This is a genomic window from Streptomyces griseobrunneus (assembly GCF_046713465.1).
In the GTDB taxonomy this organism is placed as follows: Bacteria; Actinomycetota; Actinomycetes; order Streptomycetales; family Streptomycetaceae; genus Streptomyces; species Streptomyces microflavus.
Map to the genome: position 1 here is coordinate 789593 of NZ_CP177080.1, position 112758 is coordinate 902350.

91 protein-coding genes, 1 tRNA gene and 3 pseudogenes (2 of these 95 only partly in view) are annotated in these 112758 nt (G+C 71.7%); 48 read left to right on the forward strand and 47 right to left on the reverse strand.

Translation table 11 applies throughout. The features are described 5' to 3' along the window. The 3 genes in view from ACK8N7_RS03785 to ACK8N7_RS03795 are tightly spaced (at most 29 nt apart) and all read left to right on the forward strand, a layout consistent with a single transcriptional unit that may run on beyond the window. On the forward strand, positions 1–472 hold the 3' portion of the coding sequence (locus ACK8N7_RS03785) for a YndJ family protein (protein ID WP_500440929.1). Its footprint begins 392 nt before the window's first position; the window shows 472 of its 864 coding nt (coding positions 393–864); its start codon lies beyond the left edge, outside the window; its stop codon occupies positions 470–472. Then, the gene (locus ACK8N7_RS03790; RefSeq protein WP_500440931.1) at positions 469–981 is read left to right on the forward strand and encodes a DUF1990 domain-containing protein; all 513 of its coding nucleotides are present in this window, start codon (positions 469–471) and stop codon (positions 979–981) included. The genes ACK8N7_RS03785 and ACK8N7_RS03790 overlap by 4 nt, the downstream gene beginning before the upstream one ends. 29 nt (positions 982–1010) lie before the next feature. Next, the gene (locus tag ACK8N7_RS03795) at positions 1011–2456 is read left to right on the forward strand and encodes a lipase maturation factor family protein (RefSeq protein ID WP_500440933.1); all 1446 of its coding nucleotides are present in this window, start codon (positions 1011–1013) and stop codon (positions 2454–2456) included. A gap of 42 nt (positions 2457–2498) precedes the next feature. Here ACK8N7_RS03795 and ACK8N7_RS03800 read toward each other — a convergent pair whose 3' ends face one another. Together ACK8N7_RS03800 and ACK8N7_RS03805 are read right to left on the reverse strand one after the other, a co-directional pair. Then, positions 2499–2675 carry a hypothetical protein gene (locus ACK8N7_RS03800; RefSeq protein ID WP_015612873.1) on the reverse strand — a complete coding sequence of 59 codons (177 nt, stop codon included), beginning with the start codon at positions 2673–2675 and terminating at the stop codon, positions 2499–2501. 380 nt (positions 2676–3055) lie between these two features. Further along, entirely contained in the window at positions 3056–4540 is a 1485-nt protein-coding gene (locus ACK8N7_RS03805; protein WP_403210780.1) for an SDR family NAD(P)-dependent oxidoreductase, read from the reverse strand. 250 nt (positions 4541–4790) lie between these two features. On the opposite strand from ACK8N7_RS03805, the gene ACK8N7_RS03810 reads away from it, so the two are divergent. From ACK8N7_RS03810 to ACK8N7_RS03830, 5 genes are all read left to right on the forward strand, one after another. Continuing rightward, positions 4791–5687 carry an RNA polymerase sigma factor SigF gene (locus ACK8N7_RS03810; protein ID WP_403210778.1) on the forward strand — a complete coding sequence of 299 codons (897 nt, stop codon included), beginning with the start codon at positions 4791–4793 and terminating at the stop codon, positions 5685–5687. A gap of 235 nt (positions 5688–5922) precedes the next feature. Further along, positions 5923–7155: a PP2C family protein-serine/threonine phosphatase gene (locus ACK8N7_RS03815; RefSeq protein ID WP_500445678.1), complete on the forward strand. Its 1233-nt coding sequence runs from the start codon at positions 5923–5925 to the stop codon at positions 7153–7155. Beyond that, a complete protein-coding gene (locus tag ACK8N7_RS03820; RefSeq protein WP_403210776.1) occupies positions 7152–8783 on the forward strand; it encodes a sensor histidine kinase in 1632 nt (543 codons plus the stop codon). Before ACK8N7_RS03815 ends, ACK8N7_RS03820 begins: the two co-directional genes overlap by 4 nt. Beyond that, positions 8780–9223 carry a response regulator gene (locus tag ACK8N7_RS03825; protein ID WP_031124810.1) on the forward strand — a complete coding sequence of 148 codons (444 nt, stop codon included), beginning with the start codon at positions 8780–8782 and terminating at the stop codon, positions 9221–9223. Before ACK8N7_RS03820 ends, ACK8N7_RS03825 begins: the two co-directional genes overlap by 4 nt. A gap of 96 nt (positions 9224–9319) precedes the next feature. Further along, positions 9320–9775, forward strand: coding sequence for an ATP-binding protein (locus ACK8N7_RS03830; RefSeq protein ID WP_381984887.1), 456 nt, complete (start codon positions 9320–9322; stop codon positions 9773–9775). Positions 9776–9856: 81 nt separating this feature from the next. Here ACK8N7_RS03830 and ACK8N7_RS03835 read toward each other — a convergent pair whose 3' ends face one another. Then, entirely contained in the window at positions 9857–11035 is a 1179-nt protein-coding gene (locus ACK8N7_RS03835) for a PP2C family protein-serine/threonine phosphatase (protein WP_403210773.1), read from the reverse strand. A gap of 86 nt (positions 11036–11121) precedes the next feature. On the opposite strand from ACK8N7_RS03835, the gene ACK8N7_RS03840 reads away from it, so the two are divergent. Both ACK8N7_RS03840 and ACK8N7_RS03845 read left to right on the forward strand, forming a co-directional pair. Beyond that, positions 11122–11637 (forward strand): MarR family winged helix-turn-helix transcriptional regulator, encoded by a 516-nt coding sequence (locus ACK8N7_RS03840; protein ID WP_500440937.1) that lies wholly within the window; start codon positions 11122–11124, stop codon positions 11635–11637. A gap of 221 nt (positions 11638–11858) precedes the next feature. Beyond that, on the forward strand, positions 11859–12221 hold the full coding sequence (locus ACK8N7_RS03845; RefSeq protein WP_500440938.1) for an STAS domain-containing protein: 363 nt from the start codon (positions 11859–11861) through the stop codon (positions 12219–12221). A gap of 43 nt (positions 12222–12264) precedes the next feature. Here the strand turns inward: ACK8N7_RS03845 and ACK8N7_RS03850 are convergent, their stop codons facing one another. Continuing rightward, positions 12265–12963 carry a (2Fe-2S)-binding protein gene (locus ACK8N7_RS03850; RefSeq protein ID WP_403210767.1) on the reverse strand — a complete coding sequence of 233 codons (699 nt, stop codon included), beginning with the start codon at positions 12961–12963 and terminating at the stop codon, positions 12265–12267. A 243-nt stretch (positions 12964–13206) separates the two neighbouring features. On the opposite strand from ACK8N7_RS03850, the gene ACK8N7_RS03855 reads away from it, so the two are divergent. Further along, positions 13207–14418, forward strand: coding sequence for a DMT family transporter (locus ACK8N7_RS03855; RefSeq protein WP_500440939.1), 1212 nt, complete (start codon positions 13207–13209; stop codon positions 14416–14418). Here ACK8N7_RS03855 and ACK8N7_RS03860 read toward each other — a convergent pair. Next, positions 14388–15710: a transglycosylase family protein gene (locus ACK8N7_RS03860; RefSeq protein WP_403210763.1), complete on the reverse strand. Its 1323-nt coding sequence runs from the start codon at positions 15708–15710 to the stop codon at positions 14388–14390. The two genes, ACK8N7_RS03855 and ACK8N7_RS03860, sit on opposite strands and share 31 nt — an antisense overlap. Positions 15711–15940: 230 nt before the next feature. Here ACK8N7_RS03860 and ACK8N7_RS03865 point away from each other — a divergent pair, with 230 nt between their 5' ends. Next, positions 15941–17029, forward strand: coding sequence for a LacI family DNA-binding transcriptional regulator (locus ACK8N7_RS03865; RefSeq protein ID WP_403210761.1), 1089 nt, complete (start codon positions 15941–15943; stop codon positions 17027–17029). Between the two features lie 63 nt (positions 17030–17092). On the opposite strand, the gene ACK8N7_RS03870 is transcribed toward ACK8N7_RS03865, so the two are convergent. Continuing rightward, positions 17093–18439 (reverse strand): ROK family transcriptional regulator, encoded by a 1347-nt coding sequence (locus tag ACK8N7_RS03870; RefSeq protein ID WP_403210759.1) that lies wholly within the window; start codon positions 18437–18439, stop codon positions 17093–17095. Between the two features lie 141 nt (positions 18440–18580). Here ACK8N7_RS03870 and ACK8N7_RS03875 point away from each other — a divergent pair, with 141 nt between their 5' ends. Genes ACK8N7_RS03875 through ACK8N7_RS03890 form a run of 4 tightly spaced genes read left to right on the forward strand, consistent with a single transcriptional unit; the run spans position 18581 to position 23178 of the window. Next, positions 18581–19891, forward strand: coding sequence for an ABC transporter substrate-binding protein (locus ACK8N7_RS03875; protein ID WP_403210757.1), 1311 nt, complete (start codon positions 18581–18583; stop codon positions 19889–19891). Between the two features lie 11 nt (positions 19892–19902). Beyond that, entirely contained in the window at positions 19903–20913 is a 1011-nt protein-coding gene (locus ACK8N7_RS03880; protein ID WP_500440940.1) for a carbohydrate ABC transporter permease, read from the forward strand. Beyond that, positions 20906–21799, forward strand: a complete 894-nt coding sequence (locus ACK8N7_RS03885; protein WP_358369863.1) for a carbohydrate ABC transporter permease — start codon at positions 20906–20908, stop codon at positions 21797–21799. Before ACK8N7_RS03880 ends, ACK8N7_RS03885 begins: the two co-directional genes overlap by 8 nt. A gap of 20 nt (positions 21800–21819) precedes the next feature. Then, positions 21820–23178, forward strand: coding sequence for a GH1 family beta-glucosidase (locus tag ACK8N7_RS03890; protein WP_500440942.1), 1359 nt, complete (start codon positions 21820–21822; stop codon positions 23176–23178). Positions 23179–23427: 249 nt separating this feature from the next. On the opposite strand, the pseudogene ACK8N7_RS03895 reads toward ACK8N7_RS03890, so the two are convergent. The 3 genes and pseudogenes from ACK8N7_RS03895 to ACK8N7_RS03905 form a co-directional block, all read right to left on the reverse strand. After that, positions 23428–25196: pseudogene (locus ACK8N7_RS03895) on the reverse strand (galactose-binding domain-containing protein). Between the two features lie 143 nt (positions 25197–25339). Next, entirely contained in the window at positions 25340–26446 is a 1107-nt protein-coding gene (locus ACK8N7_RS03900; protein ID WP_403210751.1) for a DUF1996 domain-containing protein, read from the reverse strand. Between the two features lie 373 nt (positions 26447–26819). Beyond that, positions 26820–27968: a S1 family peptidase gene (locus ACK8N7_RS03905; protein ID WP_500440944.1), complete on the reverse strand. Its 1149-nt coding sequence runs from the start codon at positions 27966–27968 to the stop codon at positions 26820–26822. Positions 27969–28265: 297 nt separating this feature from the next. On the opposite strand from ACK8N7_RS03905, the gene ACK8N7_RS03910 reads away from it, so the two are divergent. After that, entirely contained in the window at positions 28266–29324 is a 1059-nt protein-coding gene (locus ACK8N7_RS03910) for an SCO7460 family lipoprotein (protein WP_500440946.1), read from the forward strand. A gap of 40 nt (positions 29325–29364) precedes the next feature. Here ACK8N7_RS03910 and ACK8N7_RS03915 read toward each other — a convergent pair whose 3' ends face one another. After that, positions 29365–29916, reverse strand: a complete 552-nt coding sequence (locus tag ACK8N7_RS03915) for a PNPOx family protein (protein ID WP_500445680.1) — start codon at positions 29914–29916, stop codon at positions 29365–29367. Positions 29917–30060: 144 nt separating this feature from the next. Here ACK8N7_RS03915 and ACK8N7_RS03920 point away from each other — a divergent pair, with 144 nt between their 5' ends. Continuing rightward, entirely contained in the window at positions 30061–31176 is a 1116-nt protein-coding gene (locus ACK8N7_RS03920) for a MerR family transcriptional regulator (protein WP_500440948.1), read from the forward strand. A gap of 31 nt (positions 31177–31207) precedes the next feature. Here the strand turns inward: ACK8N7_RS03920 and ACK8N7_RS03925 are convergent, their stop codons facing one another. The 3 genes from ACK8N7_RS03925 to ACK8N7_RS03935 all read right to left on the reverse strand — a co-directional run bounded on the left by ACK8N7_RS03925 (position 31208) and on the right by ACK8N7_RS03935 (position 34800). Further along, positions 31208–32722 (reverse strand): carboxylesterase/lipase family protein, encoded by a 1515-nt coding sequence (locus ACK8N7_RS03925; RefSeq protein ID WP_500445682.1) that lies wholly within the window; start codon positions 32720–32722, stop codon positions 31208–31210. Between the two features lie 129 nt (positions 32723–32851). Further along, positions 32852–34327, reverse strand: coding sequence for a UDP-N-acetylmuramoyl-L-alanyl-D-glutamate--2,6-diaminopimelate ligase (locus ACK8N7_RS03930; RefSeq protein WP_403210743.1), 1476 nt, complete (start codon positions 34325–34327; stop codon positions 32852–32854). Between the two features lie 332 nt (positions 34328–34659). After that, the gene (locus tag ACK8N7_RS03935; protein WP_403210741.1) at positions 34660–34800 is read right to left on the reverse strand and encodes a hypothetical protein; all 141 of its coding nucleotides are present in this window, start codon (positions 34798–34800) and stop codon (positions 34660–34662) included. Positions 34801–35218: 418 nt separating this feature from the next. Here ACK8N7_RS03935 and ACK8N7_RS03940 point away from each other — a divergent pair, with 418 nt between their 5' ends. From ACK8N7_RS03940 to ACK8N7_RS03965, 6 genes are all read left to right on the forward strand, one after another. Beyond that, entirely contained in the window at positions 35219–35794 is a 576-nt protein-coding gene (locus ACK8N7_RS03940; RefSeq protein WP_403210739.1) for a DUF5709 domain-containing protein, read from the forward strand. A 130-nt stretch (positions 35795–35924) separates the two neighbouring features. Continuing rightward, positions 35925–37367 carry an NADP-dependent phosphogluconate dehydrogenase gene (gene gnd, locus ACK8N7_RS03945; protein WP_403210737.1) on the forward strand — a complete coding sequence of 481 codons (1443 nt, stop codon included), beginning with the start codon at positions 35925–35927 and terminating at the stop codon, positions 37365–37367. Between the two features lie 119 nt (positions 37368–37486). Further along, a complete protein-coding gene (locus ACK8N7_RS03950; RefSeq protein WP_403210735.1) occupies positions 37487–38557 on the forward strand; it encodes a Dyp-type peroxidase in 1071 nt (356 codons plus the stop codon). Next, positions 38557–39354: a family 1 encapsulin nanocompartment shell protein gene (locus tag ACK8N7_RS03955; RefSeq protein WP_500440951.1), complete on the forward strand. Its 798-nt coding sequence runs from the start codon at positions 38557–38559 to the stop codon at positions 39352–39354. The genes ACK8N7_RS03950 and ACK8N7_RS03955 overlap by 1 nt, the downstream gene beginning before the upstream one ends. A gap of 35 nt (positions 39355–39389) precedes the next feature. Then, on the forward strand, positions 39390–40802 hold the full coding sequence (locus ACK8N7_RS03960; RefSeq protein ID WP_403210731.1) for a type III PLP-dependent enzyme domain-containing protein: 1413 nt from the start codon (positions 39390–39392) through the stop codon (positions 40800–40802). A 373-nt stretch (positions 40803–41175) separates the two neighbouring features. Beyond that, the gene (locus tag ACK8N7_RS03965) at positions 41176–42087 is read left to right on the forward strand and encodes an NUDIX hydrolase (protein ID WP_500440953.1); all 912 of its coding nucleotides are present in this window, start codon (positions 41176–41178) and stop codon (positions 42085–42087) included. A 123-nt stretch (positions 42088–42210) separates the two neighbouring features. Here the strand turns inward: ACK8N7_RS03965 and ACK8N7_RS03970 are convergent, their stop codons facing one another. The 5 genes from ACK8N7_RS03970 to efeO all read right to left on the reverse strand — a co-directional run bounded on the left by ACK8N7_RS03970 (position 42211) and on the right by efeO (position 46526). After that, entirely contained in the window at positions 42211–42564 is a 354-nt protein-coding gene (locus ACK8N7_RS03970; RefSeq protein WP_015612838.1) for a GNAT family N-acetyltransferase, read from the reverse strand. A gap of 71 nt (positions 42565–42635) precedes the next feature. After that, a complete protein-coding gene (gene panD / locus ACK8N7_RS03975; protein WP_500440955.1) occupies positions 42636–43061 on the reverse strand; it encodes an aspartate 1-decarboxylase in 426 nt (141 codons plus the stop codon). A gap of 152 nt (positions 43062–43213) precedes the next feature. Continuing rightward, positions 43214–44056, reverse strand: a complete 843-nt coding sequence (gene efeU / locus ACK8N7_RS03980; protein ID WP_403210709.1) for an iron uptake transporter permease EfeU — start codon at positions 44054–44056, stop codon at positions 43214–43216. 19 nt (positions 44057–44075) lie between these two features. Beyond that, positions 44076–45350, reverse strand: coding sequence for an iron uptake transporter deferrochelatase/peroxidase subunit (gene efeB, locus ACK8N7_RS03985; RefSeq protein ID WP_500440958.1), 1275 nt, complete (start codon positions 45348–45350; stop codon positions 44076–44078). Between the two features lie 27 nt (positions 45351–45377). Continuing rightward, positions 45378–46526: an iron uptake system protein EfeO gene (gene efeO, locus ACK8N7_RS03990; RefSeq protein WP_403210705.1), complete on the reverse strand. Its 1149-nt coding sequence runs from the start codon at positions 46524–46526 to the stop codon at positions 45378–45380. 540 nt (positions 46527–47066) lie between these two features. Between efeO and ACK8N7_RS03995 the strand changes: the two genes are divergently transcribed. Beyond that, positions 47067–47339 carry a DUF3253 domain-containing protein gene (locus ACK8N7_RS03995; protein ID WP_403210703.1) on the forward strand — a complete coding sequence of 91 codons (273 nt, stop codon included), beginning with the start codon at positions 47067–47069 and terminating at the stop codon, positions 47337–47339. 99 nt (positions 47340–47438) lie between these two features. Here the strand turns inward: ACK8N7_RS03995 and ACK8N7_RS04000 are convergent, their stop codons facing one another. From ACK8N7_RS04000 to ACK8N7_RS04030, 7 genes are all read right to left on the reverse strand, one after another. Next, positions 47439–48242 (reverse strand): phosphatase PAP2 family protein, encoded by an 804-nt coding sequence (locus ACK8N7_RS04000; protein WP_500440961.1) that lies wholly within the window; start codon positions 48240–48242, stop codon positions 47439–47441. Positions 48243–48485: 243 nt separating this feature from the next. Continuing rightward, positions 48486–49682, reverse strand: coding sequence for a cytochrome P450 (locus ACK8N7_RS04005; protein ID WP_500440963.1), 1197 nt, complete (start codon positions 49680–49682; stop codon positions 48486–48488). A gap of 55 nt (positions 49683–49737) precedes the next feature. Further along, complete coding sequence (locus ACK8N7_RS04010) at positions 49738–50793, reverse strand: MDR family NADP-dependent oxidoreductase (protein WP_403210697.1); 1056 nt, start codon at positions 50791–50793, stop codon at positions 49738–49740. Continuing rightward, the gene (locus ACK8N7_RS04015) at positions 50790–52514 is read right to left on the reverse strand and encodes a phytoene desaturase family protein (protein WP_403210695.1); all 1725 of its coding nucleotides are present in this window, start codon (positions 52512–52514) and stop codon (positions 50790–50792) included. The genes ACK8N7_RS04010 and ACK8N7_RS04015 overlap by 4 nt, the downstream gene beginning before the upstream one ends. Continuing rightward, on the reverse strand, positions 52511–54211 hold the full coding sequence (locus ACK8N7_RS04020) for a phytoene desaturase family protein (RefSeq protein ID WP_500440966.1): 1701 nt from the start codon (positions 54209–54211) through the stop codon (positions 52511–52513). Before ACK8N7_RS04020 ends, ACK8N7_RS04015 begins: the two co-directional genes overlap by 4 nt. Next, positions 54201–63587, reverse strand: coding sequence for a non-ribosomal peptide synthetase/type I polyketide synthase (locus ACK8N7_RS04025; RefSeq protein ID WP_500440968.1), 9387 nt, complete (start codon positions 63585–63587; stop codon positions 54201–54203). Before ACK8N7_RS04025 ends, ACK8N7_RS04020 begins: the two co-directional genes overlap by 11 nt. 60 nt (positions 63588–63647) lie before the next feature. After that, the gene (locus ACK8N7_RS04030; RefSeq protein WP_500440970.1) at positions 63648–64589 is read right to left on the reverse strand and encodes a sterol desaturase family protein; all 942 of its coding nucleotides are present in this window, start codon (positions 64587–64589) and stop codon (positions 63648–63650) included. A 608-nt stretch (positions 64590–65197) separates the two neighbouring features. Between ACK8N7_RS04030 and ACK8N7_RS04035 the strand changes: the two genes are divergently transcribed. Further along, on the forward strand, positions 65198–66403 hold the full coding sequence (locus tag ACK8N7_RS04035) for a cysteine desulfurase-like protein (RefSeq protein ID WP_403210687.1): 1206 nt from the start codon (positions 65198–65200) through the stop codon (positions 66401–66403). Positions 66404–66442: 39 nt separating this feature from the next. Here ACK8N7_RS04035 and ACK8N7_RS04040 read toward each other — a convergent pair whose 3' ends face one another. Next, on the reverse strand, positions 66443–67489 hold the full coding sequence (locus tag ACK8N7_RS04040) for a saccharopine dehydrogenase family protein (protein WP_403210685.1): 1047 nt from the start codon (positions 67487–67489) through the stop codon (positions 66443–66445). A gap of 128 nt (positions 67490–67617) precedes the next feature. Between ACK8N7_RS04040 and ACK8N7_RS04045 the strand changes: the two genes are divergently transcribed. After that, on the forward strand, positions 67618–68610 hold the full coding sequence (locus ACK8N7_RS04045) for a helix-turn-helix domain-containing protein (RefSeq protein ID WP_500440973.1): 993 nt from the start codon (positions 67618–67620) through the stop codon (positions 68608–68610). On the opposite strand, the gene ACK8N7_RS04050 is transcribed toward ACK8N7_RS04045, so the two are convergent. Next, positions 68597–69634, reverse strand: coding sequence for a MerR family transcriptional regulator (locus tag ACK8N7_RS04050; RefSeq protein ID WP_403210681.1), 1038 nt, complete (start codon positions 69632–69634; stop codon positions 68597–68599). The genes ACK8N7_RS04045 and ACK8N7_RS04050 overlap by 14 nt on opposite strands. Before the next feature lie 135 nt (positions 69635–69769). Here ACK8N7_RS04050 and ACK8N7_RS04055 point away from each other — a divergent pair, with 135 nt between their 5' ends. Together ACK8N7_RS04055 and ACK8N7_RS04060 are read left to right on the forward strand one after the other, a co-directional pair. After that, positions 69770–70384, forward strand: coding sequence for an RNA polymerase sigma factor (locus tag ACK8N7_RS04055; protein WP_500440975.1), 615 nt, complete (start codon positions 69770–69772; stop codon positions 70382–70384). Positions 70385–70496: 112 nt separating this feature from the next. After that, positions 70497–71078, forward strand: coding sequence for a DUF4383 domain-containing protein (locus tag ACK8N7_RS04060; protein WP_500440977.1), 582 nt, complete (start codon positions 70497–70499; stop codon positions 71076–71078). 9 nt (positions 71079–71087) lie between these two features. Here ACK8N7_RS04060 and ACK8N7_RS04065 read toward each other — a convergent pair whose 3' ends face one another. After that, the gene (locus tag ACK8N7_RS04065) at positions 71088–71927 is read right to left on the reverse strand and encodes a DUF1206 domain-containing protein (RefSeq protein ID WP_403210675.1); all 840 of its coding nucleotides are present in this window, start codon (positions 71925–71927) and stop codon (positions 71088–71090) included. A gap of 555 nt (positions 71928–72482) precedes the next feature. On the opposite strand from ACK8N7_RS04065, the gene ACK8N7_RS04070 reads away from it, so the two are divergent. The 3 genes from ACK8N7_RS04070 (at position 72483) to ACK8N7_RS04080 (ending at position 75974) form a co-directional block, all read left to right on the forward strand. Further along, entirely contained in the window at positions 72483–73061 is a 579-nt protein-coding gene (locus ACK8N7_RS04070; RefSeq protein WP_403210673.1) for a fasciclin domain-containing protein, read from the forward strand. 106 nt (positions 73062–73167) lie between these two features. Continuing rightward, complete coding sequence (locus tag ACK8N7_RS04075; RefSeq protein WP_500440979.1) at positions 73168–73683, forward strand: MarR family winged helix-turn-helix transcriptional regulator; 516 nt, start codon at positions 73168–73170, stop codon at positions 73681–73683. Between the two features lie 167 nt (positions 73684–73850). After that, positions 73851–75974 carry an MMPL family transporter gene (locus ACK8N7_RS04080; RefSeq protein WP_403210669.1) on the forward strand — a complete coding sequence of 708 codons (2124 nt, stop codon included), beginning with the start codon at positions 73851–73853 and terminating at the stop codon, positions 75972–75974. On the opposite strand, the gene ACK8N7_RS04085 is transcribed toward ACK8N7_RS04080, so the two are convergent. Further along, positions 75938–76390: a DUF7144 family membrane protein gene (locus ACK8N7_RS04085; protein WP_403210667.1), complete on the reverse strand. Its 453-nt coding sequence runs from the start codon at positions 76388–76390 to the stop codon at positions 75938–75940. The genes ACK8N7_RS04080 and ACK8N7_RS04085 overlap by 37 nt on opposite strands. Continuing rightward, a complete protein-coding gene (locus ACK8N7_RS04090; protein WP_403210665.1) occupies positions 76387–76932 on the reverse strand; it encodes a DoxX family protein in 546 nt (181 codons plus the stop codon). The genes ACK8N7_RS04085 and ACK8N7_RS04090 overlap by 4 nt, the downstream gene beginning before the upstream one ends. 203 nt (positions 76933–77135) lie before the next feature. On the opposite strand from ACK8N7_RS04090, the gene ACK8N7_RS04095 reads away from it, so the two are divergent. After that, positions 77136–79151, forward strand: coding sequence for an oxidoreductase (locus tag ACK8N7_RS04095; RefSeq protein WP_403210663.1), 2016 nt, complete (start codon positions 77136–77138; stop codon positions 79149–79151). Positions 79152–79175: 24 nt separating this feature from the next. Further along, a complete protein-coding gene (locus ACK8N7_RS04100; RefSeq protein WP_403210661.1) occupies positions 79176–79709 on the forward strand; it encodes a PadR family transcriptional regulator in 534 nt (177 codons plus the stop codon). Between the two features lie 63 nt (positions 79710–79772). On the opposite strand, the gene ACK8N7_RS04105 is transcribed toward ACK8N7_RS04100, so the two are convergent. Together ACK8N7_RS04105 and ACK8N7_RS04110 are read right to left on the reverse strand one after the other, a co-directional pair. Continuing rightward, positions 79773–80750 (reverse strand): DMT family transporter, encoded by a 978-nt coding sequence (locus tag ACK8N7_RS04105; RefSeq protein WP_500440983.1) that lies wholly within the window; start codon positions 80748–80750, stop codon positions 79773–79775. Then, on the reverse strand, positions 80747–81682 hold the full coding sequence (locus ACK8N7_RS04110; protein WP_403210657.1) for a phosphatase PAP2 family protein: 936 nt from the start codon (positions 81680–81682) through the stop codon (positions 80747–80749). Before ACK8N7_RS04110 ends, ACK8N7_RS04105 begins: the two co-directional genes overlap by 4 nt. Before the next feature lie 160 nt (positions 81683–81842). Between ACK8N7_RS04110 and ACK8N7_RS04115 the strand changes: the two genes are divergently transcribed. The 7 genes from ACK8N7_RS04115 (at position 81843) to ACK8N7_RS04145 (ending at position 87190) form a co-directional block, all read left to right on the forward strand. Then, positions 81843–82472, forward strand: coding sequence for a TetR/AcrR family transcriptional regulator (locus ACK8N7_RS04115; RefSeq protein WP_403210655.1), 630 nt, complete (start codon positions 81843–81845; stop codon positions 82470–82472). Between the two features lie 323 nt (positions 82473–82795). Beyond that, entirely contained in the window at positions 82796–83593 is a 798-nt protein-coding gene (locus ACK8N7_RS04120; protein WP_500440986.1) for an SDR family oxidoreductase, read from the forward strand. Positions 83594–83658: 65 nt separating this feature from the next. Further along, complete coding sequence (locus ACK8N7_RS04125) at positions 83659–84672, forward strand: SPFH domain-containing protein (protein ID WP_403210651.1); 1014 nt, start codon at positions 83659–83661, stop codon at positions 84670–84672. After that, positions 84669–85568 (forward strand): hypothetical protein, encoded by a 900-nt coding sequence (locus ACK8N7_RS04130; protein WP_403210649.1) that lies wholly within the window; start codon positions 84669–84671, stop codon positions 85566–85568. Before ACK8N7_RS04125 ends, ACK8N7_RS04130 begins: the two co-directional genes overlap by 4 nt. A 114-nt stretch (positions 85569–85682) precedes the next feature. Beyond that, positions 85683–86090 carry an NUDIX domain-containing protein gene (locus ACK8N7_RS04135; RefSeq protein WP_500440989.1) on the forward strand — a complete coding sequence of 136 codons (408 nt, stop codon included), beginning with the start codon at positions 85683–85685 and terminating at the stop codon, positions 86088–86090. An 85-nt stretch (positions 86091–86175) separates the two neighbouring features. After that, positions 86176–86580 carry an SHOCT domain-containing protein gene (locus ACK8N7_RS04140; protein WP_403210645.1) on the forward strand — a complete coding sequence of 135 codons (405 nt, stop codon included), beginning with the start codon at positions 86176–86178 and terminating at the stop codon, positions 86578–86580. A gap of 115 nt (positions 86581–86695) precedes the next feature. Further along, complete coding sequence (locus tag ACK8N7_RS04145; protein WP_403210643.1) at positions 86696–87190, forward strand: ATP-binding protein; 495 nt, start codon at positions 86696–86698, stop codon at positions 87188–87190. Positions 87191–87239: 49 nt separating this feature from the next. On the opposite strand, the gene ACK8N7_RS04150 is transcribed toward ACK8N7_RS04145, so the two are convergent. The 4 genes from ACK8N7_RS04150 to ACK8N7_RS04165 form a co-directional block, all read right to left on the reverse strand. After that, entirely contained in the window at positions 87240–88415 is a 1176-nt protein-coding gene (locus ACK8N7_RS04150) for a spore photoproduct lyase family protein (protein ID WP_403210641.1), read from the reverse strand. Between the two features lie 107 nt (positions 88416–88522). Then, entirely contained in the window at positions 88523–90034 is a 1512-nt protein-coding gene (locus ACK8N7_RS04155) for a cryptochrome/photolyase family protein (protein WP_500440992.1), read from the reverse strand. A gap of 182 nt (positions 90035–90216) precedes the next feature. Next, positions 90217–90290: transfer RNA gene (locus ACK8N7_RS04160), tRNA-Pro, on the reverse strand. 50 nt (positions 90291–90340) lie between these two features. After that, positions 90341–92995: an ATP-binding protein gene (locus ACK8N7_RS04165; protein ID WP_403210637.1), complete on the reverse strand. Its 2655-nt coding sequence runs from the start codon at positions 92993–92995 to the stop codon at positions 90341–90343. A 111-nt stretch (positions 92996–93106) separates the two neighbouring features. Between ACK8N7_RS04165 and ACK8N7_RS04170 the strand changes: the two genes are divergently transcribed. The 3 genes from ACK8N7_RS04170 to ACK8N7_RS04180 all read left to right on the forward strand — a co-directional run bounded on the left by ACK8N7_RS04170 (position 93107) and on the right by ACK8N7_RS04180 (position 96230). Beyond that, the gene (locus tag ACK8N7_RS04170) at positions 93107–93586 is read left to right on the forward strand and encodes a DUF309 domain-containing protein (RefSeq protein ID WP_500440994.1); all 480 of its coding nucleotides are present in this window, start codon (positions 93107–93109) and stop codon (positions 93584–93586) included. A gap of 88 nt (positions 93587–93674) precedes the next feature. After that, a complete protein-coding gene (locus ACK8N7_RS04175; RefSeq protein WP_500440996.1) occupies positions 93675–94172 on the forward strand; it encodes a hypothetical protein in 498 nt (165 codons plus the stop codon). Between the two features lie 141 nt (positions 94173–94313). Next, the gene (locus ACK8N7_RS04180) at positions 94314–96230 is read left to right on the forward strand and encodes a DUF2264 domain-containing protein (protein ID WP_500440998.1); all 1917 of its coding nucleotides are present in this window, start codon (positions 94314–94316) and stop codon (positions 96228–96230) included. Between the two features lie 49 nt (positions 96231–96279). Here ACK8N7_RS04180 and ACK8N7_RS04185 read toward each other — a convergent pair whose 3' ends face one another. The 5 genes from ACK8N7_RS04185 to ACK8N7_RS04205 form a co-directional block, all read right to left on the reverse strand. Continuing rightward, entirely contained in the window at positions 96280–96912 is a 633-nt protein-coding gene (locus ACK8N7_RS04185) for a LutC/YkgG family protein (RefSeq protein ID WP_403210629.1), read from the reverse strand. Further along, complete coding sequence (locus ACK8N7_RS04190) at positions 96909–98489, reverse strand: lactate utilization protein B (protein ID WP_500441000.1); 1581 nt, start codon at positions 98487–98489, stop codon at positions 96909–96911. Before ACK8N7_RS04190 ends, ACK8N7_RS04185 begins: the two co-directional genes overlap by 4 nt. Continuing rightward, positions 98486–99253, reverse strand: coding sequence for a (Fe-S)-binding protein (locus tag ACK8N7_RS04195; RefSeq protein ID WP_500441002.1), 768 nt, complete (start codon positions 99251–99253; stop codon positions 98486–98488). Before ACK8N7_RS04195 ends, ACK8N7_RS04190 begins: the two co-directional genes overlap by 4 nt. A gap of 95 nt (positions 99254–99348) precedes the next feature. After that, positions 99349–100080, reverse strand: a complete 732-nt coding sequence (locus ACK8N7_RS04200; protein WP_500441004.1) for a FadR/GntR family transcriptional regulator — start codon at positions 100078–100080, stop codon at positions 99349–99351. 154 nt (positions 100081–100234) lie between these two features. Continuing rightward, complete coding sequence (locus ACK8N7_RS04205; protein ID WP_500441005.1) at positions 100235–100606, reverse strand: DUF3040 domain-containing protein; 372 nt, start codon at positions 100604–100606, stop codon at positions 100235–100237. Between the two features lie 378 nt (positions 100607–100984). Here ACK8N7_RS04205 and ACK8N7_RS04210 point away from each other — a divergent pair. The 3 genes and pseudogenes from ACK8N7_RS04210 to ACK8N7_RS04220 all read left to right on the forward strand — a co-directional run bounded on the left by ACK8N7_RS04210 (position 100985) and on the right by ACK8N7_RS04220 (position 103667). Further along, a pseudogene (locus ACK8N7_RS04210) lies at positions 100985–101937 on the forward strand (HAMP domain-containing sensor histidine kinase). A gap of 2 nt (positions 101938–101939) precedes the next feature. Further along, positions 101940–102629: a response regulator gene (locus ACK8N7_RS04215; protein ID WP_500441006.1), complete on the forward strand. Its 690-nt coding sequence runs from the start codon at positions 101940–101942 to the stop codon at positions 102627–102629. A gap of 138 nt (positions 102630–102767) precedes the next feature. Further along, complete coding sequence (locus tag ACK8N7_RS04220) at positions 102768–103667, forward strand: DUF2510 domain-containing protein (RefSeq protein ID WP_500445683.1); 900 nt, start codon at positions 102768–102770, stop codon at positions 103665–103667. 81 nt (positions 103668–103748) lie between these two features. On the opposite strand, the gene ACK8N7_RS04225 is transcribed toward ACK8N7_RS04220, so the two are convergent. Both ACK8N7_RS04225 and ACK8N7_RS04230 read right to left on the reverse strand, forming a co-directional pair. Beyond that, positions 103749–105809: a phosphocholine-specific phospholipase C gene (locus tag ACK8N7_RS04225; protein ID WP_500441008.1), complete on the reverse strand. Its 2061-nt coding sequence runs from the start codon at positions 105807–105809 to the stop codon at positions 103749–103751. A 162-nt stretch (positions 105810–105971) separates the two neighbouring features. Then, a complete protein-coding gene (locus tag ACK8N7_RS04230) occupies positions 105972–107090 on the reverse strand; it encodes an NADH:flavin oxidoreductase (RefSeq protein WP_500441010.1) in 1119 nt (372 codons plus the stop codon). 379 nt (positions 107091–107469) lie between these two features. Between ACK8N7_RS04230 and ACK8N7_RS04235 the strand changes: the two are divergent. Then, positions 107470–108107: pseudogene (locus ACK8N7_RS04235) on the forward strand (serine/threonine-protein kinase); the annotation flags it as partial. A 125-nt stretch (positions 108108–108232) separates the two neighbouring features. Here the strand turns inward: ACK8N7_RS04235 and ACK8N7_RS04240 are convergent. The 4 genes in view from ACK8N7_RS04240 to ACK8N7_RS04255 are tightly spaced (at most 32 nt apart) and all read right to left on the reverse strand, a layout consistent with a single transcriptional unit that may run on beyond the window. Beyond that, the gene (locus ACK8N7_RS04240; RefSeq protein WP_403210590.1) at positions 108233–110707 is read right to left on the reverse strand and encodes a beta-xylosidase/alpha-l-arabinosidase; all 2475 of its coding nucleotides are present in this window, start codon (positions 110705–110707) and stop codon (positions 108233–108235) included. Further along, a complete protein-coding gene (locus ACK8N7_RS04245) occupies positions 110704–111525 on the reverse strand; it encodes a carbohydrate ABC transporter permease (RefSeq protein ID WP_500441012.1) in 822 nt (273 codons plus the stop codon). The genes ACK8N7_RS04240 and ACK8N7_RS04245 overlap by 4 nt, the downstream gene beginning before the upstream one ends. Continuing rightward, positions 111522–112457, reverse strand: coding sequence for a carbohydrate ABC transporter permease (locus ACK8N7_RS04250; RefSeq protein WP_500441014.1), 936 nt, complete (start codon positions 112455–112457; stop codon positions 111522–111524). The genes ACK8N7_RS04245 and ACK8N7_RS04250 overlap by 4 nt, the downstream gene beginning before the upstream one ends. 32 nt (positions 112458–112489) lie before the next feature. Then, positions 112490–112758: the 3' end of an ABC transporter substrate-binding protein gene (locus ACK8N7_RS04255; protein WP_500441016.1), read on the reverse strand. Its footprint extends 1033 nt past the window's final position; only the last 269 of its 1302 coding nucleotides appear in the window; its start codon lies beyond the right edge, outside the window; the stop codon is at positions 112490–112492.

Here is a 112758-nt window from a genome sequence, read left to right on the forward strand (position 1 = left end):
CGGTTTCGCCGCCGCCCTGGTCGCCGGTCTCGTCTGCCGGGTCTCCGACGGCCCCGCAGGCCGGTTCGCCGCGCTCAGCGTGCCGCTGGGCACGCTCCTCGTCCTCGTCGGCTACTTCATCGGCGACTGGGCCGAACTGGCCGGGGCCGTGGTCCTGACGGCGGGCATGTGGACCGTCGGCCTGCTCACCTGGCGCCTGGGGCGCGAGGAGGGGCGGGACAGGACGACCCGGCTGCTCCTCCTCACCTCCGCCGCCGTCCTGGTGGCGACCATGCTGCTCGCCCTGAGCTGGGCGGTCGGCGAGGCGACCGGACTGCCCCACCCCACCCTGGCCTGGATGGCCGCCACCCATGGCCTGGGCAACGCACTGGGCTTCGCCCTCTGCTCGCTCCTCGCCTGGCAGCGCATCCGCACCACCACCCGCCCGTCCCACCCGTCCCACCCGTCCCACCCGGAAAGCAGGACAGCATGAGCACGCTCACCTACCCCGAGGTAGGCGCCACCCGGCTCGGACCGCTCCCAAGGGGCTACAACCACCTGCACCACCGCACCCGGGTCGGCCGGGGCGCGGACGACTTCGCGGCGGCGGGAGCGGCGGTGACCGAGTGGCGGATGCACCGGGCCGCGGGCACCAGGGTCGACGCCTCGGCCGCCCGGGCGGAGCCCGGTGGCAGGGTCAGGATGGCGCTCGGCGTGGGGCCGGTACGCCTGGCCGCAACGTGCGAGGTGATCTGGACGGCGTACGGGGAGGAGGGCCGCACCGGGTTCGGCTACGGCACCCTGACCGGGCACCCGGAGATCGGTGAGGAGTGCTTCGTGGTGGACCTGGCGGAGGACGGCACGGTCTGGTTCACGGTCATGGCGTTCTCGCGCCCCGCCGCCTGGTACGCACGGCTCGCGGGGCCGCTCGTGCCCCAGGTGCAGCTCTGGTACGCGCGCCGGCTGGGCCGGACGCTGCGCCGGCTCGTCGCGGCGGGCTGAACGCCGCCGCCGGGCCGATACTGGCAGGGATGGAGTGGTTCTCCGCCGACGGCTACTGGCTGAGCAGGCTGATCTTCCAGCGGACGCTGGCCGTGATCTACCTGGTCGCCTTCCTCTCGGCCGCTCTCCAGTTCCGGGCGCTGATCGGTGAGCGCGGCATGCTGCCCGTACCGGAACTGCTCCGGCGCACCCCCTGGAGGGCGGCGCCGGGGCTGTTCCGGCTGCACTACTCCGACCGCTTCTTCGCCGCCGTCGCCTGGGGCGGCTGCGCGGTCTCGGTGGCCCTGGTCGCGGGGCTGGACGGCCGCCTTCCGCTCTGGGGCGGAATGCTGCTGTGGGCGCTGCCCTGGGTGCTCTACCTGTCGATCGTCCAGGTCGGGCAGGTCTGGTACGGGTTCGGCTGGGAGTCGCTCCTCCTGGAGACGGGGTTCCTCGCCGTCTTCCTCGGTACGGGGGACACCGCGCCGCCGGTGCTGGTGCTCTGGCTGCTGCGGTGGCTGCTCTTCCGGCTGGAGTTCGGCGCCGGGCTCATCAAGATGCGCGGGGACGAGTGCTGGCGGAAGCTGACCTGCCTCGACTTCCACCACGAGACCCAGCCGATGCCGGGGCCGCTCAGCTGGTTCTTCCACCACCTGCCACGCCCGGTCCACCGGGTCGAGGCGGCCGCCAACCATGTCACCCAGCTGCTGGTGCCCGTCCTGCTGTTCACCCCGCAGCCGGTGGCGAGCGCTGCCGCCGCTCTCATGGTGCTCACCCAGCTATGGCTCGTCCTGTCGGGCAACTTCGCCTGGCTGAACTGGCTGACCATCGCCCTGGCGCTCTCCGTGATCGACTGGACCCCGCTCGCCGGGGAGCCGCCCGCCCTCACGGCGCCGCCGCTCTGGTACGAGGCGGCCGTCATCGCGGTGACGGCCCTGGTGCTGGTCCTCAGCTACCGTCCCGCGCGCAATCTGCTCTCGCGCCGGCAGGTGATGAACTGCTCCTTCGACCCCCTGCACCTCGTCAACACCTACGGCGCGTTCGGCTCCATCAGCAGAATGCGGCTGGAAGTCGTGGTGGAGGGCACGGCCGGCAGGGTCGCGGACGAGGGCGCCGACTGGCGGGAGTACGGCTTCCGCTCCAAACCTGGCGATGTCCGGCGGCCGCCGCGCCTCTTCGCCCCGTACCATCTGCGGCTCGACTGGATGATGTGGTTCGCGGCGCTCTCCCCCGCGTACGCGCGCTCCTGGTTCGGCCCGTTCACCGAGCGGCTGCTGCGCGGCGACCGGGACACGCTCCGGCTGCTCGCGCACAACCCGTTCCCGGACGCCCCTCCGGTGCTTGTGCGCGCCCGGGTCTTCCGCTACCGGTTCACGGACCTGCGAGAGCTGCGGGCCACCGGCCACTGGTGGCACCGCACCTATGTCCGGGAATTCATGCGGCCCGTCTCCCGGCCGCTCCCGCCGGAGCGGAGAGGGCCGGGAGACGGGCCGTGAGCAGTGCTGAAGCGGCCTGCCGAAGAGGCCTGCTTGAAGCGGTCAGTCGATGCCGGGCAGGATGTGCGGCTCGGCGAGGTCGTCCTCGTAACCGGCCAGCCGGATCGGTGCGGACCTGGCCCACACCTCGATGTTCCGGAGCTTCTCGGGCCGTGCGGTCCGCTCCCCGTACCGTTCGGCGGGTCGCTTCTCGCGCATCGTCAGTTCTGGTGTCGTCACCGCGCACTCCTCTGTGTCGCGTCACCCGGGGCGTAGCCGACGCTCCGGCTGCGACGCCGGAGATCGACCGCCCCGCAGTGGGGCAGGGGCTTGGAACATGTCGGTCGCGGTGGCGCCGTGTCGGGGCGGGACGGCGGTCGGGTTGCAGACCTGTCCCGGGACGGTCGGGGAACCTTCGTGGGCTCCTCGATGGCGTCCGTTGGCCTCAGAGTAACCAAATGAGCGGCTCTGCGCTCGATAGAACGTGTGCAGTGGGTCACTTTCGGCCACTTCGGACAGCGAAAACCCGGCCCAGGATCCATCCTGGGCCGGGTCTGCGGCCGCCGCACGGAGGGTGCGGTTCCGGTTGGGCCGGACGGGTTACGCCGCCCGGCGGCCGGTCACCAGTTGGCGGGGGCGTAGTCCTTGAGGAAGCACCCGTGGAGTGCCTCGCCGTCCTCACCGCGCACGATCGGGTCGTAGACCCGGGCGGCGCCGTCGACGAGGTCCAGGGGGGCGTGGAAGCCCTCCTCGGCCAGCCGCATCTTGTCCGGGTGCGGCCGCTCGTCGGTGATCCAGCCGGTGTCCACGGCCGTCATCAGGATGCCGTCCTTCTCGAACATCTCCTGGGCGCTGGTGCGCGTCAGCATGTTGAGCGCGGCCTTGGCCATGTTGGTGTGCGGGTGGCCCGCACCCTTGTAGCCCCGGCTGAAGACGCCCTCCATCGCGGAGACGTTGACGACGTACGCGTGCTTGGCGGCGGTCGCGGCCATCGCCGGGCGCAGCCGGCTGATCAGGATGAACGGCGCGGTGGAGTTGCAGAGCTGGACTTCGAGCAGCTCGATCGGCTCGACGTCCTCGACCGTCTGGACCCAGCTGTTGGTGTCGTGCAGGTCGGGAACGAGCCCGCCCGCGTCGATCGCGGTGCCCGCGGCGATCCGCGCCGGCGAGGCGGAGCCGGTGACCAGGGCGAGGTCGGTGACCTCCTGGGCGCTGAGGCCCTCCTTGCGGGCGGCGGGCAGGGCCGCCACCCGGTCGACCGTGCCGCTGCCGAAGGTGCCGATGACCTCGGCGGCGGGCAGCACACCCGCGGGCAGCGGAGCGGACTCGGCGTTGACGAGCTCGCTGTAGGCCCCCGGGGAGCGGCGCACCGTCTGGGCCGCGTTGTTGATCAGGATGTCGAGCGGGCCCTCGGCGGCGACGGAGTCGGCCAGCGCGACGACCTGGGCCGGGTCGCGGAGGTCGATGCCGACGATCTTCAGGCGGTGGATCCACTCGTCGCTGTCCTCCATCGCCTTGAAGCGACGGATCGCGTCATTGGGGAAGCGGGTGGTAATGGTGGTGTGCGCCCCGTCGCGCAGCAGCCGCAGCGCGATGTACATGCCGATCTTCGCCCGGCCGCCGGTGAGCAGCGCCCGGCGCCCGGTGAGGTCGGTGCGGGCGTCGCGGCGGGAGCGGTTCTCCTTGGCGCAGGACTGGCAGAGCTGGTGGTAGAACGCGTCCACCTCGACGTACCGGGTCTTGCAGATGTAGCAGGAGCGCGGGCGCTGGAGTATCCCCGCGATCTCGGCCGCAGCGGAGGAGGAGGGCAGGACGCCCTGCGTCTCGTCGTCGATGCGCTCGGCCGAGCCGGTCGCGGTCGCCTCGGTGACGGCCCGGTCATGGGCGGTCTTCGCGGCCCGGCGCTCCTGGCGGCGGCGCTGCTTCACGGTGCGGTAGATCCCGGCGGTGGCCCGGCGGACGGCGATGGCGTCCGGGTGGTCGACCTCGATGCCGTCGAGCTCGTCCAGCACGCTCAGGCAGACGGCCAGCCGCTCCGGATCGATACCGGGACCGAACTCGTCGATTCCGGGAGCGAGCTCCGGGCTGTCCTCTGTCACCGTCATTGCCGTTCCTCTGTCATCTTCATCCCCGCGGGTCAGGGTTCACCGCAGGCCGAAACACCCCGCCCAAGTTTGCCATGCGCGTGAGGCTGTTCCGTGCGGGCCGGAAACCGGGGCGGGAACCGGGCCGGAATCGGGGCGGAAACCGAGGCTGAATCCGGGGCGGGAAAACTTTTCCGGGAAAGCAGACATGACTTCGCGACGACCGGGAAGGCGACCGTCCGACACATTGGGTGACAGGGAGGGTGACACCATGACGGCGATGTCAGTGCGAGCCACCGGAGCGACGGCGCCGCTGAGCGACGACCTGGTAGGCGCGCGGACCGACGTCGGCGCCGAGGAGCTGCCCTGGGTCGAGGACGCCGGCAAGGTCGCCCCCAAGGACGCGCGGGCCCTGTCCAAGGTCTTCTTCGACCGCCTCCAGGTTCTGGAGGAGGGCACCCACGAGTACCAGTACGCCCGCAACACCCTGATCGAGATGAATCTGTCGCTGGTCCGCTTCGCCGCGTCCCGGTTCCGCAACCGCGGCGGCGACGACACCGAGGACATCATCCAGGTCGGCACGATCGGGCTGATCAAGGCGATCGACCGCTTCGACCTCTCCCGCGAGGTCGAGTTCGCGACCTTCGCCGTCCCGTACATCGTGGGCGAGATCAAGCGCTTCTTCCGCGACACCACCTGGTCCGTGCACGTGCCGCGCCGCCTCCAGGAGCTGCGGGTCGACCTCGCCAAGGCGAAGGAGCAGCTCTCCGCCGAGCTGGACCGCGACCCCACGGTCAAGGAGCTCGCCGCCCACCTGGACCTGCCCGAGGAAGAGATCATCGAGGGGCTCGTGGCCGCCAACGGCTACTCCGCGGGCTCGCTCGACACCCCTTCGGCGGACAGCGACTCCGGCCAGGAGCAGCGCGCGTACGCCGATGTGCTCGGCGAGAGCGACCCGGGCATGGAGAACGTCGAGAACCTGCACACCCTGGCACCGCTGCTGGAGCAGCTGGACGACCGGGAGCGCCGGATCGTCCAGATGCGCTTCGGGGCCGAGATGACCCAGGCGCAGATCGGCGCGGAGCTGGGTGTCTCCCAGATGCACGTGTCTCGGCTGCTGACCCGGATCGTCAAGCAGCTGCGCAAGGGAATGAGCGTCGAGGCGTGAGCCCCCTCACTCCCTTCACTCCCTGAACAGGCCGGGATTCCCCGGCACCCGCCGTTCGTCCGGTCGGGCACCCTCCTGGGTGCCCGACCGCTTCCTGTCCGAGCGGCGGCCTGCGGCATCTGCCGAGGCCGCCGATCACATATGCTTCCCGACGATCGGCCGGATGGGCTGGCACCGTTCGTGCGAGGGGGTGGAGGGGTTGGCCGAGTCACCCATGGGCATGTCTCTCAAACCTGTGGGCACCGTCGGCATCCCCGCGCAGCAGGAGATCAACGGCGACCCCTCCCCCGGCACCCTCCTGTGGAACGTCGACGCGACCATCCTCCTGGTGGAGGACGACGCGGGTGACGCGCTGCTGGTCGAGGAGATGCTCGCCGACAGCGAGCTGGACTCCGCCCTCACCTGGTCCAAGTCGCTCGCCGAGGCCCGCGCCTTCCTGCGCACCTGTGCCACCCCCGTCTGTGTGCTCCTGGACCTGCACCTCCCGGACGTCCACGGCCTGGACGCCGTACGCCAGATCCTGGAGTCCGACAGCGACGCCGCGATCGTCGTACTAACCGGTCTCGACGAGTCGGGCACGGGACTGCGCGCGGTCGCCGGAGGCGCCCAGGACTACCTGGTCAAGGGGAGGCTGGACCCCGAGATGCTCTCTCGGGCGATCCGCTACGCCCTCCAGCGCAAGGAGGTCGAGCGGGCGGCGGCGGCGCTGCGGTCCAATCAGCTGATCGCGCAGGAGAACGCCCGGCTGGAGCGCGGCCTGCTGCCCGTCCCGCTGCTGCGCGACAACCGGTTCCAGGCGCGCGCCCGGTATGAGCCGGGGCGCGTCCACGGGCTGCTGAGCGGTGACTTCTACGACGTCGTGCAGACCGCCGACGGCGTGGTCCACGCGGTGATCGGCGATGTCTCGGGGCACGGCGCGGCGGAGGCCGCACTGGGGGTCTGCCTCCGGGTGGCCTGGCGTACCGCCGTCCTGTGCGGGACCTCCCATTTGGAGCAGATCGAACTGCTGGAGGAGATCCTGGTCGCCGAGCGGTCGGACTCCCACGTCTTCGCCACCGTGACCTCCCTGGCCTTCGCGTCCGACGGGCGCAGTGCGCAGATCGTGCGGGCCGGACACCCCGGTCTGCTGCTGCGCCGGGGCGAGGAGGTCCGCTGGGTCGAGCCGGCGGGCGGCATGGCGCTCGGGCTGCTGCCCGGAATGGGCCGGTGGCCGACGGTCGACCTGCCCCTGGCGCCCGGTGACGGCCTGGTGCTCTTCACCGACGGACTGTTCGAAGGGCGCACCGGCCCGGACAGCCGCCTCGGCGAGGAAGGGCTGCTGGCCTTGGCGCAGGCCCACGGGAATCTGCCGGGCCGCCGGTTCATCGACGCGCTGGTGGCCGGAGCCACCGAGGGAGCCGCCCCCTACGGCGGGCTTGCGGACGATGTGGCCGTACTGCATCTGGGCTGGGGATCGGAACTTTCATGAGTACGGACGACAAGGCCGCTCCGGTACGCACCGGCACGGCCGCACGGCTCTCGGTGCAGAACTGGGTGCACCTGATCCTCGGCGGATTCATCGTGGTCGTCTGCGGCTGCCTGGTGGTCGGCGGGCTCGTGCTGGCCCGGATGTCCGACCACACCAACGATCTGGTCGACCGAATACAGCCCGCGCGGTCGGTCTCCTTCCAGCTGCAGAACGCCCTGCTGGACCAGGAGACAGGGGTCCGCGGTTTCGCCCTGACGGGCGACGACTCGTTCCTCGAACCGTACGAGGCGGGCAAGGCCGCCGAGCGGGAGCGGCTGGCCCGGGCCAGGGAGCTGGTCGGCGAACAGCAGCCGTTCGCCGGGGATCTCGACGCCATCGAGACCGCCGCGCGGCAGTGGCGCGAGAGCAAGGCCCAGCCGCTGATGCAGATGGTCCGCGACCAGGGACCGAACGAGGCCGGAGCCTCGGCCCAGCTGCGGAGCAGCAAGGCGGATTTCGACCTGCTTCGGCGGGCCTACGGCGCCCAGCAGGACCATCTCTCCGAAGCCCGGGACACCGTACGGGCCGAACTGAACGACGCGCGCACCATCCGCGACCAGGTGCTGTTCGCGCTGGTCGCCGTCTTCGTCCTGACCGTGGTGGCGCTCAGTGTGCTGCTGCACCGGGTGGTGGGCGTCCCGCTGAACCGGCTGCGCGCCGCCTCCGAGCGGGTGCAGTCGGGAGCCTTCGGGCAGCGGATCGAGATAAAGGGGCCCTCCGACGTCCAGGCCGTGGCCGGGGCGGTCGAGGACATGCGGCGGCGGCTGGTCGACGAACTGGACGGGGCGCAGAGCCGCGAGACGCTGCTCGCGGAGCAGACGGAGGAGCTGCGGCGCTCCAACTCCGAACTGGAGCAGTTCGCGTACGTCGCCTCGCACGACCTCCAGGAGCCGCTGCGCAAGGTCGCGTCCTTCTGCCAGCTCCTGGAGAAGCGGTACGGCCAGGAGCTGGACGACCGGGGCAAGCAGTACATCGCCTTCGCGGTGGACGGCGCCAAGCGCATGCAGGTGCTCATCAACGACCTGCTGACCTTCTCGCGGGTGGGCCGGGTCCACGACAGCTGGAAACCGGTCGATCTGGGCAAGGCGCTGGACCGCGCGCTCGGCAACCTGACGCTGGCGGTCGAGGAGTCCGGGGCCGTGGTGGAGCGGCCGGAGACGCTGCCCGAGCTGGTCGGCGACTCAACGGCGCTCACGATGGTCTGGCAGAACCTCATCGGCAACGCGGTCAAGTTCCGCCGGGCGGACGTGGAGTGCCGGATCACCGTCGACTGCGTACGCGAGGACGACGACTGGCACCTGACCGTCTCGGACAACGGGATCGGGATCGCGCCCGAGTTCGCGGACAAGGTGTTCGTGATCTTCCAGCGGCTCCACGCGCGTGACGAGTACGAGGGAACGGGCATCGGCCTCGCGCTCTGCCGGAAGATCATCGAGTTCCACGGTGGCCGGATCTGGCTGGACGCCGGACCGGGTGAGGGGACCCGCATACACTTCACCCTGCCTGTCGCGCCCGACGCGCCCCAGCACACCACCGCGGAGCTCCTCGCTCCCGCTCCGCCCATCAGCCAGCCGGGAGACCCTTCGTGAACAGCCCCGTACAGCCCATCGAAGTCCTCCTGGTCGAGGACGATCCCGGCGACGAGCTGATGACCCGTGAGGCGTTCGAGGACAACAAGATCCGCAACACCCTGCACGTCGTGCGCGACGGCCAGGAGGCGCTGGACTTCCTCTACCGGCGCGGCGAGTACACCGAGGCACCCCGCCCCGACCTGGTGCTCCTGGACCTGAACCTGCCCAAGTACGACGGCCGGCAGGTCCTGGAGCAGATCAAGAGCGACCCCGAGCTGGCGCTCATCCCGGTGGTCGTCCTCACCACCTCCTCGGCCGAGGAGGACATCCTGCGCAGCTACAAGCTGCACGCCAACGCGTACGTGACCAAGCCGGTGGACCTGGACCAGTTCATCGCGGCGGTACGCCAGATCGATGAATTCTTCGTGACCGTGGTGCGGCTGCCCGGACGTGCGTAGGATCGTTCCGGACTGCCTGGAGTGGGACCCTTCGACGCGGGTAGACGAATGGCGGAATAGGTTCTCCGACCTCACTGCGGCGCCTGGCTGGAGCACATGAACGAAGAGGTCACCTCGCCACCGCAGGACCCTGGTGAGGGTCTGCGGTCCACCGAGGTACTGCTCAGCGCCGAGGTCTTCGACGGCGAACCGGGTTGCATCGCGCTCGCGCGTGCCCTGGCGGACCGTTTCCTCACCCGTCTCGCGGTGGAGTGCCTCGCGCCGATCGGTGAGCACACGCGCAGCGATCTGATGCTGGCCGTGAGCGAGCTGGTCACCAACGCCGACCGCTACAGCCACGGGCCCTACCTCCTGGAGCTGGAGGGGAACGCGGAGCTCATCAGCGTCACGGTGTACGACAGCAGTACGGCGATGCCCGTGCTGTACGGCCCCGACCCCTCCCGGCTGGGCGGGCACGGTATGGAGATCGTCGTGGCGCTGTGCGACCGGCTCATCGCGGAGCGGGTGCCGGTCGGCAAGCGGATCCGCGCGGAGTTCCAGCTCTCCATCTGATCCCGAGGACCCTGAAGACCCGGAATGGCGGACGCCCCCGCTGACGCGTGATGCGTCGGCGGGGGCGTCCGTGTTCCTGTCTCAGCTGCCGTCGTCGTCCTGGCGGCCGAACCAGTCCAGGCAGAGCACCAGTGCGTCGTCGAGCGTCTCCGTGACGCGGTACTCGGCCAGTTCACCGAGGATCGCGCGCGGGACGGTGGCCGCCGGAAGCAGCCGCGTCGACTGGATGGCCCGGGCCATGGCCCGTTCGCCGTACGCCTCCCCGGCCGGGGACACCGCGTCGTAGACCCCGTCGCTGAGCAGCAGCAGCCGGTCGCCGGGCTCCACGTGGAACTCCTGGACCGTGTAGTGCGACTCCTCGAACATGCCGAGCGGGAGCTGGGCCTCCAGCTCCATGCGCCGGACCGTGCGGCCGCGCTGGATCCACAGCTGCGGCGACCCGGCGTCGACCACTCCGACCCGGCCGGTCGCCAGCTCGAAGCGGAGCAGCAGCGTGGAGACGTGGGAGGCGCCGCGGTGCTGGTCGTACAGCGCCTGGTCGGCGAGGGCCGCCTGGTCGGCGATGCCGATGCCGGCCCGGCGGGCGTTGCGCAGGGCGTTCACCGCCAGGTTGGTGAGCAGGGAGGCCTGTATGCCCTCCCCCATGCCGTTGGTCACCGCTAGGGTCAGCTCGTCGGCGTCGGCCGCCCAGTCGAAGTTGTCCCCGTGGATGGAGTACGCCGGCTCCAGCTGGGCCCCGATGGCGAACTCGGCTGCGGTACAGGCGCGGGCGGGCAGCAGCTGCCACTGCATCTCGGCGGCGAGGGTGAGCCGCGTGGTGCGCCGGGCGCGCTGGTAGACGTCGGTGTCCCGTTCGGCGACCAGGATCTCGTGGCCCAGCAGATCGGCCACATGCGTCAGCTCGCCCACCATGTCCGGGGTCGACCGCGCCGCGGGCAGCCGGACGGTGAGGATGCCGAGGCGTTCGCCGCGTACGGTCACCGGGAGGTAGTGGTCGACCGCGTCGCCGTGCCTGACCTGCTGTTCGCGGGGCTCCTGGCTGCCGAAGGCCCGGCCCTCCGCGCTGTTGTGCAGGGAGAGCGGCTCCTCCTCGCCGTCGGGCCGGTCGAGGCGCTTGAGGACTCTGAGACCGTAGTCGGCCAGATGCAGCTCCACCGCCAGCGCACCGTAGGCGTCGGCCAGCATGGCGCGCAGCGTTGTCAGCAGCGCGTGCGGAGCGGCGGCCCTGACGGCCGTCTCGATGTCCGGTCTTCTTTTCACGGTCTCTCGTGCATTCTTCGTCCTGCGACGGGGTAGGGAGCGGAGCCGGGCTGACAAGGGGGGCTGACGAATGACACAGTGGATGGATGCCCCACTCCACCCGCCGTCCGCGCACCCGCGCCGAGGTGTCCGCCGACGCCTCCGCGGCCTCGGAGCTGCTGGAAGTGCTCTGGGGCCGTGGCCAGGAAGCGGCCGCTTCCGGGACCGTATCGCCCTCCCAGCTCCGGGCCCTGCTCGTGATCGAGAAGCAGGAGGGCACCAATCTGCGCTCGCTGGGCGAGGCGTTGGGCTCGCGTGCGCCGTCGGTCAGCCGGCTGTGCGACCGCATGGAGGCGATGGGGCTCGTCCAGCGGGCGCAGAGCGCGACGAGCCGACGCGAGGTGGAGCTCCGGTTGAGCCTGCGCGGCCGGGCTCTCCTCGAAGAGTACCGGGCCCTGCGGGCCCGCGAGCTGAGCGCCGTGCTGGAACGTATGGAACCGGCCGCCGTCGCCGCGCTCGCGGAGGGCCTCGCGGCCTTCCACGCGGCCGCTTCGGAGCGGCTCTCGCCGGAAACGGGTGCGGCGGCCCCCCTGCTCAGCGATGATGTCGCCGACAGCGCCTAGCCTCATCCAGCCCCTGCTTCCGCTTCTCTCGGTACGTCACCGCCGACGGCTGGTCCTCCAACCGTTGCGGATCAGATTGTTACCCAATGGAGAATGTTGTCAAATGGCAACTGTTCCTTCTATCGTTACCCCGTACCCCGCCGTGAGCTGGGACGGAACGAGGCCGACCCGTCCGGCAGACCGGCTTCCGTCGTCCGCCCGAACCGCCCGAGGTGCCTTCCGTGCTTCCACCGCCCAGCGAAGACAGAGCAGTCAGCATCATCACCCGTCAGGAACGGGGTGCTCTGGTCCTCACCGTGTCGGGTGACCTCGACATCGACAGCGTCCCGCCCCTCGGCCGGGCACTGGACACAGCGGCCGCAGAGGGTTCCGGCCCCGTCGTCGTGGACCTCTCGGGCGTGGGCTTCGCCGACTCCACCACGGTCAACGTGCTCCTCCAGGGCCAGACCGCGCTGGGCGGCCGGCTGCGGCTCGCCGCGCCGTCCCCGTTCGTTCAGCGGCTGATCGGGATGATCGGGCTCGACAGCGCGATCCCCGTCCTCAGGGGCGTCGACGAGGCCATAGACGCGACCCTGCCCTCCTGACCGTCACCGCCCGGTAGCCGTGGCGCCCGGCCCGGCGCCACGGCTACCGGGCGTACCGGCCCGGCGCGTCGTCGAAGACGCAGTCGCCGCAGAGGCCGCCGCCCGGGCAGCGCCAGTACAGGCAGCAGCTGCGCCGCCGGAACGCCGGACCGTGCGGGGAGCCGGTGGAGCGCAGGTCGGGGTGGTCGAACAGCTCGGCCGCCAGGGCGCGGGCCCGCTGTGCCACGTCAGGGCGGCCGTTCCCGCGTGACCAGGTGACCAGTTCCCGTACGGCCCCGGCGAGCGCGGATCCGGCGTTGCCCCACAGCAGCTGCGGGGAGATGTTCCCGTCGCGCCGGACGGCCTCGGCCAGCGGCACCAGGTGCCCGTACTGGACCTGCTCGCGGATCCGGTCGGCCGTCCCGGGCAGTTCCCCGGGGTCCTCGATCCAGAGATCGTCCGGCGAGGTGTGGAGCGGGTCCCAGTGCAGTGCGTCCGGTACGAGGACGGGGAACCGCCCGAAGAGCGCCGCCGGGCCGAGCGCGAGGGACCAGAGCCGGGCGGCGAGGCCGAGATGGGCGATGGAGGCGGCGACCCGGCGTTCGGGGGTGCCCAGCCGTGCCGCGACCCTGTCGACCCGGGCGGTCAGGGGCGCCGTCCCGCCCGCGTACAGCTCTGCCAGCGGCCGGTGGGCGCCGCCGGGCACCGGCGCGGTCCGCAGCGCGAAGAAGCCGCCCACCGACGCCACCTGTGCCAGGTCCATGCCCCGCTCCTCCCTCACCTCGGCCGCCGGGTCGGCGCCGGAGCGCGGCCACGGTCCGGCCACCGCGGGTACCGCCTCCGCAGCTCACCGTATCCGCCGGGGCACAACTTCTGACGGCCGGCGGCAGTAGGGCTACCGTCGAGGGGAGGACCTTGGTCCTCCGTCCGTACTACTGGGGCAGTACGCGGAATTGACGTCTCAAGGACGACGACGTGGGGCCCCGGACAGGACATCGTGGTGTACATGAGCTCCCTCGCGCTGTCTGTGCTGCTGTCACTGATCTCCGCGGTCGCCTACGCGGCCGGGGCGATCGTCCAGGAGCGGGTGGCCGCGCGCGGCGACAACTCCCCGTACGCCCTCGTGCGCAACGCGGTCTGGTGGGCGGCCGTGCTGCTCAACGGAGTCGGCGCGGTCCTGCACGTGGTGGCTCTCGCCTACGGTCCCCTCAGCCTGGTCCAGCCCCTCGGTGCGCTGACGATCGTCTTCGCCCTGCCGATGGCCGCCCTCTTCGTCGGGCGCAGGGCCGGGGCGACGGCCTGGCGCGGCGCGCTGATGGCGACGGCCGGTCTCGTCGGGCTCCTGGCCCTCACGGGCAGCGCCGAGCCGCACACCCTGCGCGGGCCCGAGCAGCTGGCGCTGGCCACGGTGACCTTCGGCGCGGTCGGCGCGCTCACCCTGCTCGCCCGGGCGCTGCACCGGCCGGTGCTGCGGAGCGCGGTGCTGGCCACGGCGGCCGGCGGGGCGTTCGGTATGGCCTCGGTGTTCACCAAGACCGTGGCCATGGAGTGGACGTCCGGTTCGGTGCGCTCGGGGCTGCCGACGCTGCTGGTGATCGCCGGGCTCGCGGCGGCGGGCCTGCTGCTCTCCCAGGCCGCCTACCGGGGCGCGGGGCTCGCCGCTCCACTGGCGACGGTGACGGTGGTCAACCCGGTGGTGGCCGCCGCGATCGGGATCACCCTGTTCGGCGAGCACTTCCGCCATGGTGCGGCGGGCACGTTCCTCGCGCTCTCCTGCGGGGCGCTGGCGGCGGGCGGGCTGGTCCTGCTGACGAAGGAGCGGCTGAGCGCGGAGCAGGGCACCGGGAAGCTACGGCCGGCGGGTGCGGCCGCAGCGGCCGTGGAGGCGGGGGGCGTCGGCGCGGCGAGCGCGCAGGCGGAGACCGGTGCCGCGCGTGCGAAGGGAGGGGCCGTCGGGGGCGCGGAGGCAGAGCCCGCCGATGCCGGGGGTGTGAAGGCCGAGACCGCCGGTGCCGCGGGCGCGGAGAAGCGGCCCAAGGGCGGGCCGGTCGCCGCCGGGTCCACGTACGCTCCGCCGCTGCGGCCGGGCAGCGCGATTCCGCGCGTGGAGTTCGGTGGCCCTCGCCGGGCGGTCCACGACCGGCGAGGTGGCGGGAGCGCCGCCGGCCCGCGCTCGGAGCGGACTGTTCAGACGCTGACGCCGCCCGCCCGGAGGTAGGCCAGCGGGTCGACGTCCGACCCGTAGCCGGGTCCGAGGCGGACCTCGAAGTGCAGGTGCGGTCCGGTGCTGTTGCCCGTCGACCCGGAGCGGGCGATCCGCTGGCCGCCGGAGACCGACTGCCCCTCGCTCACGTGGAGCGCGGAGAGGTGGGCGTACTGGCTGTACTTGCCGTCCTCGTGGCGGATGACGACCTCGTAGCCGTACGCCCCCGCCCAGCCGGCCGAGACGACCCGGCCGGGGGCCACGGCCTTGACCGAGGTCCCGGTGGGCACGGGGAAGTCGACGCCCGTGTGATAGCCGCTGGACCAGGAGCCGGCCTGGCGGTACGCGGTTCCGGTGGAGGCGGAGACGGGGGCGCTCATGCCGGAGCGCTTCACGGCGCGTTCCGCCGGCGCCTGCTTCTGCTGCTTGGGCGCGGCCTTCTTCGGCTCCGTCTTCTTCGCCTCGGCCTTCGGCGCGGCCGCTCGCTGCTCGGCCTTGCGGGGCTCGGCCTTCGGCTTCTCGGCCCGGGGCTCGGCCGCCTGCCGCTCGGGAGGCTTGGGCGCCGCCTGCTTCTTCTGCGGCGCGGCCTTCTCCGCCTGCGGCGCGGGCTTCAGGGAGCTTGCCCCGTCCCCGCCGCGCGGCGTGAGGTTCAGCCGCTGGCCGGGGAAGATCAGATCGGGGTTCTCGCCGACAACCGTGCGGTTGGCCGCGTAGAGCCGCTGCCAGCCGCCGCGGACCTTTTGGGCGTCCGCGATCCCGGAGAGCGAGTCCCCGCTGGAGACGGTGTACGAGTCACGCTTCCCCGGCACATGGGTGGGTGTCGCCGTGGCGGGCGTCACCTTCGGCCGGCGGGGCGGAGCACTCTGCGGTGCTGCGGCCCGGACGGGCACGCTGCCCGCGCTCTGCGGAGTGGTGTCGGGCGCGTCCCCGCCCCGGGTGAGGCCCGCCTCGACGGAGCAGGACGGCCATGCTCCCGGCCCCTGGCCGTCGAGCACCCTCTCGGCGATGGCGATCTGCTGGTCCCGGGTGGCGAGGTCGGCGCGCGGCGCGTACTGCCTACCGCCGAAGGCCGCCCAGGTCGGACCGCTGAACTGCAGCCCGCCGTAATAGCCGTTGCCCGTGTTGACGGCCCAATTGCCGCTCGACTCACAGGCGGCGACCTTCTCCCAGACCTCCCCCGAGGCGGCGCCCGCCGAGGCCGCCGTGATGAGCGGGAGTGCTATGCCCGCGCCGCCCGCGGTCACCGTGAGCGAGGCACGGTTGATCCGGCTGGGCTGGTATCTGCGGTGCCGACCGTTTGCGGCCATGACTGGGCTCCCCCACTGGCGTTGGGACACGTCGCAAGCGGCAAACGTAGGACGGTGCGAAGGCTGATCACAAGGGAATCGTGATAGTCGGTCACCCATGTGGGGTGTGTGGCCGGATTCCGCCCCTGGGTCCCCGGCAAGGCGTCTTCACCCGCCCCCTGCCCGACGGGCCGGAGGGAGCGGACAGTTGCCGATGGAGAGCGCTCTCCACAAGTGCTATAAAGGCGCTCATGACGGATGATCTGCGGTCGGCCGGAGCACCAACCCTGGAGGACGTGGCGCGGGCGGCCGGTGTCTCGCGCGCCACCGTCTCCCGGGTCATCAACGGCGTGCGCAACGTCGATCCGGCGATCCAGGAGGTCGTGCGGCAGGCGGTCTCGGTCACGGGCTACGCGCCGAACCGGGCGGCCCGCTCCCTGGTCACCCGGCGCGCCGACGCCGTGGCCCTGGTGGTGTCGGGGGCGGGCGTCGAGGCGGGGGCGGACCGGGAGGGCTCCGGCTCACGGCCCTCCGGGGACCAGGGCTCCTTCACCGCGCAGGTGTTCGCCGACCCGTTCTTCGGCCGGGTGGTCACCGGCGTCGTCAACTACCTGCGGCCGCGCGGGATGCATCCGGTACTGATGTTCGCGGAGACCTCGCGGGCCCGCGACGAGGTGGTGGCGTATCTGCGGCAGGGCAGCGCGGACGGGGCGCTCATCGTCTCCACGCACGCGGAGGACCCGCTGCCCGGCCTGCTCACGGAGGCGGGGCTCGCGGCGGTGCTCTTCGCGCGCCCCGCCCGGCCGGTCCCCATCAGCTATGTCGACCTCGCCCACCAGGACGGTGCCCGGCTGGCCGCGGAGCACCTGCTGGCCCGGGACTGCCGCCGGATCGCGACGATCAGCGGCCCGCTGGACGTGCCGGCGGGCCAGGCGCGGCTGGCCGGCTTCCGGGACACGATGGCGCGCCACGGGCACCCGTACACCCCCATCGCCGAGGGGCAGTTCACCCAGGAGAGCGGTGAGGCGGCGATGGAGCGGCTGCTCGCGGAGCATCCGGACCTGGACGGGGTCTTCGCCGCCAACGACCTGATGGCGATGGGCGCCTGCCACGTGCTGCGGGAGCACGGCCGCCGGGTGCCTCAGGACGTGGCGGTGGTCGGCTTCGACGACAGCAGCGCGGCGCTCGCGTGCCGGCCGCCCCTGACCACGGTCCGCCAGCCGGTGGAGGAGATGGCCGCCGAGATGACCCGCCTCCTCCTGGACCGGCTGGCCCGCCCCGACTCCCCCGCCACCTCGGTGATCTTCGAACCGGAGCTGGTGGTGCGGGGGTCTGCGTAGGGGCGGGCGCCGATGCAGGGGCAGGGCGTCGGTGTACGGGCAGGGCGTCGGTCCGCCCCGCCCTCAACTCGCCCTCGTACGGTGCCGGTTGCGCACCGCCTCCGTCGCCGTCCGGGAGGGCGCGCCGGTGCCTTCCGGCCGGGGGCCGGGGGCCGGGCGGCTGCCGCCGCGGGTCAGGAAGTCGGCCAGCGGGAGTGTGGCGGCGCCGACGGTGACCGCGTCCGGGCCGAGCCGGCCCATCTCGATGGTGGTGCGGGCCGCCGCGTGGCGCAGGGCGTACTCGTTCGCGTACCTGCGGATCTCGGGGAGCAGGTGGGGGCCGAGCAGCAGGCCCGCCCAGCCGCCGAGCAGGATGCGTTCGGGCAGGAAGAGGTTGACCAGGTCCGCGAGGGCCGCACCGAGGCATTCGGCGGTCTCGTCGAGGAGCGAGAGGGCGACCCGGTCCGGGGCCGGCCCGCCGGGCGGGGGGTAGGCGGCGGCGAGGAGTGCGGCGAGGGCGGTCTCGTCGTCGGCGTCCTCGGGGAGCGGGCCGCCCGCCTCGCGCCAGCGTTCGCGCAGGGCCTCCGCGCCCGCGTACGCCTCCAGGCAGCCGATGGAGCCGCAGCGGCACCGGCGGCCGCGCAGCTGGACGGTGGTGTGGCCCCATTCGAGGGCGAGGCTCGTGCGGTCCTCGGCGAGGATGTCACCGTGGTCGACGCAGGCACCCACGCCCGAGCCGATGAGGGCGATGGCGGCGGTGCCCGCGCCACGCCCGCCGCCGAACCACATCTCGGCCCGGCCGAGCGTCTTGGCGCCGTTGTCGATGAAGAGGGGCACCTCGGGCGGTACGTCGACGGCCTCGCGGAGCAGCTGCTCGAAGGGGACCGCGTGCCAGCCGATCGTCTGGCCGTGCACCACTGCGGTGCGCTTCCCGTCGGGGCCTTCCGGTCCTTCGCGCTCGATGATGCCGGGGACCCCGATGCCGATGCCGAGCAGCCGGTGCGGGTCGGCGCCCGCGTCGCGCAGGACGTCGGCGACGCCCGTACGGACGTGGGCGACGATGCGGTCGACGTCGTAACCGTGCTGGGCGAGCAGCCTTTCGGTCCGGGCCAGTTCGGTGAGCGAGAGGTCGAAGAGCTCGACGCGGACCCGGGTCTCCCCGATGTCGATGCCCACCAGCAGCCCGCCGTCCGGAGCGACCCGGAGCAGCGTGCGGGGGCGGCCGCCGTCGGAGTCGACGATGCCCGCCTCCTGGAGGAGCCCCTCGGCGGAGAGTTCCGCGACGACGTTGCTGATGGAACCCGAACTCAGCCCGGTGGCGGGTCCGAGCTCCTGACGGCTCAGCGGGCCGTCGAAATACAACCGTTGCAATACCCTCGCCCGATTGCCCCGCCGCAGGTCACGCACGGTCCGTCTGTTGCGCTCGGCCATGTTGCTCCTTCCCGTCCAGGAACATACCTGGTCCCAGACCTTGACGCGACCTTCTCTCACCTCTTAAATCACGGCATAAATTAAGTCATGGAGGCCGTTCGGTTCCCGAACGCAGCCATCCCCGGAAAGGGGCCACCTCACATGCGTCACGCCAGAGCCGCAAGCGCCATCACCCTCGCGATCGCCATCACCGCCGCCGCCACCGGATGCGGTGGCGGGTCGGCCGGTACGGGGAGCAACGAGTCCCCGAAGACACTCACCTACTGGGCATCCAACCAGGGCCCGAGCATCGAGGCCGACAAGGAGATCCTCACTCCCGAACTGAAGAAGTTCGAGAAGGAGACCGGGATCAAGGTGAAGCTGGAGGTCGTGCCGTGGGCCGACCTGCTGAACCGGATCCTCGCCGCCACCGCGTCCGGTCAGGGCCCGGACGTGCTGAACATCGGCAACACCTGGTCGGCGTCGCTCCAGGCGACCGGCGCGCTCCTGCCGTGGGACGAGGCGAACTTCGAGGCGATCGGCGGCCGGGACCGCTTCGTCGACTCGGCGGTCGCCTCGGCCGGCAAGGAGGGCGAGCCGCCCGCCGCCGTACCGCTGTACTCGCTGGCGTACGCCCTCTACTACAACAAGAAGATGTTCGCCGAGGCGGGCATCGACGGGCCTCCGGCGACCTGGGACGACCTCGTCGCGGCCGGCAAGAAGATATCCAAGGGCGACAAGTGGGGTCTGGGCGCCGAGGGCGGCAACCTCTCCAACAACATCCACCAGACCTTCGTCCTGGGCCAGCAGCACGGCGCCGACTTCTTCGACAAGGACGGCAAGGCGACCTTCACCTCGGACGGTGCCGTCGCCGCCGTGAAGCAGTACATCGACTTCATGGCCAAGGACAAGATCATCGCTCCGGGCAACGCGGAGTACGCCCAGAACCAGTCGCTGACCGACTTCGCCAAGGGCAGGACCGCGATGGTGCTGTGGCAGGCGGCCGCCTCCACCTTCGCCGCCCAGGGCATGAAGCCGGAGGACTGGGGCGCGGCCCCGGTGCCGGTCCCCGCGGGCGCGCCGGGCGCGGGCAAGCAGGTCAACTCCATGGTCGCGGGCATCAACATCGCGGTGTTCAAGAACACCAAGAACATCGACGGCGCGAAGAAGTTCGTGAAGTTCATGACCAGCGACGAGGAGCAGAAGCACCTCAACAAGACCTACGGGTCGATCCCGCCGGTCAAGGAGGCCCAGGCCGACGCGGCCTTCGGCGCTCCCGACCTCAAGGTCCTGCGCGACACCCTCTCCACCAGCGCCGCGCCGCTCCCCCAGGTCCCCAACGAGTCGCAGTTCGAGACGGCTGTCGGCACCGCGGTCAAGGAGCTGTGGGCGGACGCCGCCGCCGGACGTCCGGTGACGGAGGAGTCCGTCAAGGCACGCCTCGAAAAGGCCCAGCAGACGATGCAGCAGTGAGGCCCTGATCCATGACCGCCACCGTCACCAGCCCCGAGGCCGACAAGTCGGCCACCGGGGGTAAGAGCCGGGGCACCGGGGATGCGCACAGGAGACTGCCGCGCATCCCCGACCGGATCCGCCAAGGCGGACTGCCCTATCTTCTGCTCCTGCCCGCCGTCCTGCTGGAACTGCTCATCCACATCATCCCGATGATCATCGGGATAGTGATGAGCTTCCGTCAGCTCACACAGTTCTTCATCAACAACTGGGGTGCGGCGCCCTGGACCGGCCTCGACAACTACCGGATCGCCGTCGACTTCGACGCGCCGATCGGTGAGGCCCTGCTCCACTCCTTCTTCGTCACCTGCGTCTTCACGTTCTTCTCGGTCGGGTTCGCCTGGCTGCTCGGCACGGCCGCGGCGATCCTCCTCCAGGAGAGCTTCCGCGGCCGGGGCATCCTGCGGGCGATCTTCCTCGTGCCGTACGCCCTGCCGGTCTACGCCGCCGTCATCACCTGGGCGTTCATGTTCCAGCGGGACAACGGCCTGATCAACCACGTGCTGCACGACCAGCTCGGGATCACCGACGAGCCGTCGTTCTGGCTGATCGGCGACAACAGCATCTACACGCTGATCATCGTCTCGGTGTGGAAGGGCTGGCCGTTCGCCTTCCTCATGCTGATGGCGGGCCTTCAGAACATCCCGCGTGAACTGTACGAGGCCGCCTCGATCGACGGCGCCGGCATCTGGCAGCAGATCCGCCGGATCACCCTGCCCTCGCTGCGCCCGGTCAACCAGGTGCTGGTCCTCGTGCTCTTCCTCTGGACGTTCAACGACTTCAACACGCCGTACGTCCTGTTCGGGAAGTCGGCGCCGGAGAGCGCGGATCTCATCTCGATCCACATCTACCAGTCCTCGTTCGTCACCTGGAACTTCGGGACCGGTTCCGCGATGTCCGTCCTCCTGCTGCTCTTCCTGCTGGTCGTGACGGCCGTCTACCTGATCCTCACCTCGCGTGGAAGGAAGGGCGCCGATGTCTAGCCTCACGCGGACCTCCGGTCCCCGCCGGTCGCGTACCCGCTCCCCGATGGCCGCCCCGCAGTCCTTCCTGTGGACGCGGCGCATCGTCCTCACACTGCTCGCCGGCTTCGTCCTGCTGCCGGTCTACGTGATGGTCAGCAGCTCGCTGAAGCCGCTGCAGGACGTGTCGGGGAAGTTCCAGTGGATCCCCTCCACGCTGACGGTCCAGCCCTACTTCGACATCTGGGAGACCGTTCCGCTCGCCCGGTACTTCGTCAACTCGCTGATCGTCGCCCTCTCGGCGACGGTGCTCTCGGTGACGATCGCGGTGTTCGCAGCCTACGCGGTGAGCCGCTACTCGTTCCGGGGCAAGCGGGTCTTCACCGTCACGGTGCTCTCCACGCAGATGTTCCCGGGCATCCTCTTCCTGCTCCCGCTGTTCCTCATCTTCGTCAACATCGGCAGCTCCACCGGCGTCGCTCTGTACGGTTCACGCGGCGGCCTGATCCTCACCTATCTGACGTTCTCGCTGCCGTTCTCCATCTGGATGCTGATCGGGTACTTCGACTCCATCCCCAAGGACCTCGACGAGGCCGCCCTGGTGGACGGCTGCGGACCGGTCGGCGCCCTCTTCCGGGTCGTCGTGCCGGCCGCCGTGCCGGGCATCGTCGCCGTGTCCGTCTACTCGTTCATGACCGCCTGGGGAGAAGTCCTCTTCGCCTCCGTGATGACCAACGACGCCACCCGCACCCTCTCCGTCGGCCTCCAGGGGTACGCGACGCAGAACGACGTCTACTGGAACCAGGTCATGGCCGCCTCGCTCGTGGTGAGCGTGCCGATCGTCGCCGGGTTCCTGCTGCTGCAGCGCTATCTCGTCGCCGGACTCACCGCGGGGGCCGTCAAGTGACCCCCGCAGAAAGGCAGCACGTGACCGAGCTCAACGCCCTCCCCGCCGACTTCACCTGGGGCGTCGCCACCGCCGCGTACCAGATCGAGGGAGCCGTCACCGAGGACGGCCGCTCGCCCTCCATCTGGGACACGTTCTCGCACACCCCGGGGAAGACCGACAACGGCGACACCGGCGATGTGGCCTGCGACCACTACCACCGGGTCCCCGAGGACATCGGCCTGATCAAGCAGGTCGGCGCGGAGGCGTACCGGTTCTCCCTCGCCTGGCCGCGTGTCGTGCCGGACGGCGACGGACCGGTCAACAAGGCGGGCCTGGACTTCTACGACCGGCTGGTCGACGGGCTCCTGGAGGCCGGGGTCACCCCGTTCGCCACGCTCTACCACTGGGACCTGCCGCAGGTGCTCCAGGACCGGGGCGGCTGGACCGTGCGGGAGACCTCGGAGCACTTCGCCGCGTACGCCTCCCAGGTCGTCGAGCGCCTCGGCGACCGGGTCAAGGACTGGGCGACGCTCAACGAGCCGCTCTGCTCGGCGTGGATCGGGCACCTGGAGGGCCGGATGGCCCCCGGCCTCACCGACCTGACCGCCGCCGTACGCGCCTCCTACCACCTGCACCTGGGCCACGGCCTCGCCGTTCAGGCGATCCGCGCCGCCTCCCCGGACGCCCGGGTCGGCATCGTGAACAACCTCAGCCCGATCGAGCCGGCGAGCGCGAGCGAGGCCGACCTCGCCGCCGCCCGCCGCGCCGACGGGCACATCAACCGCTGGTGGCTCGACCCGGTCCTGGGGCGCGGCTACCCGCAGGACATGGTCGAGCTGTACGGAGTCGAACTCCCGGTCCGGCCGGGCGACCTGGAGACCATCGCCGCCCCGCTGGACTGGCTGGGGCTCAATTACTATTTCCGCCAGATCGTCACCGCGGACCCCTCCGGCCCGGCGCCGGGGTTCACCCAGGTGCCGGTGGCCGACGCGCGCCACACCCACATGGACTGGGAGGTGTACGCGGACGGGCTGGAGCAGTTGCTGCTGCGGCTGACCGAGAAGTACGGCGTGGAGCGCATCTACGTCACCGAGAACGGCTCGGCCTTCCAGGACACCGTCGCGGCGGACGGCTCCGTCCACGACCCGGAGCGCGTCCGGTACCTGGAGGAGCACCTCGCCGCCTGCGCCCGCGCGGTCGCCAAGGGGGCGCCGCTGGCGGGGTACTTCGCCTGGTCGCTGCTGGACAACTTCGAGTGGGCGTACGGCTACGACAAGCGGTTCGGCCTGGTGCACGTGGACTACCCGACCCAGCGCCGTACGGTCAAGACCAGCGGCCGCCGATACGCGGAGCTGGTCCGGGAGCACGCGGGGCGGCGGGCGGGGCCGGTCGCCTGAGTATCTCTTCCTTGCCTACAGGCTCCCGGCCGTCGTGGTTCGCCGCCACGGCCGGGAGCCTTTTCACGTGGTGGCGACGACCGGCTGCGCGGCGGCGGCCTTGAGGGCCACGAGGCCGGGCGCTGGAAGGGGCCCGCGGCACAAAGGGGAAGGCCGTGGCGGCCACGGATTTCCGTGGCCGCCACGGCCTGTCCCACCGCACCGGCAGCGGGGAGAGAACGGTGCGGCAGGTCTCGCCGTCCGGCAGGGTCAGCCGCGGTAGACGCCGAACTCGTAGAGCGAGTTGCCCCACGGGGTGCCGCGCTCGCCGGTGTTCACCCGGACGTAGCGGCCGCTTCCGGCCACCTCGATGTCGTCGATGCCGCCGTTGCCCGCGGTCTCGGTGTGGACGGTGGTCCAGCCCTGGCCGCTCGTAGAGGTCTGGACGGTGTAGCCCTTGGCGTAGGCGGCCTCCCAGGCCAGCTGCACGTGGTCGAAGGAGGTGGTGGAGCCCAGGTCGACCTGGATCCACTGCTGGTCGGCCCACTCACTGGCCCAGCGGGTGTCGAAGGACCCGTCGACGGCGTCGGCCGCCGGGCAGGGGCAGCCGGTGCTGTCCGCCTGGTGGGTCGAGGCCGTGGCCGTCCTGCCGAGCGCCAGGTTGACCCCCTCGACCTGCGGCGGCACCACCTTGAAGGACTTGGTCTCGATGCCGACGTTGCCCTGGCCGTCGGTCGACTTGAGGTAGACCTTCCAGACGCCGAGCCGGTCCGGTGCGGTCACGTCGAAGGTGCCGTCCCCGCGGTCGGTGAACGCCGCTTCCGTCAGGCTGCCTTTCTCGTCGGGGTACTTGGAGCTGAACAGCACCTGGTGGGTGAGCGCGTCGCCGTCCGGGTCGGTGACGGAGGCGCTGACCCGGAACGTCCGGCCGGCCGGAACGGCGGAGGCGTTGTCGACGTCGAATCCGCTGATGACGGGCGTGGTGTTGTCACCGGAGGTGGAGGCGCCGAACGCTTCCTATACCGCGTAGTACGAGAGCCTCTTCTGGCCCGCGGGGAGGAGGTTGAACCAGACGCCCCCGAAGTCGAACTCGGTGCCGTAGTGGAAGAGCGTCGCCCCGAGCGAGACCCCCGGGTGGCCGTCGACGCAGTCCCAGGCGCTCTTGTATCCGGCGGCCTTCGCCGCGTCGGTGGGCTCCTCCGGTACGCCGTTGGCGTCGTCCGGCACCTCCCACTCGCCGGCGGGCCCGCCCTCGGTGACGATGTAGGGCTTGTCGTAGCCGCCGTTCTCCCAGGCGGAGCGGATGTCGCAGACCCCGTCGTAGGAGTTCACCGCGTACAGGTCCAGGTCGGGCGCGTTCTTCTTGTAGTACGGCCGGGCCCCGGTCCAGGCGTCGGTCGAGGTGACCGGGTGGTTCGGGTCGACGTCGTGGATCTTCTTGGCGATCTCGTTGACGAACGTGGTGTACGCGTCACGCTGTTGCTCCAGGGCCTCGCCGCTGTAGCAGTTCTGCAGCCCGAGCACCGACTCGTTGCCGACGTTCCACATGAGGACGCCCTCATGGTCCTTGTACGTCTCCACCCACCGGGGGAACTCGGCGAGCATGTCGTTCTTGTAGGCGGTGTCCGTCAGGTAGTTCACGCAGCCGCCACTGCCGGGGCCACCGCCGGGCTGCAGCCAGAACCCGGCGATCACCTTGATGCCGTTGGCCGCCGCGGTGTCCAGGAGGGGCTTCGTGGTGGCGTCGGTGCCCCACGTACGGATCGTGTTGACGCCCATCGACTTCACATCGGGCATGTACTGCCCGGCGTCCGCGACGGACGGACCCCAGGTCAGTCCCTTCACGGTGTACGGCGAACCGTCCACGGTCAGCTGCCAGCCGCCCTGGGAGCCGGTCACCTTGACGACGCTGCCGGCAGCGTGGGCGGCGGGCACCGGGAGGGCGGCCACGGCGCCGGCCAGGAGAGCGGCGGCGGCAAGGCGGGCGGTGGCCGGCGCCGTATACGGGGCGAACGGCGGAGAGGGGGGAGGTTGTTCATGGGGGGAGGACTCCTCACAGAAGTGCAGGGGGGAAGGAGATGGGGGCAGAGGGAGGGGTCGGGAACCGGTCGGGGCCGGGCGCGGGAGAGCGCTCTCCCCCATAGGCAGGGTGCACCCATGCGGGAGAGCGCCTACGGGTCGGTCAGGGCAGCTCGTAGTTCTCGTCCAGAGCGGCACCCCGGCCCGGGTTGTTCTCGTCGTAACCACGGGCGTTGCACTGGAGACCACCGACGACGCAGTGGCCGACCAGGGCGTTCAGCGTGGCGTCGTCCCAGGCGTTGAAGAAGTCGTAGTGGAAGGAGTGGCCGGTCCCGCTGGCCAGTCTCACCTGCGACATGTCTCCGTTGACCGGCCACGCCATCTTGAACTCGATCATCGGCAGGGCGACCGGGTGACTCGTCGGGCAGACGTCCTGGTTGGCCCCCATCACGATCGGATAGGCCATGTGGGCCTTGTGATCAGGGGTGTCCAGGTACTTCCCGTCCCAGCAACTGGGCGCCTGCATACGGAGGTTGAGCTGCGTGTCCCGGCTGGTGGGGCAGGTCGCCGGGATGTCGTAGTTGTGGAAGCTCTCGCCGCACTCGTACCCCTCGACCGAGCCGGGGTGGTCGCGGAACTCCTCCTTGGTCTGGGTCGGACTGCCGACGACGAACCGCAGCCCCTTCGGGAAGGGCCGGACCGTGCGGTAGTCGGTGACTCCGGCCTTGTAGTAGATGACCTGGGGTCCGATCGGGCGGATCTCCTCGTTCCCGTTGAAGAGGGTGGGCATCCAGTACGCGGAGCGGTCACCCGGCGCCACGCAAGCCGTCCCGCCCGCACCGAGCGAGGCGGTCGTGCTGCTCGCGTTCGTGGTCCTGTTCCCCATGAACGTGTGGTCGTGCGAGGCGCCCGCCCGGCCCGGGTAGACGATCGGGTCGTCCGGGGCCGTATGGGTGACCGAACAGTTCGCCTGGAACTCGTGGAAGTAGCGGTGCGGGGGTATCTCCTGGGACGGTTCCACACCGGTGACCGGCGGGTTCGCCGGGATGTACCCGTCGCCGTCGGGGTCGTCGCCGAAGGCCACGGGCTTGGCCGCCGCCATCGTGTGCCCCTTCATGACGTGGGACGCCGCAGCGGGCGGACCGGCCGCGGAGCTGGGGGCGGTGGCCCCGGCGTTGGTGATCGCGGTCAGCCCCATGGCCACCAGGGCCAGGGCGGTCGCCACGATCAGTGCGGACACCAGGGTCGTTCTGCTGAATCTTGCCGTCATGCGGACCTCCATGCCGCTCTGCATCCATGCACATCGGGTGCACGGTGGGGGGAGAGTTGAGCTGGGCGGTGCAGCCGGGAAGAGGCGCCGCCCCCTTGGGTCCACGAGGCGGGAAATCCGCCGGAGACTGAGTGGGAGAGCGCTCTCCAAGGCGGTGTCAGTGTTGCGCCGAGGCTGAGAGGGTGTCAATAGCTTGTGAACGATGCGCTGCGCAAAGGGCGTTGGGGCGGCGGGCGGATGGCGGCGGCGGGTGCCGAATCGCCCGGGAAGCGGCCGGGCGGCCGGCACACGGAAGCGGCCCCGCCCGTGGGCGGGGCCGCTCATGGATCTGTCGCACTCACCGTCGGGAGCCGGGCGGCCGGCTCCCGGCGGATCACGCGGTGTGCAGCCTCAGCCCGTACCGGTTGAGGATCTCGTTGATCGGCTGGTACCAGGTCTCACCGCCGCTGGTGCAGTTGCCCCAGCCGCCCGAGGTCACACCCTGGGCCTGGTCGCCGCTGATGAACGAGCCGCCGGAGTCGCCGCCCTGGGCGCAGACGCTGGTCTTGGTCATCTGGTGCACGGCACCCTGGCTGTAGTTGACGGTCTCGTTCTTGGCGAGGACGCGGCCGCAGTGCCAGCGCGTGGTGGAGCCGGACCGGCAGATCGAGGCGCCGATCGGGGCCTCGTTCGAACCGCGGACCAGCTGGTCCGGGACGGTGCCCCAGCCGAGGACGACCGGGACGGTCCACCAGCCGCTGCCGACGTTCACCCAGGCGTAGTCGTCACCGGGGAAGGACGAGCCCTGGAAGTTGCCGATGTAGGAGTTGTCCCAGCCCCGGACCTGCTGACCGGTGCCCCCGCAGTGCCCGGCGGTGACGAAGCCGCCGTGGACCGAGAAGCCGATCGAGCAGCGGACGTTGCCGGTGTAGTACGGGTCGCCGCCGACCGTGCCCGCGGCGAAGGTCTGCGGGGCCTCGGCCGTCCGCTCCACCGTGACGGGCCCGGCCTTGCTCGCCTTGGCCACGAAGGCGCGGACATCGTTGTCACCCTGCTCGGAGGCGACGACGTTCACGACGACGCGGCTGGTCGCGGGGTCGACGCGCCAACTGGCCACACCGTCCGGCGCGCTCAGGGCGTCGATGCGCTTCATGGTGGCATCGAGCTGGGCCGCCGAGTGCTCGACGATCCGGGTCTGCGCGCCGGTGGCCCGTACGGCACCGGCCTTGCCGGCGTCCGCGATCGCCACGGTCAGCTCACCGGTCGCCGGGTCGAGCCAGGACCCGCCGTAGGCGGAGCCCGCGGCGCGCTGGGCCTTCGGCTCCAGGGCCGTCGCCGCCTTCTCCTCGGCCAGCCGCGTGCGGGCCTGCCCCTCGGTCAGGCCGAGGTCGCGCTGCATGGCGGAGAGCAGGGCCGCGGAGGCGGGGAGTTCCGCGACGGAGTCGGTGGGGGCGGCGGAGGCGGTCGTCGGGCCGACGGCGGTCCAGGCCCCGAGGACCAGGAGCGCGGACAGACCGGTCCGCAGAACGGTTGCGTGTCTCAAGGGAGTGACCCTTCCTGTTGTTCCAGCGACGTGGGGGTGGAACGGGAGGCATCCGGGAGCGCATCCGGAACGAGTCTTTGAGAGCGCTCTCATGCGCCGTCCCGGACTGTAGCGGAGTTCGATGGGCAGGTCCATGCCAATGACGCGAGGTGGCCCGGAGGAGCTGTACGGAGGCCGTCCCGCACGGGCGGCGGAGGCGCCCCGCACCCCGGTTTGAGCAGGCGTACCCATCCGGCCCGCGCGGGCCGGTCCTACTGTCACAGGAACACAGGGCAGCACCACCCGGAGGAGCAGATCATGGCCGGATCACGCCGCAGGCCGTGGAGAGCCGCCGTCACCTGCGTACTGACGGGTTCGCTGGTCGCGCTCCTCGGCGCCTGCGGGGTGGTCACCACCAAGGAGGACCGCCGGGCGGCGGAGGAACTGGCCGGCAAACACTTCCCCGGGCAGATCGAGGCGATCGGCGCACGCACGCTCTTCCCGGGTACGGGAGGCTCCGAGGTCACCTTCGCGGTGGCCGACGACCGGGACGCCGTGGTCCGGCTGCCCATCGACGCGGACAAGGGCACCTGCGACCGCAAGGACTGCGCCCGGGCGCTGACGGAGGCGGTGGCGCGCGGGCGGTCGGACGCGGCCGCGTTCCGCACCCTGCGGGACGCGTTCGACGCGTGCGGCTACGAGGTCATCGCCATCGGCCCCACCGGCAGGCCGCCGTACGTGGTGGCCGAACTCACCAATGCCACCGTGGAGCGGGTCCTCGCCGACATCGGAGGCTGCGTCCAGCGCTGGGTCACGGCGAGCGGAGCCGACAGCCCGCTCGCGCAGACGAAGGCCTCGTACGTGAACGTGGTCTCCCCCGCCGTCGCCGGGAAGCGCAGCCGGGGCAAGGACTCCTGGCCCACCATGATGCGCCTGACCCGCAGCGACCTGCTCGGCTCGCTGACCAAGCACGCCTACTACTCGGCCAGTTACGACATCGCGGACGGGCAGGTCGACACGGCGGGCAGCGCCCGGGCGGTCCGCCCGTTCAAGGAGAGCCAGGCGTTCGGAAAGACGGTCCAGGACGCCGTACGGGAGGAGCTGCGAGCCACCTACCCGAACGTGGTCATGAGCACCTACCAGTGGGTGTGGCGGCTGGAGCCGGGCCGGATCGACCGCCAGGCCGGCTATCTGCTCTTCTGCCCCGAGCCGGGCGAGCGGGGGCGCTGCGACAACAGCGACGACGCGGTCCTGGTGACCGCGGACGAGCGCGGCAACCCGGTGGGGAAGATCCGCGTCGTGCACGACGTACGCGAGGGCACGGGGGCTCTGCGGCTGCCGCCTTACCAGGTGCACCGCCTTACCAGGTGCACCTAGTACCGCAGGGCTGGTGGTTCAGCGATCACCGGCCGGCGCGTCACTCGTACCGGTACTTCAGCGGTTCCGCTTCCGTCCGCTCGATGTCGGCGATCGCCAGCTCCGGCATCCGCAGCTGGGCCAGCGTCACCTCGGCCGAGGTCGGCTGGGCGTCGGCCGGCAGCCACTGCTCCGGCTTCCAGGCCCCGCTGCGCAGCAGCGACTTGGGGCAGTGCGGGTAGACCTCCTCGATCCCCAGCACCAGCGCACTGGCCGGCGGCTTGCCCACGGCGGTCAGCTGCGACAGCAGCTCCGGGCGGGTGGAGACGCAGGCCCGGCCGTTCACCCTGAGCGTCGTGGTGCGCCCCGGGATGACGAACAGCAGCCCGGCCCGTCCGGTGGCGACCAGGACCGGCGACGAGCAGACGATCAACCGCCGTGTCTCATCGGTTAGTTCGTCCATCTGCTTGCGCAATGCCGTGGCCTTGGGAAGCTCGTAGGCCCGGCGCAGCGCCTTCTGGTCGGTCAGGGCGTCGAGGCGGAGCGAGTCGAAGGCACTGTCGGCAAGGGTTGATGTCGTGCCTCGACCTAAATGGGCCGACCTGCGCCTGATACGGCGCTCGCCTCCGCCCGCGGACCTGCTGCCGCAGCTCTGACCGGGCCGGAAACCCCTGGCCGTCGCGGCGGCGGAGCCACGCGCGGTTCCAGGAGCGACGCGCTTGACCCTCACGTGGCGTGATGCCGCACAGTTCGTGCCATGGAGGAGCAACTGACCGTGGGGCGCGTGGCCGAGCTGGCCGACGTGAGCGTCCGCACGCTGCATCACTACGACGACATCGGCCTCGTGCGGCCGTCCGCGCGGACCTCGGCCGGGTACCGGGCGTACTCGGCGGGCGACGTGGAGCGGCTCCGGGAGGTGCTCGCCTACCGGCGGCTGGGCTTCGGACTGCGCGAGATCGCGAATCTGGTCGACGACCCGGCCACCGACGCGGTCGCGCACCTGCGCCGGCTGCGCGGCCTGCTGCTGGACCAGCGCGACAGCGCCGGCGCCATGGTGCGCGCCATCGACAGGGAACTGGAGGCACGGGCCATGGGGATCAGGACAGCACCGGAGGTGCAACTCAAAGTGTTCGGAGCTCAGTTGTACGAAGCCATCGGGTCGGCCTACCCGGCGACGCGGCGCACCGAGCCACGGATCGCCGCGAAGGTCTGGGAGGCGCTCGGGGATGCGCGGACGGTACTGAACGTGGGGGCCGGCACCGGCTCCTACGAGCCCCCGGACCGTGAGGTCACGGCGGTGGAGCCGTCGGCGGTCATGCGGGCGCAGCGTCCTGCGGGGGCGGCCCCGTGCGTGGCCGCCGCTGCGGAGAGCCTCCCGTTCGAGGACCGGTCCTTCGACGCCGCGATGGCCTTCAGCACCGTGCACCACTGGCAGGACCCGATCGCGGGCCTGCGCGAGATGCGGCGCGTGGCCCGCAGCGTGGTGGTGTTCACCTACGACGCCAGTACGACCGGGTGGCTGGAGCGGTTCTGGCTCACGCGCGACTACCTGCCGGAATTCGCCGGCCTGCTGGTCGACCGGCCGTCGCTGGCCGACATGACCCGCGCGATCGGGGGCAGCGCCGAGCCGGTGCTCATCCCGTGGGACTGCGCCGACGGCTTCTTCGAGGCGCACTGGCGCCGGCCCGAGGCGTACCTGGACGAAGAGGTGCGCCGCGCGGTGTCCGTATGGACCAGAGTCGGGCCGGAGGCCGAGCAGCGGGCCGTGGACAGGCTCCGCGACGACCTGTCCTCGGGCCGGTGGGCCGAGCGCAATCGCGACCTGGTCGCCCTCGATACGGCGGAGCTCGGCCTCCGCCTGCTCGTGGCCTGAACCGTCGTACGCGAGAAGGCCGGGGGTGCGGTCAGGGTGCAAGCAGAGGCAGCCCGGCCGCACGCCACAGGTCGCGGAAGCCGTCGGTCGTCCGGGCCTCTTCGCCGGCCGTACGCCAGACCCGCACCGCCGCCCCTCCTGCGCCGCCGCCCAGAGGGGCCCAGCCCGGTTCACCGTGGGCGGCGAACGCGGCCCAGGCTCCCGCCATGCGGTGCGACAGTTCGTGGTCGGCGGGACCGGGCGGGCCGCCGGTGAGGAAGTGGACGCTCTCGTCGTGGAGGTTCCCGAAGGCGAAGGGGATGTCCGCGCAGTGCCAGGCCCGCACCCGCCGGCCGGGCCCGCCGCGCCGGCGGTCGAAGCGGGAGAGGAAGGTCCGGCCGCCTGCGCGGGCGTGGGCCTCGGCGAGCCTGCTGCTGTATTCGGCGAAGAGGAGGTCTCCGTACAGGGCGAGGTAGGCGTCGAGCACCCGCGCGTCCGGCAGCCGGCTGCGGTAGCCGTCGACGAGGTGCGGCGGCAGGCCGAAGTCCCCCGCGAACGTGGCGAGTTGCTGTTCAGTGGTGATCTTGGCGCTGCTGCCCACGGCGTCCAGGAGCCAGTACTCCTCCGTCGTGTGGCAGACCAGCAGCTCCACCTCCGCGCCCCTTCCTGCGGCCAGCGCCTCCAGCGGGTCGGAGGGCACGAGGTCCCCGTCGGCGACCGGACCGTAGATAGCCGGATCGTAGTGGCGCTGCCCGGAGCGGGGGTCCTGCCGGTAGCGGTCGACGACGTGGTCCGATGCGGTCACCAGCGCCTGCGGTGAGGCGGCGAGCAGCCCCGCCCGGGTGGCGGGCACTCCGGCCGCCGCCGCGACCTCGGCGGTGGTGCGGGCCGCCCGGCCGGGCGTGGCGCAGGCGTTGACGGCGCTGTGCAGGACGGCCCGGTGCAGCAGCCCGCGCGCCCGGTCGCTCACCATCAGGCAGGCCACGGAGGTGGCCCCGGAGGACTGCCCGGCCACGGTGACCCGGTCGGGTGAGCCACCGAAGGCGGCGATGTTGTCCCGTACCCATTCCAGGGCGGCGATCTGGTCGAGCAGTCCCCGGTTGCCGGGGCGGGCGGGCCCCTCGCCGTCGGCGGGGACATGGCCGAACCCCTCGAAGCCCAGGCGGTAGTTGAGCGTGACGACGACGAGTTCCCGGGTGGCGAGCGCGGTGCCGTCGAAGTCGGGCTGGGCGGAGGAGCCGAAGACGTACGCACCGCCGTGGATCCAGACGAGTACGGGCAGGCCCCCGGGCCCGTCCGCCGGTGCCCAGATGTTCAGCGTGAGGATGTCCTCGTCGCCGGGCGACCAGGCCGGGGAGCCGGGCAGTTCGGCGGACTGGGGTGCTACGGGGCCGAACGCGGTGCACTCCCGTACGCCGTCCCAGGGCTGCGCCGGACGCGGCTCCCGGAACCGGTCGGCGCCGAACGGCGGGGCGGCGTAAGGGAGTCCGAGTACGGCGACGATCCCCGGGTCGCGCTCGGAGCGCCGGCCCCGGACCCGCCCCGCCCTCGTGGTGAACACGTCCACGGCTGCCGCTCCCCCGCCCTGCTCCGCCCACCCGGCGTTCGGGCGTGCGGTCAGCAGCATGTCAGCAGGCCCGTCCCTCGCACCAACTCCTTTTCGCAGGTGAGCGAGGGGGTCGGGTGCCCCGGCCGGCTACTGGCCGATCAGTTCGCGCACGGTGGCCATGTCGCTGAACGGCAGCATCTCGTCGCCCACGATCTGGTGGGGCTCGCTGCCCTTGCCCGCGATGAGCACGATGTCGGCCGGTCCCGCCGAGGCGAGGGCGGAGGCGATGGCCCGACGGCGGTCGGTGAACCGTTCGAACGGTGTCCCGGTCGCCGCGATGCCCGGCGCGATCTGGTCGAGGATCGCCTCGGGGTCCTCGTGGCGGGGGTTGTCCGAGGTGAGGACGCACAGGTCGGAGTGGGTGCCCGCGATGGTGCCCATCTCGGCGCGCTTGGTGGTGTCGCGGTCGCCGCCGCAGCCGAAGACCGTGATGACCCGGCCCTTGGCGAAGCCCCGGACCGTGGTCAGGACCTTGTTGAGGGAGTCCGGCGAGTGGGCGTAGTCCACGATCACCGAGGTGCCCTCAGGGGTGTGGAGGCGCTCGAAGCGGCCCGGGATCTGCGGCATGCGCTCCAGCGCGTGGACGAGCCCGGCCAGGCTGTGGCCGAGCAGATGGCACGCGGCCAGCGTCGCCAGGGCGTTGGAGACCGAGAACCGGCCCGGGGAGGGGATCGCCGCCGGGTACTTCCGGCCGTCGTGGTGCAGGGTGAACCGGGTCCCCGAGGCATCCACCTCAAGATCGGTCGCACGGTAGTCCGCCGGGCCGTCGAGCGCGTACGTCGTCACCGCGTCGGGCATCAGCTCCCGGATGCCGGCGCCGACCGGGTCGTCCGCGTTGATGACCGCGCGCCGGCACAGCCCCTGGAAGAGGCGGAGTTTGGCGTCCCGGTAGTTCTCCATGGTGCCGTGGTCGTCGAGGTGGTCCTGCGACAGGTTGGTGAAGACACCCACGTCGATGAAGGTCCGGTCCAGACGGTGGGTCAGCAGGCCCATCGAGGTGGCCTCCAGGACGACGCTGCCGGCCGAGCTGTCGCGCATGCGGCTCAGCAGATACTGCAGATCGGGCGACTCGGGGGTGGAGAGCGCCGAGGGCGGCATCGGGATCGGTTCGTCCCCGACGCGGCTCCCCGCGGTGCCGATCACCCCGACCCGGGCGCCCTCGGCGAGCCGCAGCACCGACTCGACCATGTACGAGACGGAGGTCTTGCCGTTGGTCCCGGTGATCGCGATCAGGTCCATCGCACGCCCCGGCTCACCGAAGTAGCGCGAGGCGATGACGGCCGCGGCCTTGCGGGCGTCCGGCACCCGGATCGCGCACACGTCGCCCGCCGCCGCGGGGAGCGGTGGTGCCAGGGCGTCGACGACGACGGCTGCCGCGCCGCGGGCCACGGCCGGGGCGACGGCGTCCGGACCACCGGCTGCGTGGCCGGGCACCGCGACGAAGAGGGAGCCGGGGGTGACCCGGTCCGCGTCGAACGTCGTGCCGGCGGTGATCCGCGTGCGCTCGGGGTTTCCCTGCAGCACGTGGTGGTCCTGCCCGGCCAGTAGGTCGCTCAGCTTCACGATGGTCCCTTCGAGTGCGGCTCGGCCCGTCTCTGCGGCCGTCGCCGGGCAGCGGCACGGGCGGTGCGCCGAGTGCCGTGTGATGCGTGATGCGTGATGCGTGATGCGTGATGCGATCAGTCGTATGTGACGTGATCAGTCGTGCGTGGTGCGATCAGTCGTGGGTGACGTGATCAGTCGTGCGTGGTACCGGGGAGCCGGTGGCGGATCGCGGATCCGGTTTTCGCGCGCGCCGCAGGCGACGGCTCCCTCCGGCGCGGAGAGGCCGGAGTCGTTCGTGGGAGGGGGCGGCGGGCCGGGCGTCAGCCCGGTCCCGCGAACGCCGAAGATCGCTAGCCGTGGCCGTGCAGCGCGGTACGGCCCGTTCCGGGCGCCGCGTCCGTGGGTGCGGGTGCGGCGGTGGCGGCCGCGAGCGGGGGCAGCACGGAGGCGGCCCGGTGCGGGCACTTCCTCAGTTCGGCGCTACGACCCATGAGCCGAGTGTACGTCCGGCCCGGCGTGCCCCGGCCCGCTCGGGACGGGCCGGGGCAGGTCCGGGCACGTCAGGGCCGTCGGCGGGGGTGCGGGCGCTCCGTACCGCTGCTGACCCTGGTGGGGTACGGAGTGCCCGCCGCCGCTGCTGCTGGTCCTTGGGGGGGGCAGCTGCTCGCCGCCGGACGAACGCGGTCCGTGCGTCAGGGGAGGCACCGCTGTCCGCGGGCCGGGTGGACGGTACGCAGACCCTGTGTTCCGGCTCCCCGCCCCCGTACGGCAGGGGCCACGACCTCCGTACGGACCCGGCCGGCGCGCCACGGCCCGGCCCCGCGATCCGATCTTCCCTTTGCGGCCGGAGCGGGACCGGAGTGGAATTGCGTACAGGGGACAGTGGTTCTCCCGAGGAAAGGACGCGCCATGAGCGACACCGACTGGGGGGACGACGTCTACCAGCCCCAGGAGCAGGAGGCTTCCGATCCCGATGAACAGCTCGGCGCCGAGGACACCCTGCTGGACCCCTCCGGCACCGGCGATCCCCTCGACGAGGGCTACTCGCCGCCCGACCGGCCCTGGGTGGTCGAGGGGCTCGGCACCACGGCTGCCGAAAGCCTCACGGGTGAGTCGCTCGACGCCCGGCTGACCAGGGAGCTGCCCGAGACACCCGGGTTCACCGGCGACGGCGTGGGCGACCTGGCGGGCGGGGACGGCGAGCTCTGGGACGGCAAGGTCGGCATCACCCGTGCCGGGCGGCTGACCCAGCAGGCGGACGGCAGTGTCCCGGCCACGCTCACCGCCAGCGATGTGGGCATCGACGGCGCCGCGGCATCGGCCGAGGAAGCCGCCATGCATGTGATCCCCGAGGACGGGGACGACGAGACCCTTCTGGACGGTTCGCTCCCCGACGGCGCGCTCGTAGACGGCTCTCCGGCCGGCGACGGCCCCGGCAAAGTCCCCGGCGAAGGCACCGCCAAAGGCCCCGGCAAAGGCGAATGAGGCCCGTCACCCGGACCCGACCGCCGGCGCGTGAGCACGCATCTCAAGCGCGGTAGCAGGCATGTGAACACCGCCGTCCCCCGCCCCGTACCCCCTCACCCAACGCCCCCGGAATCACAGGAGCACACAGATGAGCGGCACTGCTCAGATCGGCGTCACCGGCCTCGCGGTGATGGGCCGCAACCTGGCCCGGAACTTCGCGCGCAACGGCTTCACCGTCGCCGTGCACAACCGCACGACCTCGCGGACCGACGCCCTGGTGAAGGAGTTCGGCGAGGAGGGCACCTTCGTCGCCGCGCACACCCCCGAGGAGTTCGTCGCCGCTCTGGAGCGGCCCAGGCGCCTGGTGATCATGGTGAAGGCCGGAGATCCGACGGATGCGGTGATCCAGGAGTTCGTGCCGCTGCTTGAGGACGGCGACGTCATCATCGACGGCGGCAACGCACATTTCGAGGACACCCGCCGCCGGGAGAAGGAGCTGCGCGAGCGCGGGATCCACTTCGTCGGGGCGGGCATCTCCGGCGGCGAGGAGGGGGCACTCCACGGGCCGAGCATCATGCCGGGCGGCTCCGCCGAGTCCTACGCGTCGCTGGGTCCGATGCTGGAGAAGATCGCCGCGCAGGCGAAGGACGGCAGCCCCTGCACCGCGCACATCGGCCCCGACGGGGCCGGGCACTTCGTGAAGATGGTCCACAACGGCATCGAGTACGCGGACATGCAGCTGATCGCCGAGGCGTACGACCTGCTGCGCAGGGTCGCCGGGTACTCCCCCGCGCAGATCGCCGACACCTTCCGGAGCTGGAACACCGGGCGGCTGGACTCGTACCTCATCGAGATCACCGCGGAGGTCCTCGCCCATACGGACGCGGCCACCGGAAACCCGTTCGTCGACATCGTGCAGGACCGTGCGGAGCAGAAGGGCACCGGGCGCTGGACGGTACAGATCGCGCTCGACCTGGGCGTTCCGGTCTCCGGGATCGCCGAGGCGGTCTTCGCGCGCTCGCTCTCCGGCCACGTGGACCTGCGCGAGGCGTCGCGGGAGCTGCCGGGCCCGGTGGCGAAGCCGCTGGAGGGGGCGGAGGCCTCGGCGTTCGCGGACCGGGTCGAGCAGGCCCTGTACGCGTCGAAGATCGTCTCGTACACGCAGGGCTTCCACCAGATCCGGGCCGGCAGCGAGGCGTACGACTGGGACATCGACCTCGGTTCCGTTGCGGCGATCTGGCGTGCGGGCTGCATCATCCGGGCGGCGTTCCTGGACCGTATCCGGGCCGCCTACGACTCCCGGCCGGAGCTGGTGAGCCTGCTGTCGGACGAGGAGTTCGGGCGGGAGATCGGGGAGGCTCAGGGCGACTGGCGCGCGGTGGTGGCGGAGGCGGCGCGCCAGGGCGTGCCGACGCCCGGTTTCGCCGCCGCGCTGTCCTACTACGACGGGTTGCGCGCGGACCGGCTGCCGGCGGCGCTCACGCAGGGGCAGCGGGACTTCTTCGGGGCGCACACCTACCGGCGTACGGACCGGGAGGGGTCGTTCCACACACTCTGGGGCGGGGACCGGTCCGAGGTCGGGGCGGGCTGAGGCGCCCGCACCCGGGGTGGCCCGGCCGGGCCACCCCGGGTGCGGGCGTCCACGGGACGTGGCTTAGTGGGCTGCGAGCCCTGTACGCGATCCCCCGATTCCTGGAGTGTGCGCGCATCATGCCCGACGCCGTCCCCGATCCCGTCGCGGTCCAGCCCGTCGTGGCTCCGCTGACCAATGCGGCGCTCTTCCTCGTCGGCACGATCGAGCCGGGCGGCGAGGACGCTGTACGGGAGGTGCTGCCGGACCTGGCGGCCGTGGCGCGCTCCCTGGGATTTCGCTACCCGGACGCCGGTCTCGCCTGTGTGACGGGGTTCGGCTCCGCCGCCTGGGACCGCCTGTTCGGCGGGGAGCGCCCGGCCCACCTCCACCCGTTCCCCGAGCTGCGCGGCCGGCTCCACCACGCCCCGGCGACCCCGGGCGATGTGCTGCTGCACATCCGGGCCGAGCGGATGGACGTCTGTTACGAGTGGGCGGCGCAGCTGCTCACCAAGCTCGGCGGGGCGCTGCGCATCGTCGACGAGACGCACGGCTTCCGCTATCTCGACCACCGGGACCTGCTCGGTTTCGTGGACGGTACGGAGAACCCGGTGGGCGACGACGCCCGCTCGGCGGCGCTCGTCGGCGCGGAGGACCCGGAGTTCGAGGGCGGCAGCTATGTCGTCGTACAGAAGTACCTGCACGACCTGACCTCCTGGAACGCGCTCTCCGTGGAGGAGCAGGAACGCGTCATCGGCCGTACCAAGTTCGACGACGTGGAGTTCCCCGACGACGAGAAGCCCGCGGACTCGCACCTCGCGCTCAACACGATCACCGACCCCGACGGCACCGAACGCGACATCCTGCGGGCGAACATGCCGTTCGGGAACTTCGGGCAGGGCGAGTTCGGCACCTACTTCATCGGTTACGCGGCCGACCCCGACGTCAGCGAACGCATGCTCCGCAACATGTTCCTCGGTGACCCGCCCGGTACGCACGACCGCATCCTCGACTTCTCCACGGCGGTCACCGGCACCCTCTTCTTCGCCCCCCACGCCGACTTCCTCGACGCCCCGCCGCCCGCGCCCGCCCTGATCCGCGCCGGGGACCGGCCGGAACCGGTGCCCGCACCGGTCCGGCAGGAGCCCGTCCCGGCCGGGTCGGACCACGGTTCGCTGCGCATCGGCAGCCTGCAAGAAAGCGCCCAGTGATGAACAATCTGCACCGCGAACTCGCACCGGTCACCCCCGCCGCCTGGGACGAGATCGAGGAGGAGGCCCGGCGTACCTTCCGACGCCATGTCGCGGGCCGCCGTGTCGTCGACGTCTCCGATCCCGACGGTCCGACGCTGTCGGCGGTCGGTGACGGCCACCTGCGCGACATCGATCCGCCCACCCCGGACGTGGTGGCGCGGGCGCGTACGTCGATGCCGGTCATCGAGTGGCGGGTGCCGTTCACGGTGACCCGGCAGGCCGTGGACGACGTGGAGCGCGGCTCCTCCGACAGCGACTGGCAGCCCGTCAAGGACGCGGCGCGCACCTGCGCGTACGCGGAGGACATGGCGGTCATCGACGGGTACGCGGCGGCCGGGATAACCGGTCTGCGGGACGGTTCCTCGCACGACCCGCTGCCGCTGCCCGCCGATGCGCGGGACTACCCGGTGGCGGTCAGCCAGGCGGTGACGCGGCTGCGGCTGGCCGGTGTCGACGGACCGTACCGGCTGCTGCTCGGCGCCGACGCGTTCACCGAGGCCGCCGAGACTTCCGACCACGGGTATCCGGTCAAGACCCATCTGAGCCGTATCGTGGACGACGAGATCCTGTGGGCGCCCGCGGTCAAGGGCGGGGTGCTGCTCTCCACCCGGGGCGGCGACTTCGAACTCTGCCTGGGCCAGGACCTGTCGATCGGCTACGCGGACCACGACGCCACCAGCGTCCATCTCTATTTCCAGCAGGCGTTCACCTTCCGGATGCTGACGCCGGAGGCGGTGGTCGGGCTCATCGCCTGAGAGGCGGCCGTTCCAGAGTTATCCGCCGAAGACCTGTGGGGGCAGCCATCACCGACTCCGGCCGTACGACCCAGACACCTTCCGCACCCTCTGCCCTCCCTGCGCCCTCTGCTCCTCCCGGGCCCGTCGGACGGCCCGCCGTCCGTTTCGACGCGGCCGTCCGGGCGGCCGTCGGGCAGGGGCTGCTGAGCGAGTCCCGCCCGGTGGCCGGGTTCGTCGACACGGACGGGGTCCGCTCGTCCGTCGCCGCGCTGCGGGAGGCGTTCGCCCACAGCCCCGGGGTGCTGCACACCTTCGCGGCCAAGGCCTCCTCCCTCATCCCTGTCCTGCGGCTGCTCGCCGGCTGCGGAATGGGGTGTGAGGTGGCGAGCCCGGGTGAGCTGCGGCTCGCCGTCGAGGCCGGCTTCGCGCCGGGGACGATCGTGCTGGACTCCCCCGCGAAGACCCGTGAGGAGATCCGGCTGGCGCTGGCCCTCGGGGTGGCCGTCAACGCCGACAGCATCGACGAACTCCGCCGTATCGACGCGCTGCGGAACCGGGACTCGGCCTCCGTCCTCGGGCTGCGGGTCAATCCTCAGGTGGGCGGCGGCGCGATCGGGCCGATGAGCACGGCGACGGACACCTCGAAGTTCGGGGTTGCGCTGCGCGACCCGGGTGCCCGAGAGGCGGTCGTACGGGCCTTCGAAGCCCGCCCGTGGCTCACCCGCCTGCACGCCCATGTCGGTTCCCAAGGCTGCCCGTTGGAGCTGATCGCGGCGGGCGTGGCGGACACGTACGAGCTGGCCGAGGAGATCAACGAACGCCTCGGCATCCGGCAGGTCACCAGCCTGGACATCGGCGGCGGGCTGCCGGTCAACTTCACCGGCGACACCGTGCACCCCACCTACGCCTCCTACGTGGACGCGCTGACGGCGGCCGCCCCCGGGCTCTTCTCCGGGCGGTACGCGCTGGTCACCGAGTTCGGCCGGTCGCTGCTCGCGAAGAACGGCTTCATCGGGGCCCGGGTGGAGTACACGAAGGACGCGGGCGGCCGCCGGATCGCGCTCACCCACGCGGGGGCGCAGACCGCCACCCGTACCGTCTTCATGCCCGGCTCCTGGCCCCTGCGGGTCGGGGCGTTCACCGCGGACGGCTCACCGAAGCCGGGCCCGGCGCTGGCGCAGGACATCGCGGGGCCCTGCTGCTTCGCGGGCGATGTGGTGGCGCACGGCCGGGAGCTGCCGGAGCTGGCCGAGGGTGACTTCGTCGTGCTGTACGACACGGGGGCGTACTACTTCTCCACCCCGTGGGCGTACAACAGCCTGCCGCGCCCCGCGGTGTACGGCTTCCGTTCCTCGGCGCCGGACGGCGAGGTGCGGTTCGCGACGGTACGGGAGGCGCAGACGATGGACGCGATCGCCGCGGAGAGCGGCCTGGCGCACGCGGACGCGCTGACGGGGCTGGGCTGAGCCCGGGTCCGTTTCGTACGGCCCGAGCGGCGCGGGTTCCGCTTCGTACGGCCCGAGCGGCGCGGGAGCGGCTTTCGCCACCGGCCCCCGCGCACAGCGCTACTACGACCCGGCGGGCTCGGGCTGCGGCTCCGGATCCGGCACGGGGTCCGGGCCGGGAGCCGGGGGCTGCGGGATCGGGTCCGGAGCCGGCCCGGGAGGCACCGGGGCGGGGCCCGGCGGCACCGGCGGCGGGCTCGGCACGGGGGTAGGCGGACCCGGCACGGGCGGAGGCGTCGGCGACGGCGGTACGGGGTCGGGGTACGGGTGGGTCATTTCGATCCTCCACAACGACAGGAAACGGACAGATGGAGCTTTCCTCCACCGTCTCCCGGTGCGGCTGCCCCCGCCTGCCGAGTCCACACGTACGCACGCCTCGGCGCTCATCCGCAACGACGCCGGGCAGTACCTCATGCACCTGCGCGACCACCTGCCGGGCCTGATCTGGGAACCGGGAGCACGGTCGCTCCTGGGCGGCGGCCGCGAACCGCAGGACCGTTCGCTGGAGGAGACGGTACGGCGGGAACTGCGGGAGGAGGCAGGCCTCGACATGCCCGTACTGGAGCCGTACGCCGTCGAGAACGCGACGGGCATGGACGGCACGACGGTCCCGGTGGCGGTCCACTCCGGCCGCTGGAACGGAGACCCCGCGGAGCTCACGCTGACGGAGGGGGTGATGCTGCACTGGTTCGCCCCGGAGGACCTCCCCCGCCTGCGGATGAGCCGCTCGACTCTCGACCTGGTCCTCCGCCACGCGGCCGACGCGGAACCCGCTCCACCGACGACGACACGTAAGACAAACAGCACGACCGTCCCCCACATCATCGGCGTCCACCTCTACCTGGAGGACGCCGACGGCCGGGTGCTCCTCGGCCTGCGCAACCCGGAGTCCGCCTACGCCGGAGGGATGCACCATTTCCTGGCCGGGCACTGCGAGCGGGAGTCGGCCGTCGCCTGCCTGGTACGGGAGGCGGCGGAGGAGGCCGGTCTGGTGATCGACCCGGCCGATGTGGAGTTCACCCACGCCGTCCATCTCACCGACACCCCGCAGGCGCAGCCACGGCTGCAGCTCGTCTTCCGGGCCCGCCACTGGCGGGGCACCCCCGAGGTCCTGGAGCCGGACCGGTGCGTCAGCTGGGACTGGTGGCACCCCGACGACCTCCCGGAACCGATCGTCCCGTACGCCCGCGCGGCCATCGGGTCCATCCGCGCGGGGGTGCCGTACAGCGAACTGGGGTGGGAGTGAGGCCGTGCCGTCCGGCCGCAGATCGTGATCACCCCGGACGCCCATGGCGGTATGGCCGGCTGAGGCACAGCAGAACGGCGGGCTCCCGGGAACCATCCGGGCGCCCGCCGCCGCGTGGGCGCGTCAGAACAGCTCGGGGTGGTTCCGCAGCTGCCGCTCCGCCTCCCGGACGAGCTCCTCCGGAGCCTCGGGGGCCTCGTCCGGGTGGCGTTGTGCCCACTTCGCCGCGTACGGGCACAGGGGCACGACGGGGACACCTTCCCGGGCGGCGATGGCGTAGAACTCGCGGACGAGCGCTCCCGCGATGCCCTTGCCCTCGTGTTCGGGGCGGACGACCGTGTGGACGGCCACGAGCGCGCCCGGTGCGGGCTCCATGACGAAGTACGCGATGGTTCCGGCGGCCTTCCCGTCCTCGTGGGCCGTCAGCGTGCCGCGTTCCCGGTCGTCACTGATCTCTACAGCAGCGTTCTCCGCCATGGGCTCCTGCTCTCCTCGTCTCCGTGGAGTCGTCTCCGCGGAGTCGTTTCCGTGGGGCGCGGGCGGCCGGTTCAGCCGCCCGCTACGACAGCCTGCGGGCTCCGCTCCGTACGGGTCCCGGGCACCGGCGCGGACGTGTCGGTACCGAGCGCCACGATCCGGTTGTCCGCGTCGACGTGGACGACCTTCGGGGTGAGCGCGCGGGCCTCCGCGTCCTCGACCTGGGCGTAGCTGATCAGGATGACCAGGTCGCCGGGGTGCACGAGGTGTGCGGCGGCGCCGTTGATCCCGATGACACCGGAGCCGCGCTCGCCCTCGATGACGTACGTCTCCAGGCGGGCGCCGTTGTCGACGTCGACGATATGGACCAGCTCGCCGGGCAGCAGGTCGGCGGCGTCCATCAGGTCGGCGTCGATCGTCACGGAACCGACGTAGTGCAGGTCGGCCTGGGTGACGGTGGCCCGGTGGATCTTGGACTTGAACATGGTGCGCAGCATCGAGGTACTCCTGACCTTAGGCTCCCTGCCTGCGTCCTTGCAGGTCAAGTGCTATTTTCGTACCCTACAACGATTCGCGGGCACGGTCAGCTCCCACCGGGCTTTCGAGGACTGGTGCCGACACGGCGGAGATCACGCCCGCCCGGTCGAAGTCAGGATTCCGCCGGAGCCGTCACGTCGGCCTTCGGCTCCCGTGTCCTGTGCGGCGCGAGGAAGAAGGCCATGGTCGGGATCAGGTACAGCGACCACACGACGACCTGGAGAACGGTCGGGTCGGGCTGGAAGTTGAAGACGCCCTTGAGGAGCGTGCCGTACCAGCTGTCCGGGGGAATCGCGCTGCTGACGTCGAACGCTCTGTCGGCCAGGCCTCCCAGGAAACGGGCCTCCTGGAGATCATGGACTCCGTAGGCGAGCACGCCCGCGGCGACGATCACGAGCATGCCACCGGTCCAGGTGAAGAACTTCGCCAGGTTGATCCTGAGCGCACCCCGGTAGAAGAGGTAGCCCAGCACGATCGCCGTCGCGATGCCCAGGAGCACTCCGATGAGCGGTGCCGAAGTGCCTTCACCGCTGGCGCGGACCGAAGCCCAGACGAACAGGGCGGTCTCCAGGCCCTCGCGTCCGACGGCCAGCAGGGCCGTCGCGACCAGGGCCCCCGTCCCCATCCGCAGGGCGGCGTCGAGTTTTCCGTGGAGGTCGGCCTTCAGGTGACGGGCGGTGCGCCGCATCCAGAAGACCATCCAGGTGACGAGGCCGACCGCGATGATCGACAGGGTCCCGCCGAGCAGCTCCTGCGCTTCGAACGTCAATTCCTGTGAGCCGAACTCCAGCACGGCACCGAAGGCGAGCGAGATCGCACACGCGATGCCGATGCCGATCCATACCGGCCGCAGTGCGTCCCGACGCTCGGTCTTGACCAGGTAGGCGACGAGGATGCAGACGACGAGGCTCGCCTCCAGCCCCTCGCGCAGTCCGATCAGATAGTTGCCGAACATGCCGGTCCTTCCACTGTGTTCATGAGGAGAACAGCCCGCGCCCCCACCAGTCGTCCTGGTCCAGGACGCCCGGGGGTACCGCGAAGACGGCCGAACCCACGTGTTGGATGTACTCGTTGAGCGCGTCGTTGCGCGCCAGGTTCCGCTGTACGGGGATGAACGCGTCCCGCACGTCGCGCTGGTAGGCGAGGAAGAACAGGCCGGCGTCCAGGCGGCCGAGGCCGTCCGTCCCGTCGGTGAAGGAGTAGCCGCGGCGCAGCATCCTCGCTCCGCCGTTGGAGTCCGGGTGCGAGAGGCGCACATGCGCGGTGGGCAGCATCGCTTTGAGGAACGGCGCGTCGTGTTCACGCGCCTTGGCCGCCGGTGCGCCTTCGCCCTTGTCCCTGCCGATGACGTCCTCCTGCTCCTGCAAGGAGGTGCGGTCCCAGGTCTCGATGTGCATCCGGATCCGGCGTGCCACGAGGTAGGAGCCCTTCGTCATCCAGTCGGGTCCGTCGGCCGGGGGAACCCAGACATGGCGCTCCAGCGTCGGCCGGTCCGTGCCCGAGATGTTGCTGGTGCCGTCCTTGAAGCCGAAGAGGTTGCGCGGTGTCTGCGCGTCGGGCGTGGTCGAGGAGGTCTTGCCGAAGCCGAGCTGCGACCAGCGGACCGCGACCTTGCCGAAGCCGATGCGGGCAAGGTTGCGGATGGCGTGCACCGCGACCTGGGGGTCGTCGGCGCATGCCTGGATACACAGGTCTCCTCCGCTGCGTGCGGCGTCGAGGTTGTCGCCGGGGAACTTCGGCAGCTCGACCAGGGCTCCGGGCCTGCGGCGCTCCAGACCGAAGCGGCCTGCGGCGAACAGCGAGGGGCCGAAGCCCACGGTCAGGGTGAGGCGGGAGGGCTTGAGGCCCAGGGCTTCGCCCGTGTCGTCCGGGGGCGCTTCGGGCAGGCCCCCGAAAGCTCCGTCGCCGACCGCGTGCCCTTGGGTCATCCGGGCGGCCGCAGCCGTCCAGTCCTTGAGGAGCTGGACGAGTGCGGCCCGGTCGCGGGTCGTGACGTCGAAGGCCGCGAAGTGGAGCCGGTCGGGAACGGCCGTCGCGATTCCCGCCTGGTGCTCACCGTGGAACGGCACGGCCGCACCGGCCTCACCGGCCGGCTCCGGACCGCCCATCAGCGTCACCGCGGTTCCGCCCGCGGCTCCCGCGCCCAGCACGAGCCCGGCACCGCCCCAGCCGATCACCGACCGCCGGGAGGGGCGCCCGGCCCGCGAAGGGGCCGACGCATCGGCCGGATCGTGCGACGCGTCCGTCATGACCGTTGCTCCGCTCTCGCCGGCCGGCTACTTCGCCACGGCGGCGGCGAGCTTCGACAGCGGCTCCGCGAGCGCGTTGACGCCGTCGGACAGCTCCTTGCGCTCCGCCTTGCCCACCTTGTCGTACGAGGTGAAGACGTACGTGGTCTTGTCCGCGCGGTACTTGTCCAGCAGCGTGTTCAGCTCGGCGAACCGGGTGTCCAGTTCCTTGGTGAGCGCCGCGTCGTTCCTCGAGGCCACCGGCTTCAGCAGGTCGTAGGACTTCTGCGCACCCTCGACGTTCGCCTTGAAGTCGACCAGGTCGGTGTGGCTGTAGCGCTCCTCCTCACCGGTGACCTTGCCGGTGGCGACCTCGTCGAGGAGCTCCTTGGCGCCGTTGGCCATCGACGTCGGGGTTATCTCCGCCGTGCCGACCTTCTTCTGCCAGACGGTCAGGTCCTTGATGAGCAGGTCGGCGAGTTCCTTGTCCCTCGCGGTGATCTTCTTGTCCTGCCACAGGGACCGCTCGAGACGGTGCCAGCCGGTCCAGTCCTTCTCCGGGTCCTGGCCCTCCTCCAGCCCGTCCTCGCGGAGGTCGACCTTCGGGTCGATGTCGCCGAACGATTCCGCGACGGGCTCGGTGCGCTCCCAGCCGATGCGCGATTCGGCGTAGGCCTTCTTCGCGGCATCGATGTCTCCGGCCTTGACGGCGTCGGCGAACACCTTGGCCTTGGGAAGGGTCTCCTCCGCCTGGTCGAGCGTGTACTGCCGGTAGGCCGCGACGGCGGCGTCCAGCTCGGGGTCGCGCTTGACGGCCTTGCCTCCGGTGGCCTCGACCTTCTGCCGGATTCCGTCACCCTTCATGCCGGGCTTGCAGGCGATCTCGTACGAACCGGCCTTGATCTCTGCCGTGATGTTCGCCTTCGTACCGGGACCGATGTTCTCGCGCTCGGTGACGATGCGGTCGTCGGGGTAGAGCACATAGACCTCGGTGACCTTCGAGCCCTTGTTCTCTACGGCGAGCTGGAGATGGCCGGACGGGAAGGTCTTCTTCGACACCTCGCAGGAGGTGTCGGTGGCTGTGACCTTCACCGCGCCGTCGCCGTCCGCGTCGGCTTTCTCGGCGCAACCCGTCACAGCGGTCAGGGCAGTCACGGCCGCCAGGGTGGCGACGGCGGAGAAGCGGACGGGGCGCATACGGACTCCGGGAGATGGTGGGTCGGGGGCTCTGGCCTAGGACGAGGCGAGCCAAACTTAGCCGACCCTTACCTGGCGGGGGAGCCAGGCGAGACCCGCTCGGACACGGCGCCGCCACGGCCGCTTGAGGCGTGCGCCCCGGCCGCCGGGCGCAGGGCGGCACCCTCGAGGTGGGCCATGAGGGCAACTCCCGCCCCACCCGGCGCCCCGGCCAGAACCGGGGGTAAGGGGCCTCGGACCTGGCCGGTCACCAGATGCGGGCACCACCCCGATCGTCACTTCGCAGCCTCACACAGCCCGCTGGCGGCTCGATCGCTGTCTCCATGGCAGTCGGCCATCGTCAACAAGCCCTTGATCCCGTTTACGTATCGGATGAGCGCAAGAATTGACGGTTAGGTTAGCCAATCCTTAGGCTTCCATGACTTTTAATTGAGGAAGGCTTTGCCATGAGACGCGCGGGGCCGACCGGTCCATGTCCCCTGCAGCGATGATCGTCCCGTTCTCCGCGCTGCGTCGCGGGACGAATGGGACACTCACCACATGACCGAACCCGGGCAGCAGACGGACCAGCGGCTCGAACGAGCCATCCTGGAACTGCTGGACGGACGCGCGCCGACCGCGACCATCTGCCCCTCCGACGCCGCACGAGCGGTCCACGCCGGAGACGACGACGGCTGGCGCGCGCTCATGGAGGCGGCCCGGCGGGCGGCACTACGACTGGTGGAGGCCGGCAAGGTGGAGATCACCCAGGGCGGCCGTCCCGTCGCACCGGCCGAGGCACGTGGCCCGATCCGCATTCGCCGCGTGCGCTGACCCGTCCCGCGGGAGGACCGGCGGCTGAGAACGTCCCGCGCTGCCGGGCTTCGTGACGGGCGGACTTCGCCGGGAGCCCGCGGCGGCCGACCGGGTCGCTCACTCGTCCGCGAGCCGGTGTCGGGCCGGGGCCGACGACTCCGGGTCCTCGTCGGTGAGTTCGGGTTCGAGGCCCTCGGCCACGTCGCTGGGGCGGCGCCCCACATCGGCCCGCCAGGCCTCGAAGGCCCAGGCGGTCAGGATCACGACGGCCGCGCCGAGCAGCCAGCCGCCGATGACATCGCTGAACCAGTGCACACCGAGCGCGATCCGGGTGAATCCCACGCCCAGGACCGACACCACCGCCAAGGCCCAGCACAGCGCGCGCCCGGCGCGCGGCACCATCGGCAGCAGGACCAGGAGCAGCACGGCGAACGACGTGGTCGCCGTCATCGCGTGTCCCGAGGGGAAGGAGTAGCCGGGCGCCTGGGCCACCGGATCCTCCAGGGACGGCCTCGCCCGCTCGACGACCACCTTGACCAGCACCCCGGTCAGCGCGCCGCCGGTCGCCGTCACCGCCGCCCAGGCGGCGAGGCGCCAGGCGCGCCGGTGCAGGAGCCACAGGGTGAGCAGGGCGACGGCGATCCGCAGGGTCGCCGGGTCCCACACCCAGTCGGACAGGACGCGCAGCGTACCGGTCCACGCAGGGTGTTCGAGGGCGATGCCGTGCAGTCGGCGGGCGGCCCCCGCGTCGATGCGCCGCAGCGGGGGCCAGCTCGCCTCTACGAGGACCAGGAGCAGGGCGAAGGGGATCGCGGCGGCGGCCGCGCCGGCCACGGCTGCCAGCAGGCGGATGCCGAACCGGCGGTCGGCGCGGCGGGTGCGGGGGCCGTCGGCGTGCGGCGTCATGGTGGGTGCGGGCATTCAGGTTCCTGGATCGGCGGTGGTCGGACCGGGCCTCCGCCGGACGGCTTCCCACCGGGCGGCGGTGCCGGGGAAGCGTGTGCTTCCCCGGCGTTACCCCGCCTTCCCGCGCAGCCGGGGGTCAGGCCTGCCGGACCGGCAGATGTGTGTGCCGGTCGCGGTCACCGCTGTCGCCGCGCATACCGTGCGGAGACCACGGGCCGCGCTTCGAGCAGGGCCGCCGAGGCCGGGGCCGTAACGGATCTACCAGCTCACATGGAGCCTCCGTGGACTGCGTGACGTCGTTCCGGTCCGCCAGACGACCGTGTCCGCAGGCTCCGACAGGTGCAGGCCGGGGAAGCGGGCGGCCAGGCGGTGCAGGGCGATCTGGAGTTCCGTACGGGCCAGCCAGGCGCCCAGGCAGTAGTGGGCGCCGGCTCCGAAGGAGAGGGTGGGGGCCTCCAGTGGGGCGAACAGGTCGTCGAGCTTGTGACGGGGGAAGACCTCGGGGTCCCGGTTGGCCGCGCCGCAGTCCGCCAGGACGACCGCGCCGGCGGGGATCGTCACCCCGCCGACCTCGACGTCCGTGGAGGCGTGGCGTGCCGTCCCCCGGTCGTCGCCCAGCGGGATGAGGTGGATGAGCCGGTCCGCCACCCTTCCCGCCGCCTCCTCGTCCGCACCGATGAGGGGCCAGCTCTCCGGGCGGTCACCGAGGAGGAAGAGCAGTGCGTTGCCCAGCATGGTCATCGTGCTGTCGTGGCCCCCGACGACGAGCCCGCACACCAGGCTCACCAGCTGCGCCTCGGGGAGCCCGCCCTCCTCGTCGGCCGCCCTCACCAGGCTGCTGATCAGGTCGTCGCCGGGGTCGCGCCGCCGCTCCGCGAGGAGCTCGGCGCCGAACGCGCTGAACTCCTTCAGTACGGATTCCACCTCCTCCCCGGGGTGGGAGCCGTCCGAGAAGGCGTGCTCGCTCCAGTGGCGCATCCGGTCGCGGGCGGAGTCGTCCAGGCCCATCAGCCTGCTGATCACCGCCACCGGGAGCGGGAGGGTGAACTCCTCCACCAGGTCGACCGGTCCCGACCGGTCCTCCAGCCGGTCCAGGAGCTGTTCCACGATCGCGGCGATCCACGGCCGCCAGCGGGCGACGGCCCTCGGGGTGAACGCGCGGCGCAGGGTCCGGCGCAGCCGCAGGTGGTCGGGGCCGTCCTGGTTGAACATCAGGTCGGGGTTGTTCACCAGGTCGGGTACGTCGGAGAGGGGCGGGGCGTCGGCGGCGTACAGCTGGGCCCGGCCGAAGCGGGGGTCGGAGAGCACCTGGCGGACGTCGGCGTGCCGGCTGACCAGCCAGGCGGGGGTGCCGCCCGGCAGTTCGGCGAGGCGGGGCGGGCCCGGTTCCTCGAAGCGCAGGCAGTGCAGGGGGATAAGGGACGGGTTGGTGCTCGCGGGGCCGGTGGTGGTCATCGTGCCTCCCGGGACGGGGCGTACGTGGGGGAAGGATGGGGAGCGGGGGCAGACCTCAGAGCTCGACCAGCACCTTGCCCCGGCTCTCCGCCCGGTCGCGGTAGAGGCTTCCGTAGGCGGCGGGGATGGTGTCGAAGCCGTGGTGGAGGGTGTGGTCGCAGACGACCTCGCCGCGCCGGACCAGGCCGCCCAGTTCGGCGTGGAGGTCCTTCCAGTTCTGCTCGGTGAACCACTCCAGCGAGAAGATCCCGCGGACCGTCGCGCGCGGGAACATCAGGTAGGGCAGGAGGCGCGGGCCGCTGCCCTCGTTGCCGACCTGGGTCGCCCACTGCCAGCACACCGCCACCTGGCTGCCGACGTTGAGCATGGAGAACACCACGTCGGTGACGGTGCCGCCGAGGTTGTCGAAGTAGCGGTCGATCCCGTCGGGGGCCGCCCGGGTCAGGGCCTCGCGGACGGTGCCGGCGCTGTCGGTGTGCCGGTAGACGATGACCGTGTCGAAGCCGAGGCCGATGAGGTACTCCGCCTTCTGCGGGGACGAGGTGGTCCCGATCACCCGGGCACCCGCCAGAGCGGCGAGCTGGCCGACGAGCGCGCCGACCGCTCCGGAGGCCCCGCTGATGACGAGGGTGTCCCCGGGGCTGATGGTCATGTACTTGGCGAGGGTGCCCCAGGCCGTCATCCCGGGCCCGCCCATCACGCTCAGCGCGGTCGGCAGCGGCAGGGCGTCGTCGTACCACCCGGGGTCGAGCCTGCGGTAGGCCGGAAAGACCATGGGGAACGTGCCGGTCTGCCAGAGCTCGGCCTCCCCGGTGGAGACGACGTGGGAACGCCAGCCGCCGAAGCCCTGCACGAGGTCGCCGACGCGGTGGGCGGCGCGTGGCCCGGCCTCGACCACTTCCATGATCGAGTCGGCGCCCATGTGGGTCCCGATCGGGGTGTCGAGGGCGATGCCCTGGAGGTAGGGGTCGACGGAGACGTACAGCGTGCGCAGGAGCATTTCGTCGGGGGCCAGGGTCACGTCGACGTTCTCGACGACCTTCTCGTAGACGCGGTCCACATCGGGCACGCCCTCGACGTGCTCGCGGACCACCCATTTCTCGATCTTCATGTGCTGTTCCCTGTCGTCGTTGCAGCGGTGGTCCCGCGGCCGGCCGGTACGGGGATGACGCGGTGGGTCGGCGGGGGCGCGGTGCGGTCGACCGACGCCGTGAAGGGTCTGCCGTCGTCGCGGCAGATGAACTGCATGACGTGGCGTCCGGCGGCGGCGGCCCGGATCAGCCCGCCGGTGGTGGCCCAGACGCCGGACTGGTAGAAGTCCGCCAGGCCCGGCAGCCCCGGGCCGTGCTTCTTGACGAGCTCTTCGAGCCTCTCGCCGCTCTCCACGAAGGGCTGCCAGCCCAGCACCGTGCCGTCGTAGTTGCCGGTGTAGCGGACCTGGGTGAGCGGGCTGGAGACATCGCGTACGACGATGGCGTCGCGGATGCCGGGGAAACGCTGTTCCAGGAAGTCCACGAGCGTCTCGCGTGCTCGCCGTTTGGCCGCGTAGTAGCCGCGGCCGTGGCGTACGGGCAGGGTGTGCAGCTCCTGGCCGCCGCGGGTACGGGTGACCTGTTCGGGGCCTTCGTCCAGGGCCCGCCAGGGGGCGATGTCGCAGAAGTACGTGGCGTATACGACGGTGGTGCCGTCCGGGGAGAGTTCGGGGAAATGGCGGCTGCGGAACTGGACGTTGATGCTGGCGTGGCGGATGCCGGTGAGCTCGGCCGCCGTGGCCTCGTCGAGCAGGTACGTCGTGCAGGGGTCCCCTTCGGGGAAGGGGCGGGAGAGGCCGAGGAAGAGGGTGAAGTAGCCGGGGAAGACCATGCCCGGTTCGTGGATGGTCCGCGTGTAGAGCTTGCGGTACTCCTCGCCCAGGTATTTCCCCTCCAGGAATTTCATGGTGGTGGTGTAGCCGTCGCAGGCCGACACCACGATGTCGGCGCGCAGTTCGCTGCCGTCGCTGAGCCGGACGCCCACCGCGCGGTCGTCCTCGACGATCACCGTCTCGACCTTCGTGTTGTACGAGATCTCCCCGCCGAGCCGCCGGTAGCGGGCCTCGATCGACCGGGCGAGGCCGAGGGAGCCGCCTTCGGGGACACCCGCGGAGAGGTTGGCGTGCGAGGCGAGCTGGAAGTGGAAGGGCAGGACGGGGAAGTTCGGGTGCTTCTCGTACAGGATGAAGTTGAACGCCTCCCGCAGGAGCGGGTCCTTGAACTTCGCCGAGTACTCGGTCATCAGGACGGTGATCGTGGTGCGGACGGCGTTGAAGTACGGCAGGAACGAGGCGAGCATCCGCCAGCGCTCCACCCGGCCCATCAGCCCGACGGGCTTGAGGAACGGGTAGACCGCAAGCGCCTTGCGGAAGCTGCGCAGTTGAGCGCAGAACTTGCGTACGGTACGGGCGTCGGCGGGCGAGATCCCGATGAGGTGGGCCTCCAGCCGGTCCGGGTCGGAGTAGAAGTGGACGGCCCGGCCGTCCTGTCCGCGCACGACGTTGAACACGTCGAAGTGGCGGATCTCCTTGCCCTGCAAGGCGCCCAGCTCCAGCCAGATCTGGTGCATCTCGTTGCCGGGCCCGCTGCCGAGGAGCCAGCTGACGCAGGCGTCCAGGGTGAATCCGCCGCGCTCCCAGGCGGTGCAGCAGCCGCCGGGGAGTTCGTGCATTTCCAGGATGTGGGTGCGGTAGCCGTTCATCCGGGCGTAGCAGCCGGTGGAGAGGCCTCCCAGGCCGGCTCCGATGATGATCATCGATTCCCTGGGGCTGCGGGGGTCACGGCTTGTCCTGTCGGTCATGAACTGGTGTCCTCCCGTGCTGACCACCGGTCGAGCTGGGGCAGGTGGCCCAGCTTCCCGGTGTGCCAGGGCTCGGTGGCTTCGCTCTCCCACGCCCGGAATTCCAGGCCCAGTTCGCGGCAGAGGTACTGGGTGGCGAAGCGGCCGGTGGAGGCCGCGCGGATCAGGCCGCCCATGCCGACCCACTGGCCTGCCATGGAGAAGCCGCTCAGCCCGGGGAGCCGCATCCGGTCCCGCCCGACCAGCCGGGCGGCGACGTCGTCGGCGTCGGAGAAGGCCTTCCAGGCGAGGATGGAGCCGTTGTGGTTGCCGGTGTACCGGTGGGTGGTGGCGGGCGAGGCGACGTCGACGAGGTCGATGCGGTCGCCGATGCCAGGGGAGCGGCGCTCCAGGAACGTGCGGACGAAGCCGGCCACCTCCTGCTTGCGTCGGCGGTACTCCTTGCGGTCGCTGGTGCGCAGCTCCTCCCAGTAGACGTAGTCGCTGAAGTAGGTGCAGTGCAGGACGGAGCGGCCCGGGGGTGCGAAGCCGTCGGAGTAGCGGGAGCGGGCCTGGACGACCAGGCTGTTCTGCAGGGCGCCGGGGAGGCTCTTCCCGTCCTCGTCGGACAGGAGGTGGGTGGTGCTGTGGGCCTCGCCGGGGTCGAAGTCGCCGCGCAGCCCGACGAAGGCGGAGACGACGGCGGGGAAGAGGGTGCCGGGGCGTTGGAGGAGGTCGGTGTAGAGCTTGTCGATCCGGGGTCCGGTGTACCGGCCGCCGAGCAGCCCGTACACGGTGGTGTGGCCGTCGCAGGCTGAGACGACATGCTCGGCGAAGTACCGCTTGCCGTTGCGGAGTTCGATGCCGATCGCGCGGTCGCTCTCGACGAGGACCTTCTCCGTACGGGCCCGGTAGGTGACGCTGCCGCCCAGGCCCAGGTAGCGCTCCTCGACGGATCGGGAGAGTCCCAGCGAACCGCCTTGCGGGAAACCGGCGTTGAGGTGGTACGCCGCCGCCATGTTGAACAGGTACGGCAGGAGCGGGAAGCCCTCCGGGTCCTGGAAGAAGATGTTGCGGAAGGCCCGTCGCAGCAGCGGGTCCTGGAACTTGTCGGCGAAGACGTGCATCGGGGTGGCGGCCGTCCGCCAGAACAGCCGGAAGGCCGGCAGCACCGTGCGCAGGGTCGCCGCCCGCTCCCGTACGGTCCGCAGGGCGGGTGCCGTCAGGAACGGGTACAGGTCGATGGCGATGAACCGCTTCAGGTCGCGGGTGAAGGCCCGGATCAGGGGTGCGTCGACGGGTGAGACCGCCAGCAGGTGGGCTTCGAGCCGGTCCGGGTCGTTGTAGAAGGTGACCGAGCGGCCGCTCTCGTCCTCGACCTTGTTGAACAGCTCGAAGTTGGTGACCGTCTTGCCGTCGAGTGCGCCCAGCTCCCGCCACACCTGGTGGGCGTCGTTGCCGGGCGCGGTGCCGATCAGCCACTCGATGCAGTAGTCGAAGAGGTAGCCGTCGCGGGACCAGGCGGTGCAGCAGCCGCCGGGCAGTACGTGCTTCTCGAAGATCCGGGTCCTGGCTCCGCTCATCTGGGCGTAGCAGCCGGTGGACAGGCCGGCCACGCCCGCGCCGATGACGATGACGCGGGGCGGGGTGCCAGGGGTGCGCTCGCGGCTGCTCCAGTCGTCGGCCGTGTCCGGGGTGGTGCGGGTGTCATCCACCATGGGCCGCGTCTCCCGTCAGTACGGTGCGCACCAGGGCGGCGTTGCGGGCGAGGTGCTTGGGGTCGAGCATGTCGGCGTGGAGGCCGGAGCCGCGCAGCACGACGGTGGTCCCGGTGGAGCTGCCGTGCCAGGTGCCGTGTTCTCCGGCCGCGTACAGGGCGGTCTTCTCCTCGTCGGTGATCACGCTGACCGGTGCGGCGACCGTTCCGGTGTTGGGGGTGCGGCCGCAGAAGGTGAGGTACTCCGCGGCGTGGGCGAGGGTTTCGCGGGCGACGGCGTCCGACCCGGTGTGTTTGCGCAGGTGCTCCGCGAGTTCGGCCTCGAAGACGCGGATCCCCTCGTCGCCGGGCTCGTAACGCTCCATGACGCGGCGGGAGTCGAGGATGACGACGTGGCCCACCCGGCGTCCGCGCCGCTCCAGCTCCTTGGCCGTCTCGAAGGCGAGGTTGCCGCCGAGGGAGTAGCCGAGGAGCAGGCACGCCCCCTCGGGCCGGGCGGCCTCGATCAGGTCGGCGTACCGGGCCACCTTGTCGTCTCCCGGCAGGTAGTTGAAGCCGATGACGGCGTACTCCGGGAGCTGGGCGGCGAGACCCCGGTAGACGAGTCCGTGGCCGCCGGCGGGCGGGAAGCAGAAGAGGTGCGGGGCCTGCCCGGAGTTGAAGGTCAGATAGGGGAGTTCGTCGGTGCTGGTGCTGTGCAGGACCTCCTGCACGGTGGCGGCCATGCCGTGGAGGGTGGTGACCTGGTAGAGGCGGCTGACGGGGACGCTGACGCCGAACTCGGTGCGCAGGTGGTGGAGGAGCTCGATGAGCTTGATGGAGGAGCCGCCGACCTCGAAGAAGTCGTCCTCCAGGCCCACCTGTTCGAGGCCGAGCAGGGTCTTCCAGTGCCGGGCCACGCCGATCTCGTAGAGCGTCACCGGCTCCTCGTGGGGCCGCTCCCCGGTCTCGGCCCGGGGTGCGGCCAGCGCGGCGGTGTCGACCTTGCCGTTGGCGGTGAGCGGCAGGGCGGGCAGCTCGACGAAGTAGGACGGGATCATGTACGAGGGCAGCGAGCCGGCCAGGTGGCGGCGCAGGGCCCGCCGGTCGAGCGCGGCGCCCGGTGCCGGTACGCAGTAGGCGCAGAGCGCGGCCTCTCCCCCGGTGTCCGTGGTGACGGTCACGACGGCGCGGGCGAGCGGGGGCCACTGGGCGAGGTGGGCCTCGATCTCGCCGATCTCGATGCGGTGGCCGCGCAGTTTGACCTGGCCGTCCGTGCGGCCGAGCAGGTGGACGCGGCCGTGGGCGTCCCAGCGGGCGATGTCCCCGGTCCGGTAGAGCCGTTCGGGGCGGGCGCCCGGCCGTTTGCTGAGCGTACGGGTGACGAAGCGGTCCGCCGTCTGCCCGGGGTCCCCGGCATAGCCGAGCGCGACGCCGTCGCCGCCGATCCAGAGTTCGCCGGGGACCCCGGGCGGGACGGGTTCGCCGTGGGCGTCCAGGACGTGGAGGGCGCTGTTGGGCAGCGGCCGGCCGATCGGGACCATGAGGCCCGGTTCCAGGTCGTCGACGGGCCCCTCGAAGAAGGCGCTGTCGATGGTCGCCTCGGTGAGGCCGTAGGAGTTGACGAGCCGTGTCGCCGGACCGCACAGCTCGCCTAGCCGCTGGTACTCCCCCACCTTCCAGGCGTCCGAGCCGACCACCAGCAGCCGCAGGAAGTCCAGCCGCATTCCCTCCCGCGCGCAGTGGTCCATCAGGCCCCGCACCACCGCGGGGACGAACTCGGCGCAGTCCACGCGCTCCTGACGCATCGTCCGGTAGAGGCGCGCGGTGTCGAAGAGCAGGTCGCGGTCGGCCAGGACGAGGTTGCCGCCCGAGCAGAGCGCGCGGACCAGGTCGCCGGTGAACACGTCGAACGACGGCTCGGCCATCTGGAGGTGCACCCGGACGTCCGACTCCAGCCGGTACTCCTGGCGCCAGGCACCGTACGCGGAGGCGAGGTTGCGGTGGCTGACGCGGACGGCCTTGGGGCGGCCGGTGGAGCCGGAGGTGGTGATGACGTACGCGGGTGAGTCCGGGGCGGTGTCCTGCCGGGGGCCGTCCGGGTGCGGCTCGGTCGCGTGCAGGGCGTCGAGGGTGAGGGTGATGACCGGCAGCGCCGCGGTGCCCTCGCGGGCGGGCTCGCCGGAGACGATGACGAGGTCCGCCCCGGTCGCCCGGACGAGGTGCGCGATGCGGTCGGCGGGCTGGTCGGGCCTCAGCGGCAGGTAGGCGCCGCCGGCCTTGAGCACGGCGAGGAGGGTGACGATCAGCTCCGGCGACTTGTCCAGGCAGACGACGACCACCGAGCCGGCCGTGACGCCCAGGGTGCGCAGCCGGGCGGCCCCCTCGGCGGCCCGCCGTTCCAGCTCCCCGTAGGTCAGCCGGCGTGCGCCGCCGCCCGGGAGCGGCATGGTGACCGCGACGGAGGTGGGGTGGGTGGCGGCGACCTCGCGGATCAGCTCGTGGACCGCTGTGAACGGCGAATCCGCGGTGGCCGGGGGCAGGGCGGGGCGGCTCCACTCCCCCACCAGTTGTTCCCGTTCCCGGTCGTCGAGCATCTCCAGCCGGGAGGCGGGTTGTTCGCCGGGCGCCCGGGTCATCCGGTCGAGCAGGCGGGTGTAGTGGGCGGCCATGCGCCGCATGGTCTGCGGGAGGAAGAGGTCGGTGTTGTATTTGAAGACGCAGTGGAAGCGGTGCTCCGAATCGTCCTCGTACGCGGAGAGGGTGATGTCGAACTGGCCTTCCTCCTCCGGCAGTTCGATGTACTCCAGCCGGTAGCCGTACTGCTCGGTGGCGACCTTGTGGGTGAGGAGGATGAACATCGCCTGGAAGACGGCCGAGCGGCTGGGGTCGTGCTGGAGGCCCAGCTCGTCGACGAGGAGGACGAACGGGTACTCCTGGTTGTCCAGGCCGCCCAGGACGGTCCGGCGGACCTGTTCCAGGAGTGCGGCGACCGTGGGGTCGCCGGTGAGGTCGGCGTGGAGCGGGAGCGGGTTGACGAAGTAGCCGTAGACGAAGGCGAAGTCCTGCCGGGTCCGGCCGGTGACCGGGGAGCCGACGACGATGTGGTCCTGCCCGGAGTAGCGGTGGAGCAGCAGGTAGTAGGCGCTGAGCAGCACCATGAACGGTGTGACGTCGTGGGCGCGGGCCAGGGCGTGGACACGGGCGCTGAGTTCGGCGTCGAGCACGAAGAACTCGGAGGCCCCGTTGTGGGTCTGGACGGCCGGGCGGGGTTTGTCGACGGGGAGGTCCAGGAGGGGGACCTCGGCGGGGAGGTGGGAGCGCCAGTAGTCGAGCATTCCGGCGGCCTCGCGTCCGGCGAGGAATGCGTTCTGCTGATTGAGGAAGTCGAGGTAGCGGGCCTGTACCGGGGGCAGTTGGGGAGCCTGTCCCTGGCGCAGGGCCTCGTAGACCTGGAAGAGTTCCTCGATGAAGGTGAACGTGGAGACGGCGTCCGAGACGATGTGGTGGACGGCCTTCATGATGACCCAGCGGTCGTGCCCGCGCTTGAAGAGGCGGAAGCGGACCAGGGGGTCGTGGGCGAGGTGGTAGGGCTTGCGGTACTCCGCGACGATGGTGGCGTGGATGGTGTCCCAGTCCTCGCCCTGGACGTCGAAGAGGGCGAGGTCGGGCTCGGCGTCCTCGGAGACCCGCTGTACGGCCTGTCCGTCCTCAAGCAGGAAGTTGGTGCGCAGGGCCGGGTGGCGGGCGATGAGGCGGCGGACGGCCTCGAACATCAGGTCCGGTTCGAGTGCGACGTTCACTTCGACGGCTCCGCCGATGTTGTAGGCGTACCCGTCGGGGTTGAGGTGCTTGAGGAACCAGAGAGCCTTCTGGTTCTGCGTCAGTGGATAGCGCGACGCGTCGTCGTGGAGTGCGACGGCCCGTGCCGTACCGCCGGGGTCCTCGGCCGAGGCCAGTTCCGCCAGGCCGTCGTGGAGCTGTGCGGCCAGCTCTCCGGCCGGGGTCCCGCTGAGCAGGGCGACCACGGGCAGGGCGACGCCTAGCTCGGCGTGGATGCGGGCGCGCAGCTCCATCGCCAGCAGGGAGTCGAGTCCCAGCCGGCCGAGGCCTTCGGCGGGGTCGATGCGGTCGGTGCCGGTGCGCAGGACGGCGGCGGAGAGTGCGGCGAAGCGTGTCCCGACCAGGGAGCGGCGGGTCTCCTCGTCGGCGGCGCGGAAGGTGTCGAGGAAGCCGTTGCCCTGTGCGGCGGCCGGGGGCGGGGCGGCCGCCGCGGCCAGGGCGGTGACGAGCGGGGGCGGGGACGGGTACCAGGCCAGGAAGGTGGGCCAGTTCACGACGGTGGCGACGACCAGTTGGGCGTGCTCCTGGCCGATGACGCGTTCCAGGACGGCCATGCCGGCGTCGGGGGCCAGGGAGCTCATGCCGCGGCTGTGCAGGTAGTGGTCGACCAGGCCGAGTTCCTCGATCATCCCGGTGGCCCAGGGGCCCCAGTCCAGGCTGAGCGCGGGCAGGCCCTGGGCCCGGCGGTGGTGGGCGAGGGCGTCCAGGAAGGCGTTGCCCGCCGCGTAGTTGGTCTGTCCGGCCGTGGTGAGCAGGGAGGCGATGGAGGCGAAGAGGACGAAGTGGTCGAGGGGTTCGTCCCGCAGGTGCCGGTGGAGGAGGTGGGCGCCGACGGTCTTGGGGTCGTGGACGGCGTCGAAGGCGGGCCGGTCCAGTTCGGTGACCAGGGTGTCGCGGACCTGTCCGGCGAGGTGGAACACCCCGCGTACGGGCGGGGAGCCGGCACGCCGGTAGGCGTCCAGCCAGCCGGTCAGGGCGTCCTCGTCGGTGATGTCGAGCGGGGCCAGGACGGCCTGGGCGCCGAGGCTCTCCAGCTCGCGGAGCAGGCCGACCGCGCGGCCCTCGGCGGTGGCGGGGTCGGTGGAGCCCCACTTCTCGCGGGCGGGCACCGGCGTGCGCCCCACCAGGATGAGCCTGCGGGCCCCGCGCCGGGCGAGCGTGCGGCAGAGCAGCCGGCCGAGTGCGCCGAAGGCGCCGGTCACCAGGTAGCTCCCGTCGGCGCGCAGCCGCAGCGGCAGGGGCCGGGTCAGGCCCCCGGCCGGGCGGAGGCGGCTGGTGCGGCGCACACCCGCCCGCAGGGCGATCTCCTCCTCGTCGTCGGTCAGCGCCTCGCGCAGGAGCTCCTCCGCCTCGGCGACGGCCCCTGCGGGGCCCGGCCGGCGCTCGGGGTCGAGGTCGATCAACTTGCCTGGGTGGTCGATGAGTTCCTGGTGGCGCAGGACGCGGCCGACGCCCCAGGCGGGGGCTCCGAGGGGTTCGACGGGCTCGTCGGGCAGGACGGGCTGGGCGCCCCGGGTGACGATGTGCAGCCGGCCGGTGGAGCCCCGGGCGAGCAGGGTCCGGGCCAGCGCGATCAGGGAGTACGAGCCGGGGCACGTATGGTCGCGGACGGCCTGCGGGTCGCAGGCGGCGAGGGAGGGCCGGTCGAGGTTCCACAGGTGCAGGACGGCCCCGCGGAACGGCTCGCCGCCCCGGTCCAGGTCGGCGAAGATGTGCTCCAGGTCGGCGGTGGACCCCGGCTCCACGGTGAACGAGCCGTCCGGTCCCGCCCCGGCGTACGCCTCGCCCCGGCGCACCAGGTGGCAGCGTTCGCCCCGGGCGGCGGCGAGTGTCGCGAAGGCGTCGGCGACGCCCTGGGTGTCGGCGAGGACCAGCCAGCCGTGGTCCCGGGCCGTTATGGCGGCCGGCGCGAGCGGGTCCTCCTCCCCCGGCTCGGGGCACTCCGTCCAGACCGTCTCCGCGAGCCAGGAGTCGATCGTGGTCCGGGCGACGGCGGTCGCCGCCTTCTCCACGTCGGCGGCGCGGAATCCCTGGATCCGGCCCAGCGGGGCACCGTCGTCGGCGTACAGGGCGATGTCGCCGAGCGTGGTGTCCGCGTCCGCGGGGCGCACGGTCGCGTGCACCCAGAGCGGCTGGTCACCGATGGGTTCGAGGGCGACCTCCTCCAGCGAGAGCGGCAGCCTGATCCCGGCCTCCGGTGCCGGGTCCCGGAGGAGCTGCGGGGTCAGCAGCGCCTGGAAGCAGGCGTCGAGCAGAACCGGGTGGAGGTGGTGGCCTGCGGCGTCGGCTCCGATCGCCTCGGGTGGGCGGATCCGGGCGAGGACCTCCCCGGCGCCGATCCACACCTCCTCGATGGCGCGGAAGGCGGGGCCGTAGTGGTATCCGAGGCCGGCCAGCGCGGTGTAGCAGTCGGGGCCGTCGAGCCTGCGGACGGTACGGGCGCGGATCGCGGCGGCGTCGAGAGGGGCTTTCGCCCTGCGGCGCTGTCCGGCGCGGACGACCCCGCTCGCGTGTACGGTCCGCTCCCCGTCGTCGCCCGTCGCGGCGGAGGCGACGGTGAAGGACGCGTCCTCCGAGGAGAGCGCCACCTCCACGTTCCGGTCCTCGCCGTCGGGCAGGAAGAGCGCCTTGCGCAGGTCGATGTCGGCGAGGACGGCGGTGGTGGCGCCGGTGAGCCGGAGGGCGGCCTGGGTCGCCATCTCGATGTAGCCCGCGGCGGGGAACACCACGGTGTCCTGGATGCGGTGGTCGGCGAGGTAGGGCAGGGACTCGGTGTCCAGCCGGGCCTGCCAGACCGGTTCCGTGCGGTCGGTGCGGCGGCCGAGGAGCGGGTGGTCGATGTGGCCCAGACGGACCTGCGCGACCGCCGGGGGCTCCGTCCAGTGCCGGTCGCGCCGGAAGGGGTGGCGGGGCAGGGTGACCGGCCGGCCGGAGGGCTGGAGGACGTCCCAGTCGATGTCGGCGCCCAGGTTGTGGAGCGAGGCGAGGGAGAGCGCGAACCGCTCGCTCTCGTCCTCCTGGCGGCGGATCGAGGGCAGCGTCGATCCGGCCGCCCCCGTGGCCTCCAGGCATTCGCGGACGGCGTGGCCGAGGACGGGGTGGGGGCCGATCTCCAGGAAGACGTGATGGCCGTCGCCGGCGAGGCGGTCGACGGCGGCCCGGAACCGTACCCGCTCTCGTACGTTCTTCCACCAGTAGTCGGCGTCCAGCTCACTTCCCTGGGCCACGCCTTCGGAGCCCGTGAGGTAGAGCGGGAGCCGGGCGGGGCGGGGCGCCAGCGGGGCCAGTGCCGTGAGCAGGTCGTCCTTGATCCGCTCCATGCCGACGCTGTGGTACGGAACTCGTACGGTGAGTAGCTTGGCGAACAGCTGCTCGGCCCGCAGCTCCTCGGCCAGCAGGGCCAGGGCGTCAGCCTCGCCGGCGAGCGTGATCGAGGTGGGGCTGTTGACGGCGGCGATCGAGACCCGGTCCCGGTAGGGGCGCACCCGGCGCTCCGCCTCGTCCTCCGTCAGGCTCACCGCGAGCATGGTGCCCGTCCCGGCCAGGGTCTGCTGGAGGCGGCTGCGGTGCACCGCGATCCGCGCCGCGTCCTGGAGGGAGTAGACGCCCGCCTCGTAGAAGGCGGCGATCTCCCCGGTGCTGTGTCCGACGACGGCGTCCGGGGTGACGCCGTGCGCCCGCCACAGGGCCGCGAGACCGACCTGGAGGGCGAAGTTGGCGGGCTGGGCGAGCCAGGTCTCGCCCATGCGGGAGGCGGATTCGTCGGCGGACAGCTCCTCGATCAGGGACCAGTCGGCGAACTCCCGCAGCGCGCGGTCGCATCGGGTGACCGCCTCGCGGAATACGGTTTCGTCGCGCAGGAGTTGGCGCCCCATCCCCCACCACTGGGGTCCCATGCCGGTGAAGACCCAGACCAGGCGCCGCGCTTCGGCGTCCCGCGCGCGGTCCTGCACGATGCGGGGGTGGCTCTCGCCCCGCTGGACGGCGGCGAGTGCCTCGTCGAGGGAGGCGCGCGAGGAGTGGACGACCGAGAGCCGGTGCGGGAGGTGCTGACGGCGGTGGGCCAGGGTGTGGCCGAGGTCGGGCAGGGCCACCGCCGGGCCGTTATCCCCGGCCAGTTCGCCGCGGATGCCGGCCGCCAGCTCCGGGAGGGCGTCCGGGTGCCGGGCACTGAGCGGCAGGATGCTCCAGGCCCGTTCCTCGGGAGCGGCGGGCTCCTGGGCGGGCGCCGGGGCCTCCTCCAGGACGACGTGGGCATTGGTCCCGCCGAATCCGAACGAGTTCACGCCCGCCCGGGCGGGGCCGTCGTGTTCGGGCCAGGGGGTCGGCCGGGTGGGGATCTCGTACGGCAGCGAGGCCTGGTCGATGGCGGGGTTGAGGCGCTCCAGGTTGATGTGGGGCGGGATGTACCGGTGTTCGAGGCAGAGGACGGTCTTGATCAGCCCGGCGATCCCGGCGGCGGACTCGGTGTGCCCGATGTTGGTCTTCACGGACCCGACGTACGCGCGGGCCCCCGGCTTGCGTCCGACGGCCAGGGCGCGGGCCAGGGCCCCCGCCTCGATCGGGTCGCCGACGGGGGTGGAGGTGCCGTGCGCCTCCATGTACTGGAGGTCACCGGGCGCGATGCCGGCCTCGGCGCAGACCCGGCGGATGAGGGAGACCTGGGCGTCGGGGTTGGGCACGGTGATGCCGTTGGTGTGGCCGTCCTGGTTGACCCCGCTGCCGAGGATCACCGCATGGATCCGGTCCCCGTCGCGGACGGCGTCCTCCAGACGCTTCAGCGCGACCAGGCCGACGCCTTCGGCCCGTACGTAGCCGTCGGCGGCGGCGTCGAACGTACGGGAGTGGCCCCCGGGCGACAGGAAGCCGCCCTTCGTCTCGGCGATCGTGTACTGCGGGGCCATGTTCAGCAGGGTGCCCCCGGCCAGCGCGAGATCGGTTTCGCCCCTGCTCAGGGCCTGACAGGCGAGGTGGACGGCGACCAGGGAGGAGCTGCACGCGGTGTCGATGGAGAGGCTGGGGCCGCGGAAGTCGAAGCAGTACGAGATCCGGTTCGACACCATCGTCATCATGGTGCCGGTGGCGGTGTGCGCGGCCAGCGAGGTGAAGCCCAGGTCGGCGAACTGGAGGATCTTGTAGTCCAGGGTGAACGCGCCGACGTAGACGGCGACGTTCTCACCGGCCAGGTCGGCGGGGCGCTGGCCGCCGTCCTCCAGCGCCTCCCAGGCCACCTCCAGCAGTTTCCGCTGCTGGGGGTCCATGTGGTCGGCCTCGCGGGGGCTGATGCCGAAGAACGCGGGGTCGAACTCGTCGAAGCCGTCGATATAACCGCCGCGGCCGCCGACTAGGCGCCCGGGCTTGTCGCGGAACCGGCTGCCGAGCGTGGTGACGTCGTAACGGTCGGGCGGGGTGGGCGTGATGCAGTCCTTGCCCGCCATCAGGTTCCGCCAGAAGGTCCGGTGGTCCGAGGCGCCGCCGGGAAGGCGGCAGCCCATGCCGATGATCGCCACCTTCTGACGTAACGCGTCTGTGGTCGCGTCGGTCGCGTCGGCCATGTCGAACTCCTCAAGTCGTCGTGGTGTGGCGGGAGATGGCTGCGGCGGGGTGCGTCGCGGTCAGTCGGTCCCCGGTCCGGGCCCCGGCCGTCGCCGCCAGGGGTGCAGGAGGCCGGCGAGGATCTCTCCCGTGCCGGGGAAGGACGCCGGGTCATGGAGGCCGACGGCTGCGGGTTCGTGGCCGGGGCGCCAGGTGAAGCTGCCGAAGAGGTGGTCCCAGCACGACAGGTCGGAGCCGTAGTGGCCGGCTTCGGACAGGTCGGTGCTGTGGTGCAGGCGGTGCTGTTCGGGACTGGCCAGCAGATGGTTGAAGCGGCCGATACGGACGTCGATGTTGGCGTGGACGAAGTAGCCCTGGGCGACGACGAAGAGCCCCGTCAACAGCACGGCCGAGCGGGAGAATCCGGCCAGGGCCAGGGTCAGTTGGACGAGGGTCTGGGCGAGGACGATGTCCAGCACATGGTTGACACCGTTGTTGGCGACGTTGACCTTCTGCGGCACGTGGTGCACCCCGTGCAGGCGCCACAGGAGGGCGCTGGTGTGGCCCAGCCGGTGCACCAGGTAGCTGACGAGCGATCCGGCCAGGAGGGCGCCCGGAATCTCGGCCCAGAGGTGATGGGTCTGCCCGTCGGACGAGATCCACCCCACGGCGGCCGTGACCAGAAGTTGCGCGAGTCCACTTCCGGCCATGGTGAGCAGAAAGTAGATGCCGTACCAGCGCCACTCGTCCTTTCCCGGGTGCCAGGTCCGGTCATAGGGAATCAGCTGTTCGAGAGTGGCCAGATACACCAGGGTCCAGACGAGGAAAAGCGGACTCACGATGGCCGGATCCCAGCGCAACACCAATGCGGATGCGCCGACAAGGACGACAGCCAGCAATAGCAGCGGATAGGCGGTGGCCCGAAGAACGGAAGCCGGGGAGATTCCGACCGCGCTCTTCCCGCCGCCCGAATAGCCAACCGAATCGATCTCGCCATCGGCGGACCGTTCGCACTCGTCCATCCGTGACCCTCCACAGGAGATGTGATCTAGGAGAGAACATCACATCGGTACAGGTCAAGGGCGCCCGAGGGGTTGATGGGCACCCCGGGGCGTGAGCAGCTGCTCATGTACCGATCGATTCCGGACACCCGGCTCCGGCGAAACGGGCCGTGGCGCGAACCGATGCCCCCCAGCTCCATCGGCCCAGGTGATTCATTTCCGATTCCCACGGCTTTAACCACCACCTCGTCACCGAATTGGGGGGCTCTTCGCGGGCGTTCGCCGCACGCCATACACGCAGAGGATTTCCGGGACGGTGGAATGCGGGAAATCGTTCGCAGCACCTGGTCGAGTTAATTTGTGCGAGGAATTTCTTCATAGGATCATCCCTGTGCCGTGTGACGGGCGCATGCAGCTGCGCCGTGTTGTGCGTACGTGCGCGGCGGCGCACGGTCGGCCGGGGCGGTGCGCCCGCGTACCGGTCGGCGCGAGGCGTCCTTTCACCGGTGCGAACACCCTGCGATGATCGGCGCCGAGCCGCGCACCCGCCCCCGGGCGGAGCCGCGGCGACAGACTGTCGGCGCCACGACCGTCACCCGGCCCCGGGCGCCCAGAGCGAGGGAGTCCCCTTGACGTACGACGTCAGCACACTGCGCGCGCAGTTTCCCGCCCTCCGGGCCGGTACGGCGCACTTCGACGGGCCCGGCGGCACGCAGACCCCGGCGCCCGTCATCGCGGCCTTCACCGAGGCACTGGGCCGGCCGCTGTCGATCCGGGGCGCCACTCTGCCCGGGGAGGTCCATGCGGAGACGATCGTCGGCGACTTCAGACAGGCGCTGGCGGATCTGCTGGGCGCGGACCCGGGCGGGATCGTCCACGGACGCAGCTCGACCCAGCTCACTTACGACATCTCCCGCATCCTGTCGCGGAGTTGGGCGCCGGGTGACGAGGTGGTGGTGAGCCGGCTGGACCACGACGCCAACATCCGCCCCTGGGTGCAGGCGGCCGAGCGGGCCGGTGCGGTGGTGCGGTGGGCGGAGTTCGACCCGGCCACCGGGGAGCTGCCCACGGAGGCCGTCGGCGCGCTGCTGACCGAGCGGACCCGGCTGGTCGCGGTGACCGGGGCGTCCAACCTGATCGGCACCCGGCCCGATGTGGCCGCCATAGCGGAGCTGGTCCACGGGGCCGGTGCGCTGTTCCACGTCGACGGGGTGCACCTGACGGCGCACGACTTCGTGGATGTGGAGCGGCTCGGCGCCGACTTCTTCGTCTGCTCGCCGTACAAGTTCTTCGGCCCCCACCACGGCGTGCTCGCCGCCCGGCCCGAGCTGCTGGAGACCCTGCGGCCGGACAAGCTGGTGCCGTCCAGCGACGCCGTGCCGGAGCGCTTCGAGCTGGGCACGCTCCCGTACGAGGCGCTGGCTGCGACCCGTGCCGCCGTCGACTTCATCGCGGACCTGGGCACCGGCGGCCCGGCGGCCGGGCGCCGGGACCGGCTGCGGTCCGCCTACGCGGCGATCGGCGCCCACGAGAGCGCCCTGCTGGAGCTCGCCGAGAAGGCGCTGGGCGAGCTGGGCGGGGTGACGGTGCACTCCCGGGCGGCCGACCGGACGCCCACGCTGCTGCTCACCTTCGAGGGCCGGGACGCCTCGGACGCGTACCGCTTCCTCGCCCGCTCCGGCGTCCACGCCCCGGCCGGCTCCTTCTACGCCCTGGAAGCCTCCCGCCACCTGGGCCTCGGCGACGACGGCGGCCTGCGCGTGGGACTGTCCCCTTACAACGACACGGACGACGTCGAGCGCCTGCTGACGGGGCTGGCGGACTTCCTGCGCTGACGGGGACGGCGGGCCACGGGGGGCGGCTCATGGAGTCGTCTATCGTCCCTCGGCCGGGGAGCCGGACAGTTCCACGGTGATGTGCGGGGACAGCGCGCGGAGGAAGTCGGGCGCGTCGAAGATCTCGCCCGCCGAGGCGACTCCGGCCACCCGGGTCCGTCCGGTCAGTACGCGGTCGACCGCTTCCACCACGAGGGGCGCGGTGACGGCGTAGATGTCCTGGCCCCGGGCCACGGCCCGCCGTTCGGCTCCGCCCGAGCGGACGACGACGTCGACGAGGAACGTCTGGCCGGACCGGCCGCGTCCGTCGACCGCTGCCGGTGACGGCGTGTCCGGGGCCGCGAGGTCCCGGGCCGCCTCGGCCGTCATATAGGTGCGCACCTCGGGGATGGACAGATGGCTGGGTACGGTCACGACGTCGGCCATCGTGAACTCCCCGATGACCGGCCGGAGGCCCATCGGGTCGGGGAAGGGCCACTGAAGGGCCGGTGGGGCGTCGTCGCGGTACTCCAGCCGCCCGCCGGTGTGGACGATGCGCCGGCCGCCCCGCCGCTCCCGGGAGACCGCGCCCGCCGTGCGCGTCCCGGCGGTGGGGTGCCAGCTGCTCAGTCCGTACGCGATGTGCGCCTCGTCGGCCGCCGTCCAGTCGCCCATCGCCGCGGTGGTCAGCAGATCGCCGAAGCCGCCGAAGAAGGCCATCGCCGGGACGATCACCGCTCCCGCGTCCCGGGCGCGGCCGGCGAAGTGCGCGAAGGTGTCGAGGTTGGCCTCGATCTCGGCCGCCACGTCCAGATAGGGGATGCCCGCCCGCAGGGCCGCTTCGATCACGGGGGCGGCCGTCGTGGCGAAGGGCCCGGCGCAGTTGATGACGGCTGCCGCGCCGGCCAGTGCGCGGTCGAGCGAGGCCGGGTCGCCGGCCGACGCCGTACGGGCGGCCGACCCGGTCCCGTACGCCAGCGCCTTCAGCTTGTCGGCGTCGCGGCCTACGAGGAGCGGGAGGAGGCCGCGCTCCCTCAGCTCCGCCACCACGAACCGCCCGGTGTGCCCGTACGCACCGAACACCGCCACCGTCTGGCCCGATCCCATGAGTTCTCCCCTGTTACGCGAATGGCCCGCCGGTCCGCCGGCTTGCTGCGATCCGTCACCGACATCCTGGCGAGGGCGGGCCGCCCACCGTGATGGTCCGGAACGCCATGCCCCGTACACTTTCGGACATGACCACTGTCGCGCTGGCCGTCACCGACGGCATGCTGCCCTTCGAGCTGGCCCTGGCGTGCGAGGTCTTCGGATCCGACGCACCCGGCGGGGCGGACCCCTGGTACCGCCTCTCGCTCTGCGGGCCGGGCGCCGTGCGGGCCGGCCGGTTCCTGCTGGAGCCCGACCACGGGCTCGACCGCCTCGTCGGCGCCGACACGGTGATCGTCCCCGGCTGGGTCGACATCGACCGGCCGCCATCCGCCGAGCTGGTCGACGCGGTGCGCGCGGCCCACGAGGCGGGCGCACGCGTGGCCTCCCTCTGCACGGGCGCCTTCGTGCTGGCCGCCGCCGGTCTCCTGGACGGCAGACGTGCCACCACGCACTGGGCGCACGCCGGGGTGCTGGCCGAGCGCCACCCCCGGGTGACGGTCGACCCGGACGTGCTCTACGTCGACAACGGCAGTGTCCTCACCTCCGCGGGCAAGGCCGCCGCCATGGACCTGTGCCTGCACCTCGTCCGCCTCGACCACGGCTCGGCGGTCGCCAACGCCCTCGCCCGCCGTCTGGTCGTGCCGCCCCACCGGGACGGCGGCCAGGCCCAGTTCGTCACCACTCCGGTCCCCGCGCCGGACAACCACCCGCTCGCCGCGCTCTTCCCCTGGGTGATGGGGCGGCTGGACCAGCCGCTCACCGTGGAGGACCTCGCCCGGCAGGCGCGGATGAGCTCACGCCATCTGGGCCGCCACTTCAAGTCGGTCACCGGCACCAGCCCGTTGCAATGGCTGCTCACCCAACGGATCCGCCACGCGCAGGAGTTGCTGGAGACCACCGACGACACCGTCGACACCATCGCGACGGCCACCGGCATGGGCACCGCCACCACCCTGCGCCGTCACTTCCACCGGACCGTGGGGGTGCCGCCGGACGCCTATCGCCGCACCTTCCGCGCACGGAGCCGCCCCGCCCCGGACGGCGAACTCCCCCGGAAGAGAGGGGTCATCGCCGGCTGATGGCCGTGAGCACGTCCAACGCCTCGGCCAGGCCGGACGGATGGAGGGCCCGGGAGGGCAACTGTCCGGCCCAGCCCGGTCCGGCGACCAGGACGGCCGGCCGCCTGCGGGCGCCCCGTACGCCCCACTCGATGGACTCCACCCGCGCCACCAGCGCGCGGCTCGCGGTGGACCGGGACTGGGCCCAGAGCACGACGGCGGCGGGTCCGGTGCGGCGGACCGCCTCCTCCATCGCCTCCACCGGCAGAGCGGCGCCGAACATCCTGACGGGCAGGCCTTGTTGGGCCAGTCCGGCGGCGAGCGCCTCCAGGGCCAGGGTATGGCTCTCGCCCGGGGTGCAGGCCAGGAGGGAGACGCCGGAACCGGCCGTGGGTGCGCGCTGCGCCGCGGCCCGGCGCAGCGCGCTGGAGACGTGCCAGGACAGGAGGTGCTCGACCTCGACGTACCGCTCGCCGACGGTCTCCCATTTACGGCCGACGGCGTGCAGCGTCGGCATGATGACCGACTCCCAGGCGGCGAGCAGCCCGTACCCGTCGATCGCCGCGTCCAGCAGTTCGTCCATGGCCTGCGCGTCCAGCCGGACGGCCGCCCTGACCAGCCCGCGGCACTCCCGTCGCGCCCGGCCTACCGGGAGCGCTCCGGGGGCGTGGGAGGAAGCTCCGGGGGTGAGGGAAGACGCTCCGGGGGTGCGCGAGGACGGCGCCCGGCTGTGGCTCGCCGGCGCGTCCGGCCGGTCCGGCAGCCGGGGAGGGGCGTCCCGGGAAGCGGCGGCCAGAGCCGCGCGGGCGGCCTCGGCCGGGGGCATTCCCGCGTTCGTCAGGCCGCACATGCACTCCAACAGCCCAATGTCGGCCGACGTCCACCGCCGGTGCCGGCCGCCCTCGCGCGAGGCCGGGCCGATCCCGTAACGGCGGTCCCACGAGCGCAGGGTCGTCGGCGCCACCCCCAGCAGCCGGGCCACCGCCCCGGTGGTCAGGCCCCCCTCGGCTGTTCCCCGGGTGAGCGTGCCGACCGCGTCGTCCATACCAGCCACCATACGATGCAGAAACGATGCGTGTTGCCGGGCTCGGCGCCGCCCGGTTGCCTGGAGGTCACAGGTTGCCCGGAGATCAGTGGGGCGACGGGCCCACCGGTGGCGGAGCGGAGAGGACGGACGGACATGACGGCTCTCCCGAGCCCGGTCGGCCCGGTGGCCGCGGTGACTTCCCCGGCCGAGGACCGGGCCGAGTCGGAACGGCTGGCGGCGGGGTTCGTGCGCGGCGACGAGGAGAGCTTCGCCCTCGTGTACCGCCGGTGGGCCGCCCTGGTGTACTCGCTGGCGGCCCGGTCCCTGGGGGACGCCCGGGAGGCCGAGGACGTGGCTCAGCAGACGTTCCTCGCCGCGTGGCGGGGCCGCCACGGCTACCACGCGGTGCGGGGCCCGCTGCCGGGCTGGCTGATCGGCATCGCCCGCCGGAAGATCGCGGACGCCCACGCGGCCCGATCCCGGCGTACGGAGCTGGCTGCGGCCCACGCGGCGCGCGAGGGGTCCGGCGTCCCCGGTCCGTCCGAACGGCCGGAGGCCGCGCTGGACCGCGTGCTGGTGACGCAGGAGCTGCGCAAGCTGCCCCCTGTCCAGCGGCACATTCTCCGTCTGGCGTTCTTCGACGACCTCACCCACGTCCAGATCGCCGAGCGGACCGGCCTGCCGCTGGGCACAGTGAAGAGTCACGCCAGGCGCGCGATATTGCGCATCCGGCGCTCCGTGACGGAGAGCTCCGCCCCGGTGGAGTGACGCGGCGGGGAAAGAAGGGCCGCACGGAATGCGTACGGACCGCGCACGGAATGGGGGGGCGGATATCAGGGCCCGCGAGGGCTCTCGCATCAGCCACCGACAGGAGACGGCAATGAAACTGAGCGACGAACTCCCCGTGGACCACCGGCTCGCGGCCGTGTACCGGATCGGAGCGGGGCTCTGCGGAGCCATCCTGCTGGTCTTCGGCATCCTCGGCTTCACCAACCAGCTGGGCTTCTTCGACACGAGCGGCACACAGGTGGCCGGGCTGTCGACGAACGGCCTCCTGAGCCTGATCTCCGTCGTCGTCGGTCTCGTGCTGATCGCCGGGGCCGGGATCGGCGGAAACGTCGCATCCATGGTGAACATGGCGGTCGGCTCGCTCTTCATCCTCAGCGGGTTCGTCCACATCTTCATCCTGGACAAGGGCGCGAACATCCTGGACTTCGGTATGTCCAACGTGATCTTCAGCTTCGTGATGGGGCTGCTGATCCTGACCTTCGGGATGTACGGACGGGTCACCGGCGGGCTCCCGCACGACAACCCGTACTGGCGCAGCCGCCACCCGGAGCAGGCCGCCCAGGAGGACCAGGCCCGCCGGGGAGCGGCGGCCGGGGGGCCTCCCCGGCTGACCGGCGGCGCGGGTGCGCGCCCGGTCACCCGGGAGACCGGGCCCCGGCTGCCCGGGGTCTGACGCCGCCGCTCAGACCTTGCGGTAGCGGGCGTTGAACCAGGAGAAGACACCGAAGGCGACCAGGCCGAGGGCTATGACCACCAGGAGCCACGGACCGACGGGGGTCTCGGTGAAGGAGCGCAGGGTGTCGTCCATCCCCTTGGACTGATCGGGGTTGTGCTTGACCGCCGCGGCGACGGCGAACCCGCCCGCGGTGGCGAAGACCGCACCACGCGACGCGCCGCCGAAGACTCCGGTGAAGTCGACCGCGCGGCGCACCTTCTGCGACATCTCCGACATCTTGAGGTGCTTGTGGTACTTCCGCATGATGGCCCGGACCGCGATCCACAGACCGGCACAGGCGATCGCGACGCCCCCGATGCCGACGATCCACTGGCCTCCGGGCCAGCCCAGCGCCTTGGCGGTGACGTCCTGCGACTGCTGGTCGGACGAGCCGCCACCGCTGCCCGAGTCACCTGCGGCGAAGGACAGGACGGAGTAGGCGACGAAACCGTAGAAGACGAAGCGTCCGGCGGCCATGGCCCGCTTGGTGGGCTTGCCGCCGTCCGGGCCGGCCTGGCCGAAGAAGGCCTCGGACAGCCGCCAGAGGGCCATGCCGATCAGGGCGATGCCCAGCAGCCACAACACGACCATGCCGAACGGCTTCTCGGCTATCTCGGCGATCGCGCCGCCCCGGTCCGCCTGCTTGCCGCCACCGGAGAACGCGATCTGGAGGGCGAGGGCGCCCACGAGGATGTAGATCAGCCCTCGGGCCCCGAACCCGGCACGGGCTCCGACCTCCATCGCGGTGCTGTTGGCGGCTCGCCTGGCCTGGCCGCGCCCCTGGGATGCTACTGAACGGGTATTCATGTCATGCCGATTGCCCCGGTCCGGCGGATCAACTCCTGCCGGAACGGGTCCTGCCGACGACGACCGGGTTGTGACCATGGTTTCCCGGGACGGCCGACCACGGGACCCGGGGCTGTTCGCGGAATGCACGGCAGACCGGAAATATGACTCGCATGCCTTTTCCGTAAATACGCAGTGCCTTTACCGTACGGTCGGTAGTGCGGCGATCGATCACTCGCATCCGACCACGGCCTACGGAATACCGCCCCTGAGGTCAGAGCCATCCACAACTCCATCGTGCCGGACGCCGTCCCGCTGTGCCTCTCGCGTCGTTTCTGCGTCGAAACCTGGCCCAACCCCATGCGGACCTGGCCGACAGGCACCGGTCGACAGGCACCCATCGACAGTACGGGCGCCCCCGGAGAGGCTTTTCCCAGCCTCAGGCAATTGTCACCGAATTACTTTTACCGGCGGGCCCCGAATTTGACCCGGATCACCTTCTGTGTGCTACTGGAATGACGGAGCCCCGTGCCCGTACGGCGCGAATATCTCACCCCACCCGCCGGAGGAGACATCATGACCATCACCCGACTGCAGCGCACCGCCGCTGCCGCTGCCGCGCTCGCCTTCCCCGCCTCCATGGCGTTCTTCGCGCCGTCGGCGCAGGCCGAGGCCCCAGCGGAACCGTTCGGTCCGGCCTGCGCCTCCGTCCCGAAGGAGGGTGCGGGCAGCCTTGAGGGCATGGCGAAGGACCCGGTCGCCACCGCCGCCTCCAACAACCCCGAACTCTCCACCCTGGTCAGCGCGGTGCAGAAGGCGGGCCTGGTGGACACCCTCAACAACGCCGAGAACATCACGGTGTTCGCGCCGACGAACGACGCCTTCGAGAAGATCCCCGAGGCGGACCTCAACGCGCTCCTCAACGACAAGGAGGAGCTCACCAAGGTGCTGACGTACCACGTGGTGGGCGAGAAGCTCACGACGAAGCAGCTTGAGGACGGCACCTACAAGACCCTGCAGGGCAGCGATCTCACCGTGAAGGGGTCCGGTTCGGACTTCACGGTGAACGACTCCTCGAAGATCGTCTGCGGCAACGTGCCGACGGCCAACGCCACGGTCAACCTGGTCGACACGGTGCTCATGCCGACGTCGTGACGGGAGCAGGGCGGTAGCCGTGACGGCGCCCATGCCCGTGGCCGGTGCCCGGACCGAGTGAAGGTCCGGGCACCGGCCACGGTCGAGGGTTCTATACGCTGAGGACGTGACCAGCGCTGACAGCCGACCGACACGGAGCGGCGCCCCGGAACCCGCGGCGGCCCCGGAACCCGGATCCGTCGCGAGCCTCCAGGCGTTCGCGGTCGAGCTCCGCCGGATGAACGGCGAGATCAACCGGATGACCCACGGCTTCGCGGCGCACCAGCAGCTGCACCCCACGGACGTGAGCGCCCTGGCGGCCATCCTCGACGCCCCCGCCCCCCTGACCCCGGGCGGGCTGCGCGAGCACCTGGGCCTCACCTCGGGCGCGGTGACCGCCTGCCTCGACCGGCTGGAGCGGGCCGGCCACATCCGGCGGGCCCGGGAGAGCGCCGACCGCCGGGTGGTGCACATCCACTACGAGGCGAGCGCCCGGATGGCCGCCCGTGACTACTTCATGCCGCTCGCCGAGGCCACCGCCCGGGCGCGCGCCCGGTTCAGCGAGGCGGAGCTCACGACCGTCCTGCACTTCCTCGCCGCCATGAACGAGGAGCTCTCCGAGGTCCCTCCGGCGCGGCGCTGAGATTTTCCGCCGCCGGGTGCATCCATGGGCGGATGACCCACCGAAGCACCCCCCGACCGGCATCCCCCGAAGGAGCCCGGTCGACTCCCCGTGCCAGCACTCCGCTAATGTATTTCAACGATTGAGATTGTTCATCATTGAGATACTCCTCGCACCCCGGGAGAAGCATGTTCACCCCTGCACGGTCGGCCCGCTGGCTGGTCCCTGTCGTCCTGCTGATCGCCTGGCTCGGCATCGGCGGCGGACTCGGTCCGTACGCGGGCAAGCTCGGCGAGGTCGCCACCAACGACCAGGCCGCCTTCCTGCCCCAGAACGCCGAATCCACCCAAGTCATCGACGCGCAGAAGGCGTTCCAGCAGAACGAGACCCTCCCGGCCATCCTCGTATGGACGTCGAAGGAGGAGGGCACACCGGTGAGCGAGGCGCAGCGGGAAGCGGCCACCGGCGCTCTCGCCTCGCTCGCGGGCACCGAGGGTGTCGTCGGTAAGGCCTCCCCCGCGCTGCCTTCCGAGGACGGCCTCGCACTCCAGGGCATCGTGCAGCTGAGCCCCGGCCTCGGGGACGAGCTGCCGACGGTGCTGGAGGAGGTCGAGAAGGCCGGTGCGGCCGTGCCGGACGCGACGGTGCAGCTCGCGGGTCCGGCCGCGAGTCAGGCCGATCTCTCCGACGCCTTCGCGGGCATCGACGGGCTGCTCCTCGGGGTGGCCCTGATCACCGTGCTCGTGATCCTCCTGCTGGTGTACCGCAGTGTGCTGCTGCCCTTCCTCATCATTCTCGGTGCGGTGTTCGCCCTGGGGCTGGCCTGCGCGATCGTCTATGTGCTCGCCGACCACGACATCGTGCGGGTGGACGGCCAGGTGCAGGGCATCCTGTCGATCCTGGTGATCGGCGCCGCGACGGACTACGCGCTGCTGCTCACCGCCCGGTTCCGGGAGGAACTCGCCGTCCACGGCGACCGGTTCACCGCGATGCGGGTCGCGCTGCGCGAGTCCTTCGGCCCGATCACGGCCAGTGCCGCGACGGTGGCCGTGGGCCTGCTCGCCCTGCTGCTCAGCGACCTCACCAACAACCGGGCGCTCGGCCCGGTGGGCGCGATCGGCATCGTCTGCTCGGTCCTGAGCGCGCTCACCTTCCTGCCCGCCGCCCTGGTGCTTCTGGGCCGCAGGGCGTACTGGCCGGCGAAGCCCAGGCAGGCCCAGGACGGGACCGGCGGCCACGGCATCTGGAGCAAGGTCGCGGCCCTGGTCGACCGGGCCCCGCGCAAGGTCTGGGCGATCACGCTGGCGTTCCTCATCGCCTGTGCCGCCTTCGCGCCCACCCTCACCTCCAAGGGCGTGCCGCTGGACGAGATCTTCGTCAACGACGCCCCGTCCGTGGCCGCCCAGGAGACGCTGGGTGAGCACTTCCCCGGCGGCTCCGGCAATCCGGCGGTGATCATCGCGGCGGCCGGCAAGCTGGCCGAGGTGAGCGAGGCCGCGAGCCGTACCGAAGGGGTGGCCTCGGTCGCGCCGGTGAGCGAGGGCGGCCGGCCCGGCGGCGAACCCCTGATCGTCGACGGCAGGGTCCGGATCGACGCGACCCTGAAGGACGCGGCCGACAGCGACGACGCCAAGGAGACGGTGGCCGCCCTGCGCGAGGCAGTGCACTCGGTGCCGGGCTCGGACGCCCTGGTCGGGGGCTACACGGCGCAGCAGTACGACACCCAGCGCACGGCCGAGGACGACCGCATGCTGATCGTGCCGGTGGTGCTGGCGATCATCCTGGTGATCCTGGTCTTCCTGCTGCGGTCGCTGCTGATGCCGGTGCTGCTGGTGGCCACGGTCGCGCTGAACTTCCTGGCGACGCTGGGGATCTCCTCGCTGGTCTTCACCCATGTGTTCGGCTTCAGCGGTACGGATTCCTCGGTGCCGCTGTACGGGTTCGTGTTCCTGGTCGCCCTGGGCGTCGACTACAACATCTTCCTGATGTCCCGGGTCCGTGAGGAGTCGCTGCGGCACGGCACCCGGGAGGGCATCCTGCGCGGGCTGACCACGACCGGCGGGGTCATCACGTCGGCCGGCGTCGTGCTCGCGGCCACCTTCGCCGCACTGGGTGTGATCCCGCTGGCGTTCCTCGTCCAGATCGCCTTCATCGTCGCGTTCGGCGTCCTGCTGGACACCCTGGTCGTACGCTCGCTCCTCGTCCCGGCGCTGGTCAGGGACATCGGGCCGAAGTCCTGGTGGCCGGGTGCGCTGAGCCGCGAGAACACGGACGGTCAGCGCGGAACAGCACCGGCGGCCGGGGGCCGGTAGGCGCTCAGCGCCCAGATCACGAAGATGTCCACCCCGATCATGAGCACCGACCACACCGGCGCGTACGGCAGGAAGAGGAACTGCGCGAACAGGGCGAGGGAGGCGATGACGATGCCTGCCACCCGGGCCCACCCGGCGCCCTTGAGGAGCCCGGCACCGGTGATCGCCGCGCAGACGCCGAGGATCAGGTGGGTCCAGCCCCAGCTGGTGAGGCTGAACCGGTAGAGGTAGTCGCCGACGGTGCCGTAGACATCGCTGTCGCCCAGGGCTGCGATGCCCTGGAGGGCCGCGACGATGCCCTGGCAGAGCATCAGCACCCCGGCGAACAGCACGCCTCCGGTGACCCATTCACTCTCCGGGTCGGGCACCGGAGGCGGGCCGGAGGAGCCGTCGTACAGGCGCGGGTCCTCGCTCATCGGCCCGTCTCCCGCTCCTCGCCGGACTGCTCCTCGCCGGACTGCCCCTTGGCGCGCTTGCCGACCACCGCGACCGCCGCGGCCGCGCTGCCCGCGAAGGCGAGGGCGACCATCCAGGGCCGGTCGAAGATGTGGCAGGTGACGTGGTCCACGGAGTAGCGGCCGGGGCCGGACAGCCCGATGGCGGCGGCGGTGAAGCCGAGGAACGCCGGGTACTCGTAGCCGCCGCCCTGGGCGAAGAAGCCCGCCGGGGCGTGCACGGCCACCGCACCGGCCATCGCGCCCGCGGCGGCGGCACCGGCGGCGGGGGTGGCGAGCCCGAGGGCCAGCAGCACACCGCCGCCCGCCTCACCGAGTCCGGCGGCCACGGCGCTGTGCTTGGGCGGATGGAAGCCCATGGCCTCCATCGCGGCCGTGGTGCCCTGGATGCCTCCGCCGCCGAACCAGCCCGCCAGCTTCTGGCTGCCGTGGGCGGCGAGCACCGCGCCGGTGCCGACGCGCAGGGCGAGCAGACCGAGATCACGCCGGTTGACGCAGACCATGGGGACTCCCGGGGTGAGGGGTTTCGCTGGCGGTCCCACTCTCGTCGGCCGGTGGCGGGCGGGCCCGGTCGAGTACGCCGTACGGGTCACGGGCCGGGCGCCCCAAGGCCCGGCGTGCGACGCAGATCATTGTGCAACTTGTTGCATAAACGGCTGACCGTGGTCTACAACTGACGCGACGACCCTGTGCGGAGGAGACCCGGATGAGCCTGTACCCGACCTTGCTGAGCCCGCTGGACCTCGGATTCACCACCCTCCCCAACCGGGTCCTCATGGGGTCGATGCACATCGGCCTGGAGGAGGCCGAGCGCGGCTTCGAGCGGATGGCGGCCTTCTACGCGGAGCGCGCCCGGGGCGGCGTCGGCCTCATCGTCACCGGCGGCATCGCCCCCAGCGAGCGGGCCTGCTCCTTCCCCGGCGGCGCGAAGATGACGACCGGGGCGGAGGCGGAGCAGCACCGGGAGATCACCTCGGCGGTGCACGCGGCGGGCGGCAGGATCGCGATGCAGATCCTGCACTTCGGACGGTACGCACACCACCCGGACCTGGTGGCACCGAGCGCGCTCAAGGCCCCCATCAGCGGGTTCACCCCGAACGCCCTGACCGACGAGCAGGTCGAGGAGACCGTCGAGGAGTTCGTCCGGGCAGCCGAGCTGGCGCGCCTCGCGGGCTACGACGGCGTCGAGATCATGGGCTCCGAGGGCTACCTGATCAACGAGTTCATCGTCTCCGCGACCAACCACCGCACCGACCGCTGGGGCGGCTCGTACGAGAACCGCATGCGGTTCCCCGTCGAGATCGTGCGCCGGGTCCGCGAGCGGGTCGGTGACGACTTCATCCTGATCTACCGCCTCTCCATGCTGGACCTGGTGCCGGGCGGCTCCACACTGGAGGAGGTCGTGACGCTGGCGAAGGAGATCGAGGCGGCGGGCGCCACGATCATCAACACGGGCATCGGCTGGCACGAGGCCCGCATCCCCACCATCGCCACCTCCGTGCCGCGCGCCGCCTTCACCTGGGTGACCGAGAAGGTGCGCGGCGCGGTCTCCGTACCGCTGGTGACGAGCAACCGCATCAACACCCCCGAGGTCGCCGAGGAGGTCCTCGCCTCGGGCCGGGCGGACATGGTCTCCATGGCCAGGCCCTTCCTCGCCGACCCGGAGTTCGTCGCCAAGGCGGCGGCGGGCCGCGCGGACGCGATCAACACCTGCATCGGGTGCAACCAGGCCTGCCTGGACCACATCTTCAGCCTCCAGATCACCTCCTGCCTGGTCAATCCGCGCGCCTGCCACGAGACCGAGCTGGTCCTGAGCCCGACCCGGACCCGTAAACGCGTCGCCGTGGTCGGTGCCGGTCCGGCGGGTCTCGCGTGCTCGGTCACGGCGGCCGAGCGGGGCCACGCGGTGACCCTGTTCGACACGGCGGACGAGATCGGCGGCCAGCTGAACGTGGCCCGCCGGGTGCCGGGCAAGGAGGAGTTCAACGAGACGCTGCGCTACTTCCGTACGCGACTGGCCGAGCTGGACGTCGAGCTGCGCCTCTCAACCCGGGCCGATGCCGGGACGCTGGACGGCTTCGACGAGATCGTGCTCGCCACCGGCGTCGAGCCGCGTACCCCTGTGATCCCCGGCACGGACCACCCGAACGTCGTCAGCTACCTGGACGTGCTGCGCGACAGGGCTCCGGTCGGCGACCGGGTCGCGATCGTGGGCGCGGGCGGCATCGGCTTCGACGTCGCGGAGTTCCTCACCGACGGCGGCGACGCGGCGAGCCTGGACGCGGAGACGTTCTTCCGGCAGTGGGGCGTGGACACCTCCTACGCGGAGCGCGGCGGGCTGCGCGCGCCCGAGCGCCCCAAGACTCCCCGTACCGTCCACCTGGTCCAGCGCAAGACCACCAAGGTCGGCGCGGGCCTCGGCAAGACGACGGGGTGGATCCATCGCACCGAACTGCGCCACCGGGGCGTCGAGATGATCGCCGGCGCCTCCTACGACCTGATCGACGACGAGGGCCTCCACCTCACCGTCGACGGCGAGCGGCGGGTACTGCCGGTGGACACCGTGGTGCTCTGCGCGGGCCAGGAACCGCGCCGGGAGCTGTACGAGGAGCTGCGCGCGGCGGGCGGCCCGGTCCACCTGATCGGCGGCGCGGACGTGGCGGCCGAACTGGACGCGAAGCGGGCGATCCGCCAGGGCACGGAGCTGGCCGCCGCCCTGTGAGCCCTCGTCCTTAGGATGCACGTCATGTCACTGCCGCACGCGATTCTCACCGCTCTGCTGGAGAAGCCGTCCTCGGGTCTTGAGCTGACCCGCAGGTTCGACCGGTCGATCGGCTACTTCTGGTCCTCGACCCACCAGCAGATCTATCGCGAGCTGGGAAAACTGGAGCAGGCCGGACAGATCAGGGCGCTGACCGCGGCGGCACCGGCCCGGGGGCAGAAGAAGGAGTACGAGGTGCTGCCCGCGGGCCGCGAGGAGCTGGCCGCCTGGGTGGCGCTCCCGGAGGATCCGCGGCCGGTCCGGGATCCGCTGCTGCTGCGGATGCGGGCGGCGGCGGTCGTCGGGGTGAACGGGATGGGCGCGGAGCTGCGCCGCCATCTCGCTTTGCACGAAAGCCAGTTGGAGGAGTACCGCGGGATCGAGGCGCGGGACTTCACCCCCGCGCCGACGACGGATGAGGGGCGGCTGCGGCATCTGGTGCTGCGGGGCGGCATCGACCTGGAGACGTTCTGGATCGGCTGGCTGACCCGCGCCATCGGCGAGCTGGACGCCCCCTGACTGTCGCCTTCCGCAAGGCGTCCGCCCCTGGGGCGTGTCCGGCGGATCAGGGCCGGACCCGCCCTAGGGGTGGGGCGGGCCGCCCGCCCGTACGGCGAGGGGTTCCGCGCCGAGCGGCGTACCGTCCGCGCGCCGGGGGCTGCCGATGACGACCCGGGAGGGCACCGGATCCACCACCGGCACCGGGGGTGCGGCCGCTTCGCCCGGGTCCGTGGCGCGTGCCTGGGCGCGGCTGAGCAGGATCACCCCGCCTACGGCGGCCGCCGTACCGAGCAGCGCCAGGACCAGGCTGACCGGCCCGCCCTGGAGCCGTTCGCCGAGGAGGGCCAGACCGATCGCGGCGGCGGCGACCGGGTTGGCGAGGGTGACGACGGCGAGCGGGGCGCCGAGGCCGCCCCGGTAGGCGGTCTGGGACAGCAGCAGGCCGCCCATGGCGAAGGCGGAGACGAGCAGCGCCACCGTCAGCAGCCGCCAGCTGAACAGCGGGCCGCCGGAGTGGTCGGTGACGGCGACCGTGAGGGTCTGGGTGAGCGCGGAGGCGACCCCCGAGGTGATCCCGGAGGCCGCCGCGTGCCGCAGCCCCGGGCGGGCCCCCGGCCGGCTGAGCCCGGCGACGACCGCCATGGCGGCCGCGCCGACACCGAGGGCCTCGGGAAGGGTGAGGGTCTCGTGCGGGGCGGAGCCGCCCGCGGTCAGGAGCAGCGCACCGAGGCCGAGCAGCGTGAGGACCGTGCCCCGCCACTCGGTACGCCCGACACGTCGTCCCGCGGCGTGCGCCCCGAGCGGGACGGCGGCCACGAGCGTGAGCGCGCCGAGCGGCTGGACCAGGTTGAGCGGGCCGTAGTTGAGCGCGGCGACATGGAGCAGCGCTCCCCCGGCGTTGAGCGCGACCGCCGACCACCAGGCCCCCCGGCCGAGCAGGCGCAGGCCCCCGGCGGAGGGCTCGGTGCGTCCGGCCAGCCGGGACTGGGCGACGGCGGCGGCCGCGTAGGTGCCGGCGGAGACGAGGGAGAGCGCGACGGCGATCAGCGTGGCGTTCATCGGCCGGCTCCGGAACCCGCGGGGGTCCGTACCGGGTGCGCGGCGCCGACGACGTACGGACCCATGGCCGTGTCCGCGCCCGGGACGGCGAACGGGTCCATCGCCGCATCCGCCCCCGGGACGGCGTACGCCGGTACGTGCGCGCCTCCGCCGAGCACCGCCCCGTCACCCACCGGCCACGGCAGGTGCGCCGGTACGTTCCGGGCTGCGCGCGGCAGGCGCAGCGCGGCGAACGCCACGGCCAGCAGCGCCACGACCACGATCGCGTCGAGCCAGTAGTGGTTCGCCGTGCCCACGACGACGAGCAGCGTGATCGCGGGGTGCAGCAGCCAGAGCCAGCGCCACCGGGAGCGGGTGGCGACGATCAGGCCGACGGCGACCATCAAGGCCCAGCCGACGTGCAGCGAGGGCATCGCGGCGAACTGGTTCGCCATCGTGTCGGTGGCGGGCGTCGCCCCGTACACCGTCGGCCCGTAGACCTGGCCGGTGTCGACGAGCGCGGCGGCCGGGAGCATCCGGGGCGGGGCGAGCGGGAAGAGCAGGTGGAGCACGAGGGCTCCCCCGGTGAGCACGGCGAGGATGCGCCGTGACCAGAGGTAGTGAAGCGGGCGGCGCCAGTAGAGCCAGACCAGGAAGAGGACCGTGGCGGGGAAGTGCACAGTGGCGTAGTACGTGTTCGCCGCGTGGATCAGTGTCTGGCTGTGCAGCAGCACGCCCTGGACGGCGACCTCGCCCGGAAGGTGCAGGGCACGTTCGAGGTCCCAGACGTTCCCGGCGTTGTGGAACGCTTCCTCGACATGGCCGTTGGCCGCCCGGCGGCCGAACTTGTAGGCCAGGAAGAGTCCGGCCACGAGAAGGAACTCGCGAACGAGGGGCGGTCGGGCACGTATGTCCGGCTCCTGGTCCGTGGGCTCGGTGCGGGCGTACGTCACCCGGTGCCCCCTTGGATGCGAAGCGGTGTCAGGACGGCATGGTGAACTCCATGCCGAATCGATACGCCAGTGTACCGATACGTCGGCGTATCGGTACACGTGCGTATCGGTACACTGGCGTATCGAGAGCCTCGCCGCACCGCCGCAGGAGGGACAGTCCATGCCGTCGCCCGATTCCGCCCAGGAGTCAGCCCTCACCTCGCCCCGGTCGAAGATCACACCGGAGCGGGCGCAGGAGCTCTACACGGCGGTGCTCGACCTGCTGCGGGAGGGCGGATACGAGTCGCTGACGATGGAGGGCGTCGCCTCCCGCACCCGCTGCGGAAAGTCGACGCTGTACCGCCAGTGGGGCTCCAAGCCGGAGCTGGTCGTCGCCGCGCTGCACGGCACCCGGCGGATGCTGCTCTCGCACATCGACACCGGCACGCTCGCCGGCGACCTGCGCGAGGCGGCGCGGGCGATCGGTGAGGGTTCGGGGCGCGACACCCCCCTGATGCACGCGCTCAGCCATGCGGCGCTCCAGAGCCCCGAGCTGCTGTGCGCCCTGCGCGAGGCGCTGATCGTGCCGGAGATCGCGGCGATCGACGCGATGGTCCGGCGCGCCCAGGGGCGCGGCGAGATCGCCGCCGACCTGCCGGGCGCGGAGTACGTGGCGGCCCAGCTGCTCGGCGTGATGCGGGCCCGGCCGCTGCTGGAGGGGCGTTACGCGGACGCGGCGTATCTCAGCAGGTTCGTCGAGAAGGCGATCCTCCCCGGACTCGGACTCACGGCGGACGCACCGGAGCCCTGACAGACACGGACGCGGGCACGGCTGCGTCCGGACAGAGGTGGACGCGGCACACCCCGCGCCCCGACAGACATGGACGCGGCACACCCCGCGTCCTGACAGACGTGGACCGTCCGTCCCAGCGGATGGGGACGGTCCACCCGGCGCCGCACCGTGGGGACGGGGGCGGCGCACCGCCCGGCCGGCCGGTGATCTCCTCGGAGGTCACCGGCCGGCCGTGTTCCGAGCACTGGCAACCCCTGTCGCACCTAACAAACGATTGGTAGATTCTGCCCTCACGCGCACAGAACTCCGCGCACCGAGGAGCCACCGACGAGGGGCGGACCATGGAGCTGGGCAATCCGATCGACTTCACCGGGCGGGCGGTGATCGTCACAGGCGGCACCAAGGGCATCGGTGCCGCCATCGCGGAGGCCTTCCTCTCCGCGGGCGCCGAGGTCATGGTGTGCGGGCGTACCACCCCCGCCGCACTGCCGTCGTCGGGCGGGCGGCAGGCCGCGTTCCAGCCGGCGGACGTCCTGGACCCCGGCGCGGCGGCCCGGTTGGTGGCGGCGACGGTCCAGCGGTTCGGCCGGCTCGACGTCCTGGTCAACAACGCGGGCGGCTCCCCCGACGCCGACGCGGCGACCGTCTCCCCCCGCTTCGTCGAGAAGGTCGTCGCCCTCAATCTCCTCGCCCCCTTCTACGTGGCCCAGGCCGCAAATCTGGTCATGCGGGAGCAGCCGGAGGGCGGCAGCGTGATCAACATCGGCAGCGTCTCGGCCCATGACCCCCAGCCGGGCACAGCCGCCTACTCGGCGGCGAAGGCGGGGCTGCTCGGGCTGACCCGGGGCCTGGCCCTGGAGTGGGCGCCGAAGGTGCGGGTGAACCACATCACCGCGGGACTCATCCGCACCGCGCGCGCCACCGCGCTGTACGGCAAGGACGACGGGGCCGCGGTGGCGGGCATCGTTCCGATGGGACGGCTGGCGGTTCCGGCGGACGTGGCCCACGCCTGCCTCTGGCTCGCCGGGCCGCATTCCTCGTACGTCAACGGCGCCGACCTGGCCGTGCACGGCGGCGGCGAGATCCCGGCCAGAGAGCTGGCCCGCAGAAAGCCCGAACCCCCCTTCTCGTCACCTTGACTATTTACACCTTCACCTCTTATCGTCGCAGTGACGAGATTGAGTTCGAGTTCGAGGGGGACCCCATGGCCGACATCACCCGGCGCTTCGGCTGGCGCCATCTGCGCTCCGCGCCCACCGCCCACATCCGCCACCACAAGCGCGGTGAGCTCGTCCACGACGGGCGGGGGCTGAGCTTCTGGTACCGGTCACTGTCGGCGGCGCTCTCCGAGGTGCCGGTCGACGACCGGGAGCTGGCCATGGCGTTCCACGCCCGTACGGCGGACTTCCAGGACGTCACCGTCCAGGCCACCGTCACCTACCGGGTCAGCGACCCGGCCCTGGCGGCCGACCGGCTCGACTTCTCCGTGGACCCGGACACCGGAAGCTGGCGCAGCGCACCGCTGGAGCAGATCGCCACGCTGCTCACCGAGACCGCGCAGCAGCACACGCTGGACGTCCTGGCCCGCACCCCGCTCGCCGCTGCCCTCGTGGACGGGGTCGCTTCCGTACGTGAACGGGTCGCCACCGGTCTCGCCGCCGAGCCGAGGCTCCCCGCCACCGGCATCGACGTGGTGGCGGTGCGCGTCGTCGCGATCCGCCCCGAGGCCGAGGTCGAGCGCGCCCTGCGCACCCCGGCGCGTGAGCAGATCCAGCAGGAGGCGGACCGGGCCACCTACGAACGGCGGGCCGTGGCCGTCGAGCGCGAGCGCACCATCGCCGAGAACGAGCTGGCCAGCCAGATCGAGCTCGCCCGGCGCGAGGAGCAGCTGGTCGACCAGCGCGGCACCAACGCACGCCGGGAGGCCGAGGAGAAGGCCGCGGCCGACGGCGTACGCACGGAGGCGGAGGCTTCCCGCAAGGTGCGCCTGGCCCGGGCGGACGCCGAGGCGGCGCGCGAGACGGGTTCGGCGCGCGCGGAGGCCCAGGCCGCCTGGCTGCGGGTGCACGGCGAGGTCGATCCGGCCACGCTGCACGCCCTGGCGGCGACCCGGCTCGCGGAGAACGTGCCGCGCATCGAGAGCCTGACCCTCTCCCCCGACATCCTCACCGGGCTCCTCGCGAAGCTCGGCCGTCCGGAAGGCGGGTCGGGAGCGTGAGCCTGGCGCCCCGGGCCGTCCTCGTACACCGCAGGACCGAGTACGAGGAGCTGCTCGCCCGGCACGGGACGCACGGGCAGGCCGCGTTCTTCCTGTCCAGCCGGGGCCGCTCGATCGACGAGGTGGCCCGACGCCACGAACGTACGCAGCAGGCCCTTCGGGACGTGGCGGCCGCCGTGCCGCTCACCTGGCGCAGGTCCCGGGTGGAGCGGGCCGACCTGGACCGGTTCCTGTTCGCGCCGGAGGACGTGGTGGTCGTGGTCGGCCAGGACGGGCTGGTCGCCAACGCCGCGAAGTACCTGTCGGGGCAGCCGGTGGTGGGCATCGACACCGACCCCGGCCGCAACCCCGGTGTCCTGGTCCGCCACCGCTGCGCCGACGCGGCCGCCCTGCTGCGCGCCGCGACGGGTGCCGGAGGTGCGGTGGAGGCGCTGACGATGGTCGAGGCGGTCGCCGACGACACCCAGCGGCTGGTCGCGCTCAACGAGATCTACCTGGGCCCGCCCGGCCACCAGACGGCCCGCTACCGGCTGGGCCCCGACACGACAGAGGCCCCCGGCGAGGCCCAGGCCTCCTCCGGGGTCCTCGTCGGCACCGGAACGGGCGCCACCGGCTGGCTGCGCTCGCTGTGGCTGGAGCGCGGCGGCACGACCCCCCTGCCCGCGCCGGGCGACCCCCGGCTGCTCTGGTTCGTCCGTGAGGCCTGGCCCTCACCCGCCACCGGCACCTCCCTGGTCTCCGGCGAACTGGGCCGGGGCCAAGGACTGCGGCTCACCGTGGAGTCGGACCGGATCGTGGTCTTCGGGGACGGGATGGAGTCCGACGCCCTGGAGCTGGCCTGGGGTCAGAGCGTGCGGCTGGGCATCTCCGCGACTGCGCTGCGCCTGGTCGTCTGAGCGGAACCGGTCCTGAGGTGTCCCCCGATCCGGCCCCGACGTGTCCCACCATGTCGTTACGGTGATTCCGTACGACCGGTCCAGAGACATCCCGGAGAGCGGAGACCCAGCGCCATGACCACCGATGCCCTCAACGGCCCCGCCCGCAACACGCGCCCGCCCACGGCGCAGGCGGCCCTCGGGGTCGGCGTGATCGTCCAGGGCGAGCAGGGGCGCATGCTCCTGGGCAGGCACCACAGCGGTACGTGGGAGCTGCCCGGCGGCAAGGTCGATCCGACGCACGAGTCGGTCGCGGCGGCCGCCGCGCGTGAGCTGCGTGAGGAGACCGGTCTGGCCGTGGACGAGAGCGCGGTGGACGTCTTCGCGCTGCTCCACGACGTGATCGGCGGGATCAACCGGATCAGCATGGCGGCCCTCGTCCGCCTGGGCTCCGGGGATCCGAAGACCTCGGCCTCACCCATCCGCCCGCCCACCTCCTGCGGATCGCCGCCGACGGCGGCCAGGGCTGACCCGAGCCGCTGAACCCCCCTGAACCCTGGCTTCAGATGCGGATAGAACGGACCAGGCGTATGAATGAGGGAACATCCGCGCGAACGGAGTTGGCCCCATGGACGATTACCCGCTCCTGAACCTCTTCCTGACCATGCTGTATCTGTTCCTCTGGGTCATGTGGTTCTTCCTGCTGTTCAAGGTGATCACGGACCTCTTCCGCGACCACTCGCTGAACGGCTGGGCCAAGGCGGGCTGGCTGGTCTTCGTCATCCTCCTGCCCTACCTGGGCGTGCTGGTCTACCTCATCGTCCGGGGCCGCAGCATGCAGGAGCGCGACGCCAAAGTGGCCAAGGATTCGGAAGCGGCCTTCCGGCAGTACGTGAGGGATGCGGCGAACAGCGAGGGCTCGGCGGCGGGCACCAGCCATGTGAGCGATCTGACGAAGCTCGCCGAGCTCAGGGACAAGGGCGCCATCAACCCGGACGAGTACGAGCGGGCGAAGGCGAAACTCCTCGCCTGAGGCAGCGGCGGCACCCGGAACATTCTTCCCCCGTCCTGGCCTGAACCGTGCGGGCGAGGGTAGACGGGTGGTGCGACGGCTGCGCGCGCAGCCGTCCCGAACGGGGGAACGTGTCATGGAACAGCTGCTGACGACGTACGGCGAAACCGAGCAGGACGGTCAGGAGACCGGCACGTCCGCCGTGAAAGCCGGCGTCGCCTACGACATGGGCTCGGGCGGGATCGCCCGGGCCCGGGCCTTTGTCCGGGATTTCCTCGTCGACGCGCGGTCGACGCACGGTCTTCAGATGTCCTCGCGCGCGATGGACGACGCACAGCTGGTGGTGAGCGAGCTGGCCACGAATGTCTGCAAGTACGCGCCGGGCCCCTGCCTCCTCGACCTCGAAGCGGGCGACGGCACGCTGAGCATCACCATGTGGGACTCGGGCTCCGTACTCCCCTCCGCCGCGCAGGCCGACCCCACGCGCGCGGGTCAGCACGGTCTGGAGATCGTCCTCATGGTCTGCCAGAGCTTCGAGGTGCGCCGCGAGCCGGTGGGCAAGCGCGTCCGTGTGGAGATCTCGCTGCTCGACGACGCGCAGGGCGCTCCGGCCGACCCCACGTCCTGGTAGCGCGGGGCGGGCCCGACGGTGCTTCCGGTGGACCGGCCCGTTCTCAGCCTCAGAAGGCGTACCTGACGCGCAGCCACGGCGCGTGGGTGGCCAGCAGTTGCCGCATGCGCGTCAGCGCCTGCCGCTTGATCTCCTGGGCGTAGCGGACATTGAGGGCCCCGTTCTGCGAGCGTTTGGTCTCCTGGGCGTCCGGCTGCCACAGGACTTCCTCGGCGCGGGGGTGCCAGCCCAGGTTGACCTCGTGGAGGGACCGGTTGTGGGTCAGCATGATGATCTCGGCCGCCGCCTGGTCCTTCACCCGGTCGGGCAGGACGTCGTCGAGATGGGCGAGCAGTCCGGCCCAGTCCCTCTGCCATCCCGGGCGCAGGACGACGGGCGAGAGATTGAAGTGGACCTCGTAGCCTGCGTCGAGGAAGTCGGCGGCAGCGGCGATCCGCTCGGCGACGGGGCTGGTGCGGATGTCCAGCAGCCGGGCGTCGTCGGGCGGCATGAGGGAGAAGCGCACCCTGGTACGCCCCTGAGGGTCGAGTGCGAGCAGGTCGGGGTTGACGAACTTGGTCGCGAAGGACGCCTTGGCCGTCGGCAGGCCGCGGAACGCGGCGATGAGGTCCGCCGTGTTGTCGCAGACCAGGGCGTCGACGGAACAGTCGCCGTTCTCACCGATGTCGTACACCCAGGCCCGGGGATCGCACTGGTTGGGTTCCGTCTTGGGGCCCTGGGCCCGTACATGGCGCCGGACATGGGCCACGATCGCCTCGATGTTGGTGAACAGCGTGATGGGGTTGGCGTAGCCCTTGCGACGGGGGACGTAACAGTAGGCGCAGGCCATCGCGCATCCGTTGGAGGGTCCCGGGGCGATCCAGTCGGCCGACCTGCCGTTGGGGCGCGTCCGCAGCGTCTGCTTCACCCCGAGGACCAGTGTTCCGGACTTGATGCGGACCCACTGGGCGATGTTGCCCTCGTTGCCGTGGAGGGAGGGAATCCGCCAGTGGCCGGCGACCTCGGTCACGCGTGCTCCCGGAAAGCGGGCCATGATCTGCCGGCCGCGCGGGGAGTCGAGCGCGGCCGGCTCCGCGTAGACCTCCCGTACGTCGAGCATCCGGCGTGCCGCCGGACTGTCCCGGAACGATGGGTGTGGATCGGGCTCCTGTGCCGTGTCCGGCCATCCGAACAGCGCCTGCTGCTCGGGTTCTCCCTGGGCGGACTCCGCCGGAGGCTGATCCACGTGCCTTTCCTTTCCGCGTCTCGCGAGCACCCAACGCCTTGCGAGCACTCGTAAGCCCTACCAGCGCCCACCGCCTTGCGAGCGCCCGTTCCAGCCGAGGACGGACGTCAGTCGCGGCGGTCCCGCTCCTGCTCAAGCAGTGCGTCGAGATCGCGGAGCCGGTCCAGGCCCCGCACGGCCCGGGTCATCCGCGCGTTGCGCTCGAACCGGTCGCGGTGGCGGTGCAGAAGGTTCCAGTATCCGGCGGTGAAGGGGCAGGCGTCCTCACCGACCCGTACGGACGGCTTGTACCGGCAGGGGCGGCAGAGGTCGCTCATCCGGTCGATGTAGGCGCCTCCGGACGTGTACGGCTTGGTGGTCATGCGGCCCCCGTCGGCGTACTGCGACATGCCCACCACGTTCGGGACCATGACCCAGTCGTAGCCGTCGACGAAGCTGCGGTGGAACCAGTCGGTGACGGCCCGGGGATCCCACCCCCGCTGGAGGGCGAAGCTGCCCAGGATTATCAGGCGGGGAATGTGGTGGGTCCAGCCCGTCGCCCTCACCTGTTCCACGACGTGGGAGAGGCAGTTCGCCTCGGTTCCGTCCGCGGACAGGTCCCGGAACCAGTCGGGCAGCGGCTCGTGGTGGCGCAGGGCGTTGCTCGCGCGGTACCCGGTGCCGAAGTACCAGTAGAGGTGCCAGACGAACTCGCGCCATCCGGCGATCTGCCGGACGAACCCCTCGGCGCTGTTGAGCGGTACGTCACCCGACCGCCATCGTGCCTCCGCCCGCTCCACGCACTCGGCGGGGTCCAGCAGTCCGAGGTTGAGGGAGGAGGAGAGCAGGCTGTGGCTCATCGTCGCGTCCCCGGAGAGAACCGCGTCCTCGTGTGCGCCGAACGTGACGAGCCGGTGCTCCATGAAGCGGCGCAACGCGGCGAGCGCCTCCCGGCGCGTGGCCGGGAATCCGCGCGGCGCGTCGTCGCCGACGAACTCCACGTCCCCGTCGCGGGCCCAGCGGTCGAGGTCGGCCCGTACCTCGTCGTCGATGTCGCTCTCGCGGGGGCGGTAGGGCGCCGGTACCCCCAGGTCGGTGACCCCGCGCGGCGGGGCCTGCCGGTTGTCGTGGTCCAGGTTCCACCGGCCGCCTGCCGGGCGGTCCCCCTCCATCAACAGGTCGTGCGTCCGGCGGACCCACCGGTAGAAGTCCTCCTGGCGGAGGTGTTCCGTGGTGCGGTCGGCCGCCCAGGTCCTGAACGCGTCGTGCGACACGAGGAAGCCGCGCGCCGGCAGAACACGCACCGAGGGCAGCGCCCGTACGAACGCGTGAGCCGCGTGGGACGTGGGGTGGTGCACGGTCACCTCGATGTCCCCCACGGCCTCCCGCAGCCCCTGGCGGTAGGTGTCCGCCTTGACGTACCGCACGCGGTCACCCAGCTCGGCGGCCCGGTGGCGCATCGCCGAGAGGATCAGGTGCGCCTTGGCCCGATGGAACCGCCGCCGGCGGAAGACGCTCCTCGACTCGATCATCAGCAGCGGCGCGTCCCGGTGCGGGCCGCCCCGGGCAGGGTCGACGAAATGGGGGCCGAGCTGATCGCCGAAGAGCCAGTGGGGGGTGTCCGACTCTTTCCCGGTCATGCCGAACGCTCCCTTGACGACCTGTTGCCCGGCCGGCTCGATCCGGGGCGCGACTTCCTCCCCCAGATCAAAGCGCACGACGGAACGGGCCGCGCTCGGCACACGCCGACGCCCTTCCAGGAACGAGTGAGGGCCGGTTTCGGATTTCTCCGAAACCGGCCCTCACCTACGACTCTCACGAGTCGGGACGACAGGATTTGAACCTGCGACCCCTTGACCCCCAGTCAAGTGCGCTACCAAGCTGCGCCACGTCCCGATGCGTTTCCGCCTGGTTCCCCAGGGCGGCCGCGCAGAAGGAACATTACCTCACTCCGCAGACCGGATCGACGCCCGTGCCTGCTGGGCGCGGGCCGCCAGCCCTTCGGCTCCGCAGGCCATGGCCTGCTTCTGCGCCCTGGCCAGTTCCCGGTGCGAGCCGATCGCCACGCCGTAGTCGACGCGGGCGAGCGCGTGCTCGTAGGCGGAGGAGGACTTCTCCAGGTGACGCACCGCGTCGGCGAGCAGTTGTTCCGCCTCCTCCGGCGGGGCGAAGAGCGAGACGCAGCGCAGGGCTTCACCGATGGCGGTGTCCGTCCCGAACCGCTCGGCGTGCACCCGGGAGCGGGCCGCGAGGTGGGCCGCACGGCCCGGGTCGTCGTCGGCCAGGGCGCGGGCGAGGTCACCGGCCCACGGCGCCCAGATGCCGTTGAACCGTTCGCGCGGCTCCAGGGCGGCACCCGCCGCTTCGAGCTCCGCGACCGCTTCCTCCTTACGGCCTTCGGCCAGCAGCAGCCGGCCCCGGACGCACGGGCCGTCCGGCAGGACCATGGCACTCGGGTAGGGCGGCCCGAAGCGGTAGCGGTCGGCGATCTTGCGGGCCTCGGCGACCCGGCCGCGGGCCAGCAGCGTGTCGATGAGCAGGCACGCCGCGTCCCAGTGGACGGGCAGACCGGAGCCGACACGGTCGGCGAGGCGGAGCCCTTCGCGGAGGAAGCCCTCGGCTTCCGCGAGACGGCCGCGACGGCGGTGGACCATGCCGAGCAGGGTGTGCGCGAAGGCCAGGTGGGCGCCGCTCCAGCCGGAGATCTCGAAGGCGCGCACCGCTTCGCCGAAGAGGCTCTCGGCACGGTCCAGCTGGTCGGTGAAGGCGTAGGTGATGCCGACCATGGTGGGCAGTTCGAAGCCCCACTCGGAGTCGGTCCAGCCGAGGCCTCGGGCGGGGCTGCCGTCGATCAGGGCTCGTTCGCAGAGGTCGACGATGAGCTGGGCGTTCTCGCCGCGCAGCATGGCGTCGAAGGCCCTCAGCGTGAGCAGCGCCCGCTCCGCGTTGTCGCGGCCCTTGAGATGGTCGGCGTTGCGGGTGAGGCGCCGGGAGCGGGCCGGGCCGTCGTCCTCGGTGGCCTGCATGCCCTCCCACATGAAGTGCGCGGCCTGCAGCCGCATCAGGCCGGGGCCCGGTGCCGTACGGGCCGCCTCGGCGGCCAGGGAGATCGCCGCGTCCTTCAGCTGGTTGTTGTGGGCGAGCGCGGCGGCGAGCCGGAACGTCGCGTCGACCCGCAGGCCGTCGTCGAGCCCCGGCATGTCCAGGGCCGCCCGCAGGTGCTGCACGGTGGTGGGCGGGGAGCTGAGCAGGGTGGCGCAGCCGAGTTCGTACAGCAGGACCGCGCGGTCCTTCGGGCGCGGCGGCTCCTCCAGGGCCCGCTCCAGACAGCGTCTGGCCGCTTCGGGGGCGCCGACGGCGAGGTGCTGGCCCGCGGCTTCACGGAGTTGGGCGACCAGTTCCTGGTCGTCGTCCGGGTGGACCTCCAGCAGGTGGCGGGAGGCCGCGGCGGCCCCGAGGCCGGCCCGGGTGATGGCCCAGGCGGCGCGGCCGTGCATCGCGGTGCGGGTGGCCGGCGGGATGGAGCGGTAGACGGCGGTCGCGATCAGCGGGTGGACGAACTCCAGCGGGTCGAAGCCGCTGACGATACGGGCGTCGCGCAGCCGGGCCGTGCAGTCGGCGGCCTCCGCCGAACTCATCCCGGCGAGGGTGGCGGCCAGCTCCTGGGAGATGTCGGTGCCGAGCACGGCGGCGGCCCAGGCGAACCGGTTGGCGTTCGTTCCGAGCCGCTCCAGCCGGGCGACGAGCCCGCTGCCCCGGGCGGAGGCGCCGAGCTCCCTGAGCTGCCCGGCCGATTCCTCGACCGGCGCCAGTTCCTGGTCCTGGACCTTGGCGACCAGCTCGACGGCCTCGTACGGGTTGCCGCCGGTGACGGCCCACACCTCGCGGCAGAACGGGTCGTCGGCGTGCTCGCCCAGGGCCGCGCGGACCAGTTCGGCGGTGGCGTCCGGGGTCAGCGCCCGCAGCGCGACCCGCGTCGTGGCGCCCTGGCCGTCCGAACCGCGCTCGGCGTCCCGGTCGGCGACATAGCTCGCGTTGCGCTCGGCCAGCTCCTGCGGGCGGTGCGCCTGTACGACGAGGAGCGGGAGTTCACCGAGGCGGGCGGTGAACGAGGCCAGCCAGGAGAGGGATTCGCCGTCCGCCCAGTGGGCGTCGTCCACCATGAGCAGCAGCGGCCGGTGGCTGAGGCGGGAGGCGAGCCGCGCGACGACGAAGTCGAGGCCGTCCCGGACACCCTGCGGGTCGGGCTGCGGACCGCTGGGCTCGGCCAGTCCGAGCGCGGGCGCCGTGGTGTCGTACCAGTCGCCGAACAGGGCGCGGGTCTCGTCGGGCGGGAACCGGTCCAGTGCGGGCTGCAGCAACTGCCGTACGACGTGGAACGGTACGGAGGTGACGGTCTCGCCGCCCCTGGCGGACCAGACGGTGCAGCGGTCGGCGGCCATCGCCCGGATCTCGGCGAGCAGGGCGGTCTTGCCGAGCCCCGCCTCCCCGCTGAAGACCAGAAGCCCGCCGACGGCCTGGGCTCCGCACAGGTCGTCCACCGCCCTCGCGGCGGCGGCGAGTTCCGGTTCACGCTCGTACAACGGCCGGGACGGCTTCATGCCCACCCTTCCCCAAATGGCATCCAGTGACGACGGTCGAGCCTAGTCGTGCGCGGGTGCTCACCGACAGGGTTCGGCTGATTCCTTGCAGGTACGAGGCACAATCGAGTAGTGAACGAGACGCACAGGGACCGTGACACCGAAGGCCGGGCGCGCAACGCGCGCCCCCGGGACGGACTGGGGCGCCCGCTGCCCTACGGGACGCCCGGGGTCGAGCGGCAGCCCGAGGGAGTCGTCCGCACGCCGCAGGAGACGCTGCGGGAGGCGCAGCGGCTGCTGGACGCGGGGATGCCGTTCCACGCGCACGAGGTGTTCGAGGACGCCTGGAAGTCGGGGCCGCAGAGCGAGCGCGAGCTGTGGCGGGGGCTCGCGCAGATGGCGGTGGGGCTGACGCACGCCGCGCGCGGCAACACGGCGGGCGGGGCGCGGCTGCTGCGCCGGGGCGCGGGCGCACTCTCCCCGTACGCCGGGGCCCGGCCGCACGACATCGCGATCGGCGGGCTGGCGGAGTGGGCGCGGGAGTTGGCCGGCCGGGTGGAGGCGGGCCGCACGGTGGACGCCGGGGCGGAGGCGCCCCGCCTGCTGGGGTAGCCGGGGGCGGCCTCCCGCCGTCCGGACCGGCGGCGGAACGCCCGGGTCCGGGAACGGGCCTGCCGCGCAGCCATTACGATCCGGCTCCATGAGCACTTCTGACCAGGACCAGGACCGGGACCAGCGCGAGGGCCGGGACCGGGGCACCGACACCCCGATAGCCGAGGCCGCAGCGGCAAGAGCCACGGTGGCGGAGCCCGCCGAGGACGCGTACGACGTCGAGGACACCGAGGCCGCCCCCGGGACCGGGGCCAGGACCGGGACCGGGATCGAGGCTGAGGCTGAGGCCGGGACCGCCCCCGGGACCGGGACCGACCCCGAGACCGCAAAGAGATTGACGCCGCGTCAGGCCCGGCGCCTGCGGATCGTCCTCTCCTCCGTGGGCATGGTCGCGATGGGCGTGGTCCTCGCCCTGCGGATCGCGAGCCGGTCCTCGGTGCTGGTCGTCGGCGTGTACGGACTCGCGCTCATCCTGTGCGGCCTGGTGATCGAGCTCAGCAGGAACGGCCGCACCAGGCTGGGCAGCTGGCTGCTCGGGGCCGGCCTGGTGGCCGCTGTCGGTGCGGACTGGCTGCTGCTTCCCTGAGCGTCGCCTCCCGATCCGCCTCGCCTCCCGATCGTTTGATCGCTTTGGCTGTCTTCTGGTCGTTCTCTTGACCGCTTGCGATCGCTCGATCAGGATTTCGGGTGCCGACCGTGTCCACCACGAAGGGCCTGGCCTCCCCGTATGACGACCTTCCCGCCCCCCTCTTTCGAACTCCCCCCGGAGGACCGGGCGTCGAGCCCGTACACCGGGTACACCAGAGCGCACTGGGAAGCCGCCGCCGACGGGCTGCTGCACGCCGCCTGGCGGTGGGCCACCCCCGGCGGGGCGCTGCTCGACCTGCCCGGGCCCCCATCGCACTCCGGAGTGCGCTCCGACGGGCTGGAGGGGTACGCGCGGACCTTCCTGGCGGCCGCCTTCCGGGTCGCCGGGGCCGAGGGGAAGGACCCGCACGAATGGCTGGAACGCTACGGGCGCGGGCTCGCTTCCGGGACACGTACGCCCGGGCGGGACGACGCGGAGTCCTGGCCCCTCATCCTGGACCACCATGTGCAGGGGCAGCCGATGGTGGAGTCCGCCTCCGTCGCACTCGGCCTGCGGCTCACCCGGCCCTGGCTCTGGGACCGGCTGGAGCCCGGGGTGCAGGACCGGGCGGAGCAGTGGCTGCGAGGTGCGTTGCGCCACCTTCCGGCGGGCAACAACTGGTACCTCTTCCCCTACACGGTCGCCGGGTTCCTGGAATCGGTGGGCCGGGGGGACGCGGAGACCGCTCGTGCGCGGGAGCGGGCACTGGAGCTGCTGGAGACCTGGTACCGGGGCGACGGCTGGTACGCCGACGGGGACGGGCGCGCCTTCGACCACTACAACAGCTGGGCGTTGCACCTCTATCCACTGCTGGACGCCCATCTGGCGGGCGAGAAGCGCGCATCGGCCCGGCACGGGGCGCGGCTGCGCGAGCATCTGGAGAGCTTCTCGCTGATGTTCGGCGGCGACGGGGCCCCGCTGCACTTCGGGCGCTCGCTCACCTACCGCTTCGCCGCGAGCGCGGGCGTCGCGCTGGGAGCGGTGTCCGGGCACACCCCGCTCGCTCCCGGGGCCTCGCGGCGGCTGGTCAGCGGGTCGTTGCGGTACTTCCTGGAGCGGGGCGCGAGCGGCGGTGACGGACTGCTGAGCCTGGGCTGGCACGGCCCGCACCCGGCGACACTGCAGTCCTATTCCGGTCCCGCGTCGCCCTATTGGGCGTCGAAGGCGTTCGTCGCGCTGCTCGCCCCCGCCGGGCATCCGCTGTGGACGTCGGTGGAGGAGGAGGCTCCGAGCGAGGGCCCCGACCGGGTGCTGTCCGTACCGGTACCGGGATTCCTGGTGCAGTCGACCCGGGCTGACGGCGTGGTGCGGCTGCACAACCACGGCAGCGACCATGTGCGGCCGGACGAGGGCGAGTCGGCGCGCGACGCGGACCCGCACTACGCGCGGCTCGCCTACTCCACCGTGACCGGCCCGACCTCGGCGGTGAACCCGGCGGACAACCATCTGTCGGTGACGGTCGCCACCGTACGCAGCACCCGGCGCCGGATCCATCCGCTCGGGGCCGGGCACGGCGACGGCTGGGGCTGGGCCGGGTCCTGGCATGTGCCCGTGTTCCCGGCGGGCCCCTCCACCGTTCCCGGCCTCCGGGTGGAGAGCGTGACGGTGGCGCGGGGCCGCTACGAGCTACGGGTCCACCGGGTGCTGGGTGCGCCCGACGGGGCGCGGGCGGAGCTGACCGGCTGGGCGGCGGAGCCCGGGGGTCCGGTGCGTTCCCAGCTGTACGGGCTCCACGGCTGGGAAGCGCCGGAAGAGGTAAGGGCCCCGCAGGGCACGGCGTTCACCCGCTGGGCGGTGCTCCCCCGGCTGGGCGTCGACGTGGCGGGGACGGTGGTCCTGGTGGCCCTCGCCTCGCTCACGGCCGAGCCGGACGCCGGGTCCCTGGCAGCGGTCGTGGACCACGTGGACGTACGGCCCGGTCCGGACGGTGACACGGTGGAAGCCGGCTGGGCGGAGGACGGGGCACGGACACGGATCGCCTTCGGCGGGGAGACGGTCTCCGTGGACCATTCATAGGTCGGCAGACGATCGTGGTCGACCATTCATAGGTCGGACCACATCCAGGTCACACGTCCGTACGGATCACCACCACCAGAGTGCGGGGGCCGTGCACGCCCTCCACCCGCTCAAGCTCGATGTCGGAGGTGGCCGACGGCCCGCTGATCAGCGTCGTCGGCCGCTCGGGCACCAGTCGGGCCAGGACCTCGGGCACGCCTGCCTCGACCGAGGAGAGGTCGACGACGCAGAGGTGGAGATCGGGGACGAGGGAGAGCGCCCGGCGTCCCTGGTCGGGCGAGCCGTCCAGGAAGATCGTGCCGGTCTCGGCGCAGCCGGCGGCCGAAGCGGTCACCACTGCGTCCAGGGCGTCGAGTCGAGGGGCCGGGATGTCGGCCGCGTCCGGGCTCACATCCCCGTCGTACGCGTCGAGCCAGCGCGGATCCAGCCCGGCCGGGACTCCGATCCGGCGGGCGCCGTGGTCGCTCAGCACGTCGGCGACGACCTGCGCCGTGCGGTCGGCGGTGCAGGGACGAACCTCGGCTTTGTAGTCGAGGAGCCGGTCGGTGAAGAGGGCGAGGCGTTCGCCGTCGGGCAGGACACGGCCGGTGCGGTAGTCGCGCGGTACGACGGTGGCGGGCGTCGGGGCCAGGGCCAGGGCGTCGCGGATCCGGCCGAGCACGGTGTCGCGGGCATCGGTCATTTCTCCTCGTCCTCTCCTTGGCTCCGGTCGTGCCCGCCGTCGCTCGGATCGTGCTCTGCGTGGCTCCCGTCGTGTTCGTCGGCGGCTGCCCGGAGTGCGGCCCGGCCCTCGTCGGAGGCGAACCAGGCGCGGAAGGTCTGCCGGGGCGGAACCTCGGTGTCACGGCTGTCGCTCCAGCCGGCGAACGGCGGGGGCAGCCGGGAGATCGTCCCGTCGCGTCCGGCGACGAGGCGGCCCAGTCCGGCCGCCTTCTGCGCGCCCGTGTACAGCGCGGGCCGCTTCATCACGGCGGCGGCCACCCTCATCGCCAGCTTCTCCGGTGTGGTGCCGCTCTCTTCGGTGTTCTGGTGGCGCAGCTCCACCAGCAGCGAGGGGATGTCGATCTTCACGGGGCAGGCGTCGAAGCAGGCTCCGCAGAGGCTGGAGGCGTACGGCAGCGAGCTGTTGGGGTCGTCGGCGGCGGCATGCATCCCGGCGAGCTGCGGGGTGAGGACGGCGCCGATGGGTCCGGGATAGGTCGAACCGTAGGCGTGGCCGCCGGTCCGTTCGTAGACCGGGCAGACGTTGAGACAGGCCGAGCAGCGGATGCAGTTGAGCGCCGCACGTCCGATGGCGTCCGCGAGCGCGGCGGTGCGCCCGTTGTCCAGCAGCACCAGGTGGAAGTCCTGCGGACCGTCGCCGGGTGTCACTCCGGTCCACAACGAGGTGTAGGGGTTCATGCGTTCACCGGTGGAGGAACGCGGCAGCAGTTGGAGGAAGACTTCCAGGTCCTGGTAGCGCGGGAGCACCTTCTCGATGCCCATCACGGTGATCAGCGTGTCGGGGAGGGTGAGGCACATGCGGCCGTTGCCCTCGGACTCGACGACGGAGAGGGTGCCGGTCTCGGCGACGCCGAAGTTGGCGCCGGACACGGCGGCCTTCGTCGTCATGAACTTCTCGCGCAGATAGGCCCGGGCGGCCGCCGCGAGGTGGGCGGGAACATTGTCCAGCTCCGGGTCGACGCCGGGGATGCGGTCGAGGAAGATCTGCCGGATCTCGTCCCGGTTGCGGTGGATCGCGGGGACCAGGATGTGTGACGGCTTGTCGTGGGCGAGCTGGACGATGAGTTCGGCGAGGTCGGTCTCGTACGGAGTGATGCCCACCGACTCCAGGTGCTCGTTGAGCCCGATCTCCTGGGTGGCCATCGACTTGACCTTGATGACCTCACTGCTGCCGGTGGCCTTCACCAGCCGGGCGACGATCTCGTTCGCCTCGGCTCCGTCGCGTGCCCAGTGGACGGTACCGCCGTGCTCGGTGACCTTGCGCTCCAGCTGTTCCAGGAGTTCGGGCAGCCGGTTCATCGCGTCGGTCTTGATGGCGGAGCCCGCATCGCGCAGGGCCTCCCAGTCGGGGAGTTCGCCGGTGACGTTCAGGCGTTTGGCACGGATGGTGGTGGTGGCCTTGCCGAGATTGCGGCGCAGCTGTCCGTTACCCAGCTCCTGGTGGGCGGCGCGGGGGAACGGCTCGTCGCCGCGCAGGTTGCCGGTGCCGTACGGGGAGCGGGGCGGCCGGGCGGGCATGCCGAGGAAGGTGCTCATGCGGCGGCCCCCGTCAGGGCGTCGGGCGTGGTGCGGGTGGCGGCGAGGATCCGGGCGAGGTGCAGGGTGCGGGTCCCGGAGCGGATGCGGGAGAGCCCGCCGCCGATCTGCATCAGGCAGGAGGAGTCGCCGGCGGTGCACACCTCGGCGCCGGTGGTGGCGATGCCGTCCAGCTTGTCGTGCAGCATCGCGGTGGAGGTCTCGGCGTTCTTCAGGGCGAAGGTCCCGCCGAACCCGCAGCAGGAGTCGGCGCCCGGCAGCTCGACCAGGTCGATGGAGTCGACGGCGCGGAGCAGCCGGAGCGGTTTGTCTCCGACACGGAGCATCCGCAGCGAGTGGCAGGTCGGGTGGTACGTCACCCGGTGCGGGAAGTACGCGCCCACCCCGGTCACGCCGAGGACGTCGACGAGGAGCTCGGAGAGCTCGTACGTCTTCGCAGCCACCGTGGCCACCCCGGCGCGCAGGGCGGCGTCCCCGTAGCGGTCGGCGACGATCGCGTGCTGGTGGCGGACGGAACCGGCGCACGAGCCCGACGGCATGACGACCGCTTCGATGGACCCGTCCCCGAACTGTTCGGCGAAGTTGCGGACCAGGGGGACGGGTTCGCGCTGGTAGCCGGTGTTGATGTGCATCTGTCCGCAGCACGTCTGCCCCGGCGGGAACACCACCTCGTGGCCCAGGCGCGTGAGCAGGACGGCGGTGGAACGCACCGCGTCGGGGAAGAGCGTGTCTCCCAGACAGGTGGCGAAGAGTCCGATGCGCATGAGGTCTCCCCGGTAGGGTGCCGGTTCACTACGACATTTCTATGGTCGGACCTTACTAGGCTCACTCCACTGAAGGAATGACGGCACACCGACCACTATGGTCCGGCCGGACCGTCCACGAGCGTTCCGTGCAGGCCGTGGATGTGCTGCTCCACCAGGTCGGCCGCCTCGGCACCCCGCCCCTCGCACACCAGCGTCAGGAGGGTGCCGTGCTGCGCGTTGAGGGCGTGGGCGGTGGCGGGCCAGTCCTCGGCCTCTTCCAGGGCCCGCAGAATCAACGGGCGCACCGACTCCCGGACGGCGGAGGTAAGGGTCGAGGTCAGGGCGTTGCCGGAGCTGCGGGCGATCAGCACATGGAAGCGGGTGTCCAGGTCGTTGAACGCGCTCACCCCGATGCCGGGCGCCGCCATACCCCGCACCAGCCCCTCCGCCTCGTCGAGGTCCTCGGACGGTGCGTGGCAGGCGGCGGCAGCGAAGCTGGACCTCTCCAGGATGATCCGGGCCTCCAGGACGTCCTGGAGGCTGTAGCTGCCGAGGGCGAAGTGGAGCCGCAGCAGCCGGCCCAGGGCGTCATCCGGGTTGCGCACGATCCGGGCCCCGGCGTCCGGGCCCCGGCCGGGCTGGGCCACCAGGACACCGATCGTCTCCAGCACCCGCAGCGCCTCGCGCAGTGCGGACCGGCTGACGCCGAGCACGGGGGCCAGCTCCCGCTCGGGCGGGAGCCGGTCGCCCGCCTTGAGCTCGCCGGCGAAGACCCGCTCCTCGATGGAGCGGAGCACGAGTTCGTGCGTACGGGACTGCCGCACGGGCTGCCATTCGACGGACATCCGCCACTCCCTGCCTCGGCCGGTTCCGGGACGTTCAGCGTATGTCACACATACGGTGCGGTCGGACCGTACAAGGCCCAGAGGTAGGACCGAACTGAGGTCGCATTCTCCGAGCACACGAAGGCCCCGACCGGTTCGGCGGTCGGGGCCTCGGTCAGCCCGTGCGGAGGGGCCGGGGATGCGGCGGTGCGGGCGCCGCGCGACAGGGGGATCCTGAGGTTCCAGGAGTTCCGGGAGTTCCGGGAGTTCCCGGGATGTCTCTACCGTGCAGCCGGCCGCGCTGCGGGTCGAAGAGATGGGCGGCCGCTCCCGCCACCACGAGGCCCGTGGCGATCAGGAGGCCGTGGCCGATGGCGATCCCCATGCCCAGGGCGGTGAGCCCGAAAGCCATGCAGAGCCAGGCGTTGCGCCGCCGGTACTCGCGCGGGCTGCGCGGGGTGCCGTCGGACATCGCCGTCGCGAAACCGGGGTCGTCGCGATGCAGCTGCTCCTCAAGGGCGCGCAGCCGTTCGTCGTACGTGGGCATGGTGTCTCCCTCCCGGTACGGAGACCTCTCGGCCTCTCCGGCGCCGGCCCCGTGATGCGGCACGGGCAGGGCCTCCCGGGCCCTGAGTTCATGATCGACGGGGGCATCCGGAAGAACCATCGGGGGCAGCACCCATATCCGGGGGTGTGCACCATGTAGATGCGGGGCGGCCCGCGCGCCCTCCCGGCGGCGAGGGCGACGGGAGCTACGGGAGCTACGGCATGCGGGCGACGGCGTGTTTCCCGCGCACAGCAACGATAGTGGAGGCTGTCGGCGCCCAGCCTTCCCGACCCACCCCACCCCGACCCGATCCGCCCCGACCCCACAGCCCTTTCAACGCCCGCAATCGTTCCGACGCCCGATGGAGGCCGTGCTCCCTTGTCCCTGTTCTGGCGGATCTTTCTGCTCAACGCCGCGGTGCTCGTCGCCGCGGGTGCCCTGCTGCTGCTCGGCCCGATCACCATCTCCACACCGGTCCTGCTGACCGAGGCGATGATCCTGACCGGCGGGATCGCCTTCATGCTCGCCGCCAACGCTGCCCTGCTCCGCCTCGGCCTCTTCCCGCTCCAGCGGGTCACCCGCGCGATGACCACGACCGACCTGCTGCGCCCGAGCCCGCGCCCCGAGGTGGCCGGGCACGGCGAGATCGCCGCACTGATCGAGACGTTCAACACGATGCTCGACCGGCTGGAGGCCGAACGCGCCACCAGCAGCGCCCGCGCGCTCTCCGCCCAGGAGGCCGAGCGCCGCCGGGTGGCCCAGGAGCTCCACGACGAGGTCGGGCAGACGCTCACGGCGGTCCTCCTCGAATTGAAGCGGGTCGCAGATCAGGCCCCGAGCCGCTCCGCGGCGAGCTGCGCCAGGTCCAGGAGACCACCCGCGGCTCGCTGGACGAGATCCGCCGGATCGCCCGCCGGCTGCGCCCCGGGGTGCTGGAGGAGCTGGGTCTGGTCAGCGCGCTCACAGCGCTCATCACCGAGACACCGACGCCCGACGGGCTGACGATCCGCCGGCAGATGGGAAAAAGCCTGCCCGAGCTGGACGCCGAGGCAGAGCTGGTCGTCTACCGGATCGCGCAGGAGGCGCTCACCAACACGGTCCGGCACGCCCGTGCGTCGCGGCTCGAACTCTCCCTGCGCCGCAGCCCCTGCGGGGTGGAGCTGCGCATCCGTGACGACGGCCGGGGCCTCGGGCACACCCCCGAGGGCGCGGGCCTGCGCGGCATGCGCGAGCGCGCTCTGCTGATCGGCGCCGAGCTGTTCCTCGGCCCCGGCCCGCAGGGCGGTACCGAAGTACGTCTCGATGTGCCCGTCCGGAACGGAAGCCGGTGACCATGCCCCTCTCCTCCCCGCCCCCTGCCCGGGGCAGCACCGCTGTGCCGACCCGGATCCTGCTCGCGGACGACCACGCACTGGTACGCCGGGGGGTCCGGCTGATCCTCGACGGCGAACCGGACCTCACGGTCGTGGCCGAGGCGGGCGACGGCGCCGAGGCCATCGACATGGCCCGCGCCGAACGGCCGGATCTGGCCATCCTGGACATCGCCATGCCCCGGCTGACGGGTCTGCAGGCTGCGCGCGAGCTGTCCCGGGTCATGCCCGGCCTGCGCATCCTGATGCTCACGATGTACGACAACGAGCAGTATTTCTTCGAGGCGTTGAAGGCGGGGGCGGCCGGGTACGTGCTCAAGTCGGTCGCCGACCGGGACCTGGTGGAGGCCTGCCGGGCGGCGATGCGGGACGAGCCGTTTCTCTACCCGGGCGCGGTCACGGCTCTCATCCGCAACTTCCTCGACCGGGCCAAGGACGGCGAGGAACTGCCGGCGCGGGCGATCACCGAGCGCGAGGAGGAGGTCCTCAAGCTGGTCGCCGAGGGGCACTCCTCCAAGGAGATCGCGGAGCTGCTGGTCATCAGCGTCAAGACCGTGGAGCGGCACCGCGCCAACCTGCTCCAGAAGCTCGGGCTGCGCGACCGCCTGGAGCTCACCCGGTACGCGATCCGCGCGGGCCTGATCGAACCATGACCGCCACCGCCGCACAGACGGTCGTCCCCGCAAGCGCCGTCGCTCTCGCACGGGCCGTCGTCCCCGCACCAGACCGTCATGCGGCGGTCGGTTCATACGATTCTCACTCGACCCGCATAAAGTGCACCCGTGACCCAGATGACCCCGCCCGGCTGGCACCCAGACCCCGGGCATTCAGGTAAAGGCCCCGCTCAAGAACGCTGGTGGGACGGAGCGCAGTGGTCCGGCCACGTCCGCGCGTCGCCCGCCGCGGCCCGCCGCCGCGGGATCCGTATCGGCGTCGGTGTGACCGTCGGCGCCGTGGTGCTCGCCGCGATCGGGGGCGGGGTGTATCTGCTGGGCGAGGACGACGGCGGCCGGCCGGGCATCGCGGTCGCCTCCCCGTCCGCCACCCCCTCCACCCCGGACGGTTCGGGCGCACCGGACGGCGAGAACGGGGGCGGCGGGAACGGCGGCGGCGAGGAGGACGGTGGCCAGGGTCCCGGCGAGCAGCTCCCGCCGACGGAGCCGGGCTATGCCACGGACCTGGCCGCCGGAGTCAGCCTGCCGGTGCCCAAGGGGTGGACCGGCAAGTCGGCACCGGTCGGCGCCGGTCTGACGACGGGTGAGCACGCCTGCCCAGGCGGCGCCGCCGAGACGTGTGTGCGCGGAGGGGTGTTCTCGGCCCCCGCGGTCGCCCTGAAGCTCACGGGCGGGTCGCCGGAGGAGGCGGCCAAGAAGGACATCGCCGTCAACGCAGAGGAGTCCTACGGCGGGGACTCGTACGGGAAGATCACCTCGCACGAGGAGCTGAGGTCCGGTGCGGTCACCGTGGCGGGCCAGAAGGGCTACGCGGTGCGCTGGAAGGTGGTCACGGAGAAGGGCGACGACGGTTACGTCGAATCGCTGGTGTTCCCCTCCCCCTCCTCCAAGGACATGCTCGTGGTGGTCCGGTCGGGCTTCGACATCAACAAGGACGCGCCGAAGCTGTCGGTCCTGGACGAGATCGTCAAGGGCATCAAGCCCGCGTCGGGCGCGGGCAACGGCGGAGCCGCCTGAGCCCCACTGGTCGATGGGAGCCGGCCGGGACCGATGGTCCCGCCCGGCTCCCGCCGCGTTCGGCCGGTCTCCGGCCGCGCCTCAGCCCGTGACGGTCGCCGGATCGCTGACCCCGGCGGCTCCTGTCTCCACATGGCCCGCGAACCTGCGCAGGAAGCCCGGCTCCCCGTCGACGGTGACGGACACGTCGTACCAGCGCCGCCCTGCCCGCAGGTCCACCGTGCGTGAAACGGTGGCTCCCGCCCGTACGGTGACTTTCTGTGCCGCTCCGCCGTAGGCGTCGGCGATCGTCAGTACGCCGTCCGTGGCGCCGGAGTTGGTGAGCGTGAGGTCCAGGTTGCCGTTGGTGGCGTTGTGGCGGGCGGTGGCCTCGGGACCCGCGGTGGCGCCCGGGCTCCGGAACGTACGCAGGAAGCCGTTCGGGCCGTGCACGGTGAGGTCGTGGCTGCCGCCGGAGTAGGCGGAGTTCCAGCTGTCGGTCAGCGTCCTGCCCGCGCCCGTGGTGTACGTCCACGGGGCGTCGGTGCGGTTGCCGGAGGTGACGTAGAACTGCGCCCCGGCGGCCGTCCCCGGGCTGAACGTCAGCGCGATCTTCCCGGTGGCCGGGTTGACGGCCCCGTCGACGTACGGCTCGTACGGGAGCGGCCGGGTGGGTCGGCTGCCCGGTTCCTGCGAGGGCATGGCACCGACGGTCGGCGGGGTGGGCCGGTAGTCGGGGTGGCGCTCGCGGTCCGGGGGCTCGTACGCCGAGGTGTCCGGCAGGTCGCCGGGGGCCGGGGCGGACCGGCCGAAGTCGAACGCGGAGGTGAGGTCGCCGCAGATCGCCCGCCGCCAGGGCGAGATGTTCGGCTCGTGGACGCCGAAGCGCTGTTCCATGAACCGCAGCACGGAGGTGTGGTCGAAGACTTCGGAGCAGACGTAACCGCCGGTGCTCCAGGGCGAGACGACCAGCATGGGGACGCGGGGCCCCAGACCGTAGGGACCGGCTCCGTACGAGGGTCCGCCCGGGTAGATCTCCGTGGTGGTGTCCGCCGTGGACAGGCCCTGGTTCGCCGAGGCCGGCGGGTAGGGCGGGACTACGTGGTCGAAGAAGCCGTCGTTCTCGTCGTACGTGATGAACAGGGCGGTACGGCTCCACACCTCGGGGTCGGAGGTGAGGGCGTCGAGCAGGCCCGCGATGTACCAGGCTCCGTAGTTGGAGGGGAAGTTGGAGTGCTCGGTGAAGGCCTCGGGGGCCGCGACCCAGGAAATCTGCGGGAGCGTTCCGGCCTGTACGTCGGCGGTGATCGCGTCGAAGTACCCGCCGCCGGCCGACACGTCGGTGCCGGTGCGCGCCTTGTCGTACAGCGGGTCGCCGGGCTGGGCGTTGCGGTAGTTGTTGAAGTAGAGGAGCGAGTTGTCGCCGTAGTTGCCCCGGTAGGCGTCGTTGATCCAGCCCCAGTGCCCCGCCGCGTTCAGGCCGTCGCCGATGTCCTGGTAGATCTTCCAGGAGACCCCGGCCTCTTCCAGCCGTTCGGGGTACGTCCTCCAGCCGTATCCCCGCTCCTCGTTGCCGAGCACCGGGCCGCCGCCCGTACCGTCGTTGCCGGTGTAACCCGACCAGAGGTAGTAGCGGTTGGGGTCGGTGGCTCCGATGAACGAGCAGTGGTACGCGTCGCAGACGGTGAAGCGGTCGGCCAGCGCGTAGTGGAAGGGTATGTCCTCACGGGTGAGGTGGGCCATGGTCGTCGGGGTCTTGGCCGGTATCCACCGGTCGTAACGGCCCTCGTTGTACGCCCGGTGGCCGCCCGGCCAGTCATGGTTCAGACCCTGGAGGAACTGCATGCCCAGGTCGTCGGCGGTCGGGCGGAACGGCAGCGTCACCTTGCCCGCCGCGTCCGCCTGGTGCCAGACGGACTTTCCGCTCGGCAGGGTCACGGGCCTCGGGTCGCCGAACCCTCGGACCCCTTTCATCGCACCGAAGTAGTGGTCGAAGGAACGGTTCTCCTGCATCAGGACGACGATGTGCTCGACATCCCGGATCGTCCCGTCGGCCCGGTGGGCGGGGATGGCGGCAGCCCGGTCGATGCTGCCCGACAAGGCGGAGAATCCCGCGGTCGCACCGGCGATCTGGAGAAACCGGCGCCGATTCATCTCAGTCATGCGTGGGGGCCTCTTGGAGTGGGGGAACAGAAGCGAACAGAATGTTCCAAGAGAACCGAACAGAAAGGAAGGGGCCGTGACGGACCGGTGAATGGGGACGGTACGGTCCGCCAAGGGCGGGTCCGCGTCCGTCCCGGCATCCCCGAGCCCGTCACACCCCGCTCAGCGCAGCGTCTTCAGCATCTCCGCGTCGAACGGCGTGATGTCCCCGGTCCGCCCGCGCAGGGTCTTGGCCGCCCACTCCGGGTCGGCGATCAGCGCGCGGCCGACCGCGACCAGGTCGAACTCGTCGCGCTCCATCCGGTCCAGGAGCTGGTCGACGCCGGTGACGCCCGAGCCGTTGCCCGCGAAGGCGCTGAAGAAGTCACCGTCCAGGCCGACCGAGCCGACCGTGACCGTCGGCCTGCCGCTGATCTTCTTCACCCAGCCGGCGAGGTTCAGGTCGGAGTCGTCGAACTCCGGGAGCCAGTAGCGGCGGGTGGAGGCGTGGAAGACGTCGACCCCGGCCTCGGCCAACGGCGTGAGCAGGGCGTCCAGTTCGGCGGGGGTCTGCGCGAGTTCGGCCTCGTAGGCGTTGATCTTCCACTGGGACATGCGGAAGAAGAGGGGGAAGGAGTCGGAGACGGCGGCGCGGCAGGCCGCCACGATCTCGGCCGCGAACCGGGTACGGGCGACGAGGTCACCACCGTAGGCGTCGGTACGGCGGTTGCTGCCCGCCCACAGGAACTGGTCGATCAAGTAGCCGTGGGCACCGTGCAGTTCGACGCCGTCGAAGCCGAGACGCTCGGCGGCGGCCGCCGCGTCGGCGAACGCGCCGATGACGTCGTCCAGGTCCTTCTGCGTCATCGCGCGCCCCTTGGGCTCACCCGTCAGCGCGACGCCCGAGGGGCCGACCGGTTCGGCGTCCGCCACCGGGGGCGCGCCCTCGGTGCGGGCGACGCCCACGTGCCACAGCTGCGGGATGATCGTGCCGCCCGCCCCGTGCACGGAGTCGACGACTTCGGCCCAGCCCGCGAACGCGTCCTCGCCGTGGAAGCGCGGGACCCGGTCGCTGGTCCCGGCGGAGTCGTGGTCGATGTAGGTGCCCTCGGTGATGATCAGCCCCACACCAGCGGCGGCCCGGCGGGTGTAGTAGTCCGCCACGTCCCGGCCGGGAACACCGTCCGGGGAGAACTGCCTGGTCATGGGGGCCATGGCGATCCGGTTGCGCGAGGTGAGTCCGCGGACCGTGAAGGGGCGGGAGAGAGTCGCCGCCGCACGGCCGGTTTCGAGGTCGGTCACATCAATTCCTGTTCATCGGCTGAGGGGTGCACCACCCCAGGCCAACGCCTCGGTGGACCGACAGCATTCCGGCCTCACGCCGATGTGGCCCAGGACTCCCCGAAGGCGGTAGTCGAATCGAACAGCCCCCGGAAACGATCAAGGGCCGGGGGTATTTTCTGGATACAGCAGACTTAATACGGGTGAAGATCGCGCACGTGACGGCCCGTCGTGCACCATCGCGCATGCCGTGTGGTCCCCAACTGGTCTCCAACTCACGTACGGGCCGAGCCTCATGCCCCTCGGTGATCCTTGCGAGAGACACAACGATGCAGCGAACTACCCCACCCATTGGGCAGTCTGCCGATACCATCCCGTTCCTGAGCTGGGGACTCCATTCATGGGTGTGTGTCAGCCTCATGGCGCTCCATGGCAGAAGAGGAACGAACACCCTGTGAGCATCGCTCGCGTAGACGGGCGGGTACAGCCTGCCCGCCCCGGTGACCCGAAGCAGGTCGGCCCCTACCGGATCATCGGCCGTCTCGGCTCGGGCGGCATGGGCACCGTCCACGCCGGTCTCGATCCAGCGGGGCTCCGAGTCGCTGTGAAGGTGATCCATCCCGCGCAAGCCGAGGACCCTGAGTTCCGGGCCCGCTTCCGCCGAGAAGTGCAGCTCTCGTCGCGTGTGCACGGGCCGTGCCTCATTCCTCTCCTCGCAGCAGACCCGGATGCCGAGACCCCCTGGCTGGCCACCGCCTACGCGCCCGGGCTCACCCTCGACCAGCATCTCGCCTCCCATGGAGCACTCACCGGCGCCACCCTCTACGCCTTCGCCACCGGCACCGCCCAGGCCCTCGCCGCGATCCACGCCTCCGGCGTCGTCCACCGCGACGTGAAGCCGCAGAACGTCATCCTCACCCCGGCCGGGGCCTGGACTTCGGCATCGCGCATGCCGCCGACGGCACCTCCGTAACCCGGACCGGTGTCATGACCGGTACTCCCGGTTGGATCAGCCCCGAGCACTACCGCACAGGTTCACTTCGGCGCCTCCCCGCTCCCCCGCCGCTCGGCGTGCGCCGCCGTGCCGGGGCAAGCCCCGTGGGGAGGGACCTTCCCGGGTCGGAGGGCCACCCGCGAAGGTCCTTCCCATCGTGTGCGCCGGGCTACGGCGCTTCCGTGAGGATCTCCGTCGCGGTGCTCATGTGCAGGCGGCGGGTGTGGTCGACCGTTCGTACCGGCCCGGTCACCGTGACCCGGGCCGTGAGGCGCGTGTCCGTGGTCGACGCGCTCAGCCGCAGTTCGAGATCGCCGGGCTCGACGATCCGGTCGCCGTCGCGGCCCGTGAAGGACACGAGGTCCGCCGGGACCGTCATCCGCACCCTGGCCGCCCGCCCCGGATCCAGATCGAGGCGTACGTACCCGATGAGGCGCCGCACGGGCTGGACCACGGAGGCGACCGGGTCGTGCAGATACACCTGGATCACTTCGGTCCCCTCCCGCGCACCGGTGTTGCGGACGGTGCAGGAGAGCGTGAACTCCCCTTCCGTAGAGGCCCGTCCGTGCTCCACGACGAGGTCACTCCACTCGAAGGCGGTGTACGTCAGGCCGTGGCCGAACCCGAACGCGGGGGTCGGGTCGACACTGGACACCTCGCTCAAGTGGCCCAGCCGCGCCGCCAGGTACGTGGAAGGCTGGGATCCCGGGTGGCGCGGCACGCTGACGGGCAGCCGGCCGGACGGTGCGGTGCGACCGCTGAGCACCGAGGCGATGGCCCTCGTTCCTTCCTCGCCGGGGAAGAACGACTGCACGACCGCGGCTGCCTCGTCCGCCGCCCGCCCGAGGGCGTAGGGGCGCCCGGCGAGCAGGGTGACGACGACGGGGGTGCCCGTGTCGAGGAGGGTGTCGAGCAGGTGCTGCTGGACGCCGGGGAGCGCCAGGTTCTCCGCGTCGCAGCCCTCCCCGCTCGTGCCGCGCCCGAAGAGACCGGCCCGGTCGCCGAGTGCGACGATCACGAGGTCGGCGCTCCTGGCCAGTTCGGCCGCCTCGCCGAACCCGCCAGTGTCCGGGCCGTCGATGTCCGCGCCGCGCGCGGTGACGATCTCACTGTGGGGGAACTCCGCCGCGCACGCCTCGCGCAGGGTGGGCAGTTCGATGCCGAGCGGGGTCCCGGGGTGCAGTCCTCCGACGTGGACGGGAAAGGCGTAGCAGCCGAGGACGGCCGTCGGGGCCTCGGCGTTGGGTCCTATGAGCGCGATGCGGGCAGGGGCTCCGCCGGCCGCGTCCGCCGCCAGAGGCAGGGTGCCGTCGTTGCGCAGGAGTACGACGGCCTGTTCGGCGACGCGGCGGGCGAGCGCGCGGTTCTCGTCGGTGTCGAGACGGACGGTCCCGCGCAGCGCCTCCGAGTTCCCGTCCGCGGAGCCGTCCGCGCCCGCGGCCGCGGCGAGCACCGGCGGCACCGGCTTCCAGTCCGCGTCGAGCAGCCCCAACCGGGCTTTCTGGACCAGGACTCGGCGTACCGCACGATCCACCAGCGCCTCGGGTACGAGGCCCTCGGCGATCGCGTCGGTGAGCGGGCTGCCGAACGCCTTGACGGTCGGCAGCTCCACGTCCACGCCCGCGCCGAGTGCGGCGCCGGCCGCTTCCCCGAAGGTCCCCGCCACGCCGTGCAGCGTCTTGAGGAACGCGATGCCGAAGTAGTCGGCGACGACGGTCCCGTCGAAGCCCCAGGTGTCGCGGAGCAGACCGGTCAGCAGCGGTCCGTCGGCCGCGGAGGGGATGCCGTCGGTGTCGGTGTAGGCGTGCATGACGGACCGTACGCCGCTTTCGCGTACGGCCATCTCGAACGGGGGCAGGATGATGTCGGCGCGTTCCCGTGCGCCCATGCCGACGGGGGCGAGGTTGCGGCCCGCCCGTGAGGCGGAGTACCCGGCGAAGTGCTTGAGCGTGGCGACGATCCCGGCCGACTCCAGTCCCCGTACGTAGGCGGTGGCGACGGTCCCCACCAGGTACGGGTCCTCCCCGATCGTCTCCTCGACTCGGCCCCAGCGTGCGTCGCGTACGACGTCGAGGACGGGGGCGAGCCCCTGGTGCACGCCGACCGAGCGCATGTCGCGGCCGATCGCGGCGGCCATCTCACGGATCAGCTCCGGATCGAAGGTGGCGCCCCAGGACAGCGGCACCGGGTAGGCGGTCGCGCCCCAGGTGGCAAAGCCCGCAAGGCATTCCTCATGGGCGAGCGCCGGTATGCCGAATCGGTTCGCCCCGGCGATGCGCTCCTGGGTGCGCGACAGCGAGAGGGCACCCACGGCCGGGTCGACCGGGGCCGTTCCGAACGGGCGGGTCAGCTGGCCGAGGCCGTGCGGAAGGAGATCGTCGAGGGCGACGGCCTCCTCCATGTCGTGCTGGAACGGCGCGACTTCGCCGCCCTCGTCGGACGCGCCCACCCAGACGCCGAAGAGCTGGGAGACCTTCTCCTGGAGGGTCATGGCGGCGATCAGGGCGTCGGCCCTGGCCTCGGGAGCGAGGGCGGGATCCTGCCAGGGCCCGGCGAGGTGGACCGGGGGGCCGGACACCGGCGCCCCCGGGTCGGTGACCTCGGCGGGTGGCCGCATGCCGGCGTTCTCGATGTTGGCGGTCACTTTCCTCCCACTCCCATCAGCCCTTGCACCAGGGCACGACGTGCGAACAGGTAGACGATGAGGATCGGGAGCATGGACAGGACGACCGCGGCGAGCAGGCCCGGGGTGTTGACTCCGTGTTCCGTCTGGAAGTCGTAGAGCCCCAGGGTGATCACCTTGGTCTCCGCCGACTGCGTCAGTACGAGGGGGAAGAGGAAGCCGTTCCACGCCTGGAGCGCGGAGAAGACGACGATCGTCGAGACCCCGCTCCGGGACAGTGGCAGCACCAACTGGAAGAAGATCCTCCGGGACGAGGCGCCGTCCATCGTCATGGCCTCGTACAGATCGGGGGTGATGTCCCGCATCACACCCGTCAGGATCAGGGCGCACACCGGCATGGCGAAGGCCGCCGTCGGCAGGATGACGCCGATGAGGTTGTCGTAGAGACCGGCCTCGCTGATGACGAAGAACATCGGGACGATGACCGCCTGCGAGGGGATCGCCAGGCCCAGGAGGAACAGCCGGAAGACCGTGGTGGTGGCGCGGCCCCGGCTCCTGACGATGGTGTACGCCAGCGGCGGGACGAGGAGGACGACGATGCCCACCACGCACACGGTGACGATGACGGTGTTGAGGAAGTACTGCGCGAAGCCGCTGTTGAGGTCGTCGACGTAGTTGTCGAGCGTGAAGTGCTCGGGGAAGGACAGCGGGCCGTTCGCCGCGTAGTCGGAGCGCGACTGGAAGGTGGCGACGAGCATCACGTACAGCGGCAGCCCCACCACGAGGAGCCAGACCAGCGAGCCGAAACCGGCGAAGTAGTTGGGACGGCTCTTCCTCACAGTCCCTCCATGGTGCTGCGCATCTTGTCGTAACCCGAGAGCCGCACCACGATCAGCGAGATGACCGTGGAGACGAGGACCAGGAGGAGGGCGATGGTGGACGCCGCTCCGTAGTCGAAGCTCTTGAACGCCTTCTGGTACATGTAGTACGCGCTGATGGTGGTGTCGCTCCCCGGTCCGCCCTGGGTCAGGATGAGCACGGTGTCGAAGGTCGTGAGTCCGCCGACCACCATCAGGATCATCGAGGTGATGATCGAGTTGCGCAGCTGCGGCAGCGTGATGTGGAAGAACTGCCGCACCGTGCCCGCGCCGTCGATCTGCGCCGCCTGGTAGAGGACCTGCGGCACCGCGCGCGCCGCGCCCTGGTAGATCAGCGTGTGCAGGGGGGTGAACTGCCAGGTGCTGACGAAGACCAGGACGCCGATCGCGGTGGCCTGCGTCCCGAACAGGTTGCCGTCGCCGAACAGCCAGGTGGCTTGCGCGGGGACACCGAGGTTGGGGTCGAGGACGGCGCGCCACAGCACGGACACGGCCGCCACGGACAGCAGCATGGGGACGAAGTAGATGGCGGACAGGACGGCCCGGTTGCGCTGGTGCCCCGCCGCCCAGACCCCGAGCAGGATGCTCAGGGGGGTCTGGACGGCGACGCCGAGCACGGTGAGCAGGACGCTCAGCCAGAGGCTCTTGATCATGACGGGGTCGTCGAGGAGCGTCTTCCAGTTGTCGAGGCCGGCGAATTCCGGGTCGCTCAGGCCGTCCCAGCTGGCGAAGGAGAGTACGGCGACCATGATGAGCGGGACGATGGCGAAGAGGCCGAAGAAGACGGCGGCGGGGGCCGCCCAGAGGAATCCCGGGCGGCCCGCTCCGATGCCGGACGAGCCGGCTCTCCTGACCGTGTCGCCGTCTACGGAGGGGGATGGGGTTGTGGTCATGTCATGTGTTCCGGGTCCGGATTTCCGTGGGCTCACGAGGTCGGCAGCGCCTGCATGGCCTTGATGAAGGCGTCCTCGTCCATCGAGCCGTTGAAGAACTGCTGGAGGGACTGGTACATCGTGACGGCGGCCGACTGGGGGTACGCCTGGTCCCAGGAGAGCTGGAACGCCGGGGCCGCCTTGACCATGTCGTACTGGAACTTCGCGAACCCGGGGCTGGCGGCGGTGTCCAGGAAGCCTTCGGTGTTGGTCGTGGTCGGCAGGTTGCCGATGGCGAGCTGCGCCTTGACGAACCGGTCCG

What these genes read in the sequence shown, in the direction of transcription:
- ACK8N7_RS03790 (WP_500440931.1), top strand. Translation starts at nt 469, where the DNA reads ATGAGCACGCTCACCTACCCCGAGGTAGGCGCCACCCGGCTCGGACCG.
- ACK8N7_RS03795 (WP_500440933.1), top strand. Translation starts at nt 1,011, where the DNA reads ATGGAGTGGTTCTCCGCCGACGGCTACTGGCTGAGCAGGCTGATCTTC.
- ACK8N7_RS03805 (WP_403210780.1), bottom strand. Translation starts at nt 4,540, where the DNA reads ATGACGGTGACAGAGGACAGCCCGGAGCTCGCTCCCGGAATCGACGAG.
- ACK8N7_RS03810 (WP_403210778.1), top strand. Translation starts at nt 4,791, where the DNA reads ATGACGGCGATGTCAGTGCGAGCCACCGGAGCGACGGCGCCGCTGAGC.
- ACK8N7_RS03820 (WP_403210776.1), top strand. Translation starts at nt 7,152, where the DNA reads ATGAGTACGGACGACAAGGCCGCTCCGGTACGCACCGGCACGGCCGCA.
- ACK8N7_RS03830 (WP_381984887.1), top strand. Translation starts at nt 9,320, where the DNA reads ATGAACGAAGAGGTCACCTCGCCACCGCAGGACCCTGGTGAGGGTCTG.
- ACK8N7_RS03840 (WP_500440937.1), top strand. Translation starts at nt 11,122, where the DNA reads ATGCCCCACTCCACCCGCCGTCCGCGCACCCGCGCCGAGGTGTCCGCC.
- ACK8N7_RS03850 (WP_403210767.1), bottom strand. Translation starts at nt 12,963, where the DNA reads ATGGACCTGGCACAGGTGGCGTCGGTGGGCGGCTTCTTCGCGCTGCGG.
- ACK8N7_RS03855 (WP_500440939.1), top strand. Translation starts at nt 13,207, where the DNA reads ATGAGCTCCCTCGCGCTGTCTGTGCTGCTGTCACTGATCTCCGCGGTC.
- ACK8N7_RS03860 (WP_403210763.1), bottom strand. Translation starts at nt 15,710, where the DNA reads ATGGCCGCAAACGGTCGGCACCGCAGATACCAGCCCAGCCGGATCAAC.
- ACK8N7_RS03865 (WP_403210761.1), top strand. Translation starts at nt 15,941, where the DNA reads ATGACGGATGATCTGCGGTCGGCCGGAGCACCAACCCTGGAGGACGTG.
- ACK8N7_RS03870 (WP_403210759.1), bottom strand. Translation starts at nt 18,439, where the DNA reads ATGGCCGAGCGCAACAGACGGACCGTGCGTGACCTGCGGCGGGGCAAT.
- ACK8N7_RS03875 (WP_403210757.1), top strand. Translation starts at nt 18,581, where the DNA reads ATGCGTCACGCCAGAGCCGCAAGCGCCATCACCCTCGCGATCGCCATC.
- ACK8N7_RS03880 (WP_500440940.1), top strand. Translation starts at nt 19,903, where the DNA reads ATGACCGCCACCGTCACCAGCCCCGAGGCCGACAAGTCGGCCACCGGG.
- ACK8N7_RS03885 (WP_358369863.1), top strand. Translation starts at nt 20,906, where the DNA reads ATGTCTAGCCTCACGCGGACCTCCGGTCCCCGCCGGTCGCGTACCCGC.
- ACK8N7_RS03900 (WP_403210751.1), bottom strand. Translation starts at nt 26,446, where the DNA reads ATGACGGCAAGATTCAGCAGAACGACCCTGGTGTCCGCACTGATCGTG.
- ACK8N7_RS03910 (WP_500440946.1), top strand. Translation starts at nt 28,266, where the DNA reads ATGGCCGGATCACGCCGCAGGCCGTGGAGAGCCGCCGTCACCTGCGTA.
- ACK8N7_RS03920 (WP_500440948.1), top strand. Translation starts at nt 30,061, where the DNA reads ATGGAGGAGCAACTGACCGTGGGGCGCGTGGCCGAGCTGGCCGACGTG.
- ACK8N7_RS03935 (WP_403210741.1), bottom strand. Translation starts at nt 34,800, where the DNA reads ATGGGTCGTAGCGCCGAACTGAGGAAGTGCCCGCACCGGGCCGCCTCC.
- ACK8N7_RS03940 (WP_403210739.1), top strand. Translation starts at nt 35,219, where the DNA reads ATGAGCGACACCGACTGGGGGGACGACGTCTACCAGCCCCAGGAGCAG.
- gnd (WP_403210737.1), top strand. Translation starts at nt 35,925, where the DNA reads ATGAGCGGCACTGCTCAGATCGGCGTCACCGGCCTCGCGGTGATGGGC.
- ACK8N7_RS03950 (WP_403210735.1), top strand. Translation starts at nt 37,487, where the DNA reads ATGCCCGACGCCGTCCCCGATCCCGTCGCGGTCCAGCCCGTCGTGGCT.
- ACK8N7_RS03955 (WP_500440951.1), top strand. Translation starts at nt 38,557, where the DNA reads ATGAACAATCTGCACCGCGAACTCGCACCGGTCACCCCCGCCGCCTGG.
- ACK8N7_RS03970 (WP_015612838.1), bottom strand. Translation starts at nt 42,564, where the DNA reads ATGGCGGAGAACGCTGCTGTAGAGATCAGTGACGACCGGGAACGCGGC.
- panD (WP_500440955.1), bottom strand. Translation starts at nt 43,061, where the DNA reads ATGCTGCGCACCATGTTCAAGTCCAAGATCCACCGGGCCACCGTCACC.
- efeU (WP_403210709.1), bottom strand. Translation starts at nt 44,056, where the DNA reads ATGTTCGGCAACTATCTGATCGGACTGCGCGAGGGGCTGGAGGCGAGC.
- efeB (WP_500440958.1), bottom strand. Translation starts at nt 45,350, where the DNA reads ATGACGGACGCGTCGCACGATCCGGCCGATGCGTCGGCCCCTTCGCGG.
- efeO (WP_403210705.1), bottom strand. Translation starts at nt 46,526, where the DNA reads ATGCGCCCCGTCCGCTTCTCCGCCGTCGCCACCCTGGCGGCCGTGACT.
- ACK8N7_RS03995 (WP_403210703.1), top strand. Translation starts at nt 47,067, where the DNA reads ATGACCGAACCCGGGCAGCAGACGGACCAGCGGCTCGAACGAGCCATC.
- ACK8N7_RS04000 (WP_500440961.1), bottom strand. Translation starts at nt 48,242, where the DNA reads ATGCCCGCACCCACCATGACGCCGCACGCCGACGGCCCCCGCACCCGC.
- ACK8N7_RS04005 (WP_500440963.1), bottom strand. Translation starts at nt 49,682, where the DNA reads ATGACCACCACCGGCCCCGCGAGCACCAACCCGTCCCTTATCCCCCTG.
- ACK8N7_RS04010 (WP_403210697.1), bottom strand. Translation starts at nt 50,793, where the DNA reads ATGAAGATCGAGAAATGGGTGGTCCGCGAGCACGTCGAGGGCGTGCCC.
- ACK8N7_RS04015 (WP_403210695.1), bottom strand. Translation starts at nt 52,514, where the DNA reads ATGACCGACAGGACAAGCCGTGACCCCCGCAGCCCCAGGGAATCGATG.
- ACK8N7_RS04020 (WP_500440966.1), bottom strand. Translation starts at nt 54,211, where the DNA reads ATGGTGGATGACACCCGCACCACCCCGGACACGGCCGACGACTGGAGC.
- ACK8N7_RS04025 (WP_500440968.1), bottom strand. Translation starts at nt 63,587, where the DNA reads ATGGCCGACGCGACCGACGCGACCACAGACGCGTTACGTCAGAAGGTG.
- ACK8N7_RS04030 (WP_500440970.1), bottom strand. Translation starts at nt 64,589, where the DNA reads ATGGACGAGTGCGAACGGTCCGCCGATGGCGAGATCGATTCGGTTGGC.
- ACK8N7_RS04040 (WP_403210685.1), bottom strand. Translation starts at nt 67,489, where the DNA reads ATGGGATCGGGCCAGACGGTGGCGGTGTTCGGTGCGTACGGGCACACC.
- ACK8N7_RS04045 (WP_500440973.1), top strand. Translation starts at nt 67,618, where the DNA reads ATGACCACTGTCGCGCTGGCCGTCACCGACGGCATGCTGCCCTTCGAG.
- ACK8N7_RS04050 (WP_403210681.1), bottom strand. Translation starts at nt 69,634, where the DNA reads ATGGACGACGCGGTCGGCACGCTCACCCGGGGAACAGCCGAGGGGGGC.
- ACK8N7_RS04055 (WP_500440975.1), top strand. Translation starts at nt 69,770, where the DNA reads ATGACGGCTCTCCCGAGCCCGGTCGGCCCGGTGGCCGCGGTGACTTCC.
- ACK8N7_RS04060 (WP_500440977.1), top strand. Translation starts at nt 70,497, where the DNA reads ATGAAACTGAGCGACGAACTCCCCGTGGACCACCGGCTCGCGGCCGTG.
- ACK8N7_RS04065 (WP_403210675.1), bottom strand. Translation starts at nt 71,927, where the DNA reads ATGAATACCCGTTCAGTAGCATCCCAGGGGCGCGGCCAGGCCAGGCGA.
- ACK8N7_RS04070 (WP_403210673.1), top strand. Translation starts at nt 72,483, where the DNA reads ATGACCATCACCCGACTGCAGCGCACCGCCGCTGCCGCTGCCGCGCTC.
- ACK8N7_RS04080 (WP_403210669.1), top strand. Translation starts at nt 73,851, where the DNA reads ATGTTCACCCCTGCACGGTCGGCCCGCTGGCTGGTCCCTGTCGTCCTG.
- ACK8N7_RS04085 (WP_403210667.1), bottom strand. Translation starts at nt 76,390, where the DNA reads ATGAGCGAGGACCCGCGCCTGTACGACGGCTCCTCCGGCCCGCCTCCG.
- ACK8N7_RS04090 (WP_403210665.1), bottom strand. Translation starts at nt 76,932, where the DNA reads ATGGTCTGCGTCAACCGGCGTGATCTCGGTCTGCTCGCCCTGCGCGTC.
- ACK8N7_RS04095 (WP_403210663.1), top strand. Translation starts at nt 77,136, where the DNA reads ATGAGCCTGTACCCGACCTTGCTGAGCCCGCTGGACCTCGGATTCACC.
- ACK8N7_RS04100 (WP_403210661.1), top strand. Translation starts at nt 79,176, where the DNA reads ATGTCACTGCCGCACGCGATTCTCACCGCTCTGCTGGAGAAGCCGTCC.
- ACK8N7_RS04105 (WP_500440983.1), bottom strand. Translation starts at nt 80,750, where the DNA reads ATGAACGCCACGCTGATCGCCGTCGCGCTCTCCCTCGTCTCCGCCGGC.
- ACK8N7_RS04115 (WP_403210655.1), top strand. Translation starts at nt 81,843, where the DNA reads ATGCCGTCGCCCGATTCCGCCCAGGAGTCAGCCCTCACCTCGCCCCGG.
- ACK8N7_RS04120 (WP_500440986.1), top strand. Translation starts at nt 82,796, where the DNA reads ATGGAGCTGGGCAATCCGATCGACTTCACCGGGCGGGCGGTGATCGTC.
- ACK8N7_RS04125 (WP_403210651.1), top strand. Translation starts at nt 83,659, where the DNA reads ATGGCCGACATCACCCGGCGCTTCGGCTGGCGCCATCTGCGCTCCGCG.
- ACK8N7_RS04135 (WP_500440989.1), top strand. Translation starts at nt 85,683, where the DNA reads ATGACCACCGATGCCCTCAACGGCCCCGCCCGCAACACGCGCCCGCCC.
- ACK8N7_RS04140 (WP_403210645.1), top strand. Translation starts at nt 86,176, where the DNA reads ATGGACGATTACCCGCTCCTGAACCTCTTCCTGACCATGCTGTATCTG.
- ACK8N7_RS04145 (WP_403210643.1), top strand. Translation starts at nt 86,696, where the DNA reads ATGGAACAGCTGCTGACGACGTACGGCGAAACCGAGCAGGACGGTCAG.
- ACK8N7_RS04155 (WP_500440992.1), bottom strand. Translation starts at nt 90,034, where the DNA reads ATGACCGGGAAAGAGTCGGACACCCCCCACTGGCTCTTCGGCGATCAG.
- ACK8N7_RS04165 (WP_403210637.1), bottom strand. Translation starts at nt 92,995, where the DNA reads ATGAAGCCGTCCCGGCCGTTGTACGAGCGTGAACCGGAACTCGCCGCC.
- ACK8N7_RS04175 (WP_500440996.1), top strand. Translation starts at nt 93,675, where the DNA reads ATGAGCACTTCTGACCAGGACCAGGACCGGGACCAGCGCGAGGGCCGG.
- ACK8N7_RS04180 (WP_500440998.1), top strand. Translation starts at nt 94,314, where the DNA reads ATGACGACCTTCCCGCCCCCCTCTTTCGAACTCCCCCCGGAGGACCGG.
- ACK8N7_RS04185 (WP_403210629.1), bottom strand. Translation starts at nt 96,912, where the DNA reads ATGACCGATGCCCGCGACACCGTGCTCGGCCGGATCCGCGACGCCCTG.
- ACK8N7_RS04190 (WP_500441000.1), bottom strand. Translation starts at nt 98,489, where the DNA reads ATGAGCACCTTCCTCGGCATGCCCGCCCGGCCGCCCCGCTCCCCGTAC.
- ACK8N7_RS04195 (WP_500441002.1), bottom strand. Translation starts at nt 99,253, where the DNA reads ATGCGCATCGGACTCTTCGCCACCTGTCTGGGAGACACGCTCTTCCCC.
- ACK8N7_RS04200 (WP_500441004.1), bottom strand. Translation starts at nt 100,080, where the DNA reads ATGTCCGTCGAATGGCAGCCCGTGCGGCAGTCCCGTACGCACGAACTC.
- ACK8N7_RS04205 (WP_500441005.1), bottom strand. Translation starts at nt 100,606, where the DNA reads ATGCCCACGTACGACGAACGGCTGCGCGCCCTTGAGGAGCAGCTGCAT.
- ACK8N7_RS04215 (WP_500441006.1), top strand. Translation starts at nt 101,940, where the DNA reads ATGCCCCTCTCCTCCCCGCCCCCTGCCCGGGGCAGCACCGCTGTGCCG.
- ACK8N7_RS04220 (WP_500445683.1), top strand. Translation starts at nt 102,768, where the DNA reads ATGACCCCGCCCGGCTGGCACCCAGACCCCGGGCATTCAGGTAAAGGC.
- ACK8N7_RS04225 (WP_500441008.1), bottom strand. Translation starts at nt 105,809, where the DNA reads ATGACTGAGATGAATCGGCGCCGGTTTCTCCAGATCGCCGGTGCGACC.
- ACK8N7_RS04250 (WP_500441014.1), bottom strand. Translation starts at nt 112,457, where the DNA reads ATGACCACAACCCCATCCCCCTCCGTAGACGGCGACACGGTCAGGAGA.